This is a genomic window from Pseudoduganella violacea (genome assembly GCF_014191875.1).
Classification (GTDB): Bacteria; Pseudomonadota; Gammaproteobacteria; order Burkholderiales; family Burkholderiaceae_D; genus Rugamonas; species Rugamonas violacea_A.
In genome coordinates this window covers 168,861-279,876 of the sequence record NZ_JACHXD010000007.1, presented here as the reverse complement: position 1 = coordinate 279,876, position 111,016 = coordinate 168,861, and the positions used below count along the sequence as shown (strand labels likewise).

Here is a 111,016-nt window from a genome sequence, read left to right as displayed (position 1 = left end):
TTCCTGCAGTACACCGGCGGCACCACCGGCGTCTCCAAGGGCGCGACCCTGGTCCACCGCAACATCATCGCCAATCTGCTGCAGACCGAAGCCTGGTCCAAGCCGGGCCTGGGCAATCTGGCGGAGCAGGAACAGGTCATCATCATTTGCGCCCTGCCGCTGTATCACATCTTCGCGTTGACGGCTTGCGCCATGTGGGGCATGCGTGTTGGCGCGCTGAACGTGATGATTCCGAATCCGCGCGATATCGGCGGCACGATCAAGGAACTGGCCAAGTACCGCTTTAATATGTTCCCGGCCGTGAATACGCTGTACAACGCGCTGGTCAACCATCCCGATTTCCGCAGCCTCGATTTCTCCGGTCTCAAGATCTGCAATGGCGGCGGCATGGCCGTGCAGCAGACCGTCAACGACAAATGGCTGGCGGCGACGGGCGTGTCCATCATCGAGGGCTACGGCCTGTCCGAAACCTCGCCGGTGGCGACCTGCAACCGCGCCGACAGCACCGCCTTCTCCGGCACCATCGGCCTGCCGATTCCGTCCACCGACATCGCCATCCTCGATGACGAGGGCAAGGAAGTGGCGCTGGGCCAGCCCGGTGAAATCGGCATCCGCGGCCCGCAGGTGATGAGCGGCTACTGGAACCGTCCGGACGAAACGGCCAAGGTCATGACGGCCGACGGCTACTTCAAATCCGGCGACGTGGGCGTGATGGACGAACGCGGCTACGTCAAGATTGTCGACCGCAAAAAGGACATGATCCTGGTCTCCGGCTTCAACGTTTATCCGAACGAGCTGGAAGCGGTGATTGCGGCCCATCCGGGCGTGCTGGAATGCGCCTGCGTGGGCGTGCCCGACGAGCACTCGGGCGAAGCGGTCAAGGTCTTCGTGGTGCGCAAGGACCCGGCGCTGACGGCCGATGCGCTGATGGCTTACTGCAAAGAGAACCTGACCGGATACAAGAAACCGAAGTACATCGAATTCCGCGATGAGCTTCCGAAGACGAATGTGGGCAAGATTCTGCGCCGCGTATTGCGCGACGAGGGGACGCCCAGCGACAAAAAGGCGGCGTGAAACGCCGACCGTCAGGCCCAACCGCCTGCGGTCAGGCGGTTTTTTTGCGCATAACGATTGAAGACGCGGCGCGCGGCGCCGCCTGACATGAAAGATGAGGCATTAGAGATGGAAAAGATTTGGCTGAAGTCCTACCCCGAAGGCGTTCCTGCGGAGATCGACGCGACCTTGTATCGGTCGGTGGCGCACTTGATGGAAGAATCCTTCCGCAAGTATGCCGACCGCAATGCCTACGTCTGCATGGACAAATTCCTGACCTATGCCGAAGTCGATCAGATGTCGCAGAAAGTGGGCGCCTGGCTGCAAAGCAAGGGCCTGAAAAAGGGCGCGCGCGTCGCCATCATGCTGCCCAACGTGCTGCAATACCCGGTCGCCATGGCCGGCATCCTGCGCGCCGGCTACACCGTGGTCAACGTCAATCCGCTGTACACCCCGCGCGAACTGCAGCACCAGCTGAACGACTCAGGCGCCGAAGCCATCTTCGTGCTGGAAAACTTCGCCACCACCGTGGAGCAGGTACTGGCGCAATCGCCGCTCAAGCATGTGGTCGTGGCCAGCATGGGCGACCTGCTGGGCGGCCTGAAAGGCGCCATCGTCAATTTCGTCGTGCGCAATGTGAAAAAAATGGTGCCGGCCTTCTCTCTGCCGAACGCCGTCTCCTTCAAGCAGGTACTGGCCGAAGGCGGCCGCCTGCCGCTCAATCCCGTGCAGCTGGGGCATGACGATGTCGCCTTCCTGCAGTACACCGGCGGCACCACCGGCGTCTCCAAAGGCGCCGTGCTGCTGCACCGGAACGTGGTGGCCAATGTGCTGCAGAACGAAGCCTGGCTGGGCATGGAGACCGAAGCCGAACAATTGGGCTTTGTCTGCGCGCTGCCGCTGTACCACATCTACTCGCTGACCATCAGCGCCTTCATGGGCCTGCGCCTGGGCGGCATGAATCTGCTGATCCCGAATCCGCGCGATATTCCCGGCTTCGTCAAGGAACTGGGCAAGCACCGCATGCACGTTTTCCCGGCCGTGAACACGCTGTATAACGCGCTGCTCAACAACCCGGAATTCGCCAAGCTCGATTTCTCCAGCTACCAGGTGTGCAACGGCGGCGGCATGTCGGTGCAGCGCGCCGTGGCCGACCGCTGGCTGAAGCTGACCGGCACGCCGATCATCGAAGGCTACGGCATGTCCGAGACTTCGCCGGTGGCCACCGCCAACCGCGTCGACATCAAGGAGTTCACCGGCACCATCGGCCTGCCGATTCCCTCGACCGAGGTTTCCATCCTCGACGACAACGGCAATCCTGTGCCGTTCGGCCAGGCTGGCGAAATCGCCATCCGCGGCCCGCAAGTGATGGCCGGCTACTGGAACCGTCCGGAAGAAACCGCCAAGTCCATGACTCCGGACGGCTTCTTCAAGACCGGCGACGTCGGCATCATGGATGAGCGTGGCTATACCCGCATCGTCGACCGCAAGAAGGACATGATCATCGTTTCCGGCTTCAACGTGTATCCGAACGAGATCGAGGAAGTGGTGGCGGGCCATCCTGGCGTGCTGGAAGTGGCCTGCATCGGCGTGCCGGACAATAACTCCGGCGAAGCCGTCAAACTCTTCGTCGTGCGCAAGGATGCGTCGCTGACGGCCGAGCAGCTGCTCGACTTCTGCAAGCACGAGCTGACCGCCTACAAGAAACCGAAATACATCGAGTTCCGCGACGAACTGCCGAAGACCAACGTCGGCAAAATCCTGCGCCGCCAGCTGCGCGACGAGAAAAAAGCCGCCTAATCAGGCGGAACCAACGCCCGCTTTGCCGTCGATGACGGCGAAGCGGGCAAGGGTGGTGAGGGCGCTGTCCTTGTCACGCACATTGTCCAGACCCTGAAACAGCACTTCGCTGCGCTCGGGCGTCACATTCAGCAGCATGAAGCCGCGCCGGTCGCTGCGGCCATAGTGCATATGCGGATTCATTTCCACGTACTGCGCGGTGCGCTCCTGCGGCCGCGAGCTGGAGGTGATGGAGGTGCCGCAGAATTCGGTGGCGAGCACGGGATTGGCTACCGATACCGGGCGCACCGCCTCGCGTGCCAGATCGGCGGCGTAGAAGGTGTGCACATCGCCCGACAACACCAGCGGATTGGCGGCGCCGCTGGCCTGCAAGGCATCCAGCAGGCGCTGGCGCGCGGACGGATAGCCATCCCAGCCATCCGTCCAGAAGCGGCCGTCATCGGCCTGCACGATCGGCACTTGCGTGGACTGGGCCATCAGCGTTTGCTGGGCCAGGATATTCCAGCGCGCGCGTGAGCCGCGCAAACCCTGTTCCAGCCAGCCTTCCTGCTCCATACCCAGCATGCTGCGCCGTGGGTCGCCCAATTCAGCGCAGGCGCGCCGGTAGACCGAGCCGGAGCCGCCGCGTCCCGGCCGCTGGCAGGCGTGGGCGGAGCGGTACTGGCGCGTGTCGAGCACGTGGATGCGCGCCAGTTGGCCCCAATCATAGCGCTGCCGCATGCGCAGCCGGGCCAGTCCCTCGCCATTCATGCGCACCGGCTGGTGTTCGTAGAACGCCTGATAGGCCGCCGCGCGCCGCGCCGCGAATTCGGGGCTGAGCAATTCATCACGGTCGTTGCCGTAATCGTTGGCGACTTCGTGATCGTCCCAGGTGATGATCCAGGGGGCGGCCAGATGCGCCGCCTGCAGATCGGGATCGCTTTTGTACTGGGCATAGCGGGCGCGGTAATCGGCCAGCGTGAAGCTCTCATCCCTGCGCTGCGCGCGCTCGGGATGCGCCAGCCGGTATGGCCCCCATTCATAGATGTAATCGCCAAGGAAGGCCACCAGATCCGGCGCCGCCGCCGCGATATGGCGGTGCGCCGCATAGTGGCCGAATTCCCAATGCTGGCAGGACGCTACCGCCATCTTCAGCGATGAGGGCAGGGCAGCGGCCGCCGGCGCAGTGCGCGTGCGGCCGACCGGGCTGACGGCATCGCCCAGCATGAAGCGGTAAAAATACCAGCGCCCCGGTTCCAGCCCCTTCACGTCCACATGCACGCTGTGCGCCAGTTCCGGCATGGCGGTCGCCACGCCTTTGGCGGCGATCTGGCGGAACGCTTCGTCCTGCGCCACTTCCCAGCGCAGGCGCATGGCCAGGGGCGGCATGGCGGTCGCGTTGAGCGGCTCGTAGAGGATGCGCGTCCACAGCACGACGGAATCGGGCAGGGGCGAGCCGGAAGCCACGCCAAGGCTGAAAGGATAGGCGCCGCCGTTGCCGCGCGCGCCAGCCTGGTAGGAGGACGTCAGCCCCGTCCCCAGCGCCGCCAGGCCCGCCAAGCGGGCGCCGGCCAGCAGCATAAGGCGGCGCTGGCCGTCCATGGCTTTAGCGCTGCTTGAGCAGGGTCTCGATCGGCGGCACGGGGCGCGGCTTGCGGTCAGGGCCGGTGGCCACATAGGTCAGCGTCGCTTCCGTCACCTTCACGGTGCAGGCCTGCAGGCGGTTGCGCTCCGCGTACACCTCGACGTTGACGGTGATGGACGTATTGCCAACCTTGACAATATCAGCATAGAAGGACAGCAGATCGCCCACGAACACGGGGTGCTTGAAGACGAAGGAATTGACGGCGATGGTGGCGACGCGGCCGTTGGCGCGGCGCGTGGCCGGCAGCGAGCCGGCGATGTCGACCTGGGCCATGATCCAGCCGCCGAACACGTCGCCGTAGACATTGGCGTCGGCCGGCGCGGGCATCACGCGCAGCTCGGGCATTTTGCCCGGTGGCAGGCCGCGGTTCTCGGAATGGATCAGGGTGTTGTCTGGCGTGGTCATCTTAAAATCTCGTGAAAGGCTACAATTGGGCGAATTGTAAACCACCGCCAGTATCATCTGCCCTCATGCGCCGCTATTCGAACTCGCCTCCCCCATCCGACAGCAAAACACCGCCCAGCCGTGGCGATCTCGCCACGCTGAAAACCCTGCTGCCCTACCTATGGGTGTACAAATGGCGCGTGCTGCTGGCGCTGCTCTGCCTGGTGGGCGCGAAGACGGCCAATGTCGGCGTGCCGGTGGTGCTGAAAAACCTGGTGGACCAGATGACGATCACGCCGGACAAGCCGCAAGCCCTGCTGGTGCTGCCGGTGGCGGCCCTGGTGGCGTATGGCTTGCTGCGTCTGTCCACCACCGTGTTCACCGAGTTGCGCGAATTCCTGTTCGCCCGCGTCACCCAGCGCGCCGTGCGCACCATTGCGCTCAAAGTCTTCCGCCACCTGCATTCGCTGTCGCTGCGCTTCCACCTGACGCGCCAGACCGGCGGCATGACGCGCGATATCGAGCGCGGCACGCGCAGCGTCGGCTCGCTGATCTCCTACACCCTGTTCAATATCCTGCCCACGCTGGTGGAGATCACGCTGGTGCTGACCTATCTGGTCACGCACTACGATATCTGGTTCTCGGTGATCACCTTTACCGCGCTGGTGCTCTACATTACCTTCACCGTCATGGTCACGGACTGGCGCACCCACTTCCGCCGCACCATGAACGATCTGGACTCGAAAGCCAATACCAAGGCCATCGACTCCCTGCTCAATTACGAAACGGTAAAGTACTTCGGCAACGAGGAATACGAGGCCAAGCGCTATGACGAAGGCTTGCAGCGCTACGAATCGGCGGCGGTCAAGTCGCAGACCTCGCTGTCCCTGCTTAACACCGGACAGTCGCTGATCATCGCCAGCGCCGTCACGCTGATCCTGTGGCGTGCCACCCAGGGCGTCATCGACGGCAAGATGACGCTGGGCGACCTGGTGCTGGTCAACGCCTTCATGATCCAGCTGTATATCCCGCTCAATTTCCTCGGCGTGATTTACCGCGAGATCAAGCAAAGCCTGGCCGATATGGAGCGCCTGTTCTCCCTGCTCGACCAGAACCGCGAGGTGGGCGACGCCCCCGATGCGCGGACCCTGCTCACGCATGGCGCCACGGTGAAATTCTCGCACGTCGATTTCAGCTACGAGAGCAAACGCCAGATCCTGTTCGACGTCGACTTCACCATTGCGGCCGGCAGCACCACGGCGGTGGTAGGACATAGCGGCTCTGGCAAGTCCACCTTATCGCGCCTCCTGTACCGCTTCTATGAGGTGAATGGCGGCGCCATCACCATTGACGGCCAGGATCTGCGCTCGCTGACGCAAGCCTCGCTGCGCCACGCCATCGGCATCGTGCCGCAGGATACGGTGCTGTTCAACGACAGCATCGAATACAACATCGCCTACGGCCGGCCCGGCGCCAGCAAGGAAGAGATTGTAGCCGCCGCGCGCGCCGCCTCCATCCACGACTTCATCGAAAGCCTGCCGGACGGCTATGCCTCGCTGGTCGGCGAGCGCGGGCTGAAACTGTCCGGCGGCGAAAAGCAGCGCGTGGCGATTGCGCGCACCTTGCTGAAAAATCCCGCCATCCTGATTTTCGACGAAGCCACGTCCGCGCTCGACTCCAAGGCCGAGCAAGCGATCCAGGCCGAGCTCAAGGAGATTTCGCGCAGCCGCACCACCATGGTGATCGCCCACCGCCTGTCCACCGTGGCCGACGCTGACCAGATTCTTGTGCTCGACCACGGCCGCATCGTCGAACGCGGCACCCACCAAGCCCTGCTCGCCGCCGAAGGCCTATACGCCCAGATGTGGGAACGCCAGCAAGCCAAAGGCGACGATGACCTCGCCTCCCCAGCCCCCGCCGCCGCCTGAGTCCGCCTCAGCGGTTTGCGCCAGATCAAACAATGTCCCACCATGGTGTCAGGCACCAGAGCCGGACATTCTTTGATCTAAATCAGCAAATGTCCAACCCTGGTGTCAGGCACTAAGGTCGGACATTCTTTGATCTACATCAGCAAATGTCCCCCCCTGGTGCCTGACACCAGGGGGGGACATTGTTTGAGATTTGTCAAAAAAAAATGGCTTCCGGGGGGGGGGGAAGCCATTTTTGTTGGGGCGCCGGGGGATCAGGGCAGGGGGGTGTCGGCCAGTTCTTTGTCGATCGGGTCGGTGAGCTCGCCTTCCCATTTGGCGACAACGGCGGCGGCGATGCCGTTGCCGATCACGTTGGTGGCGGAGCGGGCCATGTCGAGGAAGTGGTCGATGCCGAGCAGCAGCACCAGGCCGGCTTCCGGAATATTGAACTGCGATAGGGTGGCGGCGATCACCACCAGCGAGGCGCGTGGCACGCCGGCAATGCCCTTGGAGGTCAGCATCAGCACGGCCATCATGGTCATCTGCGTGCCAAGCGACATTTCAATGCCGTAGGCCTGGGCGATGAACACGGCGGCGAAGGTGCAGTACATCATCGAGCCGTCCAGATTGAAGGAGTAGCCGATCGGCAGCACGAAGGCGGCAATGCGGTTGCGCACGCCGAAACGCTCCAGGCCTTCCAGGGTTTTCGGGAAGGCCGCTTCGCTCGACGCGGTGGAGAAGGCCAGCAGCGATGGGCCGCGCAGCTCGGCGATCAGGCGGCCGATGCGCTTGCCGAGGAAGAGGAAGCCGATGAAGATCAGCACACCCCACAGCACGGCGATGCTCAGGTAGAACTCGGCCATGAACACGCCATAGGTCTGCAGCACGCCCAGACCGCTCTTGGCGATGGTGCCGGCGACGGCGGCGAATACGGCGATCGGCGCGAAGCGCATCACATAGCCGGTCACCTTCAGCATGATGTGGGCGATGCCGTCCACGGCGTCCACCAGCGGCTCCGATTTCGGGCCGACAGCGGCAGCGGCGGTGCCGAAGAACAGGGAGAACACCACGATCTGCAGGATTTCGTTCTTGGCCATGCCGTCGATGATGGAGGACGGCACCAGGTGGGTGATGAACTCTTTCAGCGACAGGCTGGTGGTGGCCAGGCCCGATGCGGCGGCCGTGGTCGCCGGCAGGTGGCCGACCAGGGCGTCGCCTGGACGGAACAGGTTGACCATGATCAGGCCCAGGGTCAGCGACAGCAGCGAGGCGACGAAGAACCAGCCCAGGGTCTTGATGCCGATGCGGCCCACTTCCGAGGCGTCGCCCATGCGCGCAATGCCCACCACCAGGGTGGAGAAGACCAGGGGCGCGATGATCATTTTAATCAGGCGCAGGAAGAGCGTCGTGAGCAGCGACATGGTGTCCGCGAAGCCGGCCGGATTGGCCAGCGTCGTGTTGGCGATGTAGCCGGCTACGATGCCCAGCACCAGGCTGACCATAATATAAGTAGTCAGGCGGTTTTGATTTTTCATAAAGGAGTTATCCTGTGGTAGTGTCTAGCCGGCTGTGGATAACAGTGGCCAGAATGCCGTTAGAATGGTGAATTTATAAGCAAGTTCCGCAGTATCCTTGTCGTCAGGGGCACTGTCAAGCAAGCGTGGAGGTGTGGGCGCCTATGATCGATATAAAAAACCTAAGCAAGTGGTATGGCCATTTCCAGGTACTCTCAGAGTGCAGCACCAGTGTCGCCAAGGGCGATGTGATGGTCATTTGCGGCCCTTCCGGCTCGGGAAAATCAACCCTGATAAAAACCGTCAACGGCCTGGAGCCCTTCCAGAAAGGTGAAATTATTGTCGATGGCATATCGGTCGGCGCGCCCGGCACCAATTTGCCGGCCCTGCGCGCGCGCATCGGCATGGTCTTCCAGAATTTCGAGTTGTTCCCCCATCTTTCGGTGCGCGAGAACCTGACCCTGGGCCAGGTCAAGGTGCTGGGGCGCAGCCAGGACGAGGCCAATGCCCGTGGCTTGAAGTACCTGGACCGGGTCGGCCTGCTGTCGCAGCAGGATAAATTCCCGAATCAGTTGTCCGGCGGCCAGCAGCAGCGCGTGGCGATCGCGCGCGCCCTGTCGATGGACCCGATCGCCATGCTGTTCGACGAGCCGACGTCCGCCCTCGATCCGGAAATGATCAACGAGGTGCTGGATGTGATGGTGGGCCTGGCCCAGGAGGGCATGACGATGATGGTGGTCACCCACGAAATGGGCTTTGCGCGTAAGGTGGCGAACCGCGTGGTCTTCATGGACAAGGGCCATATCCTGGAAGACTGCGGCAAGGATGAATTTTTCGGCGCCCCGCGTTCCGAGCGCGCCCGCGACTTCCTTGCGCGTATCATTCATTAAAGCGATTCATTGAAATTTCGCCGGAACCGAATCCGGCTCAAGCTGTAGGGTTGCCGTAGCGAGCTGCTAAGCGTTGGTGCATTTTTCTTTACGGAGGAATCATGACCTTGACCAGACTGTTTGCCCTGCTGTCCATCGCCTGCTGCGCCGCCACGGCCAGCGCCCAGGAACTCAGCGGCACCCTCGCCAAAATCAAACGCACCGGCCAGATCACGCTGGGCGTGCGCGATGGCTCCGTGCCTTTCTCCTACCTGGACGATAAGCAGCAATACCAGGGCTATTCGGTGGACCTGTGCATGAAGATCGTGGTCCATGTGCAGAAGCAGCTGGGCATGACGGACGTGAAGGTGGTGATGAATCCCGTGACGTCGGCCAACCGCATTCCGCTGATGGCGAACGGCACCATCGACCTGGAATGCGGCTCCACCACCAATAATGCGGAGCGCCAGAAGCAGGTGGCTTTCGCGCCCACCATGTTCGTGATCGCCAACCGCCTGTTGGCGAAGAAGTCGTCCAATATCAAGTCGCTGGCCGATATGCGCGGCAAGACCCTGGTGGCGACGGCCGGCACCACCACGCTCAAGCAGATGACGATTCTGAACAACGAGCAGAAGCTGGGCATGAATATCGTGGTCGGCAAGGACCATCCCGAATCCTTCCTGATGATGGAAACCGGCCGCGCCGTCGCCGAAGCCAATGACGATATCCTGCTGGCGGCCCAGGTGGCGAGCGCGCGCAATCCTTCCGAGTTCCAGATCACGTCCGAAGCGCTGTCGGTCGAACCCTACGGCATCATGCTGCGCCGCGAGGACGCGCCCTTCAAGCAGGCGGTGGACGCGGCCCTGACCCGGCTCTATCAGTCGGACGATATCCAGCGCATCTACAACAAGTGGTTCATGAACCCCATTCCGCCCAAGGGCATCAACCTGAACTTCACCATGCCGCCGCAGCTCAAGGCCGTGCTGGCCAAACCGACCGATTCGCCCGACCCTGCGGCCTACGCGGCCGTGCCGCCGGCGCAGAAAGCCGCCACCAAGAAGTAAGCCTGGCCCGCCGCCATGCATTACAACTGGAACTGGGCCATCTTCCGCGAACTGTCGCCGGACGGCGTGCATACCTATTGGGAGACGCTGATGTCCGGCCTGGGGTGGACGCTGGCTGCCTCGCTGGCCGGTTGGATCATGGCACTGGCCCTGGGCATGCTGGTGGGCGTGCTGCGCACCTTGCCCAATCCCTGGCTGCGCCGCGCCGGCACGGCTTATGTGGAGCTGTTCCGCAATATCCCGTTGCTGGTGCAGATGTTCCTGTGGTTCTTCGTCGTGCCCGAGCTGCTGCCGCGCGCGGCGGGCGACTGGCTGAAAGTATTGCCGAATGCGCCTTTCCTGACAGCTGTGGTCTGCCTCGGCTTCTTTACCTCGGCGCGGGTGGCGGTGCAGGTCACGGCGGGCATCGAGGCGCTGGCGGGGGGACAGAAACTGGCGGCGCTGGCGCTCGGCCTGACGCGGCGGCAAACATATCGCCACGTGCTGCTGCCGCTGGCGCTGCGCATCATCCTGCCGCCGCTGACCAGTGAGTTCCTCAATATCATCAAGAACAGTTCCGTTGCGCTGACCATCGGCTTGATGGAGCTGACCGCCAGCGCGCGCGCCGTGCAGGAATTTTCCTTCCAGGTGTTCGAAGCGTTTTCGGCCGCTACCCTGATCTATGTGCTGGTGAATATCGTGGTGGTGGCCGGCATGGCCTGGCTGGAGCGGCGGCTGGCGCTGCCCGGCACCCTGGCCAGCGGGGGAGGGCGCTGATGTTCTCCCAGTTCGACTTCGATGTGATCGCGCGCTCCTGGCTCTACCTGTTCCAGACCGGGATGGTGTTCACGCTGGAGCTGACGGTGTTGTCCATGCTGGGCGGCGTGGCGCTCGGCACCTTGCTGGCGCTGGGGCGCCTGTCCAGCTTCAAGCCCGTGGCGTTATTGGCCGCCACTTATGTGAACCTGATCCGCGCCGTGCCGCTGGTGCTGGTGATCTTCTGGTTCTACTTCCTTGTGCCGTATGTGGCGGCCTGGCTGATCGGCGCTGCCGAACCGGTGAAGGTGGGCACCTTCCTGTCGGCGCTGATCACCTTCATCCTGTTCCAGGCGGCTTACTACTGCGAGATCATGCGCGGCGGCATACAAGCCATTTCGCGTGGCCAGCTGTATGCGGCGCAGGCGCTGGGCATGGCTTACTGGCAGACCATGTGGCTGATCGTGCTGCCCCAGGCTTTCCGCAATATGCTGCCGGTGCTGCTGACGCAGACCATTGTGCTGTTCCAGGACGTGTCCCTGGTGTATGTGTTGTCGGTGCCGGACTTCGTCGGCGCGGCGAGCAAGATCGCCCAGCGCGACGGGCGGCTGGTGGAGATGTATGTGTTTGTGGCTCTGGTTTATCTGTTGCTGTGTTGCGGCCTGTCCTGGCTGGCGCGCCGCCTGCAGGCGCGCCTTGCCATCATCCGCTAGCCTGGCCGGCCGCCGGCAAGTCTTCGGCGGCGGGCGGCGTCTTGCCCGCTGCGGCGGACAGTTGGCGCAGCGTTTCCTGAATCGCCATCCAATCCTGCACTGAGAGCAGCACGGCGCTATTGCGCTTGCCGGTGATGGTGATCGGCATATGGCTCTGGGCCGCTTCGTCGATCAGCCGGTATAGGCTGGCGCGCGCCGCGCTTGCCGAAAGTATGGTCATAAAGTCTCCCCTTTTTTTAGACGAAAACCTACGCTTCTGTGTACATTTCGTCAAGCATTTGCTGCGTGCCGCGGGTTTGGGGGCGGGCAGCAGGTAAAATACCGGCATCCGCAATATGAGAGCCGCCATGTCCCAATTCGACGCCCCTTCCAGCCTGACCATTATCCGCCCAGACGACTGGCATTTGCATCTGCGCGATGGCGCCACCATGGCCAGCGTGCTGCCGCACAGCGCGCGCCAGTTTGCCCGCGCCATCGTGATGCCGAACCTGAAGCCGCCCGTGACCACGGTGGCGGCGGCCGAGGCCTACCGCCAACGCATCGTGGACGCTCTGCCGCTGGGCATGAGCTTCGAGCCGCTGATGACGCTCTACCTGACCAATAACACCTCGCCGGAAGAGATTCTGCGCGCCCAGGAAAGCGGCATCGTGCACGCGGTCAAGCTCTATCCGGCCGGCGCCACCACCAATTCCGACGCGGGCGTGACCGACCTGGCCAACTGCTACAAGGTGCTGGAAGCGATGCAGGAAGTGGGCATGCCCTTCCTGGTGCATGGCGAAGTCACCGACCAGGACATCGACCTGTTCGACCGTGAAGCCGTCTTCATCGAGCGTGTGATGCGCCCGCTGCGCCGCGACTTCCCGGCCCTGAACATCGTTTTCGAACACATCACCACCAAGGATGCGGCGCAGTACGTGGCCGAGGCGGAAGGTCCGATCGCGGCCACCATCACGCCACACCACCTGCTGTACAACCGCAACGAGATCTTCAAAGGCGGTATCCGCCCGCACTACTACTGCCTGCCGGTGCTGAAACGCGAAGAGCACCGCCTGGCGCTGGTGACGGCGGCCACCAGCGGCGACGAACGCTTCTTCCTCGGCACCGACTCGGCGCCGCACGCCAAGGGCGCCAAGGAAGCGGCCTGCGGCTGCGCCGGCTGCTACACCGCGCTGCATGCGATGGAGCTGTACGCGGAAGCCTTCGAACGCGCCGGCGCGCTGGACAAGCTGGAAGCCTTCGCCAGCCTGAATGGGCCGGCCTTCTACGGCCTGCCTCCCAACACCGACACCATCACCCTCAAGCGCGAGCAATGGGCGCTGCCTGAAACCCTGCCATTCGGCGACCAGGAAATCGTGCCGCTCAACGCCGGCGAAACGATCAACTGGAAAATGGCGTAAGTGTTCGCGGACATCGACTGGTCCCGCCCCTGGTTCGCCTCGGTGCGGGACGTCGCCTCGCGCAGCGACTTGAGCGGCAGCAGCGTGATCGACACTTTCTGCGCCCAGGCCAGCGCGCTGGGGCTGCGCAACCATCTCGGCTTGCCGCTCTCCTTCGTGCCGCAAGCCGCGCTGCCGGAAGGAACGGCCTACGAGGAATTCATCGGCGCTACCGGCGGCGTGCCGACGCGCGATAATCTGCATGATTTCTTCAATGGCCTGATCTGGCTCACCTTCCCGCATGTCAAACGCCAGTTGAACGCCTTGCAGGCGGCGCAGATCGCGCGCGACGGTGTCGGCAAATCGCGCGGCCCTGCGCGCGACGCCGCCACCATCTACGACGAGAACTCGGCCCTGCTGGTGGTGCGCGACAATGCCGACGGCGCGGCCCTGGTGGATGCCCTGCGCAATCACCGCTGGCGCGAAGCCTTTGTCGAGCGCCGCGCCATGTTCGGCACGGATGCCGAGGTCTGGCTGTTCGGTCACGCGCTGATGGAAAAGCTGGTGGCGCCCTACAAGGCCATCACCGCCCACACCCGCGTGCTGCTGGCCGACGACCGCTACTTTGCGCTCGATCCGGTGGCGCGCCGCGCCTGGATCGACGAGCGCGAAACGCGCCTGCTGGAACAGGAGGGCTTGAGCAACGCCGGTTTCACGCCGCTGCCGGTGCTGGGCATTCCCGGCTGGTGGCCGCAGCAGGATGACGATTTCTATAACGACGCTGCCGTTTTCCGTCCCAAGCGGATGACTGCAGCCTGAACCCCGCCCCGGCGGAGAAAGCGAGACCATGAGCAAGGCTATCCGTTGGGGCATACTCGGCACGGGCAAAATCGCCAAGGCATTCGCCAAGGCGCTGACTGAAGTGAATGATGTGGAACTGGTGGCGGTGGCATCGCGCACGGAGGTCAATGCCGCCGCCTTCGCCGCCGAATATGGCGTGGCGCGCAGCTACGCCAGCTATCAGGCGCTGGCCGACGATCCTGAAGTCGATGTGGTGTATCTCGCCACGCCGCATCCCATGCACCATGCGGATGCCCTCATGTGCCTGAACGCGGGCAAGCCCATCCTCGTTGAAAAATCCTTCACCGTGAACCGGCGCGAGGCCGAGGGCATCATCGCCCTGGCGCGCGAGAAAAAGCTGTTCGTGATGGAGGCGATGTGGACGCGCTTCCTGCCGGCCGTGCTGGAAGCCAAACGCATCGTCGATAGCGGCGAGATCGGCCTGCCCGCCACCGTGCAGGCCGATTTCGGTTTCGCTTCCGATGCTGGCCCCGAACATCGCCTGTTCAACCCCGAACTGGGCGGCGGTTCCCTGCTCGACCTGGGCATTTATCCGCTATCGATTGCCGCCTTCCTCATGGGCGAGGTGGCGTCGGTGCAGGCCAGCGGCGAACTGGGACCGACCGGCGTCGATGTGCAGGCCAGCTTCATCCTGCGCCACCAGAATGGCGGCATGAGCACCTGCACCAGCAGCCTGCGCGCGCGCACGCCGACCGAGCTGACCATCTGCGGCAGCAAAGGCTTTCTGCGCCTGAATGGCCGCTTCCACAATACCGAAAGCATCACTGTCGAACTGAACGACGGTACTGGCCGCACGCAGCAATTGCCGCGCATCGGCCATGGCTATGCGCACGAGATCATGGAAGTGAGCCGCTGCCTGCGCGCCGGCTTGCTGGAAAGCCCGGTCATGCCGCAGGCGGAAAGCGTGGCCCTGATGGGGGTACTGGATGCGATGCGCGCCCAGATCGGCGTGGCCTATCCCGCCGACCGCCAGGGCGCTTAACCGAATCAGTGGAAGGTTTCGGAGCCGCGGCGGCGGCCCGCCGCCAGGCCGATCACGCAGGCGCCCGCCAGCAGCAGCGCCCAGCCCGATGGCTCGGGGACCGGTTCGGCGGCATTGTCGCGTGCGTGTTTGGGATCGTTGTCCTGTGTCGCCGCGTAGTCGGCTTCTGCCGGCTCAGCTTTTTCTTCCTCGCGCGCGATTTCGTGCGGCTGGCCCTCGGCTTGCAGCGTTGGCACGGAGGTAGGGACCGTCGCCGGAGCTGCGGGCTTTTCTTTGTCGTGGACAGTTTTGCTTGCAAGAGCAGTTGAGCTGGCCGTCATGGCCGAGACGATTGCCAATACAAGGCAGAAACTGCGCATCAAAACTCCGGTGTTCAATTGAAAGAAGGAATATTGCACCGCAATATTACCACATTTGCAATTGTTGTAAAAATCTGAATTCGAGTAAGCAAATGCGCTCTCTGCCGATTGATTGGCTTTCTTGTACACTTAATGCTCGATTTATATAGCCAATTTCTCCATGAGTTCCGCCAAACCCTCCCTAGATTTGAAAACCGTCCTGATCGCCAGCGGCGTGGTGCTGACCCTGGCGATGGGCGTGCGGCATGGCTTTGGCTTTTGGATGCAGCCGATTTCGCAGGCCAATGGCTGGTCGCGCGAAACCTACTCGCTGGCGATGGCGGTGCAGAATCTGATGTGGGGCGTGTTTGGCCCCTTCGCCGGCATGGCGGCCGACCGTTTCGGCACCATGCGCGTGGTGCTGTTCGGCGCCCTGGCCTATGTGGCAGGCTTGCTTTGGATGGCCCTGGTGAGCCAGCCGATGCTGTTCGTGATCGGATCGGGCGTGCTGATTGGTCTGGCGCTGTCCTGCACCGCGTTTGGCGCGGTGAGCGGCATCATCGGCCGCGCGGCGCCGCTGGAAAAGCGTTCCTGGGCCTTTGGCGTGTCCGGCGCGGCCAGCTCCTTCGGCCAGTTCATGATGATGCCGATCGAGCAGCAGATGATTTCGGCCGTGGGCTGGCAGCAGGCCTTCTATCTGCTGGCGGGCCTGATTTTCGTCGCCATGATTCCCATGTCCTTCAAGCTGCGCGAGCCTGCGCATGAACATGCTCACGGCCAGCAGCAACAGACCACGGGCGAGGCCTTGCGCGAGGCGCTGGGCAACCGCTCCTTCCTCTTCCTGGTGGCCGGCTATTTCGTGTGCGGCTTCCAGGTGGTGTTCATCGGCGTCCACCTGCCGGCCTATCTGAAAGACAAAGGCGTGGCCGATCCCGGCGTGGCGGTGATGGCGTTGGCCCTGATTGGCCTGTTCAATATCTTCGGCTCGTTCACAGCCGGACAGCTGGGCGGCAAGCTGCCCAAGCGCTATCTGCTGTCCTTTATTTACCTGGCGCGCTCGGTCATCATCTCGGTTTTTCTGCTGGCGCCATTGACGCCGATGTCGGTCTACCTGTTCGCCGCGGCAATGGGCTTCATCTGGCTCTCCACCGTGCCGCTGACGAATGGCATCATCGCCGGCATCTTCGGCGTCAAGCATATGTCCATGCTGGCGGGCGTGGTCTTCTTCTCGCACCAGATCGGCAGCTTCCTCGGCGTCTGGCTGGGCGGCTATCTGTTCGACCAGCGCGGCAACTACGATCTGGTGTGGGGTATCGCCATCGCGCTGGGCATCGTGGCGGGCCTGGTCAACTTGCCGATCAATGAGCGGCCGCTGTCGCGGCCTGCATTACAGGCTGCGTGAGGCGGTCATGAAGACGCGGCTCCTGCGGATTCTCGGCTGGCTGGTGCTGGCCGTCGCGCTTACCGCGGGCTTTCTCGCCTATTTGCAGCCAGGCTTCATGCTGGACCTGGCGAACCGCTTTTATATGTGCTTTTGAGGTGGGCGCGGCGTCGGCGCAACAACCGGCGCTGGCGCATTTGTTTTTTTACCAAGGCATCAGGTATGCTGACGGACTGGCAAGATTTCCGAAAGACAATACTTGAAGCCCCGCCTCCATTCCGTTCCCACCGGCCCCGCAGCCGGGCCGGTGCACGATCCCCATTGCCGCAGTTGCGGCACCGCCGTCATCGGCAAATTCTGCCATCACTGCAGCGAGGCCGTGCATGCGCATCCGCCCAGCGTGGGCGAATTCGCGCATGAATTCATTGGCCATTACGTGGCGCTGGAGGGCAAGCTGTGGCGCACGCTGAAGCTGCTGATACTGCGCCCCGGCCAGCTCACCACGGAATTCCTGCACGGCCGCCGCGTGCCGTTCCTGGAGCCGCTGCGCCTGTATCTGACTTTAAGCCTGGTCTTTTTCGCCCTGATTAAAATCTGCGGCATCACGCTGCCGCAATTGACGCTGGCGCCCGACTCCGTGGGCATGAGTTATGAGCGAACGATCCATATCGGCGGTTCCGGCAAAGGACGCGAGGCCGTCACCACGGCCAGCGCCACCATGTATGACAAGGCGGGCGATGCGCCCGAGGTGCGCAACGGGATCGCGGCCGTGTTATCGCAATTGGCGCGCGTTAATACGCATTGGGCTGACAATGTGCGCCACTTCTTCGACGAACCGGCGCAGCGTCGCGCCGAGCGTCTGAACCAAGGATTCCGCAGCAATCTGCCGTATATGCTGATTGGTGCCCTGCCGTTGTTTGCCCTGTATCTGAAGCTGTTGTATCTGCGTTCGGGGCGGCGCTATGGCGAGCATGTGCTGTTTGCCATGCACGCAAATGCGTTTGCGCTGCTGGCGGCCAGCGTGATGATCGTGTTGCCGGGAACGGCGATGTGGCTGCTGGTGGCTAATGCGGTGCAGCCGGCAGCGCTGGCGGATTATGTCCAGCTCTTGCCATTGCTGGCGCTGATCGTCTATCTACCGCTGGCCATGCAGCGCGTGTACGGCGGCCATTGGCTGGCCACCATCGCGCGCTGGCTGCTGCTCATTGGCCTGCACCTGACGATGATCGTGGCGCTCACCATGGCGGCCGAATTCATCGGCATCGCAGCCCACGGCTAAGTTGCGGCGGCGGCTGCGACGGCGCCATATGGCGTCAGACCTTGAGGAATTCCTCGCGCCCGCCCAGCCAGCGTTCCAGGTGGGCGTCCACCGTGGACTGGTGCTGCGGCTCCTGCAGCAGGGCGTGCGCCACGTCGCGCGCCTGATCCACCAGCCAGCCGTCGGTTTCCAGGTCGGCGAAGCGCAGCATGGCCTGGCCCGACTGGCGCGCGCCGAGGAATTCGCCGGGGCCGCGGATTTCCAGGTCGCGCCGCGCGATCTCGAAGCCATCTGTGGTTTCGCGCATCGTCATCAGGCGCTGTTTGGCGACATGGCCCAGCGGGCTTTGGTACAGCAGCAGGCAGACGCTGGCCGCCGAACCGCGCCCCACGCGGCCGCGCAACTGGTGCAGCTGCGACAGGCCGAAGCGTTCGGCGTGCTCGATCACCATCAGCGAGGCGTTCGGCACGTCCACGCCGACCTCGATCACCGTGGTCGCTACCAGCACATGCACCTCGCCGGCGGCAAAGGCGTCCATCACCTCCTGCTTTTCGGCCGGTTTCAGGCGGCCATGCACCAGGCCCACGCGCAGGTCAGGCAGGGCTGCGGCCAGGGTTTCGTAGGTTTCGGTCGCCGTTTGCAGCTGCAGCGCTTCCGATTCCTCGATCAGCGGGCAGACCCAGTAAGCCTGGCGGCCTTCCAGCGCCGCCGCGTGCACGCGCTCGATCACCTCGTCGCGCCGGTTCTGGTCCACCGCCCGCGTCACGATCGGCGTGCGGCCGGGCGGCAGCTCGTCGATCACCGACACTTCCAGGTCGGCGTAATAGGTCATCGCCAGCGTGCGCGGAATCGGCGTGGCCGACATCATGAGCTGGTGCGGCACCAGATCGCCTTGGCCCTTGTTGCGCAGGGTCAGGCGCTGGCCGACGCCGAAGCGGTGCTGCTCGTCGACGATCACCAAGCCCAGTTTCGAGAACTGCACAGTGTCCTGGATCAGCGCGTGGGTGCCGATCACCAGCTGGGCTTCGCCCGATTCCACCAGGGCCGTGGCGGCTGCTTTTTCCTTCTTTTTCAGGCTGCCGGTGAGCCAGGCCACTTTCACGCCCAGCGGTTCCATCCAGGCCGCGATCTTGCGGAAGTGCTGGTCGGCCAGGATTTCGGTGGGCGCCATCAGGGCCGCCTGGAAGCCGCTGTCGATGGCTTGCGCCGCCGCCAGCGCCGCCACTACGGTCTTGCCGCTGCCCACATCGCCCTGCAGCAGGCGCTGCATGGGATAGGCTTGGCGCAGGTCGGCGCGGATTTCGGTCAGCACGCGCTGCTGGGCCTTGGTCAATTTGAAGGGCAGGGCGGCCTGGAAGGCGGCCGACAGCGTGCCCACCTTCTTCAGGGCCGCCGCGCCCTTGGAACGGCGCGCGCGCTGCGCCCGTTTCAGCGAAAGCTGCTGGGCCAGCAGCTCGTCGAACTTCATGCGCGTCCAGGCTGGGTGCGAGCGGTCGGCCAGCGCATTCTCGTCCACCTGCTGCGGTGGATAATGCAGCAGCTTGACCGCCGGCTCGAAATTGGACAGGCGCATGCGCTCGATCACCTCGGCCGGCACGGTGTCGCGCCAGTCCACGCGCCGCATGGCGTCGGCGATGGCGCGCCGCAGCACCAGCTGGGACAGGCCTTCGCCGGAAGGATAGACCGGTGTCAAGGAGGTGGGCAGCGGCGCGCCCTCATTGATGATCTTATACGCGGGGTGCACCATCTCCGCGCCGAAAAAGCCGTGTTTCAGCTCGCCGCGCGCGCGCACCCGCGTGCCTTCGGCCAGTTGCTTGACCTGGCTGCCGTAGAAATTCATGAAGCGCAACTGCAGCTCGCCCGTTTCGTCGGCGATCTGCACCAGCAACTGGCGGCGCGGCTTGTAGGCGATCTCGTTTTTCGTCACCACGCCCTCGACCTGCGACACATGGCCGCCGCGCAGGCAGGCTTCGCGGATATCCACGACCTGGGTCTCGTCTTCGTAGCGCATGGGCAGGTGCAGCACCAGGTCCATATCGCTGCGCAGGCCGAGTTTGGCCAGCTTGCTTTCGGCCGTGGCCTTTTTTGCGGGAGGTTTAGCTGCGGCCTTGGCCGGTGCGGCTTTTTGCGTGGTTTCTGCCATTTTCGGGTGGTGGGCTGGGCTTAGCGTAAAATAGAAGGTTGCCCAACAGTTTTACAAGTACGTCAATGTATTCGCTTTCCGATTTCGATTTTAACTTGCCGCAAGAACGTATTGCGCAATTTCCGCTACCGGACCGCAGTGCTTCGCGCCTGCTGCACGTCGATGGCGCGCGTCTGCACGACCGCCAATTCACCGACATCATCGACCAGCTCCAGCCGGGCGACCTGCTGGTGATGAACGATACCCGCGTGCTGAAGGCGCGCTTTTTCGGCGTCAAGGAAAGCGGCGGCAAGGTCGAGGCCCTGGTCGAGCGCGTGCTCGATACCCGCACCGTGCTGGCCCAGCTGCGCGCCTCCAAGTCGCCCGGCCCCGGCGTCAAGATCCGCCTGGCCGACGCTTTCGACGTCACCGTGGGCGAGCGCGCCGGCGAATTCTTCACCTTGCATTTCGACGCCGACGTGTTCGAGCTGATCGAGCAGTATGGCCGCCTGCCGCTGCCGCCCTATATCGAGCATGCGCCGGGTGAATTCGACGAAACGCGCTACCAGACCGTGTTCAACAAGGTGCCGGGCGCCGTGGCCGCGCCCACCGCCGGCCTGCATTTCGATGAAGCTCTGCTCGACAAGCTCAAAGCCAAGGGCGTGCAATTCGCCTATGTGACCCTGCACGTGGGCGCCGGCACTTTCCAGCCGGTGCGCACCGAAAACCTGGCCGAGCACAAGATGCACACCGAGTGGTACACCATGCCGCAAGCCACGGTGGACGCGGTGCGCGCCACGCGCGCCGCCGGCCGCGATGTGGTGGCGGTCGGCACCACCAGCCTGCGCGCGCTGGAATCGGCCTCGCAGAGCGGTCAGCTGGCGGCGGGCAGCGCCGACACGGCCCTGTTCATCACGCCGGGCTACCAGTTCAAGACCGTGACGCGCCTGATCACCAACTTCCACCTGCCGAAATCGACCCTGCTGATGCTGGTGTCGGCCTTCGCCGGGTTTACCGAGATCCGCCACGCTTATCAGCACGCGATCGCCAATGAATACCGCTTCTTCAGCTATGGCGACGCCATGCTGCTGACCACGCCCAACCGCGCGTGACCTGACAGGATATTGAACCATGCTGGAATTTAAACTCATCAAGACCGACACCACGGGCAAGACCAAGGCCCGCCGCGGCACCGTGAAACTGAACCACGGCGAAGTGCAGACCCCGATCTTCATGCCGGTCGGCACCTACGGCTCGGTGAAAGCGATGTCGCCGCTGGAGCTGAAGGAAATCGGCGCCCAGATCATCCTCGGCAACACCTTCCACCTCTGGCTGCGTCCCGGCAACGACGTGATGTCCAAGTTCGGCGGCCTGCACGGCTTCATGGGCTGGGATAAGCCCATCCTGACCGACTCCGGCGGCTTTCAGGTGTTCTCGCTGGGCGAGATGCGCAAGATCACCGAAGAGGGCGTGCATTTCAACTCGCCCATCAACGGCGATAAGCTCTTCCTCTCGCCGGAAATCTCGATGCAGATCCAGCGCGTGCTCAATTCCGACATCGTGATGCAGTTCGACGAGTGCACGCCGTATGAAATCAACGGCCGTCCCGCCACCGTGGACGAAGCGGCCAAGTCGATGCGCATGTCGCTGCGCTGGGCCCAGCGCTCGATGGATGAGTTCAAGCGCGGCGAGAATCCGAACGCGCTGTTCGGCATCGTCCAGGGCGGCATGTTCGAGTCGCTGCGCGACGAATCGCTGGCCAAGCTGGAAGAGATCGACTTCCCCGGCCTGGCCATCGGCGGCCTGTCGGTGGGCGAGCCGAAGGAAGATATGATGCGCGTGCTGGAACATGTCGGCCCGCGCCTGCCGGCCAACAAGCCGCACTATCTGATGGGTGTGGGCACGCCGGAGGATCTGGTGGCCGGCGTTTCCAACGGCGTCGATATGTTCGACTGCGTGATGCCGACGCGGAATGCGCGTAATGGCTGGATCTTCACCCGCTTCGGCGACGTCAAGATCAAGAACGCCCGTTATAAGGACGATAAGGCGCCGCTGGACGAGACTTGCAGCTGCTACGCCTGCCGCAACTTCTCGCGCGCCTACCTGCACCACCTGCACCGCGCCCAGGAAATTCTCGGCGCCCGCCTGAACACCATCCACAATCTGCACTACTACCTGGACATCATGCGCCAGATGCGCGAAGCCCTGGATGAGGACCGTTTCCCGGCCTGGGTGCAGCAATTCCACGCCGACCGCGCGCGCGGCGTGTAGCGTAGATGCCGCCCGGGCGGCGGCAATCTTGCAAAATGGCCTATATATCCCCATATGCCGCTATTAGCCAGTGCTAGAATACAGCGCTAATTTTTTCAAAACCCGATATTGGAGTCACCCGTGTTCATTTCCAACGCCTACGCTCAAACCGCCGCCGATTCGGCCCTGGGCAGCAATCTGACCAGCTTCCTGCCGATCGTACTGATGTTCGTCGTCATGTACTTCCTGATGATCCGTCCTCAGCAAAAACGCGCCAAAGAACAGAAAGCCATGATGGACGCGCTGGCCAAGGGCGACGAAGTGGTGACCGCCGGCGGCCTGCTGGGCAAAGTGTCCAAAGTGAGCGACGTCTACGTGACGCTGGAAGTGGCCACCGGCACCGACATCGTGGTGCAGAAGAGCTCCATCACCACGCTGCTGCCGAAAGGCACGCTGAAGGGTCTGTAAGAACGGCGCGGGCGGCTCGACCGCCCGCTTGTGCATCCGACGCCTGATAAACCCAGAACACTGAAGAATATGAATCGCTACCCTGTCTGGAAATACATCATCATCGCCGTGGCCGTGCTTTTCGGCGCGTTGTACACGGCGCCGAACTACTTCGGCGAATCGCCTGCACTGCAAATCACCAGTGGCAAATCCACCGTCAAGGTGAACAGCGAAACCGCTGCCCGCGTGGAAGCGGTCCTCAAGCAGGAAAATATCCCGAACAATGGCGTCAGCCTCGATGCCGGCACCAGCCACTCCGTGCGCGCCCGCTTCGCCGACACCGACAGCCAGTTCAAGGCCCGTCTGGCCCTGGAAAAAGGCTTGAACCCCGATCCCGCCGACCAGGCCTACATCGTCACCGTCAACCTGATGCCGAACACCCCACAGTGGATGCAGAAACTGCACGCCCTGCCGATGTTCCTGGGCCTGGACCTGCGCGGCGGCGTGCACTTCCTGATGCAGGTGGACACCAAGGCGGCGCTGACCAAGCGCGTGCAAGGCTTTCAGGCTGCCATCCGCGCCGAGCTGCGCGACAAGAACGTGCGCCACGCCGGCATCGACCGCGTCGGCAACACCGTCGAAATCAAGTTCCGCGAAGAGGAAACCCGCAAGAAGGCCAAGGACGTGCTGTCCGGCCAGATGCCGGACCTGGCCTTCGTTGAAGCGGCCGACGGCGCCGACCTGAAACTGGTCGCCAGCCTGAAACCGGCCGCGCTGAAAGAAACGCTGGACAACGGCGTCAAGCAAAACATCGCCACCCTGCAGAACCGCGTCAATGAGCTGGGCGTGAGCGAACCGATCATCCAGCAGCAGGGCGCCGACCGCATCGTGGTGCAGCTGCCGGGCGTGCAGGACGTGGCGCGCGCCAAGTCCATCATCGGCCGTACCGCCACCCTGGAAGTGCGCATGGTGGACGACACCATCACCCCGGGCACGGAGCTGAACGCCTCCATTCCGTACAACTCCGAGCTGTTCACCTCCGGTAAGAACACCCCGGTCGTGCTGACCAAGGACGTGGTGCTGAGCGGCGACTACATCTCCAGCGCCACCGCCAGCCTGGACGAAAACCACCAGCCGGCCGTCAGCATCGACCTGAATGGCGACGGCGGCCGCAAGATGCGCGAAGCCACCCGCGAACGCGTGGGCAAGCGCATGGCCATCGTGCTGTTCGAAAAAGGCAAGCCGGAAGTGCTGTCCGTGGCTACTATTCAGAGCGAACTGGGTAGCCGCTTCCGCATCACCGGCATGGGTTCGATGGAAAACTCCGCCGAACTGGCACTGCTGCTGCGCTCCGGCGCGCTGTACGCGCCGATGGAAGCCATCGAAGAACGCACCATCGGCCCGCAGCTGGGCGCCGAGAACGTGACCAAGGGTCTGCACTCGACGATGTACGGCTTTGCCGCCATCGCCATCTTCATGATCGCCTACTACATGATGTTCGGCTTCTTCAGCGTGCTGGCGCTGGCCGTCAACGTGCTGCTGCTGGTGGCCATCCTGTCGGTGATGCAGGCCACGCTGACCCTGCCGGGCATCGCCGCTATCGCGCTGGCCCTGGGTATGGCGATCGACGCCAACGTGCTGATTAACGAACGTGTGCGCGAAGAGCTGCGTGCCGGCGCTTCGGCGCAGGCGGCTATCTCGGCCGGCTTCGACCGCGCCTGGGCCACGATTCTGGACTCGAACGTGACCACCCTGATCGTCGGTCTTGCCCTGCTGGTCTTCGGCTCCGGCGCCGTGCGCGGCTTCGCCGTGGTGCACTGCCTGGGTATTCTGACCTCCATGTTCTCCGCCGTCTTCGTGTCGCGCGGCGTGGTCAACCTGTGGTACGGCCGCAAGAAGAAACTGCAGTCGCTGTCCATCGGCACGGTCTGGGTTCCAGACCAGGCGAAGTAAAACGGCATACCTACAGTAGAGGATTACATGGAATTTTTCCGCATTAAAAAAGACATCCCCTTCATGCGCCACGCGTTGATCTTCAACGTGATCTCGGCGCTGACCTTCGTGGCGGCGGTGTTCTTCCTGGCGACCAAGGGCTTGCACCTGTCGGTCGAGTTCAAGGGCGGCACCGTGATGGAGGTGAAGTATCCGAAGGCGGCCAATCTGGACGCCATCCGTCACACGCTGGAAACGCTGGGCTACGAACAGCCCGAAGTGACCAGCTTCGACACCGCGCGCGACGCCATGATCCGTTTGCCGATCACGCCGGGCGCCAGCAGCTCCGATACCTCGCAAAAGGTTTTCCAAGCGCTGTGCAAGGCTGAAAACGGCAGCACCAAGCAGCTCGACAAGGTGACCGACAAGGGCGAGCACCTGACCAAGATCGGCTGCGTGGACGCGGCGGGCAACGAGTCGGTGATGCTGCAGAAGGTCGAGTTCATCGGCCCGCAGGTGGGCGGCGAGCTGGCACAGAATGGTTTGAACGCGCTGGTGATGGTGATTGTCGGCGTGATGATCTATCTCGCCATCCGCTTCGAATGGAAATACGCGGTGGCGGCGATTGTCGCGAACTTGCACGACGTGGTGATCATTCTCGGCTTCTTCGCCTTCTTCCAGTGGGAATTCTCGCTGACCGTGCTGGCCGCGGTGCTGGCGGTGCTGGGCTACTCGGTCAACGAATCGGTGGTTATCTTCGACCGTATCCGCGAAAACTTCCGCAAGCAGCGCAAGGCCACTGTGCATGAAGTGATCGACAACGCGATCACCAGCACCATCTCGCGTACCATCATCACCCACGGCTGCACCCAGATGATGGTGCTGTCGATGCTCTTCCTCGGCGGTCCGACCCTGCACTTCTTCGCCATCGCGCTGACCATCGGCATCTGCTTCGGCATTTACTCCTCAGTCTTCGTGGCCGCCGCCGTCGCCATGTGGCTGGGCGTCAAACGTGAAGACCTGATCAAGCCGATCAAGGAAAAAGACGAAACCGACGGCGCCGTCGTCTAAGCCTGCGGCTCCACTAAAAAAAATCCCCTGCCAGCAATGCCAGGGGATTTTTTTATGTCGCGTCCTCTGGCGTGATGAAACCGATAGGGCGCTTTTTTCCAGGTGGAGGAGGGGCCATCAATTCGCGTATTGCAGCGAGTATCTGCTGGATCTGGTGGCAAGTTTCATGTTCGAAATGATGCTGCCGCTGTATTGCTAGGTCGGTTTTACGCTCCAGCTCGCTTAGCTTCAGTGCGAGTTCTTGATTCGATGCCATCCACTCGCGCAGTTGTACAAAGGCTCGTACAACACACACCGACACCTCAATCGCACGTGGGCTGTTCATCACCATAGCGGCCATGATGGCGCCATGCTCAGTAAAGCAGAAGGGGAGATATCGGCGTCCACCGCGCCGTTCCGATGAAGCGTTTGAGGTCGCAAAATGCGACCTCAAAATAGCGAACTCATCTTCTGTTAGTTGAAACATGAAGTCTGGCGGGAAGCGGCGGATATTTCGTTTGACCTGTTCGTTGAAGCGCTTTGTCGGTATGGCATATAAAGCGGCCAAATCGGCATCGAGCAGAACTTTCTGACCACGCAGTAGGAGAATCCGTTGAGTAATGGCCTTGAGAGGCGGTAGATCGGCATGTTTGCCAAGTGTGTGGCTCTCGCTCCGCATGGTTCCGTTTCCGGCATTGAGTTAGCCCCCAATATGCATGACAGATTGTTTTTGAGTTTGCGTTCACGCAAGCCTATTTGTCGCTCCGTCGCGCCGCATCAGCGGGCGCGACAGGATTGTTTTTCAGCTAGGGGCGCGGTAAGCTGGCTCCCTTTGCCTGGGAGTTCCGATGAGCCGTACCGGCCGCTTGTTTCAGCTGATGGATGCCTTGCGCGGCAACCGCCATCCAGTCACGGCGGCGGCGCTGGCGGAAAAGCTGGGCGTGTCGGAGCGCACCATTTACCGCGATATGCAGACCCTGGCCGAACTGGGCGCGCCGTTGCAGGGCGAGGCGGGTGTCGGCTACTTACTGCGCGCCGGCTTCTTCATGCCGCCGCTGATGTTCAGTCCGGATGAGCTGGAGGCGCTGGTGCTGGGCGCGCGCTGGGTGCGCCAGCAGGGCGATGCGGGCCTGGCGCAGGCGGCCAATAATGCGTTGGCCAAGATCGCCACCGCCACGCCCAAGGATTTGCGCGACGATATGGCCGAAACCAGCCTCTGGGTGCCATCGCGCCCTGACAGCGCAGGCCTGGACACCTTCATGCAGCCGGTGCGCGAGGCGATCCGGCGCCAGCACAAGCTGGGCATCACCTACCGCGATGAACAGGGCAGAACGTCCGAGCGCGTGGTCTGGCCGTTTGCGCTGGCGTTTTTCCAGGGGCTGCGCGTGCTGGCGGCCTGGTGTGAAATGCGCGAGGCGCTGCGCCACTTCCGCATCGACCGCATCAGCGCCGCCGAACCGCTGGCCGAATGCTATCCGACGCCGCGCCACACCCTGCTCCAGCGCTGGCGCGAAGAGAACAAGATTCCGCCGCAAGACTCCTGACAAAAACTGTCAGTGTCCAGGCTTATGATGAAGTCCTCAACCCAACCAACAGGAGACTTGAACATGCGCCTCTACCACCATCCCGTATCCTCGAATGCCCGCCGCGTGCTGCTCACCATTGCCCAGCTCGGCATTAAGGTGGATCGCGTCGAGCTGAACCTGATGGATGCGGAAGACCGCCGCCGCCTGGGCGAGGTCAATCCGAACTGCAAGGTGCCGGTGCTGGAGGACGAGGGTTTCCTGCTGTGGGAATCCTGCGCCATCATGCAGTACCTGGCCGACCAGACGCCCGGCCAGCCCCTCTATCCGCAAGAACTGAAAGCGCGCGCCGACATCAACCGCTGGCTGTTCTGGGCCGCCCAGCACTTTTCGCCCGCCATCGGCGTGTTGACCTGGGAGCGCGTGTGGAAGCCGCTCGTCACCGGCGGCACGGCCGACCCGGCCGAGCTGAAGCGCGGCGGCGAGGACCTGGAACAGTTCGCCACGGTGCTGGACCAGCATCTGGCCGGGCGCGAATGGATCAGCGGCAGTGGTTTGACCCTGGCCGACTTCGCCGTCGCCGCGCCGCTGATGTACCGCGAGCGCGCCCAGCTGCCGATCGACAATTACCCGAACCTGCTGGCCTGGTTGGCCCGCGTGCAACAGCTTGCCGCTTGGAAGCAAACCGAGCATGTCTGGTAAATACGCGTTTGTGTGAAGTTACGCACAGAGCCGAAACAGTCCAAAACATAAGATGGAACTGTCTCTTTCAGGACATCCCTAGTTTTGGACTTGGCCCGCCACATCGGCGGGCTTTTTTTATCTGAGCCAGACCTACAGCATCAGCACCGTGGTCAGCGAATGCACCTCGGCCGCCGATTCGGTGAGGATGGCGTTCAGGGTGCCGTCGCCGATGGCGAAGTCGATGGTGCGCGCCGCCTGCGGCGAGGTGGCGCCGGGGCGGCTGTGCAGCGGCGAGGGCACGGGCGCCAGGTCGTTGGCCAGCAGCAGGGTGTCGCCCAGGGTTTCCGGCGGCAGGGCGCGCAGGCCGTCCCACATCGCTTCCACCGCCTGCATCACGGCTTCCGGAATGATCAGCTTGTTAAGCACGCCACGGCCGATCTGGGCCTCGCCGTGCTCGACCCACTCTTCCGGCTCGCCCTGCATGATGGATGGGTCGCTGTCGGCGCAGGACAGCATATAGAAGCCGCCCACCTCGTGCACGATGCCGGCGAACATGGCCGTGTCGGGGTCGACATGGGTGACGCGGCGCGCGATCACCTGGGCCAGCGCGGCCACATGGGCCGTATGCTCCCACAACTGCTTGGCCATGGCCTGCAAGCCCGGATCCTTGATCTGGCTGCCGAGCTGGCGCACGATCAGGGCCGCCACCAGCGATTGCAGGGTGCGCACGCCGAGGCGCTGCACGGCCTGGCGCACGCCGGCAATCTCGTTGCCGGAGCGGTTGTAGGCGACGGAATTGGCGATGGCGACGGCGCGCGCCGCCAGCAGGGGATCGGCCTGCACCAGCTTGGCCGCGGTATCGGTGTGGCAGTCCGGGTCGCTCAGCGCTTGCTGTAGCTTGACCGAGGCGGCCACATTGGTGGGGAATGCAAGCTCTCCGCGGCCCGCTTGGGCGGCGATGCTTTTAAAGGCGTCCAGTCTGTCCATTCAAAAATTATAACCACAATATTGCCTTGCGGAATCAATTTAGAGGCAAACCCCCAATGATTTTTTTGATGGAAATCGTGGACGCCGATTGTTTGCGCCTATATGGCTCAGGTTTCGCTGAAGATCGCGTCGCAGCCTTCCTGGGTGCCTTCCACATCTTCCAGCTCGTCGGACAGGCCGAGGTCGAACAGTTCTTCCACGGCATTCATGAAGCTATTGTGTTTTGTTGCGCCGATCAGACGGTAGATGGCGCCGTCTTCATTGCGCACGCCGATCAGCAGCTTTTCCTGGCGGACGGCATCTTCCGTGCCGTTCTCCAGCAACAGATTGCTGACGATATGCTTGTCGAATTTGGCCGGGGCGATGCCGGCGATCAGGGTGGTTTTTAACATCGTAGTCTTGTTCTCGGGTTCAGTCGGTGTCCGTTCAGTCAGCTTGACGGCCGGCGGCCGTGATCGTCTGCTTGAGTCCGGACAGGGTTTTTTCCAGGGTTTCGAAATCTTCCTCGCGGTAAGCCGCGAACACTGCGCCGCCTTGCGACACCACTTGCGGGAACACCTCGTGGAACAGGCGTTCTCCCTCTGCCGTCAGACGGATGAAGAAGGAACGCTTATCGTCCGCGCTGCGCTCGCGCTCGACCAGGCCCTTGGCTTCCAGGCGTTCGATGACGCCGGTCAGCGTGCCCTTGGTGATCAGGGTTTTCTCCCCCAGCTCTTTATAGGACATGCCGGGCGTGTTGCCCAGGGTGGCGATGATGTCGAATTGCGCATGGGTCAGGCCGCACTGGCGCACATGCTCGCCGGACAGCCGCTCGAACGCTTGCATGCACTCGGCCAGCAAACGGATGCTTTTCAAATATCGATTCCCCATGGGGCGAGATTATAGCGCCGGTCCGCATTTTCCCTTCCCCCTTCATTCGGGTAATATGAGCGGCTAAACAACATTTTTCCTTCCGCTTATTTCATAGCCTATGTCTCAACACGCGCGCGGCATTCTGGCCCTCTTGCTGGTCACGGTAGTCTGGGGCACGACCTTCCCGGCCATGAAGGATATGACCGGCTATCTGTCGGCGAACTGGATCGTGGTCAGCCGCTTCACCATGGCGGGCTTGCTGCTTTCGCCCTTCCTGCTGCGCGCGCGCTGGAAAGACCTGCATTACGGCTTCCTGGCGGGGTTGGTGCTGTTCTTTTGCTACCTGTTCCAGGTGGAAGGGCTGGCCCTGACCACCTCCAACCGCAACGCCTTCATCTGCGGCCTCAACGTGCTGGTGCCGCCGCTGCTGGGCCGTCTGCTGGGACGCAAGGCCGAGGGCCGCATCGTGCTGGCCCTGGCGCTGGCCATGGCCGGCCTGTTCGCCCTGTGCTGGGACGGCAATCTGGCTTGGGCACGGGGCGATACCCTGGCGCTGTTGGCGGCCCTGTGCTTCGGCGTCTACATCCTGATGATGGAAGCGTTTTCGCGCAAGGCCGAGCGCCTGATGACCCTGACCGCAGCCCAGATCTGGACCGTGGCCATCTGCGCCGGCCTGTGGATCCTGCTGCGCGAAGTGCCGCGCGGCCAGATCGACGTGCACCAGGACCAGCTCAATTACTGGGCCTATGTCTGGCAGGGACTCAAGCTGTATAGCGTGAATCTGATCTATCTGGGCGTGGTGGCCACGGCCGCCATCATCTCGCTGCAAACCTGGGGCCAGAGCCATGCCACGGCCAACGAGGCGGCCGTGATCTATGCGTTCGAGCCGGGCTGCGCCGCCATCTTCGCCTATTTCTGGCTGGGCGAGACCCTGGGCTGGACCGGCCTGCTCGGTGCGGTACTGTTGATCTCCGGTATGATAGTCAGCCAATGGAATAGCGCGCCGCGCCCCACCGCCTCGCTGGCGCCGGAATAAAGCCTCTTGCCTGAAAGACCCGACCGACCCGATGTTAAGCCGCTGTGCCAAATTCATTCGCTAATCTCTCCCCGCTGACGCAGGCCGGCCCGGTGCGCGTGCTGCTGGTGAATGCGGGCGAAGCCGAGGCGCTGAGCTGGTCGGCCCTGGTGCAGCCCTTGCGTCTGGCGCAGCGCCTGCTGCCGGACGGCTTGCAGCTTGAGGTCTGCACGCTGGCGCAGGCGGCCCAGCCGCTGCCGGAGCAGCATCCCGGCTGGCAGCTGGCCCTGTTGGTGGGCGAGGAGGGCGCGCGCGACCCCGACCCCGCGCTGTGCCGCGCCGCCATTGAGCGCTGCCGCCAAGCCGCCTTTTGGGGCGCCGTGGGCGCCGGCGTGCTGTGGCTGGCCGAAGCGGGCGCCGTCGGCGGCGTGCGCATCGCGCTGCCCTGGTCGCTGTATGCCGACACCGAAGACGTACCCAGCCGCGCCATCCTGATCCCCCAGCTGTATGTGATCGACGGCCGCCACCTGAGCTGTTGCGGCGGCGCCGCCAGTCTCGACTTCTCGCTGACCCTGATCGAAGCCCTGTTCGGCGCTGCCCTGCAGGCCGAGATCAAGGAAGCGCTGTGCGTGGAACGCGTGCGCGGCCCCGAAGAGCGCCAGCGCGTGGCCCTGCAAGCCCGTTTCGGCGCCCTGCAGCCCAAGCTGTCGGAAGCGGTGACGCTGATGGAAACCAATATCGAGGAACCACTCTCCACCGACGACGTCGCCAACCTGGTCGGCCTCTCGCGGCGCCAGCTCGAACGCCTGTTCAAGCAATACCTGGGCAGCCTGCCCTCGCGCTACTACCTGGAGCTGCGCCTGCGCCGCGCCCGCCAATTACTGCGTGAAACCAACCATTCCATCGTCCAAGTCGGCCTGATGTGTGGTTTTTCCTCCGGCTCGCACTTCTCCACCGCCTTCGGCGCCCTGTTCGGCAACACCCCACGCGAGGAGCGCCAGCGCAAGCTCGCGGCCTCCTGAGCCTACGGCTGAGCCCAAGGTGGACACGAAGTCAGCTGTGGCATCTTTACTATTTGTGAAAAACCTTGTCGCAGATTCAAAAGAGTTTTAGCATCCCCGCTTTTACAATGCCAGTACCAGGGCGCGGCCTGCTGCCCTCCGTACCTCTTACCTAGATGGGGATTGCCATGAATGCAAAGCTTGATTCGACTGTAACCACTCGCCCTGTTACCCGACAGACTTTTGACGACGTGCTCGTGCCGACCTACGCGCCTGCCGCGATGGTGCCGGTGCGCGCTTCGGGCCTGGACCTGTGGGACCAGAACGGCAAGCATTATCTGGATTTCACGTCGGGCATCGCCGTGGCCTCCCTCGGCCACTGCAATCCAGCGCTGGTCGAGACTCTGACCCAGCAGGCGAATACCCTGTGGCACCTGGGCAATGGCTATACCAACGAGCCGGTGCTGCGCCTGGCCCTGGCCCTGACCGAAGCGACCTTCGCCGACCGCGCCTTCTTCTGCAACTCCGGCGCCGAAGCCAATGAGGCGGCCCTGAAACTGGCGCGTAAGCACGCCCACACCAAGTTCGGCGCGCACAAATCGCGCGTCGTGTCCTGCCTGAATTCCTTCCACGGCCGCACCCTGTTCACCGTGTCGGTGGGCGGCCAGGCCAAGTACACCGAGGGCTTCGAGCCGCTGCCGCCGTCGATCGACCACATTCCTTACAACGATATCGAGGCGGCGCGTGCCGCCATCGGCGACGATGTGTGCGCGGTGATCGTGGAGCCGGTGCAGGGCGAGGGCGGCGTGATGCCGGGCAATCCCGAATACCTGCGCGTGCTGCGCGAGCTGTGCGACAAGACCGGCGCCGTGCTGATCTTCGACGAAGTGCAATCCGGCATGGGCCGTACCGGCGCGCTGTTCGCCTACCAGGGCTATGGCGTGACGCCGGACATCCTGACCGCCGCCAAGGCGCTGGGCAATGGCTATCCGATCGGCGCCATGCTGACCACCAACGAGCTGGCCCAGACCCTGAGCGTGGGCACCCACGGCACCACCTACGGCGGCAACCCGCTGGCCGCGTCCATCGCGCTGAAAGTGCTGGAGACGATCAACCAGCCGGCCTTCCTGGCGCGCGTGAAGGAAGCCAGCGTCAAGCTGATCGCCAAGCTGGAAACCCTGGTCAAGGATTATCCGAACGTGTTCTCCGCCGTGCGCGGCAGCGGCCTGCTGCTGGGCGTGGTGGTGGCCGAGGCCTTCAAGGGCCGCTCCAAAGACATCCAGCGCGCCGCCGAAGCGCAAGGCTTGATGGTGCTGATCGCCGGCACCGACGTGCTGCGCCTGGCGCCGGCCCTGATCGTCTCCGACGCCCAGATCGAGGAAGCCGACCGCCTGCTGCGCCTGGCCCTGAACGAGCTGACCAAGCCAGCGTAATAGCGGCCGCCCCGGCGGCTTGCTAAAGCCCGGCGCTGTGGTGGCGCCGGGCGTATCTATATTCAGCAAGGAGTTCAAATGTATGTTGTCCGTCCGGTAGAACTTGCGGATATCGCCGCGCTCGAAGCGCTGGCCGCCGTCACCATGCCGGGTGTCCATACCCTGCCGAAAACGCGCGACAAGATCGTCCAGGCAGTGGAGCGCTCGATTGCCTCGTTCGCGGCGCATGTCGATATTCCCAGCGAAGAGTCCTACCTGTTTGTGCTGGAATCGGTGGCGGAAAAACAGATCGTCGGCACGGCCGCCATCTTCGCCTCCGCCGGTTCCAACGGCACTTATTTCTCCTTCCGCAACGATGTGATCCAGCAGGTCTCGCGGGACCTGAACATCAGCCACAGCGTGCATGCGCTGACCCTGTGCTCGGAGCTGACCGCCTACTCCCAGCTTTCCAGTTTCTATGTCGACGAGCGCCTGAAAAGCCGGCCCGAAGCGGCCCTGCTGTCGCGCGCCCGCCTGCTGTTCGCCGTGCTGGCGCCGCACCGTTTCGGCGACCGCTTCTTCGTGCCGCTGGCCGGCGTCACCGATCCGGATGGCGGCTCGCCGTTCTGGGATGCGCTGGGCCGCAAATTCTTCAAGATGGATTTCCTTGACGCCGAACGCGTGATCGGCGGCGCGCGCAACCGCACCCTGATCGTCGAGCTGATGCCGCACTACCCGGTGTACGTGCCGCTGCTGCCGGGCGACGCCCAGGCGGCCATGGGCCAGATCCATCCATCGGGCGAGCTGGCCTTCAATCTGCTGACGGCCGAAGGCTTCGAGGCCGACGAGTACATCGACATCTTCGATGGCGGCCCGATCCTGCAAGCCCACAAGCATACGCTGCGCACCTTCAACTCATCGCTGACGCGCCGCGTGCAGGACGTGGCGCCGGGCGATACCCTCGACGCCGTCGCCACCTATGCGATCGCCTCCCGTCCGGGCATGGCCTTCCGCGCCGTCACCATCGCCAGCCCGGCGCTGGAGAACAGCGAGACCGTCGGCCTGCCGCAGCATCTGCAGGAGCTGCTGGGCGTCGCCGCGGGCGACGATGTGATCTGCGTCCGCATTTAAAGTGAGAGAGCTATGCTAGTTGTACGCGCCATCAACGCATCCGACCTGGATGCCCTGTACGGTCTGGCCAGCCAGGTCGGCACCGGCATGACCACGCTCAAGCCGGACATGAAAATGCTGGGCGACCGCCTGGCGATCGCCTGCGCTTCCTTTGCCGAGACCATTCCGCCCGAAGAGCGCGACTATATGTTCGTGATGGAGGACACCACCAGCGGCCGCCTGGCCGGGGTGTGCGCCATCAAGGGGGCGGTCGGCCTGACCGAGCCTTTCTACAATTACCGCATCGGCACTCTGGTGCACTCCAGCCGCGAGCTCGATGTGTTCACGCGCATGGAAACCCTGTACCTGTCGAACGACCTGACCGGCAGCTCGGAACTGTGCTCGCTGTTCCTGCACCCCGACTACCGCAGCGGCAATACCGGCCGCCTGCTGTCGAAGTGCCGCTTCCTGTTCATCGCCCAGTTCCCGCATCTGTTCACCAAACGCTTGATCGCCGAGATGCGCGGCTACCAGGCGCCGGACGGCAGCTCGCCTTTCTACGAAGGCCTGGGCCGCCATTTCTTCAAGATGGATTTCCACCATGTGGACGACCTGACGGCGCTGGGCAAGAAGTCCTTCATCGCCGAACTGATGCCGCGCCAGCCCATGTATGTGGCCTATCTGCCGCAGGACGCGCAGGATGTGGTGGGCGAGGTGCACGAAGCGACCAAGCCGGCGCGCCGCCTGCTGGAACAGGAGGGCATGTATTTCGAAGGCTATATCGACATCTTCGACGCCGGCCCCGTGCTGCAGGCGCGCACCTCGGAGCTGCGCGCCATGCGCGACAGCGAATTGGTCGGCGTGGAAATCGATAGCGATGCAACCCATGCCTGCGCGCCGAATCCGGAACCGATGCTGGTGTCGAATACGGTGCTCAAGGATTTCCGCATGATCCTGTCCGACGCCAGCCCGGCAAACGGCAAGATCGACCTGTCCGCCGCCGACCAGAAACTGCTGGGCGTGAAGGCGGGCGACACCGTGCGCACCCTGTCTCTCAACGTGAGGAAGAATACCAATGTCTGAACAAGCACTGAGCAACTTCATCAACGGCCAATGGAAGGCCGGCAGCGGCGCTGAGCTGGTCACCGTCAATCCGGCCAACGGCCAGCAGACCTGGGCCAGCCGCGAAGCCACCGCGCAGGACGTGGCCGAGGCTTGCGCCGCCGCGCACGCCGCCTTTGAAGCCTGGTCCTGGAAACCGCTGGAAGAGCGCATCGCCGTCGTTATCCGTTTCCGCGACCTGCTGAAAGAAAACGCCGAGGAGCTGGCGCTGCTGATCTCCGAGGAAGTGGGCAAGCCGCTGTGGGAAGCGCGCACCGAAGTCACCACCATGGCCAATAAGGTCGATATCTCGATCCAGTCCCATGGCGCGCGCACTGGCGAAACCCGTAACACCGTGGCCGATGGCGAAGCCGTGCTGCGCCACCGTCCGCATGGCGTGTTCGGCGTGTTTGGTCCTTACAACTTCCCCGGCCACCTGCCCAATGGTCATATCGTGCCGGCCCTGATCGCCGGTAACACGGTGGTCTTCAAGCCGAGCGAATACGCGCCGCGCACCGCCGTGAAAACCGTGCAGCTGTGGGAAAAAGCCGGCGTGCCGTCCGGCGTGGTGAATCTGGTCAACGGTGGCCGCGATACCGGCATCGCCCTGGGCCAGAACGAGCTGCTGGACGGCGTGCTGTTTACCGGCAGCAGCCAGACCGGCGCGGCTCTGCACCGCCAGTTCGGCGGCCAGCCAGGCAAGCTGCTGGCGCTGGAAATGGGCGGCAACAACCCGCTGGTGGTATGGGATGCGAAGAATATCGACGCCGCCGTCTTCATGGCGATTTCCTCCGCCTTCATTTCGGCCGGCCAGCGCTGCACCTGCGCGCGCCGCTTGATCGTGCAGGATACGCCGGAAACCGACGCCTTCATCCAGCGCCTGGTGGAAGTGGCCGGCAAGATCGTGGTCGGCGAATCGAACGCCGAGCCGGCGCCCTTCATGGGGCCGGTGGTCTCGGCCGCCGTGGCCGAGCGCCTGGTGCAGGCGCAGAACGATATGGTCGCCAAGGGCGGCAAGCTGCTGCTGGAAATGCGCCAGCTGAAAGCGGGCACCGGCTTCGTTTCGGCCGGCATCGTCGACGTCACCAATGCCCAGGGCATTCCGGACGAGGAATGGTTCGGCCCACTGCTGCAGATCGTGCGCGTGAAGGACTTCGACAGCGCCGTGCGCGCCGCCAATAACACCGGCTTCGGCCTGGCCGCCGCCCTGATCTCGAACGACGAGTCGCTGTGGAAGCAGTTCCAGCAGCGCGCCCGCGCCGGCATCGTCAACTGGAACCGTCCGACCACGGGCGCGGCCAGTAGCGCGCCGTTCGGTGGCGTGGGCAAATCGGGCAATCACCGTCCGAGCGCCTATTACGCGGCCGACTACTGCGCCTATCCGGTTGCATCCATCGAGAACGGCGCGCTGGAAATGCCCGCCAAGCTCTCCCCCGGTCTGAACTTCTAAGGAATACCATGCGCTCCGCACGCGAATTCAATTTTGACGGCCTGGTAGGCCCGTCGCACAACTACGCCGGCCTGTCCTTTGGCAATGTGGCGTCCTTCAATAACGTGAAGAGCGCATCGAATCCGAAACAGGCGGCCTTGCAAGGCTTGGAGAAAATGCGCGCCCTGGCGGCGCGCGGCTTCGCCCAGGCTTTGCTGCCGCCGCAGGACCGTCCCAACTTCCGCCTGCTGCGCAGCCTGGGTTTCAGCGGCAGCAATGCCGACGTGCTGCAGCAGGCCTATAAGGAATCGCCGGTGATCCTGGCTTGCGCCTACTCGGCCTCGCCGATGTGGACGGCCAACGCCGCCACCGTCAGCCCCTCGGCCGATACCGCCGATGGCCGCGTGCATTTCACGCCGGCGAACCTGAATAACAAGCTGCACCGCGCTTTCGAGCACGTGCAGTCGGCGCGCGCGCTGCGCGCCATCTTCAATGACGGCACCCGCTTTGCCGTGCATGACGCCTTGCCCGGCACGCCCGCTTTCGGCGATGAGGGCGCGGCCAACCACACCCGCCTGTGCGCCAGCCATGGCGCCCAGGGCGTGGAGATGTTCGTCTACGGCCGCGCGGAGTTCGATGCGTCGGCTCCGGCGCCGAAGCGTTATCCGGCCCGCCACACGCTGGAAGCGTCGCAGGCCGTGGCCCGCCTGCACGGCCTGGCGGCGCCACGCAGCGTCTTCATCCAGCAGAATCCGGATGTGATCGACCAGGGCGTGTTCCACAACGACGTGATCGCGGTCGGCAACGGCAATGTGCTGTTCTACCACGAGCAGGCTTTTGCCGACGAAGCGGGCGCGCTGTCGCAACTGCGCCAGGCCATGGCCGGCGTCGGCGCTGAGCTGAACGCGCTGCGCGTCGATACCGGCATGGTGTCGGTGGCCGACGCCGTGGCCAGCTATCTGTTCAACAGCCAGCTGCTGTCCAAGCCCGATGGCAAGATGGCCCTGGTGGTGCCGCACGAGTGCCAGGAAAACGCCGCCGTGGCGCGCTACCTGCAAGGCCTGGTGGCCAGCGGCGGCCCGGTCGACGAGCTGGTGCACTTCGATCTGCGCCAGAGCATGCGCAATGGCGGCGGGCCTGCCTGCCTGCGTTTGCGCGTGGCGCTGACCGAGGAAGAATCTGCTGCAATGCACCAAGGTGTGGTGATGAGCGAGTCGCTGTACCATACGCTGGTGGCCTGGGTCGAGAAGCATTACCGCGACCGTCTGGAGCCGCAGGATCTGGCCGATCCGGCGCTGGCGCTGGAAGTGCACGCCGCACTGGAGGAATTGAGCATGATCCTGGGCCTGCCAGGCCTGTATGATTTTGATTTGTAATTTCAGATAGCATCCCAAAGTAGGGCGGAATGACCTTCCGCCTCCTGATTCATCGCTGCCGCGCAGCCACAAGCCGGGGCGAGCAGGCGAAATACACATAACGTATTGGAGAAGCAAGATGAAACAAATGCCGCAAGAGCTGAGAAAACAGACGCTGGAACTGGTCAACGCGGGCAAGCCCGCCGACGGCGGGCAAGTCCCGGCCCTGATCAGTGCCTGGCTGGGCGCGCTGGATGATGAAGATCTGGCGGACACCTCGCCCAATAGTCTTGCTCCCTTGCTGGTAGAAGGTTTCACCCAGGCCGCGCGCCGCAGCAGCACCGGCTGCCAGATCGCCAAGCTGCGCTACGCCGATGGCCGTGGCGGCCATGCCACGGCCCTGCTGATCCTGAACGACGATATGCCTTATCTGGTGGACTCCATCGTCATGGCGATGCGCAAGCAGCGCGTGGCCGTGAATGGCGTCCTGAACGCGGTGCTGAGCGTGGGCCGCGACGCTGCCGGCGTGGTCAACAAGGTCGGCGCCGACGGCGACAAGCAGGAATCCTATGTGCTTTGCCTGCTGGCCGAAGAACTGCAGGGCGACGCCCTGCAGGCGCTGGTGCAAAGCATCGAGATGGTGGCGCGGGACGCGGCCATCGTGCGGCGCGACTTGGCGGCGATGAAGGAGCGCTTCAGCAGCGTGGCCGCCGCCGCTGCCGCCCACGGCGAGGAGGGCCAGGAAGTGGCCGCCTTCCTGGAGTGGGCCGGCAATGAAGGTTTTGAAGTGCACGGCTATGCCTACTACCAGGTCAAGCCGGGCGCGCGCGAACTGGAACGCGATATTCCAAGCCGCATCGGCGTGCTGCAGGATACGGCGCATCCCGTGTACGGCGGCTGCCTGGCGAATATCCCGGGCGACTTCGACACCCTGTCCAAGCGTCCGCACACCCTGTCCATCGTCAAGGCCGACGTGGGCGGCACCCTGCACCGCGACCAGCAGCTGGACTTCATCGGCGTGCGCAACACCGATTCCAGCGGCGCCATCCTGGGCGAGCATTGCTTCGTCGGCCTGTTCACCCGCGCCGCCAACCTGACCCCGCTGGCCCGCCTGCCTTTCGCGCGCGGCCGCATCGCCCAGGTGCTGCAGATCGCCGGCGTGCGCAAGGAAGGTTTCCGCGCCGAGAAATTCGTCGAGATCCTGGAATCGCTGCCGCGCACCGAAGCGCTGGAAGCCGAGCCGCAATGGCTGGCCGAGGTGTGCGGTTCCGTGGTGTCGCTGTACAAGCAGCCGCGCACCAAGGTCTTCGCGCGCCGCGACGTGTATGCGCGCCACCTGAACGTGCTGGTGTATCTGCCGCGCGAACGCTATAGCGCCAGCGTCGCGTCGGCGCTGGCCAAGGCGCTGCAGCAAAGCTCGGGCGCCAGCCATGTCAGCTCGCAGACCCTGGTGGCCGACGGCCCGCTGGCCCGCGTCTACCTGATCGCCCACGCCGCGCGCTATCCGCTCGACCTGGAAAGCGATATCCAGCGTCCGCTGCTGTCCGTGCTGGACGGCTGGCACAACAGCTTCTCCGAATTGTCCGACGCGGTGTTCGACGAGCCGCTGCGCAACAGCCTGCGCAAGATGTGCTCGACCCTGCCGCTCGACTACGTCAGCGCCACCTCGCCGAGCGTGGCCTTCCACGATCTGGGCACCATTCTGCGCAACGGCATCAGCGACCGCATCGCCGTGCGCGTGGAGCTGGCGACCGAAGCCAATCCGGCCACTTCCATCCGCTTGTATTCGGTGGACCGCGTGCCTGCGCTGTCGGCCATCCTGCCGGCCCTGCATAACGCCGGCGTCTCGATCGAGCGCGAACAGGCGCATTCGATCCGCACCGAAGACGGCAAACGCTATTACGTCACCAGCCTGGGCGTGGACGCCGACAGCGCCGCCAAACTGGCGCGCGAAGGCATCGCCCCCGTGGCCCAGGACCTGTTCAGCGCCCTGCTCAATGACGAAGCCGAAGACGGCCGCCTGAACGGCCTGGTGATCGAAGGCGGCCTGAATACCCGCCAGGTGCAGCTGGTGCGCGCCTATATGAGCTACTGGCGCCAGGCCGGCACGCAATTCTCCGTGCGCTACATCGCCGAGAGCCTGCGCCGCCAGCCCGCCATCATCAAGGAAATCGTCGACGCCTTCAGCCAGCGCTTCAATCCGGCGCTGGGCGAGGGCGAACGCAATGCCGCGCGCGACACGCTGCAAGCCATCAAAGGCCGCCTGCCCGCGCTGAACCATGCGGATACGGAAGTGATCCTGGCCGCGCTGATCGATCTGATTCTGGCGACCCTGCGCACCAACTACTTCCAGAACGCCGACCAGGGCGACAAGATCATCTTCAAATTCGACACCAGCAATCTATCCCTGGTGCCGGAACCGCGTCCCTTCCGCGAAATCTATGTGTTCTCGCGCCGCTTCGAGGGCGTGCACCTGCGCGGCGGCCCTGTGGCGCGCGGCGGCCTGCGCTGGTCCGACCGCATGGAGGATTACCGCACCGAGGTGCTGGGCCTGGTGAAGGCGCAGATGGTGAAGAACGCCGTGATCGTGCCTGCGGGCGCCAAGGGCGGCTTCGTCTGCAAGCAGATGCCGAAAGACGCCACGCGCGATGTGGTGGCGGCCGAGGGCGAAGCAGTCTACCGCCTGTTCATCGCCAGCCTGCTGGAAGTGACCGACAACCGCGTGCTGGGCAAGATCGTCTCGCCTGAGGACACGGTCTGCTACGACGGCAACGATCCTTACCTGGTGGTGGCCGCCGACAAAGGCACCGCGACCTTCTCCGACATCGCCAACGGCATCGCCGTCAAGCGCGGCTTCTGGCTGGGCGACGCCTTTGCCTCCGGCGGCTCGAACGGCTACGACCACAAGAAGATGGGCATCACGGCCAAGGGCGCGTTCGAAGCGGTCAAGCGCCACTTCTACGAGATGGGCCACGATATGAACACCACCCCGTTCACCGTGGTGGGCGTGGGCGATATGTCGGGCGACGTGTTCGGCAACGGTGTGCTGCTGTCGAACCAGATCAAGCTGCTGGCGGCCTTCGACCACCGCCACATCTTCCTCGATCCGAATCCGGATACCGCCAAATCCTTCGCCGAGCGCCAGCGCATGTTCGCCCTGCCGCGCTCCTCGTGGGAGGACTACAACAAGGAACTGATCTCGCAGGGCGGTGGCGTGTATCCGCGCAGCGCCCGTTCCATCGAGCTGTCGCCGCAGGTGCGCGCCGCGCTCGACATCGAGGAAACTGCGCTGGCGCCGGAAGAGCTGATGCACCGCATCCTGCTGGCGCCGGTGGACCTGTTCTACAACGGCGGCATCGGCACCTATATCAAGTCCTCGGCTGAAACCAACGCCCAGGTCAAGGACCGCGCCAACGACAATATCCGCGTCAACGGCAGTGAGCTGCGCTGCAAGGTGGTGGCCGAGGGCGGCAATCTGGGCGCGACCCAGTCCGGCCGCATCGAGTTCGCGCTGGCGGGCGGCCGCATCTTCACCGATGCGATCGACAACTCGGCCGGCGTGGATTGCTCCGACCACGAGGTAAACGCGAAGATGTGGCTGGACGTGGAAATGAACGCCGGCCAGCTCAGCGAAGCAGACCGCAACCGCGTGCTGAACGATATGACCGGCGACATCGAGCGCCTGGTCCTGCGCGACAACACCCAGCAAACCCGTTTGCTGGTGCGCGAAGCGCAAGCGCAGAGCGAGAGCGCGGTGCAGGATGGCTATGCCGCCCTGATCGCCAGCCTGGAAGAAGAGGGCGCCCTGTCGCGCGAGCTGGAACAGTTGCCGAGCGTGGCCGAACTGGCGCGCCGCAAAGCCGATGGCCGCGGCCTGACCACGCCGGAACTGGCGGTGGTGATCGCCAACGTGAAGAACCGCTACAAGCGCATCCTGTCGGCCCTGCCGCTGACCGAGGAAAGCTGGGCCGAGCCGGTGCTCAAGCCTTACTTCCCCGACCTGCTGGTGGCAACCCGCTCCGCGCTGGCCCACCCGCTGGCCAATGCCATTCTGGCCACCGTGCTGGCGAATGAAGTGGTGAACCGTTGCGGCCCGCTGATGCTGCGCGACCTGGCGGCCCAGCATGGCGGCAGCGAGTCCGACGTGATCCTGGCCTGGGGCCAGGCATGGTCGGCGCTGAACCTGGCGCCGATCTTCGACACCCTGGACGCCGATGCGCTGAACGTCCCGCGCGCCGTGTCGATCAAGGTCGATGCGCGCACCCGCAGCATGCTGAAAGCCGTGATCGAAGGTGTGCTGGCGGTGCCGCGCGATCAATTGCGCTCCGGTCCTGGCGTGGCTGAGCTGACCCGCCTGTTCGCCGAACCGGCCCTGCTCAAGCAGCTGGTGGCCGGCCAGACCGAGTCTGATGCCGATGGTCACCCAGAGCTGCGCGCCGAATTCGCGCAAGCTTGGAAAGCAGTCGACGCCATCGAAGGCGTGGCGGCCTTCGTGTTTGCCGCGCTGGCGGTGAAACGTCCGGCGGGCATGGACCTGCCAGCCTTCCTGCAAGTGGGCATGTCCCTGCGCAGCCAGGCCGGCATCGATACGCTGGAACGCGGCCTGAAACTGCCGGCCCTGAGCAAATCGCAGGAGCAGTTGCGCAGCTACGCCCAGCAAGCCCTGCGCCGCACCCAGCAACGTCTGCTGACCCAGGTGCTGCAGCGCGCCACCAATGGCCACGACGCGGCCGAAGCGGTGGAAGTCGTGACCTGCACCCTGGGCCTGTCCGGCTATGCGGTGGCGAGCGATCTGGAACAAGCGATGCTGGACGTATGGGCGCTGTCCGAAGCGACCAATACCGGCACTCTGGCACAGGCAGCATAAGGTAGCATACGTAATGGCAAATGAAGTAAATGCAGCAAGCACCGGCGGCGCATCCGCGCTGCCGGATGCGGTACGCGCGCTGGCGGAGGCCGATTTTGGCGCCGTCGCGCGCAGTTTCACCAGTGCCGGTTTCAGCGTCAGCGAACCGGCCGACGGCATCCTGACCATCCGCCAGCCGCGCGGCGACTCTGCCGCCGCAACCCGCCCGGCGGTGCTGGTTTCCGTCGGCGTGCATGGCGACGAAACCGGCCCGATCGAAGTGGTGGCCTGGCTGCTCGACGCCCTGGCACGCGAGCCGCAGGCGCTGGCCGTGGATCTGATGATCTGCGTCGGCAATATCGGCGCCATCCGCGCCGGCAAGCGCTTTATCGACGCGGACCTGAACCGCATGTTCCGCGCCGAACGCGGCACGCTGGAAGGCACGGCCGAAGCGGCGCGCGCCGACGTCATGATCGCCGCCACCACCGCCTTCTTCCAGGATGCCGGGCCGCAGCGCTGGCATCTGGATCTGCACACGGCTATCCGTCCCTCGGTGTATCCGATGTTCGCCATCGTGCCCGACCTGATCGCCGATGAAGCCCGGCATGGCCTGATCGGCTGGCTGGGTCAGGCCGGCATCGAAGCCATCATCATGAATCCCGCCTCCGCAGGGACTTACAGCTACTACAGCGCCGAGCATCACGGCGCCGCCGGCACCACGGTGGAACTGGGCCGCATCGGCACCCTGGGCCAGAATGACTTGAGCCAGTTCGTACACGCCTCGCAGGCGCTGGACGATCTGCTGCGCGGCGCAGGACAACGTCCCGCCGTGACGCAACCGCATGTGTTCAAGGTCGCGCAGAACATCATCAAGCTCAGTGACGGCTTCACCATGGCCTTCGGCCGCGAAACGCAAAACTTCACGGCCCTGCCGCAAGGCGCCGAAATCGCCCGCGACGGCGACAAGATCTACACCGTGCAGCATGCCGAAGAGCTGGTGGTCTTCCCCAACCCCGACGTGCGTATTGGCCTGCGCGCCGGCATGATGGTGGTGCGCGTTTCCTGATCCGGCCGCCTGCGCCTGAGCGGCGGCAAGCGCGATTGCGGCGCTTGCGCTAGACTCGCAAGGTTCTCAATCATTCGAAGAAGGAGATGCCATGCCGCTGTCGATGTATCAGATTTCGGTGCCCGCTTTCGTGCGCGGCTTGAAGGTGTTGTCGGACTTGCTGAAGAAGGGCGAGGCGTTCGCGGAAGAGCAGGGCATGATTCCCGATGTGCTGTTCAACGCCAGCCTGGCCGCTGACATGATGCCGTTGTCGGCCCAGGTGCAGCATGCCTGCGATACGGCCAAGATGTCGGTGGCCCGCCTGTCGGGCGTGAAGGCGCCGTCGATGGAGGATAACGAGGCGACCTTCCAGCAGCTGCAGGAGCGCATCGACGCCACGCTGGCGTATCTGGAAAGCGTCGGCCGCGAGCTGGTCGACCAGGCCGAATCGAAAGAGATCACGCTTAACTGGGAAGCGATCCAGCCCACTTTCGGCGGCGCGGATTACCAGATCAGCTTCGGCCTGCCCAACTTCTACTTCCACCTCGTCACCGCCTACGGCATCCTGCGCAGCCAGGGCGTCGATATCGGCAAGATCGATTACCTCGGTCCCTATCCGCAATAAGAAAAGCCGCCGGAACCGGTAACGGTTCGGGCGGCTCGCAGGCCAGGAGCGTATTGCTTAGCGCTGCGGGTTCTGCTGGCGGTTCTGGATTTCGTTGCCGATATAGCCGCCGCCGATGGCGCCCGCGATGGTGGCCAGCTTGCGGCCATTGCCGCTGCCCACCTGGTTGCCCAGCAGGCCGCCGATCAGCGCGCCGGCGCCGATGCCGACATAATTCGGACCTTGCTGCTGCTGGCTGACCTGCGGCTCGCGCGGCGCACGACGCTCGTCCTCATAGCGCGCTTCATTGCGCGGCTGTTCGTGGCTGACGCGCTGCACGCGCGGCTTGTGCTGCACGGGTGCCGCCTGCTGCACCGGGGCCGCTTGCGGCGCGATTACTGCCTGTGGGGCTGGAACCTGCGCGGCATTCGCCGGGACCGGAGCCGAAACCTGGATGAAACCGGGAGCCGGTGCGCTGGCTGCCGGCGCTGCGGATGGCGCGGCCGGACCTTGTCCGCTCACCGCGCTGGTGGGCTGCACCATGGCCGGCTGCATCTGCGCCGACGGTTCGCCGCGCGAGGACGGCAGCCAGCCGGCAATCGCCGCTGTTCCAACGAGACTGAGCAAAGTCACGGAAATGGCTGCGCCGGCCACCAGGGGATGAATGCGTGGCGCGGTGCTGGTCGGGATCTTCTTGTACATGGCTTGGCTCCTTTTGCTGTCGTTGTAAAGCGTGGACTCAGATTACAGAGCACCGCTTTGCCAGGCTAGACATGGCGCTGTATCAAAAGTAAGCATGTGTAACGAACAACTCTAAAAACAAGGTTACACTGGGCGCCACAATAATTTCCGGAGACTTGCATGAAGCGCTTTTTCCCGATGCTGCTGCTGGCCGCAATGAGCGGCGCCGCGTTGGCCGCGCCGGCCAGCTACGAGATCGACCCCGCCCACACCTTCCCCAGCTTCGAAGCCGATCATATGGGCATTTCGAAATGGCGCGGCAAGTTCAATAAATCGAGCGGCAAGGTCACGCTGGACAAGGCCGCCGGCAGCGGCAGCGTGGAAGTGAACATCGATATGGGCAGCGTCGATTTCGGCCATGACCAGCTCAATACCTGGGCCCAGGGCGAGGAATTCTTCGATGTCGCCAAATATCCCCAGGCCGTTTTCAAGGGCAAGCTGGCCGGCTTTAAAAAAGGCGCGCCGACCCAGGCCGTGGGCGAACTGACGCTGCATGGCGTGAGCAAACCCGTGACCCTGAAGATCAACTCCTTCAAATGTATCCCCCATCCGTTGAACAAGCGCGAGCTGTGCGGCGCCGACATCGCCACCGTGATCCAGCGCGACCAGTTCGGCATCACGGCCGGCAAGGACTATGGCTTCAAAATGGATGTGGTGCTGAATATCCAGGTCGAGGCGCTGAAAACGGAATAAGGTCCGTCGCGCGCGGCCGCGTGCCGGCCGCCGCCGCAGCTGTTTTGCCATGTGGCCGAAATGGCAGTGTTGTTGCGTAAACGATAAACCATCAGCGATTTACCGGGCGGCGCGCCGGATGGCCCTATAATCGCTGTTTTTTTGCACAAATTGACAGAGCAGGGCGCGGCAGGATCGGCGGGATCGGCGGCGCAGCAGGCTGGAATTACCAAAAGGATAAGCGTGAATCAAACACTGTTCCAGAAACTGACCCGCACCAAGCCGATCGAGGCTCATGCCGAACAAGGCCAGAGTCTCGCCGCGGCAGGCCTGAGCCGCTCCATTGGCCTGTTCCCCCTGATGATGATCGGCGTTGGCGCCACCATCGGCACCGGGATTTTCTTCACCATGGTGGAAGCGGTGCCGAAAGCCGGCCCCTCGGTCGTGCTGTCCTTCCTGCTGGCGGCCATTACCGCCGGTTTGACGGCGCTATGCTATGCCGAGCTGTCCTTCCGCATCCCGGCCTCCGGCTCCTCCTACTCCTTCGCCTATGCCACCGTGGGCGAGTTCCTCGCCTTTATCATGGCGGCCTGCCTTTTGCTCGAATATGGGTTGGCTGCCAGCGCCACGGCGATCGGCTGGTCGGCCTACCTGAATAACTTCCTCGGCAACGCCATTGGCTGGCAGATACCGGAGCTGCTGCGCACGCCGATGATCGTGTCCGGGCCGCAGGGCGTGGTCTTCCATCCCGGCCATATCAATCTGCCGCCGATCATCCTGGTGGTGCTGTGCTGCTTCCTGCTGATCCGCGGCACCAAGGAATCGGCCACCACCAATGCCATCATGGTGCTGATCAAGCTGGCCATCCTGATCTTCTTCGTGGTGATCGCCTTCACCGGCTTCAATATCGACAATTTCACGCCGTTCTACAACACCGACAACAGCAAGGGCTTTGCCGGCATGGCGGGCGTGACGGCGGCGGCAGGCACCGTGTTCTTCTCCTTCATCGGTCTGGATACCGTGGCCACCGCCGGCGAGGAAGTGCGCAACCCGCGCCGCAATGTGCCGATCGGGATCATCGGCGCGTTGCTGATCGTGACCGTGTTCTATCTGCTGGTGGCGGTGGCGGCGCTGGGCGCCCAGCCGGCCCATATGTTCGAGGGACAGGAAGCCGGCCTGGCTGTGATCCTGCAAAACGTGACGGGCAAGGCCTGGCCGGCCCTGGTGCTGTCGGCCGGCGCCGTGATTTCGGTCTTCAGCGTGACCCTGGTGACGATTTACGGCCAGACCCGCATTCTGTACGCGATTTCGCGCGACGGCCTGATTCCGAAGGCGTTCCAGACCGTGAACCCGCGCACCTCGGCCCCGGTCAGCAATACCGTGATCGTTTGCATGGTGGTGGGCGTGGTGGCCGGCTTCGTCGACGCCACCTTCCTGTGGGACATGGTCAGCATGGGGACGCTGACCGCCTTCATCGTGGTGTCGCTGGCCGTGCCGGTCATGCGCCGCAAGGAGCGCCAGGCCGGCGACGTGAAGAAAGGCGGCTTCCGCGTGCCCTTCGGCCCGTATGTGGTGCCGGGCCTGTCGATCTTCGCCTGCCTGTACATCATGCGCGACCTGTCCACCACCACCTTCCGCATCTTCGCGATCTGGATGGTGGCCTCGGTGCTGACCTATTTCATTTATGGCATCCGCAACTCGCGCCTGAACCAGAAATAGCCCCGACAATAGCTGGGTCCGTGTCCACCTTGGTGCCTGGCACCAAGGTGGACACGGGCTCAGCGGTGAGCGGACAAGAAAAAACCCGGCGATTGCCGGGTTTTTTTACTGCGAGAGGCTGATAAGCCTCTTATTCCTCGCCTTCGGCGAGGGGAACCAGGCAAATGCGCGCCATGATGGCGGCACCGGCGATGATGATGGTGAGGAAGCTGATCATGGCCATGATTAACCTCGCGATGCCAGATAACGCAGTTCGGCGGCCTGGCTCGGGGAGAAGGCCTCGAAATCGCGGGCCATCGACAGCAGGGCGGCGCGGTCGCGGGCCAGGTCGCGCGAGATCATCTCGTCCTTGGCGGCAGCGGCACGGGCCGGTTGCACGGCGAACAGGGCGCGCAGCAGGTTGCGGGCAGCGTGCGCCACATTGGCGACATAGCTGCGGTCTTGATAAGTATTGAAAGTGATGTTGGTGGCGGTGGACATATGATCCTCCTTGGTAAATATCCTTATGTTGCAGTGCAGTATAGTACAGTTCTATCCATAAGGAAACTTTTGATTTGTGATGCCATCCATCACTCAAACGCATAACTAATTACATGCAATAAGCAAGTAACTATATCCTTGATGTATCATAAGTAGCCTCAGGGCAATGCCGCCTTGGATAAAGAACAGGAGAAGGCGGGATGTCCTTGCGTTCCAAACTGATGCTGGCCCTGCTGCTGACCGGGCTGGCCTCGGTGGCCCTGGTGGGCGGGCTTACTTATATCAGCGTCAACGCCAAGGTGGACTCGATCCGCCAGCAGCAAGCCGCCCAGCACTTTCACAGCTTTATGACCGCCTACCTGGCCGAGTACGGCGACTGGCAGACGGCCATCGCCAGCGAATCCTTCGACCAGTTCGTGCAGCGCCGCCAGGCGCGCGCGCCGCAGGGCGAACGTCCCAGCGACCTGCTAGAGCGCATGCCGCCCGAAGTGGACCGCCAGTCGCACCATGAACCCGATGCCGGCCAGCGCCGTGCGCCGCCGCCGCATGCTGCGCCGCCGCATAACGGCCCGCAGCGCATGCCGCCGGACGGCCATCCACGGCATCGCCCACTCTTGCCCGGTGCCGGGCAAGAGCCGCCACCGCCCATGCTGGAAGCGCCGCCTCCGGTCTGGCCGCCCGAGAATCCGCCGCCGCATGAGGCGCGCCCGCGCCGCGACGGCCCGCCGCTGTTCCGCTTCCTGCTGACCGATGCCGAATACCGCGTGCTGCTGGGCGCCGGCCTGGCCCGCAACGGCAGCATCCTGCCGGTCGAAATGCGCAAGGGGCTGCGTCCACTGTTGGTGGAGGGGCGCACCGTGGCCTATGTTTCGCCGCAAAGCGTGCTGACGCCCACGCCGCAGGAGCGCGAATACCTGGCCGCGATCCGCTCCTCGCTGCTGGCGGGCGTGGCGGCGGCAACCGCGTTGGCGCTGGGCCTTGGCCTGCTCCTGAGCCGCAGCTTGAGCAGCCGTCTGAGCTATCTGACCAATGCAGTGCGCGCCATGCACAAAGGTTCCCTGCTGCAGCAGGTGCCGGTGCGCGGCAAGGATGAAGTGGCGGAGCTGGCGACCGCCTTCAACGCCATGAGCGAGGATCTGGCGCGCAGCCACGCGGAATTGAACGCCTCGCACCAGACCATCCTGCAGCAGGCGGCGCAGCTGCGCGAACTGAGTATCCGCGACGGTTTGACCGGTCTGTATAACCGCCGCCACTTCGACGAGCAGGCCACCACGCTGTTCAAGCAGGCCGTGCGCCACCAGCGCCCACTGAGCCTGATGATCGGCGATATCGACTACTTCAAGCGCATCAACGACCAGTTCTCGCATGCCATCGGCGACGCCGTGCTGCGCCAGGTGAGCGCGCTGCTGCGCGACCATATCCGGCAAAGCGATCTGGTGGCGCGCTATGGCGGCGAGGAATTCGTGCTGGCCCTGCCCGAGACGGCGGGGCCGCAGGCGGTAGCCTTGTGCGAGAAACTGCGCCGCCGCATCGAGGATTATCCATGGCAGGAAATCCACCCCTGCCTGAAGGTCACCATGAGCATGGGCGTGTCCGTCGACGTCGCCAGCGGCAGCGCCGAAGCCATGCTGCGCCAGGCCGACGCGCTGCTGTACCAGGCCAAGGGAGCGGGCCGCAATCAGGTCTGCTTCGCCTAGCGGCTGATCCGGCCGCCGCCCTTGTCCGCCGCGCCGCCGAACAGCCGTGGCCCGAACAGCACGCAGGCCAGCGCCGCCACGATCAAGCCGATGCCCGCCCATTGCCAGCCGGTGATGACGTCGCCCAGTGCCGCCATGCCCGCCGTGATGCCGACCACCGGCACGCCCAGGCTGAATGGCGCCACGCGGTTGGCGGGGTGCCGCTTCAGCAGTCCGGTCCACAGCGCGTAGCCGACGATGGTCGCCATCCAGCCCAGATACGCCAGCGCGGCCCAGGTGCCGAGCGGCGCGCCGGTCCAGTGCCAGCGGCTTTCCGGCGCATCGAACAGCAGCGAGAGCGCGATGAAAGGCAGGATCGGCGCCAGGCTGCTCCACACCATGAAGGCCAGGGTGTCGAATTGCGGCGTGGCTTGCTGGGCGCGCCGCACCACGATATTGGACGCGGCCCACATCGCAGCGCCGCACAGGCAAAGCAAGAAGCCGCCCAGGGTGGTGCCGCCCGCCAGCGCCTCCGGCCCGAGATAGTTGGCGGCGAAGCAGCCCAGCCCCAGCGCCGCCAGGAACAGCCCGGCCAGCAGCGAGTGGCTGGGGCGCTCGCCCAGCAGAATAAAGGCGTAAAAGGCGGTGAAGAAAATCTGGGTCTGTAAAATGACGGAAGCCAGCGCCGCCGACATGCCCACCTTCAGCGACAGGAAGACGAAGCCGAATTGGCCCACGCCCTGGCACAGCCCATACAGCAGCAGCCATTTCCAACGCAGCTTGGGCGGGCGGATGAAGAATACCAGCGGCAGCACGGCAAACAGGAAGCGGCCCGCGCCCAGCTGGAAAGGCGTGAAGTCGCGCAAGCCATACTTCATCGCCACGAAATTGGTGCCCCAGATCAGAACGACGAACAGCGCCGCCGTGAGATCGCGTCCTGTCAGGGGCGTGCCGCTCATGCCGGCCTGCCTGCCGCTGTGGCCCCGGGCGCCACGTCGCGCATGATGGCTTCGCTGTGGATGATGATCTTGTCGGCATCGGCCTGCAGCAGCCGGATGCGGCGCTGCACCAGCGGCCAGCCCGACCAAGGCACCTCGGCGAAGCTCGATGGAATCGGCGTCAGCGCATCCATGCCCGCTTTGCGCGGCGCCGTGCCGCCATGCCTTGCCAGGGCCGCCGCCAGCGTGCGGCCTACCTGGTCATGGCTGTAGTGCAGCATGGCGTTCACCGCATCGGCCGGAATATCCTTGGCATGGCGGCGCAGGATGGCGCGCAGCGCCGCCACATGGGCCACCAGCAGATAGTTTTGCACGATGAAGAGGTTGATGTCTTCCACCGCGCGCTGCTTGCTGGCCGGTTCGTCCAGCATGCGCACCAGGGCCGCGCTCAGGCCGGACAGGCTGTCCATCAGGCGCTTGCGCTGGATGCGGTAGGGGAAGTCGTTGTGCGACTGGCCTTGCAGCAGCGCGAAGCTCGCTTCCATATAGCTCAGATTCGTCTCCAGCACCTGGCGTATCAGGCGCGGCAAGCTCAGGTATTCCCAGTTCGCCAGCACAAAGCTGAACACCGTGGCCACGGCCGCGCCGATGAAGGTGTCGATCAGGCGCTCGGTGATCAGGTTCGTATCGTGCGGCGCCACCAGGCTCATTTGCAGCAGGATCATGATACTGACCGCAATCGCCGCATAGCGGTAGCGCAGGTAGATGAAGGTCGGCGTGGCGATGGTGGACAGCACCAGGCAGGCCATGATGAAAGCCGGCCAGTTGAAGAAGCGCAGGATCAAGGCCGTGATCACGCAGCCGATCACCGTGCCGACAATGCGGTCGCTGCGGCGCTGCTTGGTCATGCTGAAGCTGGGCTTCAGGATGATGACGATGGTCAGCACGATCCAGTAGCTGTGCGCCGCATACGGCAGCAGGCTGCCCACGGCCAGGCCGCAGGCGATCGCCATCGCCACCCGCAGCGAAAAGCGGAATACCGGCGAATCCATGCGGAAGTGCGACCGCATCAGCTGCAGCTCGTACTTCTGCTGCGAGAGGAAGGGTTGCATATCGGCGTCGACCCAGAACGGCGTGCCTTCGTAAATCCGCTGGCTCGACACATGCAGCTCGCCGATCATGCGGATGATGGCGCGGATCTTGTTGCGCTGGGCGCGCAGCACGGCCAGCGCCTCCTGGCGCGGCTTGCCGGCGTCGGCCTCGGCCTGCAGCTGCCGCAGATGGGCCTCGATGGCGTCCAGTTCCGGCTCGTAGCTGATGGCCGCGTAGGACGCCAGCTTGCGCGTCACCGCATACGCCACCGATTCGATGTCGCGCGCGGCCTTGTAGGCGATATCGTGCAAGGTCTTCATGGCCGGCGAATCGACCAGGTGGACGCGCAGCTGGGCATAGTCGGTATGCGTGGACAGGATCAGTTCATACAGGTCCAGCATGCAGACGTGGACCTGCACCACGATGGCGTCCTTGCGGTTCTGGTGGCTGCGCAGGATCAGGTCGCGCGATGCCTGCTGGCGGTCGGCCAGCAAGGCCTGGTGGCGCACCAGCTTGTTGAACTGCTCCGTCAGGTTGTAGCGCACATCGTAGAAGTCGGCCTTGATGTCGATATAGGCGGCCAGCTCGAACAAGGCTTCGGCCAATACCTGCTGCTTGATGCGGTGGCGCAGCAGCCAGGCCACGCCCATGGCATAGGCCAGGTAGGCGATGGCCCCCAGCGTGAACAGGCCGACGTGGTGGAAGGCCTGGGCCGGCGTCATCTGGTGCTCCATCGACATCGTCATGATGAAGAGGGTGGCCAGCTGCAGCGGCATCGACTTCTTCCCATACACCACCATCATGCTGGCGAAGAAGCTGATCAGCACCAGGGTGGTCATCAGCAGCCAGTAATAGGGCGCGCACAGGCTGATGAGCAGGGTCACGGCGCTGCACAGCAGCACCGACGCCAGCATCTCGTTGAATTTGTGGCGCAGGGGGCTGGGCATATCCATCAGCGCCGTGCACAGGGCGCCGATGCCGACCGTCATCGCAGTTTCCATATCGGTGAACTGCAGCGCGAGGAAGGTGATGCCTACCAGGCCCGCGCCGAAGCGCAAGCCCAAATGGAAATAGTGGCTATAGAAAAAGGTGCGCGGATTTAAAGCGTAATGCATGTCGATAAACGGCAAAGGGTCGCGCAAAAACGCCGCCCTGGATCGCAGGGCGGCGCAGTTCTTCTTAGAAGATGGACAGTACCGGGTAACGGCGCCATTCCGGTTCGGCGTGACGCGCGCAGTTGTGGAAGATGAAGCCCAGTACCGCGTCCTGGTTGCACAGCAGTTCCGGGTTGGCTTCCTTCCACTGATCGAATTTCGCTTTCAATTCGGGTTCGGTGCGCAGCAGCTCGGAGGCCAGGTCTTCGAACACATAGTCCGAGATCGCTTCCTTCTTCTCCATGATGGCGTTGAAGAAGCCCCAGCGGAAGAAGCTGTCGTGCGCCTGCGGTTCCAGGGTCTCAACGGCATAGCGCGCATTGTCCTGGTCCAGCGAGATGATGTAGTCGCCCGGGTTCAGCTGGAAGCTGCCCTGGCGCGCTTCGACCTGCACCTCGTCATGGAACATATGGCCTTCGTACGGGCCGGGACGCGAAACCACGCCGGCGATATGGTAGTACTGCGCCTGCACGGTGGAGACCTGCTCGACGCGCTGCATCGCCACGCCATTCCATTGCAGGCGCTCGATCACTTCGCGCCAGGTCTGCGGCACCACATAGGCTTTCGGCGCGCGCACCACGGTGTCGGGCAGGAAGTTGCTGTAGTAAGGGATATCGCGTTCCCACGGCTTGCTGCGGTCGTAGGACAGGCGGGTGTAGTTGCCGATCACGCTGGGCGAATACACCGCTTCGTAACCCTTGAAGCGGAAGCTGGTCGGATTGGCCTCGTCCATCTTCCAGGTCACGGTCCATTCCTTCTGTTCGCGGCCCTGGGCCTTGGCGGCGGCGCGCAGCTGCTTGATTTCCTCGCCATTGGCCACGGTGAAGGCCATGGTGATGTCCAGCAGGGCGCGCATCGACTCGTAGCGGTCCTTGTAGGGCTTGAGCATATGCGTTTCCGGCATGAAGCCGATCACATGGTGCAGGGCGGCGAAGCCGGTGGAGAAGCGCGGCACTTCCAGGAACTCGGCGATGCCGTGGTCCGGGCTGTCCTTGACGGGATTGACGTAAGGGCAGGTCGGCCAGCCGCGCGCATCCATCTCCTGGAAGATGTGCGGCAGCATGGTGTGGCGCAGGAAGGGGCCAAGACCGCTGCCCAGCTTATCGGCCTGGGTGTGGATCAGCGTCATGGTGTAGCTGTAGTCGGCGCCGTTCGAGGTGTGGGTATCGACCATCACGTCCGGATCCCAGGCCGTCAGGATCTGGTTGAACAGCTTCGCGTTCAGCGTGTCGCATTTCACGAAGTCGCGGTTCAGGTCCAGATGGCGGCTGTTGCCGCGGAAGCCGAACAGCTCCGGGCCTTCCTGGTTCGGGCGCGAGGTATTGGCGCGGTTCAGGCAACCGTCGACGTTGTAAACCGGGATGAACAGCAGCACGGTCTTGCCCAGCGCGGCCAGGCGCTGCGGCTCGAAGCACAGGTCGCGCACGATGGCCATGCAGGCGTCCACGCCTTCCGGTTCGCCGGGGTGGATGCCGTTATTGTTGAAGAAGACGGTGCGGCCTTCGCGCTTGATCTGTTCGCGGTCGAACACGCCGTCGGCGCTTACCACGCCCAAATGCACCGGGATGCCGGCATCGGAGATGCCTGCCTGTTCGAAGCGCAGTACCTGGGGGAAGCGTTTTGCCAGTTCTTCATAGAAGGCTATGCAGTCGGCCCACAGGGTGGTCTGGTTCTGGTTGCCCTGTTCATAGGGAGTCAGCATTTCACGTTGCATGGTCTGGATCTCAGAGATGGTGGGAAATGAACGCGCACTGGATAAATGCGCCATCGAGGCTGGGATTGTAGCATTTCGGCCATGTTTTGCCCGCGCCGCGCCAGGCCTTGATCTGCTTCAGATAGCCCGTCCCTGGCCCGTGCTATCAAGGTTGTTCGACCTTGGAGGAGCCAGCCATGACACAAACCGGGAAACTGACGATCATCGTGCTTGCCGCGTTATCGGCCGCGGTGGCACAAGCGGCGCCGCCCATCGCGGCGGAGCGCGTGCCGCTGCGGCGGGAGGATGCGCCGGGCTGCCGCGAAGGCCTGGGCTTTGCCGGGCCAGCCGTGCTGACAGTGCGCTTTGGGCTGATGCGCCTTTTGCTCGATCCCGCCGCCATGCCGGATTCGGGCTGGCCCGATCCGCGTCCCGACCTGTTGCTGCTGTCGCGCGCCAGCGATGAACAATTGGCGCGGCTGGCACAGCAACCCTATATGTCGGTTCCCTTGCTGGGGCCGGAGACGGCGCTACGCCGCCTGCGCGAGCTGGGTCTGCGCCGCCTGCACGGCTTGCAGGCTTTCGAGGCGCTGGATGTGAGCAAGGCCGGTGTGCGCCTGCGCTTGACGGCGATGCCGGCGCATGGCGGTTTGAGCGCCTTGCTCGATTTTCAGCAGGGCTGGCGCAGCTGTCGCATCTATGTCAGCGGCGATGAGGGGGAGACGGCCGAGCAGATCGCCGAGCGCCTGCCCGGCGCCGACATGGCCGTGCTATGGCAGGGGGGAGAACGGGTGATCCGCGATCTGCGGCGCGAGCTGGTCACGCAGCGCGGCCCGTCCTTGCAGGCGGCGCGCTAGGCGCCGCCCCGAAAAACATCAGGCTTTCGGCGCGTTGGTGTCGGCCCAGGCGCTGAAGGCGGTAATGAACTTCTGCAGCAGTTCCTTGGTGCGCTCGTTGCTTACCTTGCCGTCTTCGCCCAGCAGGCTGGCGGCGTTGCCGATATAGGCTTCCGGCGCCGGCATTACCGGTGCGTTCATCGACACCATGGATTGGCGCACATGGTGGTTGGCGCCGAAGCCGCCGATGGCGCCTGGCGACACCGACATCACCGCGACCGGCTTGCCGTCCCAGATGCTGTGGCCATATGGGCGGGAAGCGATGTCGATGGCGTTTTTCAGCACGCCCGGCACCGAACGGTTGTATTCCGGGGTGACGATCAGGATGGCGTCGCTGGCTTTCAGCTTGGCGCGGAAGGCGGTCCATACGGCGGGCAGCGGGCCGGTTTCGTCCAGATCCTGGTTGAACAGGCCCAGATCGCCGATCTCGACGATTTCCAGCAGCAGGCCCGCCGGCGCCTGGGCGATCAGCTCCTGTGCAAACTTGCGGTTCAGCGATTCCTTGCGCAGGCTGCCAACGAGAACAGCGATTTTTTTATCGGCCATGTGAAGCTCCTATTTGAGTAAATGAACAACGATTTGTGAATGTAACCTAAGCCGGCAGAACGTGGGCATTTTCGCGCAGCTCGTCGTACAGGAATTGCGTCAGCGCCTTGATGCGCGCCACACGTTTCAGGTCGCGGTGGCTGAGCACCCAGAGCTGGGTGTGAAAGCGCGGTTCCGGCGCGGCCAGTCGCACCAGCTTGCGTTCGCCCTCGGCCAGCATGCAGAGCAGGGGGGCCACGCCCATTCCGGCCAGCGCCGCGTCGCGCATGGCCAGCAGGCTGTCGGCGCGCAGCGCGATGTGCTGCGGCGGCACGTGGGCGGCAATCCATTTCGCCATGCTCAGATGGCTCAGGCTCTCGTCCGGCGCCACCCAGCGCTGCGCGGCCCAGTCGTCGCGCGCGATGCCCTGCTTGTCCAATTCTTTGAGGTAGGCGCGCGAAGCGTAAAAGGCGCTCGCCACCACGCCGGCCTTGCGGCCCACGAGCGCATCGGGTGGTGTGTTGGAGGGGCGCACGGCGATATCGGCCTCGCGCCGCGTCAGGTTCAGGAAGCTGTTGTTGAGCACCAGCTGCAGCTGCACGGCCGGGTGGCGCTGGCGGAAGCGCTGCAGGATGGGCATCAGCAAGCCATGGGCCAGCGTGTCGGTGGTGGTCAGGCGCACGACGCCGCTCAGTTCCGCATCCAGCCCGCCCAGCGCGCGCTGGGCCGTTTCGATGCGCTCTTCGACCTCGCCCGTGTGATCGTGCAGCAGCTCGCCGGCCGACGTCAGCACATAGCCCGACTGGAAGCGTTCGAACAGGCGCACGCCCAGCGACTGCTCCAGCCCATCGAGGCGGCGCAGCACGGTGGAGTGATTGACGCCCAGCTCGCGCGCGGCGGCCGAAATGCTGCCGCCGCGGCTGACGGCGGCAAAGCAGCGCAAGTCTTCCCAGTCTAGTTTATGCATATTTGCGGAATTAATCTGCTGATTTTTCTAATTTTAATGCATTTTTGCATAACATACACTGCCCATATCGACCATCGAATGAGGACTTTGCCATGCTGACCTTCTACACCGCCAACACGCCCAACGGCCACAAGATCGCCATCGCCCTGCAGGAACTGGAACTGGCGCATGAAACTCGGCGCGTCGATCTGAACGCGGGCGAGCAGCATCTCGCGCCGTTCAGCGAGATGAGCCCCAACCACAAGATTCCGCTGCTGGTCGACGGCGAGCAAGCCATCTTCGAATCGGGCGCGATCCTGATCCACCTGGCCGACAAGGTGGGACGCCTGCTGCCGGCGCAAGGCGAGGAGCGCAGCCGCGTGCTGCAATGGCTGTTCCTGCAGATGGCCCACATCGGCCCGATGCTGGGCCAGCTCTGGTACTTCCGCCACGGCACCAAGGAGCACAATGCCCAGGCGCTGGAACGCTATGAACGCGAGGTGCGCCGCCTGTACGGCGTGATGGAAACCCAGTTGCAGCGCAACGAATGGCTGGCCGGTGCGCAGTACTCGATCGCCGACGTGGCCACCTTCCCCTGGCTGCACAGCTATCATGAACTGGGCCTCGACATCGCCGCCTGGCCGGCGGTGCAAGCCTGGCTGGCGCGCATCGAACAGCGGCCCGCCGTACGGCGCGCGCTGGCCGGGCAGCAAGGGAACTGACGGTGGCCTGGCTCCTGCTGCTGGCCGCCGCCCTGGTCGACATCGCCATGGCCATCGCGCTCAAGTACGCCGATGGCTGGACCCGACTCTGGCCAAGCATCCTGGGCCTGGCCTGCGCCAACGGCGCCATCGCGCTGCTGACGCTGGCGCTGCGCCAACTGCCGGTCGGCACCGCCTTCGCCATCTTCACCGGTATCGGCGCCGCGGGCGCGGCCGCCCTCGGCATCCTGCTGTACGGCGAAAGCGCCGCCCCGCTGCGCCTGTTGCTGATCGCCGCCATCATTGCCGCCATCGCCGGCCTCAAGCTCACCCAGCCCTGAGCACAGCAATAAAAAAAGCCACGCTGCGTTGCCGCGGCGTGGCTTTTTGGGGAAGGGAGCGGGATTACTCGGCGCTCATTTCCTTCAGCAGGTTGTTGGCCTTGTCGATGTGCTTCATATTCCACAGCATGTAGCGCAGGTCGACCTGGATGTCGCGGGTGTTGGCTTTGTTGAAGTCCCAGTCGGAGATGATGGAATCCAGCGTGCCGTCGAAGGCCAGGCCGACCAGCTCGGCTTTCGAGTTCAGCGCGGCGGAACCGGAGTTGCCGCCGGTGATGTCCAGCGTCGCCAGGAAGTTGACCGGCACGGTCTTCAGCTTAGGATCGACGAACTTGCCGAAGTCCTTGTTCTTGATGGCTTCCAGCTGGGCTTGCGGCGCATTGAACTCGCCTTGGCCGGTGGCTTTGGCGGCCACGCCGTTGACGGTGGTGAAGGCGGTCCAGGTGGTGCCGTCGGCGCCGTGGTCGCGGCCGGCGATCTTGCCGAAGGTCACGCGCAGGGTGCTGTTGGCGTCCGGATACACGGCTTGGCCCTTGGTCTTCATGAAGGCGATCTTCGCTTTCATGTAGCTGCCGTAGGCTTGCTGGATATTGCCGGCCAGTTCTTCGTCCTTGGCTTCTTCTTTCAAGCCCTCTTCATACATGGCGACGGCGGCCTTGATGAAGCTGTCGTTGCTGGCTTTGAAGTCGGCCGGCGATTTTTCCAGCCAGGCGGCGCGCTCTTTGGCGTCGCCCAGTTTGCTGCCCGCGTACAGGGTGTCGATGGCCGCTTTCAGTTCCGCTTCGCTCATGCCCGCTTTCAGGCCGAGGGCGGCGTTGAAGGAGGCGTTATGCTCGGCGGCTGGCTGGGCCAGGTAGTTTTTCAGGTGGTGCAGGACCAGGGCCTTGTCCACTTTCTCGTCATAGGTACGCACCAGACCGGCAACGCTGGACTTGAAGCGCGGCAGATCGCGCACCTGGTAGCCGGCCTTGCGTTCGGCGTCCGGTTTCTGGGTTTCGTTCGCCAGGCGGTACAGCGAACGGGCGCTGCTCAGCAGGCGTGGCTGGCCGTAGGACAAGTTGAAATCGCGCTTGGTTTCGGCGTCGCGCTGGGCGATCAGTTTTTCCACGGCGACGATATCGGCGCCGAATTCCTTCTGGCGCTGAGGATTGGCGTTGACCCAGGCTTTCAGCTCATTGTGCTGGGCGGTTTTGCGCGCCAGGAAGTCGCTGCCCGCGTAGGAATTCAGCATGCCCTGGCGGTTTTTGTAGTAGTTGTTGATGCTGGCGACCTGGCCCGCGTATTTCAAGGCGGCGTCCTTGTCATCCTTGGTTTCGCGCGCGATGATCGCCAGGTTTTCGCCCGACGCTTTCACGAAGGCTGGATAGTTCGAATCGAAGGTGTAGGCCACTTCCGACGGCAGACGGTGGCGGTTGGTGCGGCCTGGATAGCCCAGCACCATCACGAAATCGCCTTCCTTCACGCCTTCCTTGGCCAGCTTCAGGTGGTGCTTCGGCACGTAGGGGACATTGTCTTCGCTGTAATCGGCGGCCTTGCCATCCTTGCTCACGTAAGCGCGGTAGAAGCCGTAGTCGCCGGTGTGGCGCGGCCACATCCAGTTGTCGGTGTCGCCGCCGAATTTGCCCACGCCGGCCGGTGGCGCGTGCACCAGGCGCACGTCGCGGATTTCCAGCTGCTTGATCTTGTAGAACTCCAGGCCGCCGTAGAAGGAGGACACGGTGCAGCGGTGGCCGGCGTCTTTTTCGCACTCGGCCACGATGGCTTTCTGGTTTTTCTCGATGGCGTCGGAGCGCTGCTTGCCGCTCAGCTTGGCCACGTCGGCGGTGACTACCTTGTCGGTCACGTTCAGCACTTCGGTGGTGACGAAGATGCGGCTGCCCGGTGCGGCCGGCAGCTCTTCTTTCAGCGAACGGGCAACGAAGCCGTTGGCCAGCAGATCGCGCTCAGGACGGGAGTTTTGCGCCACGCTGTTGTACACGCAGTGGTGGTTGGTCACCACCAGGCCTTGCGGCGAGACGAAGGAGGCCGAGCAGCCGCCCAGGCTGACGATGGCGCCCATCGGGAACTCGGTCAGCTTGGTCAGGGAAGCGGGGTCCAGTTTCAGGCCGGCGGCTTTCAGATCCTTGGCGATCTGGGGCAGCTGTTGCGGCATCCACATGCCTTCGTCGGCATAGGCGGCGGAAGCGGTGCTCAGAACGGCGAGCGCGATCAGTGTTTTTTTCATGCGATTGTGTGATTGGATGAATGAAGTGGTCGAAGCGGCGCGTGCTCTTTTGACTTGATTGAAGAGCATCCGTGAGTATCCGCACCGTGCAGGAATTCGTCAACACCAAAATCGGGGCTAAACGCTGAAGGAAATTCGGTATTTTGCGGCTTGCGCCGTGGGTGGCTGCGCGCTCCAGAGCGGGAGCAGAGCTGCGGCACCGAATATTGTTGCGTCGCACAATAAAAAAGCCAACGCCGCTGGCGCTGGCTCGAAGCGGGTGGGACGGCGCCGTCAGCGCACGCGGCCGCGGAAGATCAGGTTGACGATGGCCAGCAGGACGACGGCGCCCAGGAAGGACACCAGCAGTGACATCAGGCTGAAATCATCGGCATTGATGGTGCCGGCGCCGAACAAGGGAGACAGCAGCCAGCCGCCCAGCAGGGCGCCGATGATGCCGACCACGACATTCAGGAACAGACCCTGCTGCGCGTCGGTTCGCATCACGAGGCTGGCCAGCCAGCCCAGGATGCCGCCTACAACAATCCAGATAATGAAGCTCATGTTCATTCCCCTTCAGATAGTTGACGAAAGGCCACCGGGCACAGCCCGGCCCTGCTTACAGTGTACCTCGTCCACCGCCCGCCGCTTGGTGCGGCAGCGTACCGTGCGCTGTCTCAGAGTTTGCCTATCTTGTCCAGCAATTCGGGATAGCATTCCACCAGTTTGAGCAGAATCGAGGCTTGGGCATTCGGCCGCGATATTCCCTGCTCCCAGTTGGCGATTGTGCGTGCCTCGATACGCAGCTGACGTGCAAATACCTGCTGCGATACGTTCAACTTGCGCCGAATATTTGCCACTTCCTCGGCGCTTAAACGCGGCATGGGCCGATGTTCCAGCGAGGTGCGCTTCAATGTCAGCTTGCCTTCGCGCTCAGCTTGCAGAGCGTCGAAGCCTTCCATCATTTCCGAGAATAGGTTGCGTTTGTTCATGATTCGACCTCTCTTGCCGCGATTTCCGCAAATAGCCGCTGGCGCAGCAGCCTGCATTGATCGGCGCTTAAATTATCAGCCTCATCCTTGTCAAAGAGGGTTCCGGATTGCGCAGCAGGTCGGCCTGGAGCTGCCGGTAGGCCTCATCATCCAGATATTGTTCCCGCAGCCTTGCAAAGGCGGGAAGTTCGATGAACAGGGCTTGCATTGAGTGTATCCAGCTTGGGTGGGGTATCCAATGGCTTGCCTGTAACGGTAGCGCGCGGCACGCATGGGGGATTTGCGCGGCGGCAGAGGAAGGACAAAAAAAGCCCCCGGGGCTCGGGCGAGCGCCGGGGGCGAGGAGGGGTTCGGTACGGGGGGCTTATTCGGCCTTGATGGCTTCCACCTGGATGGCCAGCTTCACTTCCGGCGCGAAAGCTGGAGTGGCGTAGTTCAGGCCGAAGTCGGTGCGCTTGAATTCGGCGCTGGCGTCGGCGCCGCACACTTCGCGTTTCAGGCGCGGGTGCATGATGCATTTGAATTTATTGACCGTCAGCGTCACCGGCTTGGTCACGCCCAGCATGGTCAGCTCGCCGTTCACGGCCACCAGCTTGTCGCCTTCGAATTTGAAGGATTTGCTCTGGTAGGTCACTTTCGGGAATTTCTCGACATTGAACATTTCCGGCTTGCGCGCATGGGCGTTCATCGATTCCAGGCCAAAGTCGACCGAAGCGGCGTCGATCACGATATCCAGGCTGCCGGTCTTGGCGGCGCGGTCCAGCTGCACGGTGCCGGTGGTCTTGCCGAATTTGCCGCGCCAGACGGACAGGCCCATATGGTCTGCCTCGAAGCTGGGGTAGGTGTGGGTCGGGTCGATGTTATAGGTGTCCGCCAGGGCGGAACCGGTAGCGGCGGCGGCGATCAGGCCTGCGATCAAAAGCTTGGATTTCATTGAGTCTCCTGTACGTGCGGGTTATTGGGCTACAACGTGGAACTTGATGGTGACTTCGTCGGCAACCATGCCGGTATCCTTCCATTCGCCTTCGCCGATATTGAAGGCCAGGCGTTTGATCGGCAGCGCGCCTTCAAACACTTGCTTGCCGCCTTCGGTCTTGACGACGATGGGGAAGGTGACGTCGGCGGTTTTGCCCTTGATCGACAGTTTGCCGCTGACATTGAGCTTGCCGGCGCCGGCGCTCTTGATGGCGCTGGAGACGAAGGTCGCTTTCGGGAACTGGGCCGAGTTGAACCATTCCTTCTTCGCCACTTCCTTGTTCATTTCCGCCTCGCCCAGATCGAGGCTGGCGGTCTCCACTTCGACCGAGGCCTTGGAGGCGTCCGGGGTGGCGGCGTTATAGTCGATGACGATATTGTGCTTCTTGAACTTCGATTCGATCGGCACATTCATCTGCTTGAACACGGCCGACACGCTGGTCTTGGCCGGATCGGTCTTCAGCACGGCGGCGCCAGCCACCAGCGACACGCCCAGCAGGGAGGCGAGCAATACATGTTGGGTGATTTTCATGGGAACTCCTGTCAGTGGTGGAATCAGGGCAGCATGCGGCGCAGCACGCCGTCGCGGTCGATGAACTGGTGTTTCAGGGCGGCGCCCACGTGCAGGGCGACGGCGCCGGCCATCACCATATTCAGCCAGTAGTGGATGGCTTTCAGCACCGGCTTCCATTCGGCGTTCGGATCGAAGGCGGCGGGAATCTGGAACAGGCCCAGATACACCACCGGCACGCCGGCCGCCGTGGTGTACAGATAGCCGGTGACGGGCACGGCGAAGATCAGCAGGTAGAGCAGGGCGTGGGTGGCGTCGGCCGCCTTCACCTGCCATTGCGGCATGCTGGCCGGCGGCGCGGGCGGGCGGTTGGCCTTGCGCCACAGCACGCGGATCACGGCCACGGCGAGCACGGTGATGCCCAGCCATTTATGCCAAGAATAGTATTTGAGCTTGGTCGGCGTCAGGCCGGGAATATCGGTCATGATCACGCCCAGCGTGAAGGCGGCGATGATCAGCAGGGCGGTGAGCCAGTGCAGCAGGATGGCGGGTTTGGTGTAGCGGTCCATTGGCGTTTCCTGGATTTAATAGTACTTATTAGGACTAAATATACCAAAGAAACGCCGCGTGCGCTTTTTTGCACGCGGGAGTCGCCGGCATTTCTGGCGCCGGCGGATGCCGGAACAGCCCAGACGATAACCGAATGCCGGCGGCTTTACCTTAAGACCAGCTTTAAGAGGCTGGCCCCAAGGCGGGGCGAAGCTTAGATCTGCTTGGCCAACTGGGCGGCGATGCCCGTGTAGTTGGCCGGGGTCATGGCCAGCAGCAGGTCTTTCGCTTCCTGCGGGATGGCCAGGCCGGTGATGAACTCGCGCAGCGCGTCTTTCGAAATGCCTTTGCCGCGCGTCAGTTCCTTCAACTGCTCGTAAGGGTTGGCGATGCCGTAGCGGCGCATCACGGTCTGCACCGGCTCGGCCAGCACTTCCCAGTTCGCGTCCAGATCCTGCTCCAGGCGGGTTGGATTGACTTCCAGCTTGTTCAGGCCGCGCAGGCAGCTGTCGTAAGCGAGCAGGGTGTAGCCGAGGCCCACGCCGATATTGCGCAACACGGTCGAATCGGTCAAGTCGCGCTGCATGCGCGACACGGGCAGCTTCTCGGACAAGTGTTTCAGTACGGCGTTGGCCAGGCCCAGATTGCCTTCCGAGTTTTCGAAGTCGATCGGATTGACCTTGTGCGGCATGGTGGAGGAACCGATTTCGCCGGCTTTCAGCTTCTGCTTGAAGTAGCCCAGCGAGACATAGGTCCAGATATCGCGGTTCAGGTCGAGCAGGATGGTGTTGGCGCGCGCGACGGCGTCGAACAATTCGGCCATATAGTCGTGCGGCTCGATCTGGATGGTGTACGGGTTGAACACCAGGCCCAGGCGTTGCTCGATCACGTTTTTCGAGAAGGCGGGCCAGTCGAAGGACGGGTAGGCCGACAGGTGGGCATTGTAGTTGCCGACCGCGCCATTCATCTTGCCCAGGATCTCGACCTTGGCGATGCGCTCGATGGCGCGCTGCAGGCGGGCGACGACGTTGGCGAATTCCTTGCCCAGGGTGGTCGGGCTGGCGGTCTGGCCGTGGGTGCGCGACAGCATCGGCAGCTCGGCGTTGACGTGGGCGATCTCGGTCAGCTTCGCCACCAGGCCTTGCAGGGCCGGCAGCATGACCTGGTCGCGCGCCGCTTTCAGCATCATGCCGTGCGAGGTGTTGTTGATGTCTTCCGAGGTGCAGGCGAAGTGGATGAATTCGGAGGCGGCCACCAGTTCCGGCACGTCCTTCACTTTTTCCTTGAGCCAGTACTCGACGGCCTTCACGTCATGGTTGGTGACGGCTTCGATTTCCTTGATGCGGGCGGCATCCTGTTCGGTGAACTCGGCGGCCAGCTTGTCGAGCAGGGCGCTGGCGGCGGCCGGGAATGGCTTGATCTCGTCGAAGCCGGCCAGGGACAGGGCTTGCAGCCAGGCGATTTCGACTTTCACGCGGTGGTGCATGAAGCCCGATTCGGACAGGATGGGGCGCAGCTTGTCGGTCTTGGACGCATAACGGCCGTCCAGCGGAGACAGGGCCGACAAGGTGGAGTAGGGAGTAGTCATAGGAGCAGGAAAGAACAGCAGCAAGGTTGGAAAGCAAAACGCGATTTTACCACCGGCCGGGCCTGAAATCGCGGCGCCGATGGCGCAAACAGCCCGCCGCCGCCGGCCGCGCCAGCCTGGCGCTTGCGCCGGCGGCGCCGATGCTATACTGACATCTGATCCTCCCTCTCAGGTGTCTATGAAACTTATCGGTTCACTCGCCAGTCCTTATGTGCGCAAAGTGCGCGTCGTGCTGGCGGAAAAGAAGCTTGACTGCCAGTTCGTGTTGGAAAACGTGTGGGTGCCGGAAACCACCATCCAGGACTTGAATCCGCTCGGCAAAGTGCCCTGCCTGGTCATGGAAGACGGTTATGTGATGCAGGACTCGCGCGTCATCGTCGAATACCTCGATACCCTGACCCCGGTCGGCAAGCTGCTGCCGCCGAACGGCCGCGAACGCGCCGACATCAAGTGCTGGGAAGCCCTGGCCGACGGCGTGCTGGACGCGGCGGTCTTGGTGCGCCTGGAGCGCATCCAGCGACCGCCGGAGCTGCAAAGCGAAGCCTGGGTGGCGCGCCAGATGTTGAAAGTCGAACGCGGCCTGGCGGCCATGGAGCAGCGCCTGGGCGACAGTCCCTTCTGCGCCGGCAACCACTATTCGCTGGCCGATGTGGCGGTCGGCTGCGCGCTCGGCTGGCTCAGCTTCCGCTTCCCCGCCATCGCCTGGCGCGAGAGCCATCCGAATCTGGCGCGCCTGTTCGACAAGCTGTCCGAACGTCCCTCCTTCAAGGATACCGTGCCACAGGCTTGATGCCTGCGCGGCCGGGCCGGGCTGACCTGAGCTCAGCGCGAGCGCCAGCCCGCCAGCCACGGCGCGTAGAATTCCAGGTCCGGCGGCACCGCGCCCGCGATGCCGCAGATGGCGGCGGCGAAGGCATGCGCGCGCGCCAAGGTCAGCGGCAGCGGCCAGCCTTGCAGGCGGCCGAGCAGGAACACGGCCGAAAAGGCGTCGCCGGCGCCGACGGTATCGATGAAGTGGGCCGGCGCCACACCGTCATGCGCGCCATGGAGTTGGCCTTCGCCATCGAAATACACGGCGCCGCGCGCGCCCAGCGTGACCAGCAAGCCTTGCAGGGCGAAGCGGCGCTGCAGGGCGCGGCAGGCTTCGGCCGCCGCAGCGTCTTCCGGCCGCGCCGCGGCACCGGCCGGCAAGCTCGGCGCATAGCATTTGAACAGGTGGTCCAGCTCTTCCTCATTGACTTTCACGATGTCGGCCAATTGCAGCGACTCGTCGATGGTGCGCGCGGCGAACTGGCCTTCGCGCAGGTTAAGGTCGAGGAAACGGGTGGCGTCGCTCGCTTGCAGCAGGCGCAGCAGGGTGTTGCGCGACTGCGTGCCGCGCTGGGCCAGGGTGCCGAAATAGATGGTGGCGGCGGGATGCTGCTCCAGCGCGGTGAGCGCCGGGCGCGCCTCGATATGGTCGTAAGCCTGTTCCGGCAGCACGATGAAGCGGTGGCCCTGGGGCGTGCGCTTGACCATCACGCGGCCGGTGGGCGCGCGCGCATCGAGCTGCACGCCGTCGCCGTCGAGGCCGAAACGGCGGAATTCGGAGCGGATCAAGCCGCCGTGCTCGTCCAGGCCGATGCGCGTGATCATGAGCGGGGATGTGCCGAACGCGGCCAGATTGCGCGCCACATTGAATGGCGCGCCGCCGACCACCTGCTCGCTGAGGAAATCGTCCACCAGCGCTTCGCCGTATACGGCTACCTGCCCGCTTTCGCCCATGTCTAGCCGTCAGGATAAAAAAGGCCGCCTTCGCGGCGGCCTGGTTGGCTTACTCTTCTTCTGCCATCTGGCTTTGCAGGTAGTTTTGAATACCGATCTTGCCGATCAGGTCGATCTGGGTTTCCAGCCAGTCGATGTGTTCTTCGGTATCTTCCAGGATTTCCAGCAGCAGGTCGCGTGAGACATAATCGCCCACTTTTTCCGCCTGCGCAATGCCTTCCTTGACTGTGGCGTGGGCGCCGCGTTCCAGTTTCAGGTCGCATTCCAGCATTTCTTCGGTGTTCTCGCCGATCAGCAGCTTGTGCAGGGCTTGCAGATTGGGCAGGCCGTCCAGCATCAGGATGCGGTCGATCAGCTTGTCGGCGTGTTTCATTTCGCCGATCGATTCTTCATATTCCTTCTTGCCCAGCTTGGCCAAGCCCCAGTGGCGGTACATGCGGGCATGCAGGAAGTATTGGTTGATCGCGGTCAGTTCATTGGTCAGCTGAGCATTCAGCAGACGGATGACGTCTTTATCGCCCTTCATGGGTGGCCTTCTTATTTGGTGATTAATGCTGCCATTCTGCCACGCGGGGCTGATACACGTAAGTTGTATCAGCAAGACAGGATTGCTAACGTAAATGAAAACTATTATCATTTGCGTTTTATCCGTCTCGCAAGTCCTTGTTTTTACAATAACCTTGGAAGAATAAATGTCCTACATTAAGAGCCGCAAGCACGCGCCAGCCACGCTCACCGCCCTCGCCACCCTGGCGATGCCGCTGGCCCTCCACGCCGAAGGCGCTGACACCACTCCGACCGTGAAACTGCCGGAAGTGACCATCACCGGCAAGCCGGCCAGCGACTTCCAGGCGCCGGCCCGCTCGGCCTCCGACAAATTCACCGCCCCGCTACTGGACACGCCGAAATCGGTGACCGTGGTGCCGGCTGAAGTGATTTCGCAGACCGGCGCCGTGTCCCTGACCGACGCGCTGCGCACCGTGCCCGGCATCACCGTCGGCGCGGCCGAAGGCGGCAACCCTGTAGGCGACAATCTGTTCATCCGTGGTTACAACGCCCAGTCCGACACCTATATCGACGGCATCCGCGACAGCGGCTCGCAGTCGCGCGAAATCTTCGCGCTGGAACAGATCGAAGTGGTGAAAGGCCCGAACTCCGCTTACGGCGGCCGTTCCTCCGCCGGTGGCGGCGTCAACCTGGTCAGCAAGACGGCCAAGGCCGAGAACTTCAGCACCGGCAGCGTCAGCCTCGGTTCGGCCAAATACCACCGTGCCACCGCCGACATCAACCGCATGCTGGGCGAGAACGCCGCGCTGCGCCTGAATGTGATGGTGCACGAGAACGATATGCCAGGCCGTAACGAGATCGGCGGCCACCGCTGGGGCATCGCGCCCACCGTGGCCTTCGGCCTGACCGGTTCGACCAAGGTCAATCTGAGCTACTACCATATGCAGTCGAGCGAAACGCCGGACACCGGCCTGCCGTTCAACAATCCGTTTACCAGTGGCCCGAACGTGGCCAAGAACGGCGACGGCACCCCGGTGTCCGTGCCGCGCGACACCTTCTACGGCCTGGTCAACCGCGACTTCCGCGACACCAAGAGCGATATCGGCACCATCGACGTCAAGCATGACTTCGGCAATGGCATGAGCTTCCGCAACGTCACCCGCTACGGCCGCACCAGCAACGACTATGTGTGGACCCAGCCGGACGACTCGAAAGGCAATCTGGCCCTGTACGGCACCGTCTGGCGCCGCGCCAACACCCGCAATGTGGTGGCCAAGTCGCTCGGCAACACCTCCGCCCTGACCGGCGAATTCCAGGCCGCCGGCATCAAGCACAGCTACACCGCCGGCATCGAGTTCGGCCGCGAGGAAATGGACCGCGGCAGCTATCTGTTCACGCCCGGCACCAACAATCCGAAGACCAATACCTTCACCTGCCCGACGGCCGGCGCCGAGACCCTGTACAACTGCACCACCCTGGTCAATCCGAACCCGCACGATCCCTGGGTCTACAGCCGCACGCTGGCGCCGAATATGACGAATGTGGTCAGCAACTCGCGTTCGGCCTATGTCTTCGACACCATGGAATTCAATCCGCAGTGGTTGCTGAACGTGGGCCTGCGCTGGGACAGCTTCCGCAGCACCCTGAACGTGCCGGCCTACACCCTGAACGGCGTCAACACCGCCGCCCAGTACGCCAAGACCGACAGCAACTTCACCAACTACCAGGCCGGCCTGGTGTACAAGCCCTCGGCCAACAGCAGCATCTACGTCTCCTACGGCACCTCGTCCACGCCACCGGGCAATGACGGCGGCGACGGCCTGGACGCGCTGTCGGCCACCGTGCAAAACCTGAAGCCGCAGGACAGCAAGAACTTCGAGCTGGGCACCAAGTGGGAAGTGCTGGCGCGCCGCCTGTCGCTGAGCGCCGCCATCTTCAAGAGCAAGATGAACAATGCCCGCGTTACCGCGCCGGATGGCGGCACCCAGAACGTCGGCAAGAAAACCGTGGATGGCTTCGAATTCGGCGTCAGCGGCAATATCACCAACGACTGGCAGATCTTCGGCGGCTACACCTGGCTCGACGGCCGTGTCGACGACAACGGCTTCGTCAACACCGGCACCACCGCGAAACCGGTGTGGTCCGCTTCGCCTTTCAACGGCAATGTCTTCCCCGCCACGCCGAAAAACAGCGCCTCGCTGTGGACCGCTTACCGCGTGCTGCCGGGCCTGACCGTTGGTGGCGGCCTGAACTATGTGTCCAAGGTCTACGCCAGCATCAACAACAATAAATGGGCGCCGGCCTACACCCGCTTCGACGCGATGGCCAGCTATGAAGTCAACAAGCACATCAGCCTGCAGCTGAACGTGCAGAACTTGACCGACAAGCTGTACTTCGACAAGGTCTCCTCGCCGCACTACGCCGGCGTCGGCCCTGGCCGCAGCGCGACCCTGACCGCCAACTTCAAGTACTGAGAAGGCAAGGCAACCCTATGATGCTGCATGTCCCCGGCGTGTTGACGCCAGAGCAGGTGAAATACTTCCGTGAACGGATGGCGCAAGGCGACTGGGTCGACGGCCGCGCCAGCGTCGGCTCGCAAGGCGCCCAGGTCAAGCGCAACCGCCAGCTGGCGGAAGGCTCGCCGCTGGCGCTCGAACTCGGGGACATCATCATGCGGGCGCTGGGCAACAACCCGCTGTTCTTCTCGGCCGTGCTGCCGCTGCGCATCCTGCCGCCTTACTTCAACAGCTATGCCGGCGGCGAGCACTACGGCCTGCACATCGACGGCGCCATCCGCGTGCCGTCCGGCACCCTGGACAAGCTGCGCTCGGACGTCTCGACCACGGTCTTCCTCAGCGAGCCGGACGAATACGAAGGCGGCGAGCTGGTGGTGATGGACACCTATGGCGCGCACGAAGTCAAACTGCCGGCGGGCGACGCCATCGTCTACCCGTCGAGCAGCGTGCACCGCGTGATGCCCGTGACAGCGGGCGAGCGCATCGCCTCCTTCCTCTGGACCCAGAGCATGGTGCGCGACGACTGGCAACGTTCCATGCTGTTCGATCTCGACCAGAACATCCAGAAACTGCGCGCCGCCCACGGCGACAACGAAACCATGGTCGGCCTCGCCGGCCACTACCACAACCTCCTGCGCATGTGGGCCGACACCTGAACCCGCAAAGCAACAGCATCCCAAGGCGCGCACCCCGCGCCTTTTTTATTGCCCTTACAGCTCAGCCCGTGTCCACCTTGGTGCCTGGCACCAAGGTGGACACGGGCTGAGCTGTAAGCGGGATGAAAAAAGACCCGCACGGGGCGGGTCTTTGGATGGGATCGCTACGCTGTCAGGAGAGCTGGAAGTTGATCGGCACCAGCACATAGACCGGCACTGGCTTGCCGTCTTCCATGAAGGGCTTGAACAGGCTGCGCATGGCGGCCTGGCGGCCGGCTTCGTCCAGATTGCTGGAGCCGGAGGATTTCTGCACCGTGGCTTGTTCCGGCAAGCCTTTTTCGCTGATCAGTACGCGCAGGGTGACCACGCCCGATTCGCCCATGCGGCGCGAGATCGAAGGGTAGACCGGCTGCGGCGCGCGGATGTATTCGACGCCCGTCACGGTGCGCGGGGTGGCCGGCGCCGGTGGGGCAGGGGGCGCGGGCGGGGCCGCTACCACGACTGGCGCGGACGGCGCGGCGTCGCTTTGCTTGGGCGGGGTGTGTTGCACGGTGATGGTGTTTTCCACCACGGTGTTGATGATGGGCAGGGGCGGCGGCGCGAGCACCGGCGCCTTGGTCGCCACTTCCACCAGCTTCGGCGCCGGGGCCGGCTTCGGTGGTTCGGGCGCGGCCACGAACGTCACTTCCACCACCTGCGGCAGCATTTTCACGGCGTCGCGCATCATGCCGCTTTGCAGGCCATAGAACAGACCCAGGTGAGCTACGGCGATCATCGTCAGCTTGCTGATCTTCCCGCCCTTTTCCTGCCACAGATCGGCGATCATATGGCTCAGATTGGTTTGCGGGGCGGAGATGGTCATCGTACTCATTGCTGTTCCTTAAGCTATAACGGCGGGGCGTGTTAACACTGTTTCGTTGAGGTGCTTGAGGTGTTCGTTGAGCACGCCTTTGGCGCAGGGGTGGCACTTGCCGCAGCAAGTGGCCACGCCCAGATCGCGGCGCAGTTCGGCCATCGTCGTCAAACCCATGTCCACGGCTTGACGGATTTCGCGGTCGGAAATGTTGTTGCACACGCAAACAATCATCGAAACACCTTCGGTCTGGCTAAGTTAGTGGGGCTGGAATCCGGATCAGATGCCCATTTGTAAGAGATGGTGCTTTCAACACCTTTGCTTCTTACTTAATGAGAATCATTATCATTACGGTTCCCATTTTGCCTCAAGCAGGCGTACAATGCAAGCAATCCGTGCAAATACAAACCATTCGCATTGACCTTATAATGAGTACTTATTTCTTCGCAGAATTTTCTGCTGTACAGACTGGAAATACCCCATGACACATACGCCTTCCCTGATCAGTCTCGACACGCTGGGCGTCGGGAAAAGCGGTACGGTGGTCCATATTGCGCCGGGCAATCCGGGCGATATGGACGAGGGGGCCGATCTGCCGCGCCGCCTGATGGAGCTGGGCTTCGTGCCGGGCGAGCGCATCCGCATGCTGAAACGCGGCATGCCCGGCGGCGAGCCGCTGGCCATCAAGGTCGGCAACGCCACTTTTGCTTTGCGCCGCTTCGAAGCCGCGCTGATTTCGATCCAACCGGAATAAATAATGGGTGCAGTAGAAAAACCTGCGTCGCCTGTGACGCAGCTGCCGATGGTCGCTTTGCTCGGCAATCCGAATTGCGGCAAGACCGCCTTGTTCAACCGTCTGACCGGCTCGCGCCAAAAGGTCGCCAACTATGCCGGCGTCACCATCGAGCGCAAGGAAGGGCAGTTCACCTCGCCCGAGGGCCATCCCTTCCGCGTGCTGGACTTGCCGGGTGCCTACAGCCTGAGCGCCCACACGCCCGATGAGGCGATCACGCGCGACGTGGTGGCCGGCCTGCGCGCCGGCGATGCCGCGCCCGACGTCGTGGTGTGCGTGGTCGACGCCACCAATCTGCGCCTGAACCTGCGCCTGGTGCTGGAGATCAAGCGCCTCGGCCTGCCGATGCTGCTGTGCCTGAACATGGTCGACGTGGCCAAGAAGCGCGGCATCGTGATCGACGCCACCAAGCTGGCGCAGGAACTGGGCATGGCCGTGGTGGAAACCGTGGCCGTGCAGAGCGGCGGCGAAAAATCGCTGCTGCGCGCCCTCGATGCGCTGTGGCCGATCAGCAAGACCGCGCCGCAGCCGCTGGCCGCCATCGACGCCGTCTCAGTCGAGGAGACCCAGCGCGAAGTGCGCCGCATCCTGGCCGCCGTCACCAGCGATCCGCATGGCAAGGAAGACCGCAGCGAGAAGATCGACCATCTGGTGCTGCATCCCGTGGCCGGCCCGGTCATCCTGGCGCTCCTGATGTTTCTCGTGTTCCAGGCCGTGTTCAGCTGGGCCGAAGTGCCGATGGACATGATCGAAGGCGGGGTCGGCCATCTGGGCGAGCTGGTCAAGGAACATATGGCCGAGGGCGTGCTGCGCAGCCTGCTGGTCGAAGGCATCCTGGGCGGGGTGGGCAGCGTGCTGGTCTTCCTGCCGCAGATCCTGATCCTGTTCTTCTTCATCCTGGTGCTGGAAGACTGCGGCTACCTGCCGCGCGCCGCCTTCCTGCTCGACCGCATGATGGGCGGGGTCGGCCTGTCGGGCCGCGCCTTCATTCCGCTGCTGTCGAGCTTTGCCTGCGCCGTGCCGGGCGTGATGGCCGCGCGCACCATCCAGAATCCACGCGACCGCCTCGTCACCATCATGATCGCGCCGCTGATGACCTGCTCGGCGCGCCTGCCGATCTATACCCTGATCATCGCCGCCTTCATTCCCGAACGCGACGTGCTGGGCTTCATGAGCCTGCAAGGCCTGGTGCTGTTCGGCCTCTACTTCGCCGGCATTATTTCGGCCATGGCCGTGGCCTGGGTCATGAAGCGCAGCTTCGGCAGCAAGCGCCTGCAGCCGCTGATGCTGGAGCTGCCGAGCTACCACTGGCCGCATCTGCAGAACCTGGCGCTGGGCCTGTGGGAGCGTGCGCGCACCTTCCTGATGCGCGTCGGCACCCTGATCCTGACCTTGATGATCCTGCTGTGGGCGTTGTCGAGCTTCCCCGGCGCGCCGGCCGACGCCGTGCATCCGCCGATCTACTACAGCCTGGCCGGCATGCTGGGCCGCGGTCTGGAATACATCTTCGCGCCGATCGGCTTCAACTGGCAGATCTGCATTGCGCTGGTGCCCGGCATGGCGGCGCGCGAAGTGGCCGTGGGCGCGCTGGGCACGGTGTACGCCCTGTCCCAGACCGGCGACGAACTGGCCGCCACGCTGGTGCCGGTGATCGGCGGCAGCTGGCCGCTGGCCACCGCGCTGTCGCTGATGGCCTGGTATATCTTCGCGCCGCAATGCCTGTCCACGCTGTCCGTGGTCAAGCGCGAGACCAACAGCTGGCGCTATCCGCTGCTGATGGCGGGCTATATGTTTGCACTGGCTTACGGCGCGTCCTTCCTGACCTTCCGTATCGCCACCTACTTCACCGGAGGCTAAGCCATGTGGCAGGAGATCATCGTTGCATTGGTCATCGTCGCCGCCGCGCTGCATGCCAGCGCGCGCTTTCTGCCAGCCGCCTGGCGCCGCCGCATCGTCCACTTCCTGAGCCAGCGCGGCTTCAACCAGGACAAGACCGCCAAGTTCTTCCGTACCAGCGCCAGCTGCGGCAGCGGCTGCGGTTCCTGCGGCTCTTGCGACAGCGATAACGGCGGCAAGGGCGCGGGCGGCAGCGGCGGCCCGACCCCGCCCTCGTCCTCCAGCGGCGGCCCCGCCCGCCGCGTCATCACCCTGCACTTGCAGCGCTGAAGCCAGCGGCCGCCTGCGCCAGCGCAACAGCGCAGCCAGGCGGCAGCACGGTCTCCACTCGGAAGTACGCGCCATGCTAAGCTGGCAAGCCTTTGCCACCTGCCATGAGAGCGCGCATGATTACTGTCCACCACCTCAACAATTCCCGTTCGCAGCGCGTGCTGTGGCTGCTGGAAGAGCTCGGCCTCGACTACGAGATCGTGCGCTATCAGCGTAATGCCAAGACCATGCTGGCGCCGCCCGAGCTGCGTAAGATTCATCCGCTGGGCAAGTCGCCCGTGATCCAGGATGGCGAGGTGCTGGTGGCCGAGTCGGGCGCGATCATCGAGTATCTGGTGGAGAAGTATGGCGAGGGCCGCCTGGTGCCGCCGGCCGGTACATCCGACAAGCTGCGCTGGCGCTACTTCCTGCACTATGCCGAAGGCTCGCTGATGACGCCGCTGCTGATGAAGCTGGTCTTCGACCGCGTGGAAAGCGCGCCCGCGCCCTTCTTCGTGCGCCCCATCGCCAAGGCCATCGCGGGCAAGGTCAAGCAAAGCTACATCCTGCCGCAGATCAAGCAGCACCTCGATTATCTGGAAGGCGAGCTGGCCGGCAGCGAGTGGTTCGCCGGCAGCGCCTTCAGCGCGGCCGATATCCAGATGAGCTTCCCGCTGGAGGCGGCCACGGCGCGCGGCGGACTCGACGCCGAGCGGCCGCGCCTGGCGGCCTTCCTGCAGCGCATCCATGCCCGTCCTGCCTACCAGCGCGCGCTGGAACGCGGCGGTCCCTACGAATTGCTGCGCTGAGCCGGCGCCATTGCGGCATCCGGAAAGGATATATATGATATTGCACATTAAGAAATAGAAAGTGCAATCCATCACTATGTCGAATATCCAGCAAGGACGCCGCATGAAACAACTCGCCGCCCTGGCCCTGACCGCCCTGAGCATGAGCGGCTGCGCCATCCATCAAACGGTGAGGCCGGTGGAGTCGTTTACCGGCAAGCAGATCTGCCTGATCGAGAACAGCAGCGTGCGCGTGGGCTTTGTCGAAAGCTATAAGCGCGCGCTGGAAAGCAAGGGTTATATCGTGCGTCGCCTGCCATCCTCGGCCTCGATCACGGAGTGTCCCGCCACGTCCACCTACAATGCCTTGTGGCGCTGGGATCTGGCCCTGTACATGGCGTATGCCGACATCCGCGTCTACCGCGAAGGCAAGCTGATTGGTGAAGCCAAATACGACTCGCAGAGCGGCGGCATGAATACCGGCAAATGGATCGATGCCGACAAGAAGATCGTCGAACTGGTGCACCAGCTGTTCCCCGGCGGCGCCGGCCTTTGAGGCCCGCTGCAGTCGCCACGAATGACTGGACTGAACTCCTGACCTAGCACAACTCCTGCCCGGCCTCCGCCGGATAAGCTTGCTTGATCTGCCTATCCGGAACGCCTAGCATGGAAATGGAGATCGAGTTCGATGCGGCCGAGAACCTCGCCAACCGCAAGCGGCATGGTGTACCTTTATCTTTGGCGGCCCAGCTCGATTGGGATCATGCCGTGGTCTGGCCAGATCGGCGCTATGCCTACGATGAGCAGCGCATGGCTGCTTTGGTACTGGATTTACAAGGCGGATATGCAGGTCTGTATTTTGTCGTTTTCGTGGAACGGGGCAAGCGCTATCGGATTATCAGCTTGCGTCCAGCCAACCGCAAGGAGAAGGTGAAATATGATAACGCTTGTTACTAAGAGGGGATTCCGGATCATCATGCACTCGGAAGAGGAAGAGCGCAAAATCATGGCGGCGGCCTTGGCCGACCCCGACGCCCAGCCGCTGACCGACGAGCAGCTGGCGCAGATGGTGCCCATCCAGCAAATGCCCGAATTGCTGAAAAAACTCCGCAAGGAAAGCGCCTGAGCCGGGCGCAAGGCCGGGATGGGCCGGTTTGCCGTTAGAATGGCGGGCATGCACTTTGCCCTGATGACATTCTGATATGGCGCGCCTGCTTGCCATCGACGGCCTGAACATCGTGCGCCGCGTCTACGAAGCCAGCCCCGAACCCGATTCGGCGGAAAAGGCTGAGATCGCGCTGCGCCATGCGCTGTCCTCCTTCCGCAACCTGATCACCGACCACCGGCCCAGCCACGTGCTGCCGGCCTTCGATTTCGGCGGCGCCACCTGGCGCCACGCCCTGTACGCCGGCTACCGCGAAGGCCGCGATCCCATGCCGGCGCCGCTGCGCGCGGCCCTGCCGCAATTCTATGCCAAGCTGCAAGGCATCGGCCTGTGCCCCGTCTCCCTGCCCGACGTCGAGGCCGACGACGTGATCGGCACCGTGGTGTTGCGTTGGCTGGGCGAGGGCCGTGGCGAGGCCATCGTCGCCAGCACCGACAAGGATCTGCATTGCCTGATCGATAACGGTGCCCTGCTGTGGGACCATTTCAAGAGCGAATGGCATGACCACGACTGGGTCGAGCGCAAATGGGGCGTGAGCGCGGCCCAGCTGCCCGATCTGCTGGCCCTGATGGGCGACGCCACCGATTCCATTCCCGGCGTGTCCAAGGTGGGCGCCAAGACGGCCGCCAAGCTGTTGCGCACTTATGGCAGCCTGGATGCGATCATGGCCGGCGCCGGTATACTGAAGGACACGCTGGGCGAAACACTACGAAAAGAACGCGATATGCTGTATCTTTCACGTCAGTTGGTGCAATTAAAAACCGACGTGCGTATCGGCGTCAGCTGGAATATGCTGGCCTGGGAGCAGTAAACCATGCCGCGCGGCGTCGCATAATAAAAGAGAAAAGGCTTTACACGATGTTAAAGGCAATCATCATCGACGGCAGCGCGGTGGCGCGCGGGCTGCTGAATACCGTTCTGCTGGACGGCGGCTATGACGTGGTCGGCCAAGGGCATACCTGCGCTTCCGCCACGGCCCTGATGGTCAAATACCAGCCGCAGATCGTTTGCATCGCGCGCGGCCAGGTGGAGGATGACGAGGAAGGCTTGCGCGCCTTGCGCCGCGACTGGCCCAAGACCGTGATCTTCATGGTGTCGAGCGAATTCGACGCCAGCGCCATCCAGTGGGCGCATGGCATGGGCGTCAGCGGCTTCATCGTCAAGCCCTTCAATGCCGACACGGTGTTGAAGACCATCCGCAACACCGTGATCGCCATGGTCAAGCGCCAGCAGAAGGCGCTGGCGGCGCAGAACGGCGCCGCCGACGGCGATGGCTCAGGCGGCGAAGCTTGAGCTGCCGATAATCCCGCCGCCCAGGCAGACATCGCCGTCATACAGCACGGCCGACTGGCCGGGCGTCACCGCCCATTGGGCATCGACGAAATCCAGCGCGAATTCCAGATCGCCGGCCGGCGCCACATCGCAAGCCACATCGGCCTGGCGGTAACGCGTCTTGGCCGCGATGCGGCCCGCCGCGGGCGCCACGCCCGCGATCCAGCTGGCCTGGGCCGCCTGCAGCGTGGACGAGAGCAGCCAGGGATGGTCGTGGCCCTGCACCACCCATAGCGTGTTGTTGGCCACATCCTTGCGCGCCACATACCAGGCATCGCTGCTGCCGTCGGCGTTCTGGTAAGTCTTCACGCCGCCGATGCCGATGCCCTTGCGCTGGCCCAGGGTGTAGAAGCTCAGGCCCACATGCTCGCCCACCACCTTGCCGTCCGGCGTCTTCATCGGACCGGGCTTGTACGAGAGGTAGCGGTTCAGGAATTCGCGGAAAGGACGCTCGCCGATAAAGCAGATGCCGGTCGAATCCTTCTTGGCCGCATTCGGCAGCTGGAGTTTTTCGGCGATCTGGCGCACTTGCGTTTTCGGGATTTCGCCGAGCGGGAACAGGGTCTTGCACAACTGCGCCTGGTTCAGGCGGTGCAGGAAGTAGCTCTGGTCCTTGGTATGGTCGAAGGCTTTCAGCAGCTCGAAGCGGCCGTGCGCCATGTTCTGGCGCACGCGCGCATAGTGGCCGGTGGCGATCAGGTCCGCGCCCAGGTGCATGGCGTGGTCGAGGAAAGCCTTGAACTTGATCTCGGCATTGCACAGCACATCGGGGTTCGGCGTGCGGCCAGCCTGGTATTCGCGCAGGAATTCGGCGAACACGCGGTCCTTGTATTCGGCCGAGAAGTTGACGGCCTCGATATCGACGCCGATCACGTCGGCCACGCTGGCCGCGTCGATCCAGTCCTGGCGCGTGGAGCAGTATTCCGAATCGTCGTCGTCTTCCCAGTTCTTCATGAACAGGCCGATCACCTCGTAACCCTGTTCCTTCAACATCCACGCCGCGACCGAGGAGTCCACTCCGCCTGACATGCCGATCACGACTTTTTTCTTACTCATCTTGCCAATTCCAATTCAGTTTCACACTTCCTCGAACACGGAAATGTGGGTATGCAATAGTTCCAGCGGCGCGCGCTTGCCGGCCAGGTATTCGTCCACGCATTGCAACAGCAGGGGACTGCGGTGCCGTTCGCGGCAGGCGGCGATTTCGTCGCGTGTAAGCCACATTGTGCGCAAAATGCCATCGTCCAGCGGCCGCTCGGCATAGTGTTCGCCGACCTCGCCGCAGAAGGCGAAGCGCAGATAGGTCACCAATTCGCCGGTGCGCGCCGAGCGGTAGCGCGACATATACATGCCCACCAGGGCGGTGGGACGGAAGTCGTGCGCCGTCTCTTCCAGGGTTTCGCGGACGACCGCCTGTTCCAGCGATTCGTGCGGATCCAGGTGGCCGGCCGGCTGGTTCAGGCGGATGCCATCGCTGGTTTCTTCTTCGATCAGCAGGAATTTGCCGTCGCGTTCAATGACGGCGGCAACGGTTACAGAGGGTTTCCAGGTACGCGGCATGAAGTCTCATCCTTGAAAGAGCCGACATTTTAGCCTGTTCCGGCCACGCGCAGATGACAGCCTAGTTACACATAAGGCAATAGTGGTAAGTGCCTAATCGTTAAGCGGTCAAAAACGTTGGTTTTTTGGAATTCCATGTTAGATTTTAGGCAGTTTTTCTATCATTTGGAGGCTTTACATGAGAATAGGCATACCGGCCGAGACTCGGCCGGGAGAAACCAGAGTTGCAGCGACACCGGAAACCGTGAAGAAACTGGCGGCCCGGCACCAGGTCATTGTCCAGTCGGGAGCCGGGATTCCGGCCTCCGTTCCGGATGACGCCTATGTGGCCGCCGGCGCCAGCATCGTCACTGCGGCCGAAGCGTTTGCTGCGGATATTATTTTGAAAGTACGCGCGCCCAGCGAGGAGGAGCGCGGCCAGATTCCGTCCGGCCGCGTGCTGATCGGCATGCTCAATCCCTTCGACGCGGAGAATATCGCCGCCATGGCGGCGGCCGGCCTCTCGGCTTTCGCCCTGGAAGCCGTGCCGCGCATCACGCGCGCGCAATCGATGGACGTGCTGTCCTCGCAGGCCAATATCGCCGGCTACAAGGCGGTGATGGTGGCAGCCAATACCTATCAGCGCTTCATGCCGATGCTGATGACGGCGGCCGGCACGGTGAAGGCGGCGCGCGTGCTGATCATGGGCGTGGGCGTGGCCGGTCTGCAGGCCATCGCCACCGCCAAGCGCCTGGGCGCGGTGATCGAGGCTTCCGACGTGCGGCCACCAGTCAAGGAGCAGGTGGAATCGCTGGGCGCCAAATTCATCGACGTGCCCTTCCTGACCGACGAGGAAAAGGAAATCGCCCAGGGCGTGGGCGGCTATGCCCGGCCCATGCCGGCCGACTGGATGCGCCGTCAGGCCGAATTGGTGCACGAACGCGCCAAGGCGGCCGACATCGTCATCACCACCGCCTTGATCCCCGGCCGCAAGGCGCCCGTGCTCATTTCCGAGGACACGGTGAAAGCCATGAAGCCCGGCTCCGTCATCGTCGACCTGGCGGTGGAGCAGGGCGGCAATTGCCCGCTGTCGGAGCTGGGCAAGACGGTGGTCAGGCACGGCGTGTACATCGTGGGCGAGCCGAACCTGGCGGCCCATGTGGCGGCCGACGCTTCGGCCCTGTATGCCCGCAATGTGCTGGATTTCCTCAAGCTCATCATCGACAAGGACGATGCGCTGGCCATCGACCGCGAGGATGAAATCATCAAGGCCACCCTGGTCTGTGCCGGCGGCGAAGTGCTGCGCAAATAAGGAGAATGGAATCATGGAAGTGAGCCACACCATCATCAACCTGATCATCTTCGTGCTGGCGATCTACGTCGGCTACCACGTGGTCTGGAACGTCACGCCGGCCCTGCATACGCCGCTGATGGCCGTCACCAACGCCATCTCGGCCATCGTCATCGTCGGCGCCATGCTGGCGGCGGCCCTGACCACCGGCCCGGTGGGGCAGATCGCCGGCACTGTCGCCGTGGCGCTGGCGGCGGTGAATGTCTTCGGCGGTTTCCTCGTCACCCAGCGCATGCTGGAAATGTTCAAGAAAAAGGACAAGGGCGCTAAAGGAGACAAGGCATGAACTTCTCCGTCAGCATGAACACGGTGGTGCTGCTGTATCTGATCGCCTCCGTCTGTTTCATCCAGGCGCTGAAAGGCCTGTCCTCGCCGGCCTCGGCGCGCAAGGGCAACGCCTTCGGCATGGCCGGCATGGCCATCGCCTTCTTCACCACCGTGGCCCTGATCCTGAAACTGGCCGGCGAAGCGGCGGCCAAGGGCCAGGCCCAGGGCCATGGACTGAGCCTGGTGCTGCTGGGCCTCGTGGTCGGCGGCGCGATCGGCGCCACGCTGGCGAAAAAGGTCGAGATGACCAAGATGCCGGAACTGGTGGCGGCCATGCACTCGCTGATCGGCCTGGCCGCCGTCTGCATCGCGGTGGCCGCCGTGTCCGAGCCGCACGCCTTCAATATCGCCGCCGTCGGCGAGGCGCTGCCGCTGGGGAACCGCGTCGAGCTGTTCATCGGCACCTTTGTCGGCGCCATCACCTTCAGCGGTTCGGTGATCGCCTTCGGCAAGCTGGCGGGCAAATACAAGTTCCGCCTGTTCCAGGGCGCGCCCGTGGTGTTCGCCGGCCAGCACATGCTGAACCTGGCCCTGGCCGTCGTCATGGTCGGCCTGGGCCTGGTCTTCGTCTTCGACGGCGGCACGGCGCCGGCCTGGCCGCCCTTCCTGGTCATGACGGCGATCGCCTTCGTGCTCGGGGTGCTGATCATCATCCCGATCGGCGGCGCCGACATGCCGGTGGTGGTGTCCATGCTGAACAGCTACTCGGGCTGGGCGGCGGCGGGCATCGGCTTCTCGCTGAATAACTCGATGCTGATCATCGCCGGCTCCCTGGTCGGCTCTTCCGGCGCCATCCTGAGCTACATCATGTGCAAGGCCATGAACCGCTCCTTCTTCAATGTGATCCTGGGCGGCTTCGGCGGCGAGGCCACGGCGGCGGCCGGCGGCGGGGCGCAGCCGCAGCGGCCCGTGAAGTCGGGCTCCTCCGACGACGCCACCTTCCTGATGGCGAACGCGGAAAGCGTGATCATCGTGCCGGGCTATGGCCTGGCCGTGGCGCGCGCCCAGCACGCGCTGAAGGAACTGGTGGAAAAGCTGGGCCACAAGGGCGTGACGGTGAAGTATGCGATCCACCCGGTGGCCGGCCGCATGCCGGGCCATATGAATGTGCTGCTGGCCGAAGCCGAAGTGCCTTACGACCAGGTGTTCGAGATGGAGGACATCAACAGCGAATTCGGCCAGGCCGACGTGGTGCTGGTGCTGGGTGCGAACGATGTGGTGAATCCGGCGGCGAAAGATCCGAAATCGCCGATCGCCGGCATGCCCATCCTGGAAGCCTACAAAGCCAAGACCGTGATCGTCAACAAGCGCTCCATGGCGTCCGGCTATGCGGGCCTGGACAATGAGCTGTTCTACATGGACAAGACCATGATGGTCTTCGGCGACGCCAAGAAGGTGCTGGAAGATATGGTGAAGGCGGCCGAGTAAGCGCTGGCGGCACCAGGGAAAAAGGGGCTGCGGCCCCTTTTTCTATTTCACTCTGCGGCTACTTCGACGCGGTTGCGGCCGCCGTGCTTGGCGCGGTACAGGGCTTTGTCGGCATGCGACAGGGCACCATCGAGCACATTGCCGGGCGCCAGTTCGGCCAGGCCGATGCTGATGGTGACCTTGATGCTGCGGCCATCCTCGGTTTCCACATGCAGGGCGGCGACGGCGGCGCGCAGGCGTTCGGCCACCTGGGCCGCCTGTTCAGGCGTGGCGTGCGGTAGCAGCAGGCCGAATTCCTCGCCGCCCAGGCGCGCCACGGCATCGGTCAGGCGCGCCGCGTTGCGCAGCGCCTGGCCCACTTCGCGCAGCACCGTGTCGCCGGCGGCGTGGCCGTAGCGGTCGTTGATGCTCTTGAAGTGGTCGACGTCGGCCACGCCCACGGTGACGGCGCCGTGCAGGCGCGCGGCGCGCGCCATGACCTGTACCGCCTCGGCCTCGAAGGCGCGGCGGTTGGGCAGGCCGGTCAGGGCGTCGCACAGGGCTTGCTGTTCCAGCTGGGCCATCAGGTGGGCGTTCTTTTCTTCCATGGCGCGGCGTGGACGCAGGTCCAGCATGAAGGCGCCGAAATAGCGCTCGCCTTCCTTGGCGCCGAGGTCAAACGCCTTCAGCTCGATCGGCACCATCTCGCCGTTGCGGTGGCGGATGGCAAATTCGCGCACGCGGCCCAGCACCGTCGAAGGGGCCGAGCCCTTGATATAGCGCACCACATAGTCGCGGTGCTTCTCGCTCAGGTGGTCGGGCAGCAAGCCTTCCAGCGGCTCGCCCAGCAGCTCGCCGCCGGCATAGCCGGTCAGCGCCTGCATCGCGTGGTTCAGGTAGCGGATGCGCGAGGCATCGTCGATGATCATGACGGCGTCCATTGCGTCGTCTATCAAGCGGGAGATCAGGTGATCGGGCAGAAGGTCGGGCAATGTTGCAGTCATTGTCAAATAAGTATCAGCGGCGGCCGTACATCATCAATTCCGCTAGTATGCCACGGGCCGGGGCGGCCAGGTCGATGGCCGCCAGGCTGGCGCCAAGCAGGGGCTGCAGCGGCGAGTCGTTGGCGAAGATGCGCGCCATGGTGTCGGTCAGGCGCACCGTCACGCCGCGGTCCGCGCGGCGCTGGGCCAGGAATTGCCCCAGCATGGCCGGCGTGGCGCCTTGCGCCAGCAGGCGCGCCAGCACGGCCACGTCGCGCAAGCCCAGGTTCAGGCCCTGGCCGGCGACCGGGTGCAGGGTCTGGGCCGCATTGCCGATGGCCACCGTGCGCGCGGTGGCGCTGGACTGGGCGTTCAGGCCGAGCGGGAAGCCGAGGCGGCGGCTGGCGCTGGTGAAGCGGCCCAGGCGCTGGCCGAAGGTCTGCTGCAGGCGTTGCAGGAAGGCGGCGTCGTCGAGCGCCAGCACGGCTTGCGCGTTTTCGGGACGCAGGCACCATACGAGCGAGTATTCATCGTCCTGCGGCAGCAGGGCCAGCGGGCCTTCACCGGTAAAGCGTTCGTAGGCGCGGTGGGCGATCGGGGCGCTGCTGCGCACCTGGGCGATGATGGCGGTCTGGCCGTAGTCGCGGCTCAGCGTGCGTTCGGCCTGTTCGTTGAACAGGCCGCCCTCGGCCTGCACCGCGATGGCGGCGCGCAGGGTGCGCCGCGCGGCGCCTTCTTCGATGCACAGGCGCACTTCCTGCGGCAGCTCTTCGGCGCCCGTCACGCGCGCCGGGCGCAGCGTGGCGATGCCGAGCCGCGCGCAGACCGCGCCCAGCGCCGACACCACGTCGCCGTAGCGTGTCACATAGCCGAGCGCCGGCACATTGTGTTCTTCGCAGCGGATCATGGCGCGCCCGAACTGGCCGCGGCGCGAGACGTGGATCTGGCGGATGTCGGTGGCGGGGAAGGGCCAGGCGCCGATCTGTTCCAGGATCTGCCGGCTGCCGGCCGACAGGGCCAGCACGCGCGGATCGTGGCTGGCCTGCTCCAGCGTCTTGGCGTCGATCAGGCAGATGCGTTCCGGCCGCGTGCCGCGCCGCACCAGCAGCGCCGCCAGGGCCATGCCGGCCGGGCCGGCGCCGCAGATGGCGATATCGAAATCGTGTTCAGGGAGGGCGCCGGCGGCGTGTTGCGTGGTGGATGCAGTCATAGTCGATTACGTTGGTGCAGGCGGCGCGGCCGCCCTTAATGGCCCTGCATCAGGGCTTCGATCTCGGCCACCGCTTTCGGCGCGGCGCCGCTCAACAAGGTATAGCCGCTGTCGCTGACGATTACATCGTCCTCGATGCGGATGCCGATATTCCAGAAGCGCTCCGGCACGTCCGGTCCCGGGCGCACATAGATGCCCGGCTCCACCGTCAGCGCCATGCCCGGCAACAGCGGGCGCGATGGTTTGTCGGCCTGGCCCAGGTCGCGGTACAGGCCGACGTCGTGCACGTCCATGCCCAGCCAGTGGCCGGTGCCGTGCATATAGAAGCGCGCATGGCCATTGGTCGCGATCACGTCCTGCGCGCTGCCGACCTTGGCGCGGTCGAGCAGGCCGGTATCGAGCATGCCCTGCGCCAGGATCTGCAGCGCGGCGTCGTGGATGGCGCGGTAGGGCGTGCCGGGCCGCACCACATTCAGCGCCGCCGCCTGCGCCGCCAGCACCAGCTCATACAGCTCGCGCTGCGCCGCGCTGAAGCGGCCGTTGACGGGGAAGGTGCGGGTGATGTCGGAGGCATAGCCATCGAGTTCGCAGCCGGCGTCGATCAGTACCAGCTCGCCGTCGGCCGTCTGGCGCGCATTGCTGTTGTAGTGCAGGATGCAGGCATTGGCGCCGGAGGCGACGATCGGCGTATAGGCCGGGAACTGGGCGCCGTTGCGGCGGAACTCGTACAGCAGCTCGGCCTCGATCTCGTATTCGAACATGCCGGGCCGGGTCAGGCGCATGGCACGTTCATGCGCCTGGCCGGCGATGGTGGCGGCGCGCAGCATGGTGGCCTGTTCGCCAGCGTCTTTCAGCAGACGCATCTCGTCCACCAGCGGCGCCAGGTCGCGCGCGGCGGACGGCGCGGCCACGCCGCTGCGGCCGTGGCGGCGCACCGACTCCAGCCAGCGCCGCACGCGTCCATCCAGGCTGTCGCTGCGGCCCAGGGCGTAATACAGCGCAGGGCTGTTGGCCAGCAGCTTGGGCAGCTCCTCGTCGAGGGCGCCGATCGGGAAGGCGGCGTCGACGCCGAAGGCGGCGCGCGCCGCTTCCGGCCCGTAGCGCAGGCCGTCCCAGATTTCGCGCTCGACATCCTTCTCGCGGCAGAACAGGATGGCGCGTGCCGGCGCATCGCCGCGCGCGGCCACCAGCACCAGGGCCGCTTCCGGCTCGGCGAAGCCGCTCAGATAGTAGAAATGGCTGTCGTGGCGGTAGGGATAATCGCTGTCGCCGTTGCGCGCCACTTCCGGCGCGGTCAGGAGCACAGCCACGCTGCCCGGCTCCATCTGCGCCATCAGGCGGGCGCGCCGCTCGGCAAAGTTCATCATTGGGTCAGCACGGCGTTCAGTTCTTCCAGCTGTTGGATGGTGCCCACATTGGTCCACTCGCCCTCGTAGATTTCGCCGCCCACTAAGCCCTTGCCGGCATATTCGCGCAGCAGCTTGCCCAGGCCGGCGTGCGTGCCGGGCGCGATGCCGTCGAACATTTCGGGGCGGTAGACGCCGATATTGCCGAAGTTCCAGCGCGGCTCGCCGGTGTTCGACACGGTGTACAGGTTCAGGCCGAAGTCGCCCTGGGGATTGTGCCAGGGGTTCTTGGTCAGATAGAGCCAGGCGATGTCGCGCTGCTCGGCCTTGTAGGCATTGCCCCACATATCCTTATCGTGCAGCACATCCTTGACCTGCTCGAAGTCGAAGTGCGGGCAATAGATATCGCCCGAGATGGCGAGGAAGGGTTCCTCGCCCAGCAGATGGCGCGCCTGGGCGATGCCGCCCGCCGTTTCCAGCGCTTCCTTCTCGGGCGAATAGCGGATGGCCGCGCCATAGCGCGCGCCATCGCCCAGCGCCGCCTCGATCATGTGGCCGAGGTGGGCGTGGTTGATGACGATGTCCTTGATCCCGGCGCGCACCAGGTTCAGCACATGCCACTCGATCAGGGCGCGGCCGCGCACCTTGAGCAGGGGCTTGGGACAGGTATCGGTCAGGGGGCGCATACGCTCGCCGCGTCCGGCCGCGAAAATCATGGCTTTCATGGCACGGGTCTCAGAAGGTGTAGCCGACGGCGGGCTGGCGGTTTTCCAGCGCGTCGAGCAGTTTGATCAGGGGCTTCAGGTCGCGGTAGCGGTTGGCCGTCTTGCGCACATAGTCCATCACGATCGGCAGGTCGCCCAGGTAGACATCCTTGCCGTCGCGGTAGTTGAGGCGGCAGAACAGGCCGAGTACCTTCAGGTGGCGCTGCAGGGCCATGTATTCGAAGTCCTTGTAGAAGGCGTCGAAGTCCTTGTGCACCGGCACGCCCGCGCTCTTGGCATGCTGCCAGTAGCGGATCACCCAGTCCAGCACCAGTTCCTCGTCCCACTGCACATAGCAGTCGCGCAGCAGGGAGGCGGCGTCGTAGGTCACGGGGCCGTACACGGCGTCCTGGAAATCGATCACGCCGGGATTATTGTCGTCGACCAGCATCAGATTGCGCGAATGGAAGTCGCGGTGCATATACACTTGCGGCTGCGGCAGGCAGTGGCCGATGATGGTGTCGAAGACTTTTTGCAGTTCGGCGCTTTGCGCCTCCGTCAGTTCGGCGTTCAAGTGCTTGCCGATATACCATTCGGGGAACAGGTTCATTTCGCGCAGCATGAAGGCGCGGTCGAATTCGGGCAGCACGCCGGCCTGGCTGCTCTGCTGGAACTTGACCAGGGCGTGCAGGGCTTGTGCATACAGGGCGGCCGCGTTATCGTGGTTCAGCGCTTGCAGATAGGTGGTGCTGCCAAGGTCGGACAGCAGCAGGAAGCCGCGTTCCACGTCCTGCGCCACGATGGCCGGCACGTGCACGCCGGCTTCGGCCAGCATGGCGTCAACCTGCAGGAAGGCTGGCACGTTTTCGCGTTCGGGCGGCGCGTCCATCGCCACCAGGGTGGCGCCGTGCGCGGCCTGGTGGGCCGGCAGCACGTCGAAGCGGAAGTAGCGGCGGAAGCTGGCGTCGGCGGACGCCGGACGCGCGGAATCGGCGTCCACCACGCCTTGCGGGCGCAGCCAGTCGAGCAACAGGATCAGGCGGGAATCGGCGCCAGCGTCGGCTGCACCGGATGGTAAATTAGGCAATAATGACATGAAACGACCCGAGAATCCGGTTGAATGTGAAGATTCCCATATAATAAGGGATTCATTTTAAAAAATCGCCTTTTATGGTGTTACGCGCGTTCCTTACATGAGTTGGTTTACGCCCCCTAAAAACTCGCAGAAGTGGGCGTTTGCCCTGACCGCCCTGGCTGCCGCCGCGGCGGCGACCGCCCACGCCCAGACCTCCGCCAGCAAGCAGCGCCCGCAGCGGGTGGAAGACCCGAACGCCGTGACGACCATCCGCGCCGAGGATATCGGCGGCCGTCCCGAGCGCATCCTGAACCTGGACCGCGACGTCGAGGTGGTGCGCGACCAGACCCGCGTGACCGCCGACAAGGCTTGCTACAAGCAGGTCGAGGCCGAGCTGGAAGCCCAGGGCAATGTGCGCATCTGGCGCTACGGCGACTACTACACGGCCGACGAGCTGCAGCTGAACATGGAAACCGGCAAGGGCTTCATGCTGCATCCGACCTACCGCATGGAAGTCAATAACGCCCAGGGCAAGGCGCGCCGCATCGACTTCCTGAACGAGGACGAAGCGCTGGTCATCGACGGCACCTACAGCACCTGCCAGGGGCCGAATCCGGACTGGTATCTGCGCTCGTCCACCCTGAATCTCGATTCCGGGCGCGATGTGGGCACGGCCGGCGGCACCGTCCTGTACTTCAAGGACGTGCCCTTCCTCGGCACGCCCGGCATGTCCTTCTCGCTTTCGGGCGCGCGCCGCTCCGGCTGGCTGCCGCCGATCCCGGGCTTCGGCTCGAAGGGCGCGGCCGAGGTGGTGGTGCCGTATTACTTCAATATCGCGCCCAACCGCGACCTGACCGTCTATCCCAAGATCATTCCGCGGCGCGGCCTGCAAATGGGCGCGGTCGGCCGCTATATGGGCGAGACCGAGGCCGGCGAGTACGAGGGCCGCACCCATATCGAGTACCTGCCGCACGATAAGGAAGCGGGCAAGGACCGCTGGATGCTGCATTCCACGCACACCCAGGCCATCGCCCCCGACTGGACCTATGGCTGGAATGTGCGCGCCGCCTCGGACGACGAATATCCGAACGATTTCTCGAAGACCGTGGCCAACAGCGCCGAGCGCCAGCTGCTGCGCGAGCTGCGCACCGACTACCGCCGCGAATACTGGAGCTTGACGGCGCGCGTGCAGAAATACCAGGTGCTGCAGGATCCGGAGGCGAAAAACAATAAAGACTTGACGGTGAGCCGTCCCTACGACCGTCTGCCGGCCATCAATCTGCACGCGGCGCGCTACGATGTGGGCGGCTTCGACTGGCAGCTCGACAGCGAACTGACGCGCTTCTGGCATCCCACCGAGCAGCGCGGCACGCGCGTGGTGGCGGTGCCGCAGCTGAGCTATCCGATCATCGGCGCCAGCTACTTCGTCACGCCCAAGGTCATGCTCAACGCCAGCGCCTACCAGCTGGAAGCGTTCAAGGATCCGGCGCGCGGCGATCTGGCGTCGCGTTCGCTGCGCCGCGCCGTGCCCACCGTCTCCATCGATTCCGGCCTGGAATTCGAGCGCAGCGCCTCGCTGTTCGGCCGCGCCGTGACCCAGACCCTGGAGCCGCGCCTGTTCTATGTCTACACGCCTTACCGCGAGCAGAAGGGCTTCCCGAATTTCGACACCGCCGAAGCGACGTTCAACCTCTCGCAGATTTTCAGCGAGAGCCGCTTCATCGGTTCCGACCGCGTCGGCGACGCCAACCAGGTGACGGCCGGCGTGGTGTCGCGCTTCCTGGAAGCGTCCGGCGCCGAGCGCCTGCGCCTGTCCTTCGGCCAGCGCTTCTATTTCAACGAGCAGCGCATCCAGCTCACCGACGACGCCAAGCCGCGCTACGACACCCGTTCCGACACCCTGCTGGCCGCCGCCGGCCGCATTTCGGAAACCTGGGGCTTCGACAGCGCGGTGCAGTACAACCCGGGCGAGCGCCGCGTGATCAGCACCAACCACACCCTGCAATGGCAGCCGGGCCAGAAGAAGGTGCTGAACCTGGGCTACCGCTTCCTGCGCGACAGCTTCAAGAACGCCGACATTTCCGGCCAGTGGCCGCTGTCGCAGCGCTGGTACGGCGTGGCGCGCGTAAGTTACTCGCTGAAGGACAAGACCGTGCTCGAAAGCCTGGTCGGCCTTGAATACAATGGCGATTGCTGGGTCTTCCGCATGGGCGCGCAGCGCTTCGTGACGTCGGCCAACAAGGCGTCCACGCCGATCTTCTTCCAGCTGGAGCTGAACGGCCTGTCCAAGTTCGGCGTCGGCAATCCGCTGGAGGTGATGAAAAACAGCATCGCCGGCTACCAGCGCCTGAACGAGGGCTATGGCCGCTGACGCGGGAAGGGGGCCGGATTTAGCCGGCCTTCATCCAGCTTAGGCTAAGATAGCGTCTTCCGATTTCTCCACCCCTGACACATGAGCGTTTCAGATATGCGTAATGCCAGTATGCACCCCATCAAACTAGCCGCTGTCCTGCTGTGCGCCATGGCGGCCGGCAGCGTCTCGGCCCAGGATGCCAAGGTCAAGACCGAGGCCGAGGCCAAGCCGGCGGCCGCGGCCGCCGCGCCGGCCACCAAGGGCTTCACCCAGCCCGGCCAGTCCAGCAATACGCCGATCGATGCCATCGCCATCATCATCAACGATGAAGTGATCACCAAGCGCGAGCTGGACGAGCGCCTGAAAACGGTCGAGCGCCGCATGAAGGAGCAGAACGTGGCGCTGCCCGACCGCGCCGACCTGCAGCGCCAGCTGACCGAGCGCATGATCGTGGAACGCGCCCAGCTGCAGCTGGCCAAGGAAATGGGCGTGCGCGTCGACGACACCATGCTCGACCGCGCCATCGCCCGCATCGCCGAGCAGCAGAAACTGAGCGTGCAGGAAATGCGCAACCAGATGGAGAAATCCGGCACCACCTTCGCCGCCTTCCGCGAAGAGATCCGCGAAGAGATCATCATGCAGCGCCTGCGCGAGCATGAAGTCGACGCCAAGATCCAGATTTCGGAAGCGGAAGTGGACAGCTTCGTGGCCTCGGAGCAGGCCGCCGCCGCCGAGCAGTTCGAAGTGAATATCTCGCAGATCCTAGTGCGCATTCCGGAAAACGCCTCGCCCGAAGTGATCGCCCAGCGCAAGGCGCGCGCCGACGAAGTGGCGCGCCAGCTGCGCACCGGCGCCGACTTCGCCAAGATCGCCGCCACCTATTCCGACGCCCAGGACGCGCTGGACGGCGGCGCCGTCGGCTGGCGCCAGCCCGAGCGTCTGCCGCCGGTCTTCGCCGAAGCGCTGACCAAGCTGCGTCCCGGCCAGGTCACGCCGATCATCAAGAGCGTGGGCGGTTTCCACATCCTGAAGATGGTCGACAAGCGCAGCATGGCCGAAGCCCAGGCCCAGGCCACCGTGCAGCAGACCCATGCCCGCCACATCCTGCTGAAAGTGACGCCGACCCTGAGCGCGGCCGACGCCAAGCGCAAGCTGGCCGAGTTCAAGGAAAAGCTGGACAACAAATCGGCCAAGTTCGAGGAACTGGCGCGCCTGTATTCCAACGACGGTTCGGCCGGCAAGGGCGGCGACCTCGGTTGGCTGTATCCGGGCGACGCGCTGCCCGAATTCGAAGCCGCCATGAACGCCCTGAAACCGGGTGAAGTCAGCGGCCCGGTCGAGTCGAGCTTCGGCTACCACCTGATCGAAGTCCTGGAACGCAAGACCGACGACGTCTCGAAAGAGAAGCAGCGCAACGAGGCCCGCATGGCCCTGCGCGAGCGCAAGCTGGTGGAAGCGGTGGAAGACTGGCAGCGCCAGGTGCGCGACCGCGCCTACGTCGAATTCCGCAACGACGACAGCAAATAAGAAGAAAGGGAAGCAGGCATGAGCGCCACTTTGACAGCCCGGCGCCCAGGCGTGCGCCCCGTTCTGGCCATCACCTGCGGCGAGCCGGCCGGCATCGGCCCGGAAATCTCGCTGCGCGCCGCCTGGGCCTTGCGCGCCCAGGCCAATTGCGTGCTGCTGGGCGACGCCGCCTTCCTGGCGATGACGGCGTCCGCCATCGATCCGGCCATCCGCGTCAGCGCCCTGTCCCTGCAGGCGGTGCGCAACGGCGGCTTGCCGCATTTCGGTCCCGAGCGCCTGTGCGTGATCGATATTCCATTGGATGCCCATGTGCAGCCGGGCGTGCTGGATAAGGAAAACGGCCGCGCCGTGCTGGCCACGCTGGATGCCGCCATCGAAGGCGTGCAGGCCGGCTGGTTCGAAGCCATCGTCACCGCGCCGCTGCAAAAAAGCACCATCAACGACGCCGGCGTGAGATTCTCCGGCCATACCGAATACCTCGCCGAAAAGACCGGCACCGAACAGGTGGTGATGATGCTGGCCGGCCAGCCGCACGCGCCGGCCGGCGCGCCGTTGCCGCCGCCGCTGCGCGTGGCGCTGGCCACCACCCACCTGCCGCTGCAGGACGTTTCCGCGGCGCTGAGCCGGGAAGGCCTGGGCCGGGTGATCGACATCATCGACGCCGACCTGCGCCGCAAATTCGGCATCGCCGCGCCGCGCATCCTGGTGGCCGGCCTGAACCCGCACGCGGGCGAGAACGGCTATCTGGGCCGCGAGGAGATCGACACCATCGCGCCGGCCATCGCGGCGGCCCAGGCGCGCGGCATCGCCGCCAGCGGCCCGTATCCGGCCGACACCCTGTTCCAGCCCAAATATTTGAATGAAGCCGACTGCGTGCTCGCCATGTACCATGACCAGGGCTTGCCGGTGCTGAAGTACGCTACCTTCGGGCGCGGCGTCAACATCACGCTCGGCCTGCCGCTGATCCGCACCTCGGTCGACCATGGCACGGCGCTCGACCTGGCGCGCCAGGGCCTGGGCCAAGCCGATTGCGCCAGCATGGAAGAAGCCATCGCCACCGCCCTGCGCATGGCCGAGGCCAGCCGCGCCGCCGCTTAACACTGAATCAACTGAAGAAGAATATGAAACACATCGCCCGCAAACGCTTCGGCCAGAACTTCCTGCACGACGACCATGTGCTGAACAGCATTACCGAGTCCATCGCCCCGCGCGTCGGCGACGCCATGGTGGAAATCGGCCCCGGCCTGGGCGCCATGACCGAGCAACTGTTGCGCACCCTGCCGCAGATGCATGTGGTGGAACTGGACCGCGACCTCGTGGCGCGCCTGGAAAAAGCCTATACGCGCGACAAGCTGGTGATCCATGCCGGCGATGCCCTGAAATTCGATTTCTCCACCATCCCGGTGCCGGCCGGCCAGAAGCTGCGCGTGGTCGGCAACCTGCCGTACAACATCTCCAGCCCGCTGCTGTTCCACCTGACCGAGTACGCGCCGCTGGTGCAGGACCAGCACTTCATGCTGCAAAAGGAAGTGGTCGAACGCATGGTGGCCGAGCCGGGCAGCAAGGTCTATGGCCGTCTGTCGGTGATGCTGCAATGGCGCTACCAGATGGCGCTGCTGTTCGTAGTGCCGCCCGAAGCGTTCGATCCGCCGCCCAAGGTCGACTCCGCCATCGTGCGCATGATCCCCATCGCCCAGCCGCTGCCCTGCGACGCCGCCACGCTGGAAGCCGTGGTGCAGAAAGCCTTCTCGCAGCGCCGCAAGGTGATCCGCAACTGCCTGGCCGGCATGTTCACCGAAGAACAGATCGCCGCCGCCGGCATCAACCCTACCGACCGCCCCGAAATGGTGGCCATGGAAGCCTACGTCGCCCTGGCCAACAGCCTCAGCGCCCGCAACCCCGCCTAAAGCCCGCCCAGCCAGCCCAAACAGCCGAGCCCGTGTCCACCTTGGTGCCTGGCACCAAGGTGGACACGGGCTCGGCTGTTGCAATCCGTTGGAATAAAAAAAAGCCCGCTGTTGCGGGCTTAAGTCCAATTCTTAGTAAGAAGTGGAGGAGACGGGTGTGATTATGCGGTGTTGCAGCATATCAATCCAATTTATCTTTCGGATACCCGTCATTCCATTTCTGAATATCAAGGACGGGTGCAGTTGATCTCGACATTCGTCACCGCCGCTTCGCCCATATAGCCGCTGCCGTTGACCACGGTGCAAGTCTGGTTGGTCGGCTGCCTGGTCACGACGATCGCATACGGCGCACCGTAAGGAATAGCGGGGAAGGTGAAGACCGGCGAGGCCTTGTTCACGGTGGCGGGCGTGGCGCCATTGTTCAGGCCCAGGCCATCTTCCAGCAGATTGTTCACCTTGCCGCTGACGGAATAGCTATTCTGGCTGCAGGCGACGTTGACGACGATGCTGGTGGTCTGGCCGGCATAGCCGGAGCTGAAGTTGGGGTCGGCCGCGCAGGTCACGTGTTCGGGACTGCGCACCACTTTGACGGTGTAGTTCTCGCCGTAGGAGATGCGTTTGCTGAAGCGGTAGCTGGTGGCGCCCACCGGGATGTCGATTTGCTCTTGATCGCCGTTCAGGCTCAGTTTCAGGCCGGCGGTGCGCACGGCGCTGGTGGCGCTGCTGTTGCCTTCGGTGAAATTGCCACTCACTTCAAACGTGGATTTGCCGCCGCAGCCGGCCAGGGCCAGGACAGCGGCGAGGGCGCTGAGGCGGCCCAGGGTGATTGCTTGCATATCTTTCTCCAGGAAAACTTATTTGCAGGTGACGGTGACGTTGGTGATGTTGACGGCGCCGACCGTGCCGGAGGCAGTGGCGGGGACGACGGCGCAGGACTGGCCATCGGGCTGGCGCAGCACGGCGACGGCGTAGGTCAGACCCTGGAACACTTTTTCGCCGAAGACGAAGCTGGTGGCGCCGGCTTCCACATTGAGGCTGCTGGCGCCGTTTGCCAGGGTCAGGCCGCGCCCGGTCAGGCCGCTGATGCTGCCGCCCAGGGTGCGTTCATACGGCAGGCAAACCACGTCCACCGTGCGGTTGTACCAGTTGATCTTGCCGCTGCCGTTGGACACCGTGCACTTGGCGCTCACGGATTCCTGGCTGATGGTCACGTTATAGGTCTTGTCGTCGGCCATGGCTTGGCTGAAGCTGACGCCGCTGGGGGCGTTGCCCGTGGTCAGCTCGTCGCCGCCATTGTTCTTCAGCTTGATGCTGCCCTCGGTCAGGCCGACCACTCGCACGATCAGCGGGATATTGCCGCCGCCGCCACCGCCGCCGCAGGCCGCCAGCGTCGCGGCGCACAGCAGTGCGGCGCCGGAGCGCAGATACGTCTTCTTCATAACACTCTCCAAATTCATCTAAGGTCAGGCGCTGGTGCCGCGCGCGCTGCACGGAAAATCGGCGCTTATTTTAGTGCATCTTGCAACAGACGGCGCCGAAAAGCTTGTAACAGCCTGTTGGCCGCCTCAGCGCACCAGCGCTTGCTCGCACTGCGAGCGGCGCCCCTGCAGCAGGCAGCGGTTCTTGACGGCGCCCTGGCGGTCGAACACGGTGATGCGCCATTCGCCCGGCGCGCCGCGCTCCATGCCCATGAAGCCGAAGCCGTCGAGCCAGGCGCTGAAGTGTTCCAGCACGGCGCCCGGCGCCGGCGCGATGGCCGGATCGGGCAGCGGCGGCAGCGGCTCGGTGTCTTCGGCCGTGCCGGAGAAGCCGGCCACCAGCTGGCTCGGGTGCGGCGAGCTGAAACTGAGCTGCTGCCACAGGTGCACGTGGCCGGACAGCATGGCTTGCACGTTCTCGGGCAGGAACAGGGGATTGAGCGAGCCGAAGCTGTCATGCAAGCCCTTGTCGCCGAGGATGAGGATGCGCTGGCCCTGCTGGTCGCGGTCGGCGCCGACCGCGAAGATGGGGTGGTGGTTGGCGCCCAGATTGTACGGCGCCTGGGCCGCCAGCTGCGCCAGGCGGCGGTAGGTGGCGCGGTAGCGCTCATAACCGGTGTCGGCCGGCTTCAGGCCGCGCCAGCTGGTGGCGGCGGTATCGATCACCAGCAGCTGGCTGTCGCCGCCCAGCGGCACGGCGTAGGGATCGCTGTAGTCGCCCAGGCGGTCGTCGGCCGGCAGATTGCAGTCGCGCCCGGCCTGCAGCGGACGCGGGTCGAGCAGGCGCCACCAGCCCTGGCCGGCGCGCGCGCAGGATTCGTGGTTGCCGCGCACCGCCACCCAGGGCGCGGCCTGCAGCAGTGGCGCGGCGGGACGGAAGAAGTCCTCGCGCCAGGCGTCCCAGCCATAGCCCCAGGGGCTGTCGGCGCAGCCGGCATTGCCTTCGGGACAGGGGTTTTCGCGGTAGTGGTAGTCGCCCACATGCAGCACCAGATCGGGCTGCCAGGCCGCCGCGGCGGCAGCCACGGCGGCAAAGGGGAAGGCTTGCAGGTCGTTGCAGGCCTGGTAGGCATTGTCGGCCTTTTTCAGGCGGCAGCCGGTGTCGCCGATGACGGCGATGCGCTGCACCTCGGCGCGCGGCAGCGGCAGGGCGTAGCCGGCCACGCTGGCGCTGCGCGCGGCCGGCGCCAGTTCGGCTTCGCAGGTCAGCAGGGGGAAGACCGAGGGCTTGCTGTCGGCGCCGGCGGCGGTGGGCCGCAGCGCCAGCGTGGCGGCCGGGGCGCGCAGCCGCATGGGCTGGGCCTGGCCGTCGACCTCGATGGCGGGACAGGCGGCGGCGCTGCTCAGCACGCGCGCCACGGGCCGGCCCTGTTCGCCCAGCAACACATAGGCCGCGGCGATGCCGGGCGGCAGGGCGTGGGCGGCGGCGGAGGGGAGGGGCGGCGGCGCGAGGGCGGCGCAGCCGCCCAGGCCGGCGGCCAGCGGCAGCAGGAAGGCGCGGCGCAGGCCGGCCGTGGACAGAATGGACAAGGTACCCCCGGGGTAATATGGACAAAGCGCTAATTTAGCATGGTGCGCCGCCTCCCGGTCCCGGTCCGGCCCCGGCCGTCGTCCATCGCCGCCGGGCGCGCGGCGTGCGACAATAGCCCCATGCTGCCTTCTCTCCGCCCCAAAGCCATCCTGTTTGATCTGGACGATACGCTGTGGCCGATCGCGCCCGTGATCGCCGCCGCCGAAGTGACCCTGCATGCCTGGCTGGCCGACCATGCGCCGAAAGTGGCGCAGGCGTTTTCCATCGAGGACTTGCGCGCGCGCCGCCAAGCCCTGCTCGCGGCCGATCCGGCCCTGCATGTCGACCTCGGCGCGCTGCGCCGCGCCGGCCTGCAAGCGGCGTTCGAACTGGCTGGCGAAGATTTGCGCCACCTGGACGGCGCCATGGCGCATTTCTTTGCCGCCCGCAATGCCGTCACGCCGTATGACGATGTGCTGCCCGGCTTGCTGCACCTGAAACAGAAAATTTTGCTGGGCACGATCTCGAACGGCAATGCCGACCTTGAAGTCATCGGCCTCGCCCACCATTTCCAGGTATCGCTGGCGGCCAGCCATTTCGGCCGCGCCAAACCGGACCCGGCCATTTTCCTGGCCGCCTGCGCCGCGCTCGGCGTGGCCCCGGCCGAGGCGGTGTATGTGGGCGACGATCTGCGCCTCGATGTCGAGGGCGCCCAGCGCGCCGGCCTGCGCGCCGTCTGGCTCAACCGCGGCGGTGCGGCGGCGCCCGAGGGCTGGGCGCCGGACGCCATCTGCGCCAGCTTCGACGAGCTGCTGTGCTGGCTGGAGCGCCAGCTGGCCGCGTGAATGCCGTGGGCCGCGCGCGCCTAGGTCGGGTGGCGGATTGCCGCGGCGGCCCGCGCCCGTGCATAATAGAACCGATGAATGCTGGCTAGATACAATCATGCAACTCGACAACCGTGCCCAAACCCTGCTCAAAGCGCTGGTGGAGCGCTATATCGCCGACGGCCAACCGGTCGGCTCGCGCGCCCTGTCCAAGATTTCCGGGCTGGACCTGTCGCCGGCCACCATCCGCAATATCATGGCCGACCTCGAAGAGCTGGGCTATGTGGCCAGCCCCCACACCTCGGCCGGCCGGGTGCCGACGCCGCGCGGCTACCGCCTGTTTGTCGATACCCTGCTGACCGTCCAGCACCTCGACGAGCGCGCCGTCGATCCCCAGTTGCGCCTGCCGGCCCAGGCGGCCCAGCCGCACAAGCTGATCGCTAACGCGGCGCAGATGCTGTCGTCGTTGACCCAGTTCGCCGGCGTCGTGCTCAGCCCGCGCCATGAATCGGCCTTCCAGCAGATCGAATTCCTGCGCCTGTCGGAAAAGCGCATTCTGCTGGTGATCGTGGCGCCGGGCGGCGATGTGCAAAACCGCCTGCTGCTCACCGATGTCGATTACACGCCGGCCCAGCTGCAGCAGTCGGCCAACTTCCTCAACCAGAATTACAGCGGCCTGGCGTTCGACGAGGTGCGCGGCCGCCTGCAGCACGAGTTGCGCCAGTTGCGCGACGATATGGGCCGGCTGATGCAGACCGCCGTCGAGGCCAGCAGCGAGGCGCTGGCCGAGAGCGCCGACGAGATGGTCATCGCCGGCGAGCGCAATCTGCTGTCGGTGAGCGATCTGTCGTCGAATATGAGTTCGCTGCGCCAGATGTTCGATATGTTCGAGCAAAAGACCGGCTTGATGCAACTGCTCGACGTGTCGAGCAAGGCTTCCGGCGTGCAGATCTTCATCGGCGGCGAATCCCAGCTCTTGCCGATGGACGAGATGAGCGTCGTCACCGCGCCCTACGAGGCCAATGGCCGCATCGTCGGCACCCTGGGCGTGATCGGCCCGACGCGCATGGCTTATGAGCGCGTGATCCCGATCGTCGACATCACCTCGCGCCTACTGTCGAACGCGCTCAGCCAGCCTTAGGCGCGGCGGCGCGGCTGCCTAAAGTAAAGCCCCTGGCTGCGGACGCAGGCAGGGGCTGGCAGAGCGGAAGCGGCGCGCGCCGCCCCCGGTTCAGTGTTTATGCGGGCAGGCGTCCTTGGTGCAGTTGCCGTAGATGGCCAGCGCGTGCTCGGCGATCTTGAAGCCGCGCTCCTTGGCGATCATGTGCTGGCGCTTCTCGATTTCCTCGTCGACGAATTCTTCCACGCGGCCGCAGTCCAGGCAGACCAGGTGGTCGTGGTGGGAACCCTGGTTCAGCTCGAAAATGGCCTTGCCGCTCTCGAAGTGGTTGCGGTTGAGCAGACCGGCTTGCTCGAACTGGGTCAGCACGCGGTACACGGTGGCCAGGCCGACATCCATATTGTCGGCCAGCAGGATTTTGTAGACGTCTTCGGCCGTCAGGTGGCGTACGGGGCTGCTCTGGAAAATGTCCAGGATTTTCAGGCGCGGCAGGGTTGCCTTCAGGCCGCTGGCCTTCAGGTCGGTGGGGCTGTTACTCATGTTTGGTGTCAAATGTGGCTCGAGTGCTTTATGATATAGCGTTTTTGCCACTTCTGCTCAATCGGATTTGAGGTCTTCTATGCGCGTCACCCCTGTTTTCTCGCCGTCTTTGTTGCCTCACATGAAACGCCGCGCCCCCGCGCTGGCGGCGGCCCTGTGCCTGGCCCTGGCCGCCAGCGGCTGCGCCACGCGCAGCGCCGCCCCTGCCGCCACGGATAGCGCGGCCAAGCCGGCCGCCGGCGCCGGCGCGCACACGACGACCGTCACCCAGCTGCAGAAATTCATGTGGTTCTTCTCGCCTTACCGCCCGGACATCCAGCAAGGCAACTTCGTCTCGCAGGACATGCTCGACCAGCTCAAGGAAGGCATGACGCGCGACCAGGTGCGTTTCGTGCTCGGCACGCCGATGCTGGCCGACATCTTCCACGCCGAACGCTGGGACTACCCCTTCCGCCTGGCCAAGGGCAATGGCGAGATCACCACCGCCACCGTGGTGGTGTATTTCAAGGATGACAAAGTGGCGCGCTGGGAAGGCGGCAATCTGCCGTCCGAGCGCGAATACATCGAACGCATCGCCGGCCCCGTGCTCAAATTCAAGAAGGCCGAGGAAAAAGCGGCCAGCACCAGTGCCGCGCCGGGCAAGGCGCCGCTGCCGGCCGGCAGCGAAACCAGCAAGTAAGCAGCAAGTAAGCAGCAAGTAAGCAGCAAGTCGCCAGACATAGCATAGCCAGAACCAGCGGCCCGCCCCGGCGGGCTGCGCAAGGACAACCATGAGTACTTTGAATATCGCCATTGCCGGCGCCAGCGGCCGCATGGGCCGCATGCTGATCGAGGCCGTACAGGCCGCGCCCGACACCCGCCTCAGCGGCGCCCTCGACCGCGCCGGCTCGCCCGGCCTGGGCAGCGATGCCGCCGCCTTCCTCGGCCAGCAGGCTGGCGTCGCCATCGCCGCCGAGTTCGCGCAAGGCTTGGCCGGCGCCGACGTGCTGATCGACTTCACCCGGCCCGAAGCCACGCTGGACCACCTCGCCTACTGCGCCGAACACGGCGTCAAGCTGGTGATCGGCACCACTGGTTTCGACGCCGCCGGCAAGGCCGCCATCGCCGAAGCGGCCAAGAAAACCGCCATCGTCTTCGCGCCGAATATGAGCGTGGGCGTGAACGTCACCTTGAAGCTGCTCGAATTCGCCGCCAAGCAACTGGCCACCGGCTACGATATCGAGATTGTCGAAGCCCACCACCGCCACAAGGTCGACGCCCCGTCGGGCACCGCGCTGAAGATGGGCGAAGTCATTGCCGACGCGCTCGGCCGCGATTTGCAGGAATGCGCCGTGTATGGCCGCGAAGGCGTGACCGGCGAACGCGACCCGTCGACGATCGGCTTTGCCACCGTGCGCGGCGGCGACATCGTGGGCGACCACACCGTGCTGTTCGCCGGCACCGGCGAGCGCATCGAAATCAGCCACAAATCGAGCAGCCGCGCCAACTACGCCGCCGGCTCCTTGCGCGCGGCGCGCTTCCTGGCCGACAAGCCGACCGGCCTGTTCGATATGTACGACGTGCTGGGCCTGAACGGCCTGAGCGCTTGAACGGCGGAGGCAGCAGCATGGCCACCGCCACCCTGAACGGCGCCCTGATCGTCGACGAGTCCAGCTTCCACGCCGAAGCGCGCCGCGCCTTCGGCTTCCCGGAAAGCTACGGCAACAGCATGGACGCCTGGCTCGACTGCATGAGTTATCTGCGCGACGACGAAAACATGACGCAATTCCGCCTCAAGCCCAACGAGGTGCTCGAAATCGTCATCCGCGACGCCGCCGCCCTGCGCGCCGCCGTCCCCGAGCTGCTCGAAGAGCTGGCCTACTGCATCGGCGGCCTCAACGAACGCTACGAAGACTACGGCGAAAAGCCCGCCCTCAAGCTCACCCTCGCCTGACCTACCTTTGATCTAGATCAGCAAATGTCCCACCCTGGTGTCAGGCACCAGAGTCGGACATTCTTTGAGATTTATCAAGCAATGTCCTACCTTGGTGCCTGACACCAGGGTGGGACATTGTTTGATTTGGCGCAAACGGTTTAGGCTTGTTCGCCGGGGGCGAGGGTCAGCACGTCGTAGCCGGTGTCGGTGACGGCGATCATGTGTTCCCATTGGGCGGACAGGGAGCGGTCCTGGGTGACGACGGTCCATTCGTCGCCCAGCACGCGGGTGTGGTGCTTGCCGGCGTTGATCATCGGTTCGATGGTGAACAGCATGCCGGGCCGCAGTTCCAAACCATGGCCGGGACGGCCGTAGTGCAGCACTTGCGGGTCTTCGTGGTAGACCATGCCGATGCCGTGGCCGCAGTAGTCGCGCACGATGCTGTAGCCGTGCTGCTCGGCCAGGCGCTGGATGGCGTGGCCGACGTCGCCCAGCGTGGCGCCCGGCTTGACGGCGCGGATGCCGGCCCACATGGCGTCATACGTCACGTCGCACAGCTTGCGCGCGGCCTTGCTGGGCTGGCCCACATAGTACATGCGGCTGGTGTCGCCGAACCAGCCATCCTTGATGACGGCCACGTCGATATTGATGATGTCGCCATCCTTGAGGATCTTGCGCGGCGAGGGAATGCCGTGGCACACCACTTCATTGACCGAGGCGCAGATGGTCTTGGTATAGCTGCCGTAGCCGACATTGGCGGGAATGACTTGCTGTTCCTTCACGATGTAGTCGTGGCACAGCCGGTCCAGGTCCTCGGTGCTGACGCCGGCCTGGACGTGGGGACCGATCATGGTCAGCACGTCGGCCGCGAGTTGGCCGGCGATGCGCGCCAGTTCGATCTGTTCCGGGCTCTTGATGAGCAGGGCGTTGCTGCGCTTACGCATCGTGCGCCCCCTCGGCCACCGGCTCCAGGGTGCCCAGCTTGAAGGGCGCGTTGGCGTTGCCGCGCAGCAGCAGCTGGCACAGCTCGCTGTAACGCAGATCGGGATTGGTTTCGGCCAGCAAGCCGATGCGCAGCCAGTGCTCGGCCTGGGCATTGATCGAGCGGCTCAGGGCGCCGCTCGCAAGGCGCAGGTTTTCGTGCATCTGGTCGGAAATCTTGACGATACCCATGTCCATGCCTTTATATGATTCGTATATGAAACGTATATTAGCATGGCGGGCTCGGCTTTGCCTAGCGCACGGCGTGGGCGTCGAACAGCGGATTTTCGATCAGGCCCAGCAGATTGCCGTAAGGGTCGCGCAGGTCGGCCATGCGGATGCCTTCGCCGACGTCCTCGATCTTGCCGTGCAGCTGGGCGCCCAGTTGCACGATGCGCGCCACTTCCGCCTCGATGCCCTCGACGCCCCAGTAGACGCGGCAGCCGGCCGTGCCCGGTTCGCCCTCGGGCCACAGGCCCAGCTCGAAGCCGCCGAGATTGAAGCCGACATAGAAGGGCTGGTCGAAATACGGTTCCTGGCCCAGCACCTGGCTGTACCAGGCTTTGGCCGCTTGCAGGTCGGGTACGCGCAGGGGGTAGATGGCGCTGCGTAGTCCTTTGATCATGGCGTGCTCCTTTCGATGGTTGAACGATGCGGCCATCATGCCATGGCGGGCGCGGCGGCGATTGGAAAAATGGAAAGTAGCGCTCAGGGCAGGATGCTGCCGCGCCGGCGCGCAATGCCGAATTCGCGCCGCAGCTCCTTGGCGCGCCGCCAGCTTTTTTCGCCTGGGAAGCGGATGCACAATTCTTCCCAGGCATTGCGCGGGATGCCGCGGAATAGGCGCAGGAACTGATTCGGCGAAGTGGGCTGCCCTTCATAGACCAGTTGGTTGCCGATGACTTCGGCATGGCCGCCGCCGCGCATGAAGACGCGTAGCCGCGTGCCTTCGGGCAGGAAGAGCGCTTTCCAGAAATAGCCGCGCCCGCTTGCCAGGCGGGAGGCCGCCAGCGTGCCGGGGGCATCCGGCGGGGCGGGGGCGTTTGCGTTTGAGCGGCTTGGCGGGGCCGGCGATGCGCTTGTCGCCGGTGGCGCGGCGAAGTCGGCCAGGGCGCAGGCGCTGGACCTGTCATCCTCCTGGGCTTGCTGAAGGTCGAGCCAGTTTTCGACCGCTTCGCTGATGGTGGGGGACAGTTGGTCCAGCGCGTCGTGCTGATCGAGCCAGTTCATCAGCCGCCGTAGCGTGTGGGGTGCTATCTCGCCACTCGCTATGGCAAATCTGCTCTTTTTCATGATGGGCCTCGCTTATCCGTGAAAACCTGCTCTTTTCTGCTCTAACTTGCTCTAATTGGACCGTCCAGTGGCTGGAAAAGTTCAAAAACAGCGGTTTAGAGCAGAAAAGAGCAGTTTTTCACGCGACCGCAAAAATTAGAGCAAATTAGAGCAAATTTGCCATAGGGACCCGCAAAGACCTACCCTATCCTCAAGCGCGGCGGGGCGGCCGTAGGAATTGTTCGGGCGTGCGGCCGGCGAATTCCTGAAAGTCGTGAATCAGGTGGGATTGGTCGAAATAGCCGCAATCGAGGGCCAGGGCGGCCCAGTCGCTGCCCGCTGCCCCCACCGCTTGCTGGCCGAGTACGGCAGTGGCGCGGCGGAAGCGGCAAATGCGCGCAAACAGTTTGGGCGGCAACCCGACCTGGTCGCGGAACTGGGCCGCCAGATGCTGGCGGCTGACGCCGAAGCGCTCGGCCAAGGACTCCACGCGCAGCAGCCCGTGTGTGGCCTCGATGGCCGCCACCGCCGTCCGCGCCAGCGAAACCGTCTCCATCCTGCCCGCCAACAAAGGCAGGCGCTCCAGCAGCGCTTGCTCAATGCGCAGCAGCCGCTGCCGGTCGCTGAGTTCGTCCACCCACAGCGCCTCGTCGAGCCGCGCCGCCACCGAACGCCCCCACAGCAGATCGAGGTCCGCGCGCTGGTCGCTGAGTCCGGCCAACGGCTGGCCGAGGAAATGCCGCGCCGCGCCGGGGCGGAAGCGCACCGCCACCGTGCGCACGCGGCCGGCCGACGGCACTTCGATAAACGCGCTCATCATGCCGACGGCAAAGGCTGGCTTGCCCTGGTCCTGCCACAGGATGTCGACGCAATTGTCGGGCAGCACGCGGTGCCGCTGCGGCGCCGGCCCGGCCGCGCGCGCCTCGGCGGTCCATAGGCAGGCGACCCAGGGGCGCAAGGTGGGGTGGGGCGGATACTCCCGATACAACATGCACAATCTCCGGCAAGAAAACATCGCAGGCGCGCCCGCGCAACAGGCCGGCGGCGAAGCAGTATAATGAAAGGTTCGTAACCTTTCACCAATTCTACTGGCCGCAACCATCATGCAAGAAAAATATAGTCCCGCCGACGTCGAAAAAGCCGCCCAAGCCCACTGGAAGGCGATCGACGCCTACAAAGCCGTCGAAAACGACCCGCGTTTCCCAAAAGGCAAGTACTACGCTTGCTCGATGCTGCCTTACCCTTCGGGCAAGCTGCACATGGGCCACGTGCGCAACTATACGATCAATGACGTGATGTACCGCTATCTGCGCATGAACGGTTACAACGTGCTGATGCCGATGGGCTGGGACGCCTTCGGCATGCCGGCCGAGAACGCGGCCATGGCCAATAACGTGCCGCCGGCGCAGTGGACCTATTCCAATATCGCCCATATGAAGGAGCAGATGGAGTCCATGGGCCTGGCCATCGACTGGTCGCGCGAGATGGCCGCCTGCAAGCCCGAGTACTACAAATGGAACCAGTGGATGTTCCTGAAGATGCTGGAAAAAGGCATCATCTACAAAAAGACCGGCACCGTGAACTGGGACCCGATCGACCAGACCGTGCTGGCCAACGAGCAGGTGGTCGATGGCCGCGGCTGGCGTTCGGGCGCGTTGATCGAAAAGCGCGAAATCCCGATGTACTACGCGCGCATCACCGACTACGCCGACGAGCTGCTCGACTACGTCGACAACAAGCTGCCCGGCTGGCCTGAGCGCGTGCGCATCATGCAGTCGAACTGGATCGGCAAATCGACCGGCGTGCGCTTCGCCTTCCCGCACACCATCGCCGGCGCCGACGGCCAACTGATCGGCGAGGGCAAGCTGTTCGTCTTCACCACCCGTCCCGACACCGTGATGGGCGTGACCTTCTGCGCCGTGGCGGCCGAGCACCCGCTGGCCACGCACGCCGCGCAAAATAACCCTGCGCTGCAAGCCTTCATCGCCGAGTGCAAGATGGGTTCCGTGATCGAAGCCGATATGGCGACGATGGAGAAGAAGGGCATGCCGACCGGCCTGTTCGTCACCCATCCGCTGACCGGCGCCCAGGTCGAAGTCTGGGTCGGCAACTATGTGCTGATCACCTACGGCGACGGCGCCGTGATGGGCGTGCCGGCCCACGACGAGCGCGATTTCGCCTTCGCCAAAAAATACAGCCTGCCGATCAAGCAGGTGATCCGCGCCGAAGGCCAGGCGTACTCGGACGCCGCCTGGCAGGAATGGTATGGCGACAAGAGCGTGTCCATCGTCGCCAACTCGGGCAAATACGATGGCCTGAACTACGCGCAAGCCGTGGACGCGGTGGCCGCCGACCTGGCCGCGCTGGGCCTGGGCGAGAAGAAAGTCACCTTCCGCCTGCGCGACTGGGGCATTTCGCGCCAGCGCTACTGGGGCACGCCGATCCCGATGATCAACTGCGCCGACTGCGGCGTGGTGCCGGTGCCGGAAAAAGACTTGCCGGTGGTGCTGCCGGAAGACTGCGTGCCGGACGGCACGGGCAACCCGCTCAACAAGCACGAAGCCTTCCTTACGTGCGACTGCCCGCAGTGCGGCAAGCCGGCGCGCCGCGAGACCGACACCATGGACACCTTCGTCGATTCGTGCTGGTACTACATGCGCTATACCTCGCCCGGCTCGAACGATGCCATGGTCGACGCGCGCAACGATTACTGGATGCCGATGGACCAGTACATCGGCGGCATCGAACACGCCGTGCTGCACTTGCTGTACGCGCGCTTCTGGACCAAGGTGATGCGCGAATTCGGCCTGGTCAAGTTCGACGAACCCTTCGTCAACCTGCTGACCCAGGGCATGGTGCTCAATGAAACTTATTACCGCGAAGACGCGGCCGGCAAGAAGACCTGGTTCAACCCGGCCGACGTCGAGCTGACCACGGACGACAAGGGCCGCCCGCAAAGCGCGCTGCTCAAGGAAGACGGCCAGCCGGTGCAGATCGGCGGCACCGAGAAGATGTCGAAGTCGAAGAACAACGGCATCGACCCGGCCGCCCAGATCGAGCAGTACGGCGCCGACACCGCGCGCCTGTTCACCATGTTCGCTTCGCCGCCGGAACAGACCCTGGAGTGGTCGGGCAGCGGCGTCGAAGGCGCCAACCGCTTCCTGCGCCGCGTCTGGTCCTATGCCTACGCGCAGAAGGCGCGCATCGCCGCCGCGGGCGCCGCGCTGACGGCCGCCGCGACTGGCGACGCGCAGAAAACCCTGCGCCGCGAACTGCACAAGGTGCTGCAGCAGGCCGACTACGACCTGAAACGCATCCAGTACAACACCGTGGTCTCGGCCTGCATGAAAATGCTCAACACCATGGAGTCGGCCAAGCTCGACGACTCGGCCGAATCGGGCGCCGTGCTGTCCGAAGGCCTGGCCATCTTCCTGCGCCTGCTCAACCCCGTCGCGCCGCACATCACCCATGTGCTGTGGCAGGAACTCGGTTATGCCGGCGACATCCTGGACGCGGCCTGGCCGCAGGTCGATCCAGCCGCGCTCGAGCAGTCCGAGATCGAAATGATGATCCAGGTGAACGGCAAGCTGCGCGGCTCGGTGAAAGTGGCGAAAGCGGCCGACAAGGCGGCCATCGAGGCGGCGGCGCTGGCCGAGGAAAGCGTGCAGAAGTTCATCGAAGGCACGCCGAAGAAGGTCATCGTGGTGCCGGGCAAACTGGTCAACATCGTGGTGTAAAACTTATGGCAATGACGACTCCAACACTCATCCGCCTGGCGCGCAACGCCATCCTGGCGGCGCTGCTGGCGGCCAGCGTGGCCGCCTGCGGCTTCCATCTGCGCGGTTCGAGCGGCAACTACACCCTGCCTTTCCCTGCGCTGTACGTGGGCTTGCCGGAGTCGTCGCCATTGGCGATTGACCTGAAGCGCAATATCCGCGCCAACGGCCACACCGAGGTGGTCAACGATCCGAAGCGCGCCGACGGCATCATCGAGGTGCTCAACGATCCGGAAAAAACGCGCAGCAAATCGATCCTGTCGCTCAACAGCAATGGCCGCGTGCGCGAGTATCTGCTCAGCTACAACATCGTGTTCCGCGTGCGCGACCCGGCCGGCAACGAGCTGCTGGGACCGACCCAGATCCAGCTGACGCGCCCGATCACCTTCAGCGACACCCAGCTGCTGGCGAAGGAGCAGGAAGAAGCCTTGCTGTACAAGGATATGCAGACCGACCTGGTGCAGCAGATGATGCGCCGCATGGCGGCCATCAAACCGGTGGTGCGGATGTCGGTGGCGCCGGCCACCCCTGTCGCCCCGCCCAAGGAGTAAGCGTTTCATGCAGTTGCGCGCCGATGCGCTGGACGCCCACGTCGCCAAACCGCTGGCGGCGCTGTACGTGATCACCAGCGACGAACACTTGCTGGCGCTGGAGGCGGCCGACAAGATCCGCCGCGCCGCGCGCGCCCAGGGCTATTCCGAGCGCGAGGTGCTGTCCGTCGAGCGCAGCTTCAAATGGGGCGAGCTGCTGGCGGCCAACCAGGCCATGTCCCTGTTCGGCGACAAGAAGCTGATCGAGCTGCGCATCCCGTCCGGCAAGCCGGGCAAGGATGGCGGCGCCGCGCTGCAGAATTATGTCAAGGATCTCAGCCCCGACAACCTGACCCTGATCACCCTGCCCAAGCTCGATTGGCAGACGCAGAAGGCGGCCTGGGTGGCCGCGCTGCAGCAGGGCGCGGTGTATATCGATATCCCGAATATCGAGCGCAACCAGCTGCCCAACTGGATCGCCATGCGCCTGGCGCAGCAGAACCAGAGCGTGGAGCGGCAAAGCCTGGACTTCATCGCCGACCGCGTGGAAGGCAATCTGCTGGCGGCGCACCAGGAAATCCAGAAACTGGGCCTGCTGCACCCGCCCGGCAAATTGACGCACGAGCAGGTGCACGACGCCGTGCTCAATGTGGCGCGCTACGACGTCTTCAAGCTCAGCGAAGCCATGCTGGCCGGCGATCCGGCGCGCCTGGTGCGCATGCTCGAAGGCTTGCAGGGCGAGGGCGAAGCGCTGCCGCTGGTGTTGTGGGCCGTGTCGGAGGAAATCCGCACGCTGTTGAAATTGAAGGCGGGCATGGCGCAGGGCCGCCCGCTGGGCGCTCTGCTCAAGGAATACCGCATCTGGGGTCCGCGCGAGCGCATGATGGACGGCGCGCTGCGCCGCCTGTCCCTGCCCACCCTGGAGTCGGCGCTGCAGCAGGCGGCCCAGGTGGACAAGATGGTCAAGGGCTTGCGCGCGAAAGCGTTTGCAGGCGATGCCTGGGACGCCATGCTGCAGCTGGCGCTCACCGTCGCCCGCGCCTGACCGCGCCGGGCAAGCAGGATAGATCATGAACATCACTGAATATATGGAACAGGTGGGACGCCAGGCGCGCGCCGCCTCGCGCGCCATGGCGCGCGCCGACGGCGCCACGCGCAACCGCGCCCTGGGCCTGATCGCCGACGCCATCGAACGCGACGCCGCCGTGCTGCGCGCGGCCAACCAGCTCGACCTGGACGCCGCGCGCGCCGCCGGCATGGCGCCGGCCATGCTCGACCGCCTGGCCCTGTCCGAGCAGGCCATCGCCACCATGGTGGCCGGCCTGCGCCAGATCGTCTCCCTGCCCGACCCGATCGGCGAGATCTCGAATATGAAAAGCCGCCCGAGCGGCATCCAGGTCGGCCAGATGCGCGTGCCGCTGGGCGTGATCGGCATCATCTATGAAGCGCGCCCCAACGTGACGGTGGACGCGGCCGGCCTGTGCATCAAGAGCGGCAACGCCACCATCCTGCGCGGCGGCTCGGAAGCGATCCACTGCAACCGCGCCCTGGCCGCGCTGGTCAAGGAAGGCCTGGCCGGCGCCGGCCTGCCGGCCGACGGCGTGCAGGTGGTCGACACCACCGACCGCGCCGCCGTGGGCGCCCTGATCACCATGCCGCAGTATGTGGACGTGATCGTGCCGCGCGGCGGCAAGGGCCTGATCGCGCGCCTGATGGCCGAGGCCACGGTGCCGATGATCAAGCACCTGGACGGCATCTGCCACGTCTACATCGACGCCAAGGCCGACCTGCAAAAGGCGCTGGACATCGCCTACAACGCCAAATGCCACCGCTACGGCACCTGCAACACCATGGAAACGCTGCTGGTGGCGCGCGCCATCGCGCCCACCGTGCTGCCCGCGCTGGCCAAGCGCTACCTCACGCAGCAGGTCGAGCTGCGCGCCGATGCCGAAGCGCACGCCATCCTGGAAGGCTACCCGCACCTGGCGCGCGCCACGGAAGAGGACTGGGCCACCGAATACCTGGCGCCGATCCTGGCCGTGCGCGTGGTGGACGGCATCGACGCCGCCATGGAGCACATCAACACCTGGTCGTCCAAGCATACCGAGGCCATCGTCACCGAAGACTATAGCGACGCCCTGCGCTTCCTGCGCGAAGTCGATTCCGCCTCGGTGATGGTGAACGCCTCCACTCGTTTCGCCGACGGCTTCGAATACGGCCTGGGCGCGGAAATCGGCATCTCCAACGACAAGCTGCACGCGCGCGGCCCGGTCGGGCTGGAAGGATTGACCTCGCTCAAATACGTGGTCTTCGGCCACGGCGAAGTCCGCAAGTAGCCACGCAAGCAAGCCCACCCAACGCCTCAAGGAAAGCCATGCTCTGGATCAAAGCCCTGCACATCGTCTTCATCGCCTCCTGGTTCGCCGGCCTGTTCTACCTGCCGCGCATCTTCGTCAATCTGGCGATGGAAGGCGAGGGGCCGGCGCGCGAGCGCCTGCTGCTGATGGCGCGCAAGCTGTACCGCTTCACCACCATGCTGGCCTTGCCGGCCCTGGTGTTCGGCGCCTGGCTGGTGTGGCTGCAATACGGCGGCGGCGAGCAATTCAAGCTGCCCGGCTGGCTGCACGCCAAGCTCACGCTGGTGCTGCTGATCGTCGGCTACCACCACGCCTGCGGCTCGCTGCTGAAAAAATTCGAGCGCGGCGTCAATCAGCGCGACCACAAATGGTATCGCTGGTTCAACGAAGTGCCGGTGCTGCTGCTGCTGGCCGTCACCATCCTGGTGGTGGTCAAACCATTTTAAGCGGTGGGCGGCAGCGGCCGTCCGCTTTTCACTCAACGGATAAAGGGTACACCTTATGACTTCTTATTTCTGTCCCTGCCCACGCGGCATGGAAGCGGCGCTGGCCGAGGAACTGGGCGAGATCGCCCAAAGCAGCGCCACGCTCAAAGTGCACAATCAGGTGCCGGGCGGCGTGCACTGCTCGGGCGACCTGTACGACGCCTACCGCATCAACCTGCATTCGCGCATCGCGTCGCGCGTGCTGATGCGCATGGGCGTCTGCCACTATCAGAACGAAAACGACATCTACGACCTGGTGCTGGCCCAGCCCTGGGAAGAATGGTTCGGCGTGGACCACACCATCCGCGTCGACGTCACCGCCATCAAGTCGCCGCTGAAAAGCATCGAATTCACCACGCTGAAGATCAAGGACGCCATCTGCGACCGTTTCCGCGATATGTACGGCAAGCGCCCATCGGTCAACACGCGCGAGCCGGATATGCGCATCGCCGGCTTCCTCGACCAGCGCCAGTTCATCATCTATCTGGACACCTCGGGCGAAGCCCTGTTCAAGCGCGGCTGGCGCAATGAGACCGGCGACGCCCCGCTGCGCGAAAACCTGGCCGCCGGCCTGCTGCGCGTTTCGGGCTGGAAGCCGGGCGTGCCCCTGTTCGACCCAATGTGCGGCTCCGGCACCATCCTGTGCGAAGCGGCGCAGATGGTGCAGGGCGTGCCGCCCGGCGCGCGGCGCCGTTTCGCCTTCGAGAAATTCCACGACTTCGACCCCGCCCCATGGCAGGCGATGAAGGCCGCCATCAAGCCCAATCCGCTGCCGGCCGAGCCGACCATCTTCGGCTCCGACATCTCGGGCGATATGGTGGCCATGACGCGCCACAATCTGCGCAGCGCCGGCATCCTGTTCGAGGTGCCGCTCAAGCAGATCGAGGCGCAGCAGGTGCAGGCGCCGAGCGCGCAGCCGGGCATCATGCTGACCAACCCGCCCTACGGCGAGCGGATCGGC

General features: G+C 64.2%; 111 protein-coding genes (2 of these 111 only partly in view). 66 read left to right on the top strand and 45 right to left on the bottom strand.

Annotated features, from left to right (window positions below; genetic code table 11):
- Positions 1 to 1,074, top strand: partial view of a long-chain-fatty-acid--CoA ligase gene (locus tag FHS03_RS14810; protein ID WP_183441718.1) — the 3' portion only. 624 nt of this gene lie to the left of the window's left edge; 1,074 of the gene's 1,698 nt are visible here — the last part of the coding sequence; its start codon lies beyond the left edge, outside the window; the stop codon is at positions 1,072 to 1,074.
- Positions 1,075 to 1,182: 108 nt separating this feature from the next.
- Positions 1,183 to 2,853: a long-chain-fatty-acid--CoA ligase gene (locus FHS03_RS14805; RefSeq protein WP_183441717.1), complete on the top strand. Its 1,671-nt coding sequence runs from the start codon at positions 1,183 to 1,185 to the stop codon at positions 2,851 to 2,853.
- Here FHS03_RS14805 and FHS03_RS14800 read toward each other — a convergent pair whose 3' ends face one another.
- Both FHS03_RS14800 and FHS03_RS14795 read right to left on the bottom strand, forming a co-directional pair.
- Positions 2,854 to 4,434 carry an alkaline phosphatase D family protein gene (locus FHS03_RS14800; protein ID WP_183441716.1) on the bottom strand — a complete coding sequence of 527 codons (1,581 nt, stop codon included), beginning with the start codon at positions 4,432 to 4,434 and terminating at the stop codon, positions 2,854 to 2,856.
- Between the two features lie 4 nt (positions 4,435 to 4,438).
- Entirely contained in the window at positions 4,439 to 4,882 is a 444-nt protein-coding gene (locus tag FHS03_RS14795; protein ID WP_050411009.1) for an acyl-CoA thioesterase, read from the bottom strand.
- A gap of 65 nt (positions 4,883 to 4,947) precedes the next feature.
- Here FHS03_RS14795 and FHS03_RS14790 point away from each other — a divergent pair, with 65 nt between their 5' ends.
- A complete protein-coding gene (locus FHS03_RS14790) occupies positions 4,948 to 6,789 on the top strand; it encodes an ABCB family ABC transporter ATP-binding protein/permease (RefSeq protein WP_183441715.1) in 1,842 nt (613 codons plus the stop codon).
- A gap of 254 nt (positions 6,790 to 7,043) precedes the next feature.
- On the opposite strand, the gene FHS03_RS14785 is transcribed toward FHS03_RS14790, so the two are convergent.
- Positions 7,044 to 8,306, bottom strand: coding sequence for a dicarboxylate/amino acid:cation symporter (locus FHS03_RS14785; protein WP_183441714.1), 1,263 nt, complete (start codon positions 8,304 to 8,306; stop codon positions 7,044 to 7,046).
- 143 nt (positions 8,307 to 8,449) lie between these two features.
- Between FHS03_RS14785 and FHS03_RS14780 the strand changes: the two genes are divergently transcribed.
- The 4 genes from FHS03_RS14780 to FHS03_RS14765 all read left to right on the top strand — a co-directional run bounded on the left by FHS03_RS14780 (position 8,450) and on the right by FHS03_RS14765 (position 11,666).
- Positions 8,450 to 9,175, top strand: coding sequence for an amino acid ABC transporter ATP-binding protein (locus FHS03_RS14780; RefSeq protein WP_183441713.1), 726 nt, complete (start codon positions 8,450 to 8,452; stop codon positions 9,173 to 9,175).
- Between the two features lie 101 nt (positions 9,176 to 9,276).
- Positions 9,277 to 10,218: an amino acid ABC transporter substrate-binding protein gene (locus FHS03_RS14775; RefSeq protein ID WP_183441712.1), complete on the top strand. Its 942-nt coding sequence runs from the start codon at positions 9,277 to 9,279 to the stop codon at positions 10,216 to 10,218.
- Positions 10,219 to 10,233: 15 nt separating this feature from the next.
- A complete protein-coding gene (locus tag FHS03_RS14770; protein ID WP_183441711.1) occupies positions 10,234 to 10,974 on the top strand; it encodes an amino acid ABC transporter permease in 741 nt (246 codons plus the stop codon).
- The gene (locus FHS03_RS14765; RefSeq protein WP_183441710.1) at positions 10,974 to 11,666 is read left to right on the top strand and encodes an amino acid ABC transporter permease; all 693 of its coding nucleotides are present in this window, start codon (positions 10,974 to 10,976) and stop codon (positions 11,664 to 11,666) included. The genes FHS03_RS14770 and FHS03_RS14765 overlap by 1 nt, the downstream gene beginning before the upstream one ends.
- Here FHS03_RS14765 and FHS03_RS14760 read toward each other — a convergent pair.
- Positions 11,656 to 11,886, bottom strand: coding sequence for a type II toxin-antitoxin system Phd/YefM family antitoxin (locus FHS03_RS14760; protein WP_183441709.1), 231 nt, complete (start codon positions 11,884 to 11,886; stop codon positions 11,656 to 11,658). The genes FHS03_RS14765 and FHS03_RS14760 overlap by 11 nt on opposite strands.
- 127 nt (positions 11,887 to 12,013) lie before the next feature.
- Here FHS03_RS14760 and pyrC point away from each other — a divergent pair, with 127 nt between their 5' ends.
- Genes pyrC through FHS03_RS14745 form a run of 3 tightly spaced genes read left to right on the top strand, consistent with a single transcriptional unit; the run spans position 12,014 to position 14,885 of the window.
- Entirely contained in the window at positions 12,014 to 13,063 is a 1,050-nt protein-coding gene (gene pyrC, locus FHS03_RS14755) for a dihydroorotase (protein ID WP_183441708.1), read from the top strand.
- Positions 13,064 to 13,861, top strand: coding sequence for a DUF3025 domain-containing protein (locus FHS03_RS14750; protein WP_183441707.1), 798 nt, complete (start codon positions 13,064 to 13,066; stop codon positions 13,859 to 13,861).
- A 28-nt stretch (positions 13,862 to 13,889) separates the two neighbouring features.
- Positions 13,890 to 14,885: a Gfo/Idh/MocA family protein gene (locus FHS03_RS14745; protein WP_183441706.1), complete on the top strand. Its 996-nt coding sequence runs from the start codon at positions 13,890 to 13,892 to the stop codon at positions 14,883 to 14,885.
- 5 nt (positions 14,886 to 14,890) lie between these two features.
- On the opposite strand, the gene FHS03_RS14740 is transcribed toward FHS03_RS14745, so the two are convergent.
- The gene (locus tag FHS03_RS14740) at positions 14,891 to 15,373 is read right to left on the bottom strand and encodes a PEP-CTERM sorting domain-containing protein (protein ID WP_221208147.1); all 483 of its coding nucleotides are present in this window, start codon (positions 15,371 to 15,373) and stop codon (positions 14,891 to 14,893) included.
- Between the two features lie 31 nt (positions 15,374 to 15,404).
- Here FHS03_RS14740 and FHS03_RS14735 point away from each other — a divergent pair, with 31 nt between their 5' ends.
- The 3 genes from FHS03_RS14735 (at position 15,405) to FHS03_RS14730 (ending at position 17,883) form a co-directional block, all read left to right on the top strand.
- The gene (locus FHS03_RS14735) at positions 15,405 to 16,625 is read left to right on the top strand and encodes an MFS transporter (RefSeq protein ID WP_183441705.1); all 1,221 of its coding nucleotides are present in this window, start codon (positions 15,405 to 15,407) and stop codon (positions 16,623 to 16,625) included.
- Positions 16,626 to 16,632: 7 nt separating this feature from the next.
- Positions 16,633 to 16,761 (top strand): hypothetical protein, encoded by a 129-nt coding sequence (locus tag FHS03_RS28410; RefSeq protein WP_260110148.1) that lies wholly within the window; start codon positions 16,633 to 16,635, stop codon positions 16,759 to 16,761.
- 102 nt (positions 16,762 to 16,863) lie between these two features.
- The gene (locus FHS03_RS14730) at positions 16,864 to 17,883 is read left to right on the top strand and encodes a DUF3667 domain-containing protein (protein ID WP_221208146.1); all 1,020 of its coding nucleotides are present in this window, start codon (positions 16,864 to 16,866) and stop codon (positions 17,881 to 17,883) included.
- 34 nt (positions 17,884 to 17,917) lie between these two features.
- Here FHS03_RS14730 and recG read toward each other — a convergent pair whose 3' ends face one another.
- The gene (gene recG / locus FHS03_RS14725) at positions 17,918 to 20,005 is read right to left on the bottom strand and encodes an ATP-dependent DNA helicase RecG (RefSeq protein ID WP_183441704.1); all 2,088 of its coding nucleotides are present in this window, start codon (positions 20,003 to 20,005) and stop codon (positions 17,918 to 17,920) included.
- A gap of 65 nt (positions 20,006 to 20,070) precedes the next feature.
- Between recG and queA the strand changes: the two genes are divergently transcribed.
- The 5 genes from queA (at position 20,071) to secF (ending at position 25,684) form a co-directional block, all read left to right on the top strand.
- On the top strand, positions 20,071 to 21,096 hold the full coding sequence (gene queA / locus FHS03_RS14720) for a tRNA preQ1(34) S-adenosylmethionine ribosyltransferase-isomerase QueA (protein WP_183441703.1): 1,026 nt from the start codon (positions 20,071 to 20,073) through the stop codon (positions 21,094 to 21,096).
- A 19-nt stretch (positions 21,097 to 21,115) separates the two neighbouring features.
- Positions 21,116 to 22,255 carry a tRNA guanosine(34) transglycosylase Tgt gene (tgt, locus tag FHS03_RS14715; protein ID WP_176348946.1) on the top strand — a complete coding sequence of 380 codons (1,140 nt, stop codon included), beginning with the start codon at positions 21,116 to 21,118 and terminating at the stop codon, positions 22,253 to 22,255.
- A 120-nt stretch (positions 22,256 to 22,375) separates the two neighbouring features.
- Positions 22,376 to 22,702, top strand: a complete 327-nt coding sequence (gene yajC / locus FHS03_RS14710) for a preprotein translocase subunit YajC (RefSeq protein ID WP_183441702.1) — start codon at positions 22,376 to 22,378, stop codon at positions 22,700 to 22,702.
- Between the two features lie 69 nt (positions 22,703 to 22,771).
- The gene (gene secD, locus FHS03_RS14705; RefSeq protein WP_183441701.1) at positions 22,772 to 24,634 is read left to right on the top strand and encodes a protein translocase subunit SecD; all 1,863 of its coding nucleotides are present in this window, start codon (positions 22,772 to 22,774) and stop codon (positions 24,632 to 24,634) included.
- Between the two features lie 27 nt (positions 24,635 to 24,661).
- Positions 24,662 to 25,684: a protein translocase subunit SecF gene (gene secF, locus FHS03_RS14700; RefSeq protein WP_183441700.1), complete on the top strand. Its 1,023-nt coding sequence runs from the start codon at positions 24,662 to 24,664 to the stop codon at positions 25,682 to 25,684.
- Between the two features lie 52 nt (positions 25,685 to 25,736).
- On the opposite strand, the gene FHS03_RS14695 is transcribed toward secF, so the two are convergent.
- Positions 25,737 to 26,342: an ORF6N domain-containing protein gene (locus FHS03_RS14695; RefSeq protein WP_183441699.1), complete on the bottom strand. Its 606-nt coding sequence runs from the start codon at positions 26,340 to 26,342 to the stop codon at positions 25,737 to 25,739.
- 169 nt (positions 26,343 to 26,511) lie between these two features.
- Between FHS03_RS14695 and FHS03_RS14690 the strand changes: the two genes are divergently transcribed.
- Positions 26,512 to 27,207: a helix-turn-helix transcriptional regulator gene (locus FHS03_RS14690; protein ID WP_183441698.1), complete on the top strand. Its 696-nt coding sequence runs from the start codon at positions 26,512 to 26,514 to the stop codon at positions 27,205 to 27,207.
- 63 nt (positions 27,208 to 27,270) lie between these two features.
- On the top strand, positions 27,271 to 27,888 hold the full coding sequence (locus tag FHS03_RS14685; protein ID WP_183441697.1) for a glutathione S-transferase family protein: 618 nt from the start codon (positions 27,271 to 27,273) through the stop codon (positions 27,886 to 27,888).
- Between the two features lie 132 nt (positions 27,889 to 28,020).
- Here FHS03_RS14685 and FHS03_RS14680 read toward each other — a convergent pair whose 3' ends face one another.
- The 3 genes from FHS03_RS14680 to FHS03_RS14670 form a co-directional block, all read right to left on the bottom strand.
- Positions 28,021 to 28,857 carry an HDOD domain-containing protein gene (locus FHS03_RS14680; RefSeq protein WP_183441696.1) on the bottom strand — a complete coding sequence of 279 codons (837 nt, stop codon included), beginning with the start codon at positions 28,855 to 28,857 and terminating at the stop codon, positions 28,021 to 28,023.
- Positions 28,858 to 28,964: 107 nt separating this feature from the next.
- Entirely contained in the window at positions 28,965 to 29,249 is a 285-nt protein-coding gene (locus FHS03_RS14675) for a hypothetical protein (RefSeq protein WP_183441695.1), read from the bottom strand.
- A gap of 34 nt (positions 29,250 to 29,283) precedes the next feature.
- Positions 29,284 to 29,727: a MarR family winged helix-turn-helix transcriptional regulator gene (locus FHS03_RS14670; protein ID WP_183441694.1), complete on the bottom strand. Its 444-nt coding sequence runs from the start codon at positions 29,725 to 29,727 to the stop codon at positions 29,284 to 29,286.
- Positions 29,728 to 29,827: 100 nt separating this feature from the next.
- On the opposite strand from FHS03_RS14670, the gene FHS03_RS14665 reads away from it, so the two are divergent.
- From FHS03_RS14665 to FHS03_RS14620, 10 genes are all read left to right on the top strand, one after another.
- Positions 29,828 to 30,745 (top strand): DMT family transporter, encoded by a 918-nt coding sequence (locus FHS03_RS14665; protein WP_183441693.1) that lies wholly within the window; start codon positions 29,828 to 29,830, stop codon positions 30,743 to 30,745.
- 44 nt (positions 30,746 to 30,789) lie between these two features.
- On the top strand, positions 30,790 to 31,746 hold the full coding sequence (locus FHS03_RS14660) for a GlxA family transcriptional regulator (RefSeq protein WP_371871704.1): 957 nt from the start codon (positions 30,790 to 30,792) through the stop codon (positions 31,744 to 31,746).
- 167 nt (positions 31,747 to 31,913) lie between these two features.
- A complete protein-coding gene (astC, locus tag FHS03_RS14655) occupies positions 31,914 to 33,158 on the top strand; it encodes an acetylornithine/succinylornithine family transaminase (RefSeq protein WP_183441692.1) in 1,245 nt (414 codons plus the stop codon).
- Between the two features lie 78 nt (positions 33,159 to 33,236).
- Positions 33,237 to 34,268 carry an arginine N-succinyltransferase gene (locus tag FHS03_RS14650; RefSeq protein ID WP_183441691.1) on the top strand — a complete coding sequence of 344 codons (1,032 nt, stop codon included), beginning with the start codon at positions 33,237 to 33,239 and terminating at the stop codon, positions 34,266 to 34,268.
- 12 nt (positions 34,269 to 34,280) lie between these two features.
- Positions 34,281 to 35,330, top strand: coding sequence for an arginine N-succinyltransferase (gene astA, locus FHS03_RS14645; protein ID WP_183441690.1), 1,050 nt, complete (start codon positions 34,281 to 34,283; stop codon positions 35,328 to 35,330).
- The gene (gene astD, locus FHS03_RS14640) at positions 35,323 to 36,798 is read left to right on the top strand and encodes a succinylglutamate-semialdehyde dehydrogenase (RefSeq protein WP_183441689.1); all 1,476 of its coding nucleotides are present in this window, start codon (positions 35,323 to 35,325) and stop codon (positions 36,796 to 36,798) included. Before astA ends, astD begins: the two co-directional genes overlap by 8 nt.
- An 8-nt stretch (positions 36,799 to 36,806) precedes the next feature.
- The gene (gene astB / locus FHS03_RS14635) at positions 36,807 to 38,153 is read left to right on the top strand and encodes an N-succinylarginine dihydrolase (RefSeq protein ID WP_183441688.1); all 1,347 of its coding nucleotides are present in this window, start codon (positions 36,807 to 36,809) and stop codon (positions 38,151 to 38,153) included.
- Between the two features lie 118 nt (positions 38,154 to 38,271).
- Positions 38,272 to 42,999 carry an NAD-glutamate dehydrogenase domain-containing protein gene (locus FHS03_RS14630; RefSeq protein ID WP_183441687.1) on the top strand — a complete coding sequence of 1,576 codons (4,728 nt, stop codon included), beginning with the start codon at positions 38,272 to 38,274 and terminating at the stop codon, positions 42,997 to 42,999.
- 13 nt (positions 43,000 to 43,012) lie between these two features.
- Positions 43,013 to 44,044, top strand: coding sequence for a succinylglutamate desuccinylase (locus tag FHS03_RS14625; protein ID WP_183441686.1), 1,032 nt, complete (start codon positions 43,013 to 43,015; stop codon positions 44,042 to 44,044).
- 91 nt (positions 44,045 to 44,135) lie between these two features.
- On the top strand, positions 44,136 to 44,648 hold the full coding sequence (locus FHS03_RS14620; protein WP_183441685.1) for a DUF1993 domain-containing protein: 513 nt from the start codon (positions 44,136 to 44,138) through the stop codon (positions 44,646 to 44,648).
- A 57-nt stretch (positions 44,649 to 44,705) separates the two neighbouring features.
- Here the strand turns inward: FHS03_RS14620 and FHS03_RS14615 are convergent, their stop codons facing one another.
- Positions 44,706 to 45,329, bottom strand: coding sequence for a glycine zipper 2TM domain-containing protein (locus FHS03_RS14615; RefSeq protein WP_183441684.1), 624 nt, complete (start codon positions 45,327 to 45,329; stop codon positions 44,706 to 44,708).
- Positions 45,330 to 45,488: 159 nt separating this feature from the next.
- Here FHS03_RS14615 and FHS03_RS14610 point away from each other — a divergent pair, with 159 nt between their 5' ends.
- The gene (locus FHS03_RS14610; RefSeq protein ID WP_183441683.1) at positions 45,489 to 46,061 is read left to right on the top strand and encodes a YceI family protein; all 573 of its coding nucleotides are present in this window, start codon (positions 45,489 to 45,491) and stop codon (positions 46,059 to 46,061) included.
- Between the two features lie 222 nt (positions 46,062 to 46,283).
- Complete coding sequence (locus tag FHS03_RS14605; protein ID WP_183441682.1) at positions 46,284 to 47,759, top strand: APC family permease; 1,476 nt, start codon at positions 46,284 to 46,286, stop codon at positions 47,757 to 47,759.
- A 225-nt stretch (positions 47,760 to 47,984) separates the two neighbouring features.
- Here FHS03_RS14605 and FHS03_RS14600 read toward each other — a convergent pair whose 3' ends face one another.
- Positions 47,985 to 48,239: a hypothetical protein gene (locus FHS03_RS14600; protein WP_183441681.1), complete on the bottom strand. Its 255-nt coding sequence runs from the start codon at positions 48,237 to 48,239 to the stop codon at positions 47,985 to 47,987.
- Positions 48,240 to 48,439: 200 nt separating this feature from the next.
- On the opposite strand from FHS03_RS14600, the gene FHS03_RS14595 reads away from it, so the two are divergent.
- Positions 48,440 to 49,936 carry a sensor domain-containing diguanylate cyclase gene (locus tag FHS03_RS14595; protein ID WP_183441680.1) on the top strand — a complete coding sequence of 499 codons (1,497 nt, stop codon included), beginning with the start codon at positions 48,440 to 48,442 and terminating at the stop codon, positions 49,934 to 49,936.
- Here FHS03_RS14595 and FHS03_RS14590 read toward each other — a convergent pair.
- The 3 genes from FHS03_RS14590 to FHS03_RS14580 all read right to left on the bottom strand — a co-directional run bounded on the left by FHS03_RS14590 (position 49,933) and on the right by FHS03_RS14580 (position 54,801).
- Positions 49,933 to 50,874 carry an EamA family transporter gene (locus FHS03_RS14590; protein ID WP_183441679.1) on the bottom strand — a complete coding sequence of 314 codons (942 nt, stop codon included), beginning with the start codon at positions 50,872 to 50,874 and terminating at the stop codon, positions 49,933 to 49,935. The two genes, FHS03_RS14595 and FHS03_RS14590, sit on opposite strands and share 4 nt — an antisense overlap.
- Entirely contained in the window at positions 50,871 to 53,060 is a 2,190-nt protein-coding gene (locus tag FHS03_RS14585; protein ID WP_183441678.1) for an FUSC family protein, read from the bottom strand. The genes FHS03_RS14590 and FHS03_RS14585 overlap by 4 nt, the downstream gene beginning before the upstream one ends.
- Before the next feature lie 64 nt (positions 53,061 to 53,124).
- Positions 53,125 to 54,801, bottom strand: coding sequence for a M14 family zinc carboxypeptidase (locus FHS03_RS14580; protein WP_371871702.1), 1,677 nt, complete (start codon positions 54,799 to 54,801; stop codon positions 53,125 to 53,127).
- A 188-nt stretch (positions 54,802 to 54,989) separates the two neighbouring features.
- On the opposite strand from FHS03_RS14580, the gene FHS03_RS14575 reads away from it, so the two are divergent.
- Positions 54,990 to 55,649 carry a hypothetical protein gene (locus FHS03_RS14575; protein WP_183441676.1) on the top strand — a complete coding sequence of 220 codons (660 nt, stop codon included), beginning with the start codon at positions 54,990 to 54,992 and terminating at the stop codon, positions 55,647 to 55,649.
- A gap of 18 nt (positions 55,650 to 55,667) precedes the next feature.
- On the opposite strand, the gene FHS03_RS14570 is transcribed toward FHS03_RS14575, so the two are convergent.
- The gene (locus FHS03_RS14570) at positions 55,668 to 56,234 is read right to left on the bottom strand and encodes an NADPH-dependent FMN reductase (RefSeq protein WP_183441675.1); all 567 of its coding nucleotides are present in this window, start codon (positions 56,232 to 56,234) and stop codon (positions 55,668 to 55,670) included.
- A gap of 46 nt (positions 56,235 to 56,280) precedes the next feature.
- Positions 56,281 to 57,180 (bottom strand): LysR family transcriptional regulator, encoded by a 900-nt coding sequence (locus FHS03_RS14565; protein ID WP_183441674.1) that lies wholly within the window; start codon positions 57,178 to 57,180, stop codon positions 56,281 to 56,283.
- 92 nt (positions 57,181 to 57,272) lie between these two features.
- On the opposite strand from FHS03_RS14565, the gene FHS03_RS14560 reads away from it, so the two are divergent.
- Together FHS03_RS14560 and FHS03_RS14555 are read left to right on the top strand one after the other, a co-directional pair.
- Positions 57,273 to 57,881: a glutathione S-transferase family protein gene (locus tag FHS03_RS14560; RefSeq protein ID WP_183441673.1), complete on the top strand. Its 609-nt coding sequence runs from the start codon at positions 57,273 to 57,275 to the stop codon at positions 57,879 to 57,881.
- Between the two features lie 2 nt (positions 57,882 to 57,883).
- The gene (locus FHS03_RS14555) at positions 57,884 to 58,201 is read left to right on the top strand and encodes a DMT family transporter (protein ID WP_183441672.1); all 318 of its coding nucleotides are present in this window, start codon (positions 57,884 to 57,886) and stop codon (positions 58,199 to 58,201) included.
- Between the two features lie 64 nt (positions 58,202 to 58,265).
- Here FHS03_RS14555 and FHS03_RS14550 read toward each other — a convergent pair whose 3' ends face one another.
- The 8 genes from FHS03_RS14550 to purB all read right to left on the bottom strand — a co-directional run bounded on the left by FHS03_RS14550 (position 58,266) and on the right by purB (position 65,019).
- Complete coding sequence (locus tag FHS03_RS14550) at positions 58,266 to 60,425, bottom strand: S46 family peptidase (protein WP_183441671.1); 2,160 nt, start codon at positions 60,423 to 60,425, stop codon at positions 58,266 to 58,268.
- A 273-nt stretch (positions 60,426 to 60,698) separates the two neighbouring features.
- Positions 60,699 to 60,968, bottom strand: a complete 270-nt coding sequence (locus FHS03_RS14545) for a GlsB/YeaQ/YmgE family stress response membrane protein (protein WP_176348911.1) — start codon at positions 60,966 to 60,968, stop codon at positions 60,699 to 60,701.
- Between the two features lie 113 nt (positions 60,969 to 61,081).
- Positions 61,082 to 61,396 carry a helix-turn-helix domain-containing protein gene (locus FHS03_RS14540; RefSeq protein WP_183441670.1) on the bottom strand — a complete coding sequence of 105 codons (315 nt, stop codon included), beginning with the start codon at positions 61,394 to 61,396 and terminating at the stop codon, positions 61,082 to 61,084.
- A gap of 67 nt (positions 61,397 to 61,463) precedes the next feature.
- Positions 61,464 to 61,604 (bottom strand): hypothetical protein, encoded by a 141-nt coding sequence (locus tag FHS03_RS14535; RefSeq protein ID WP_229426218.1) that lies wholly within the window; start codon positions 61,602 to 61,604, stop codon positions 61,464 to 61,466.
- A gap of 156 nt (positions 61,605 to 61,760) precedes the next feature.
- Positions 61,761 to 62,330: a YceI family protein gene (locus FHS03_RS14530; RefSeq protein ID WP_176348910.1), complete on the bottom strand. Its 570-nt coding sequence runs from the start codon at positions 62,328 to 62,330 to the stop codon at positions 61,761 to 61,763.
- 21 nt (positions 62,331 to 62,351) lie between these two features.
- Positions 62,352 to 62,903 (bottom strand): YceI family protein, encoded by a 552-nt coding sequence (locus FHS03_RS14525; RefSeq protein ID WP_183441669.1) that lies wholly within the window; start codon positions 62,901 to 62,903, stop codon positions 62,352 to 62,354.
- A 23-nt stretch (positions 62,904 to 62,926) separates the two neighbouring features.
- On the bottom strand, positions 62,927 to 63,451 hold the full coding sequence (locus FHS03_RS14520) for a cytochrome b (RefSeq protein ID WP_183441668.1): 525 nt from the start codon (positions 63,449 to 63,451) through the stop codon (positions 62,927 to 62,929).
- Positions 63,452 to 63,645: 194 nt separating this feature from the next.
- Positions 63,646 to 65,019, bottom strand: a complete 1,374-nt coding sequence (gene purB, locus FHS03_RS14515; RefSeq protein ID WP_183441667.1) for an adenylosuccinate lyase — start codon at positions 65,017 to 65,019, stop codon at positions 63,646 to 63,648.
- 178 nt (positions 65,020 to 65,197) lie between these two features.
- Between purB and FHS03_RS14510 the strand changes: the two genes are divergently transcribed.
- The gene (locus FHS03_RS14510; protein ID WP_183441666.1) at positions 65,198 to 65,809 is read left to right on the top strand and encodes a glutathione S-transferase family protein; all 612 of its coding nucleotides are present in this window, start codon (positions 65,198 to 65,200) and stop codon (positions 65,807 to 65,809) included.
- A gap of 32 nt (positions 65,810 to 65,841) precedes the next feature.
- On the opposite strand, the gene FHS03_RS14505 is transcribed toward FHS03_RS14510, so the two are convergent.
- Both FHS03_RS14505 and bfr read right to left on the bottom strand, forming a co-directional pair.
- Positions 65,842 to 66,783 carry a PfkB family carbohydrate kinase gene (locus tag FHS03_RS14505; RefSeq protein ID WP_183441665.1) on the bottom strand — a complete coding sequence of 314 codons (942 nt, stop codon included), beginning with the start codon at positions 66,781 to 66,783 and terminating at the stop codon, positions 65,842 to 65,844.
- A 49-nt stretch (positions 66,784 to 66,832) separates the two neighbouring features.
- Positions 66,833 to 67,309: a bacterioferritin gene (gene bfr / locus FHS03_RS14500; RefSeq protein WP_050411113.1), complete on the bottom strand. Its 477-nt coding sequence runs from the start codon at positions 67,307 to 67,309 to the stop codon at positions 66,833 to 66,835.
- Between the two features lie 166 nt (positions 67,310 to 67,475).
- On the opposite strand from bfr, the gene FHS03_RS14495 reads away from it, so the two are divergent.
- Positions 67,476 to 69,764 carry a TonB-dependent receptor gene (locus FHS03_RS14495; protein WP_183441664.1) on the top strand — a complete coding sequence of 763 codons (2,289 nt, stop codon included), beginning with the start codon at positions 67,476 to 67,478 and terminating at the stop codon, positions 69,762 to 69,764.
- Positions 69,765 to 69,781: 17 nt separating this feature from the next.
- Positions 69,782 to 70,462, top strand: coding sequence for a Fe2+-dependent dioxygenase (locus tag FHS03_RS14490; protein WP_183441663.1), 681 nt, complete (start codon positions 69,782 to 69,784; stop codon positions 70,460 to 70,462).
- 172 nt (positions 70,463 to 70,634) lie between these two features.
- Here the strand turns inward: FHS03_RS14490 and FHS03_RS14485 are convergent, their stop codons facing one another.
- Together FHS03_RS14485 and FHS03_RS14480 are read right to left on the bottom strand one after the other, a co-directional pair.
- The gene (locus tag FHS03_RS14485) at positions 70,635 to 71,333 is read right to left on the bottom strand and encodes an energy transducer TonB (RefSeq protein WP_183441662.1); all 699 of its coding nucleotides are present in this window, start codon (positions 71,331 to 71,333) and stop codon (positions 70,635 to 70,637) included.
- Positions 71,334 to 71,342: 9 nt separating this feature from the next.
- Positions 71,343 to 71,549: a (2Fe-2S)-binding protein gene (locus FHS03_RS14480; RefSeq protein ID WP_176348900.1), complete on the bottom strand. Its 207-nt coding sequence runs from the start codon at positions 71,547 to 71,549 to the stop codon at positions 71,343 to 71,345.
- Positions 71,550 to 71,796: 247 nt separating this feature from the next.
- Here FHS03_RS14480 and FHS03_RS14475 point away from each other — a divergent pair, with 247 nt between their 5' ends.
- The 9 genes from FHS03_RS14475 (at position 71,797) to FHS03_RS14435 (ending at position 77,499) form a co-directional block, all read left to right on the top strand.
- Positions 71,797 to 72,069, top strand: a complete 273-nt coding sequence (locus tag FHS03_RS14475) for a FeoA family protein (RefSeq protein ID WP_183441661.1) — start codon at positions 71,797 to 71,799, stop codon at positions 72,067 to 72,069.
- Positions 72,070 to 72,072: 3 nt separating this feature from the next.
- A complete protein-coding gene (gene feoB / locus FHS03_RS14470; RefSeq protein WP_183441660.1) occupies positions 72,073 to 73,965 on the top strand; it encodes a ferrous iron transporter B in 1,893 nt (630 codons plus the stop codon).
- Positions 73,966 to 73,968: 3 nt separating this feature from the next.
- The gene (locus FHS03_RS14465; protein ID WP_183441659.1) at positions 73,969 to 74,274 is read left to right on the top strand and encodes a DUF6587 family protein; all 306 of its coding nucleotides are present in this window, start codon (positions 73,969 to 73,971) and stop codon (positions 74,272 to 74,274) included.
- Between the two features lie 116 nt (positions 74,275 to 74,390).
- Entirely contained in the window at positions 74,391 to 75,062 is a 672-nt protein-coding gene (locus FHS03_RS14460; RefSeq protein ID WP_183441658.1) for a glutathione S-transferase family protein, read from the top strand.
- Positions 75,063 to 75,165: 103 nt separating this feature from the next.
- Entirely contained in the window at positions 75,166 to 75,597 is a 432-nt protein-coding gene (locus tag FHS03_RS14455) for an Sbal_3080 family lipoprotein (protein ID WP_183441657.1), read from the top strand.
- A 110-nt stretch (positions 75,598 to 75,707) separates the two neighbouring features.
- Positions 75,708 to 75,998 (top strand): BrnT family toxin, encoded by a 291-nt coding sequence (locus tag FHS03_RS14450; protein WP_229426217.1) that lies wholly within the window; start codon positions 75,708 to 75,710, stop codon positions 75,996 to 75,998.
- 19 nt (positions 75,999 to 76,017) lie between these two features.
- Entirely contained in the window at positions 76,018 to 76,167 is a 150-nt protein-coding gene (locus FHS03_RS14445; protein WP_183441656.1) for a hypothetical protein, read from the top strand.
- A 76-nt stretch (positions 76,168 to 76,243) separates the two neighbouring features.
- Positions 76,244 to 77,017: a 5'-3' exonuclease gene (locus FHS03_RS14440; RefSeq protein ID WP_183441655.1), complete on the top strand. Its 774-nt coding sequence runs from the start codon at positions 76,244 to 76,246 to the stop codon at positions 77,015 to 77,017.
- Between the two features lie 47 nt (positions 77,018 to 77,064).
- Positions 77,065 to 77,499 (top strand): ANTAR domain-containing response regulator, encoded by a 435-nt coding sequence (locus tag FHS03_RS14435; protein WP_183441654.1) that lies wholly within the window; start codon positions 77,065 to 77,067, stop codon positions 77,497 to 77,499.
- Here FHS03_RS14435 and mnmA read toward each other — a convergent pair.
- Both mnmA and FHS03_RS14425 read right to left on the bottom strand, forming a co-directional pair.
- Positions 77,482 to 78,594, bottom strand: a complete 1,113-nt coding sequence (gene mnmA, locus FHS03_RS14430) for a tRNA 2-thiouridine(34) synthase MnmA (protein WP_183441653.1) — start codon at positions 78,592 to 78,594, stop codon at positions 77,482 to 77,484. The genes FHS03_RS14435 and mnmA overlap by 18 nt on opposite strands.
- Positions 78,595 to 78,615: 21 nt before the next feature.
- A complete protein-coding gene (locus FHS03_RS14425) occupies positions 78,616 to 79,098 on the bottom strand; it encodes an NUDIX hydrolase (RefSeq protein WP_183441652.1) in 483 nt (160 codons plus the stop codon).
- 178 nt (positions 79,099 to 79,276) lie between these two features.
- On the opposite strand from FHS03_RS14425, the gene FHS03_RS14420 reads away from it, so the two are divergent.
- The 3 genes from FHS03_RS14420 to FHS03_RS14410 are packed head-to-tail and all read left to right on the top strand — an operon-like array spanning position 79,277 to position 82,183.
- On the top strand, positions 79,277 to 80,389 hold the full coding sequence (locus FHS03_RS14420) for a Re/Si-specific NAD(P)(+) transhydrogenase subunit alpha (RefSeq protein WP_183441651.1): 1,113 nt from the start codon (positions 79,277 to 79,279) through the stop codon (positions 80,387 to 80,389).
- Between the two features lie 13 nt (positions 80,390 to 80,402).
- Positions 80,403 to 80,714: a proton-translocating transhydrogenase family protein gene (locus tag FHS03_RS14415; protein ID WP_050411144.1), complete on the top strand. Its 312-nt coding sequence runs from the start codon at positions 80,403 to 80,405 to the stop codon at positions 80,712 to 80,714.
- Positions 80,711 to 82,183, top strand: a complete 1,473-nt coding sequence (locus tag FHS03_RS14410; protein ID WP_183441650.1) for an NAD(P)(+) transhydrogenase (Re/Si-specific) subunit beta — start codon at positions 80,711 to 80,713, stop codon at positions 82,181 to 82,183. The genes FHS03_RS14415 and FHS03_RS14410 overlap by 4 nt, the downstream gene beginning before the upstream one ends.
- A 47-nt stretch (positions 82,184 to 82,230) precedes the next feature.
- Here the strand turns inward: FHS03_RS14410 and FHS03_RS14405 are convergent, their stop codons facing one another.
- From FHS03_RS14405 to FHS03_RS14385, 5 genes are read right to left on the bottom strand one after another with little or no spacing between them, the layout of a single operon-like run.
- Positions 82,231 to 83,166 (bottom strand): sensor domain-containing diguanylate cyclase, encoded by a 936-nt coding sequence (locus tag FHS03_RS14405; protein WP_260110110.1) that lies wholly within the window; start codon positions 83,164 to 83,166, stop codon positions 82,231 to 82,233.
- A 13-nt stretch (positions 83,167 to 83,179) separates the two neighbouring features.
- Complete coding sequence (locus FHS03_RS14400; protein WP_183441648.1) at positions 83,180 to 84,355, bottom strand: FAD-dependent monooxygenase; 1,176 nt, start codon at positions 84,353 to 84,355, stop codon at positions 83,180 to 83,182.
- 35 nt (positions 84,356 to 84,390) lie between these two features.
- Positions 84,391 to 85,722: a Xaa-Pro aminopeptidase gene (pepP, locus tag FHS03_RS14395; RefSeq protein ID WP_183441647.1), complete on the bottom strand. Its 1,332-nt coding sequence runs from the start codon at positions 85,720 to 85,722 to the stop codon at positions 84,391 to 84,393.
- A complete protein-coding gene (murU, locus tag FHS03_RS14390; protein WP_183441646.1) occupies positions 85,719 to 86,426 on the bottom strand; it encodes an N-acetylmuramate alpha-1-phosphate uridylyltransferase MurU in 708 nt (235 codons plus the stop codon). Before murU ends, pepP begins: the two co-directional genes overlap by 4 nt.
- Positions 86,427 to 86,436: 10 nt before the next feature.
- Positions 86,437 to 87,501 carry an aminoglycoside phosphotransferase family protein gene (locus FHS03_RS14385; protein ID WP_183441645.1) on the bottom strand — a complete coding sequence of 355 codons (1,065 nt, stop codon included), beginning with the start codon at positions 87,499 to 87,501 and terminating at the stop codon, positions 86,437 to 86,439.
- Positions 87,502 to 87,598: 97 nt separating this feature from the next.
- Here FHS03_RS14385 and FHS03_RS14380 point away from each other — a divergent pair, with 97 nt between their 5' ends.
- The 4 genes from FHS03_RS14380 to rsmA all read left to right on the top strand — a co-directional run bounded on the left by FHS03_RS14380 (position 87,599) and on the right by rsmA (position 93,267).
- On the top strand, positions 87,599 to 89,851 hold the full coding sequence (locus tag FHS03_RS14380; RefSeq protein WP_183441644.1) for an LPS-assembly protein LptD: 2,253 nt from the start codon (positions 87,599 to 87,601) through the stop codon (positions 89,849 to 89,851).
- Between the two features lie 96 nt (positions 89,852 to 89,947).
- Positions 89,948 to 91,360, top strand: coding sequence for a peptidylprolyl isomerase (locus FHS03_RS14375; RefSeq protein WP_229426216.1), 1,413 nt, complete (start codon positions 89,948 to 89,950; stop codon positions 91,358 to 91,360).
- 18 nt (positions 91,361 to 91,378) lie between these two features.
- The gene (gene pdxA, locus FHS03_RS14370) at positions 91,379 to 92,458 is read left to right on the top strand and encodes a 4-hydroxythreonine-4-phosphate dehydrogenase PdxA (protein ID WP_183441643.1); all 1,080 of its coding nucleotides are present in this window, start codon (positions 91,379 to 91,381) and stop codon (positions 92,456 to 92,458) included.
- A 23-nt stretch (positions 92,459 to 92,481) separates the two neighbouring features.
- The gene (gene rsmA, locus FHS03_RS14365) at positions 92,482 to 93,267 is read left to right on the top strand and encodes a 16S rRNA (adenine(1518)-N(6)/adenine(1519)-N(6))-dimethyltransferase RsmA (protein WP_183441642.1); all 786 of its coding nucleotides are present in this window, start codon (positions 92,482 to 92,484) and stop codon (positions 93,265 to 93,267) included.
- 227 nt (positions 93,268 to 93,494) lie between these two features.
- Here rsmA and FHS03_RS14360 read toward each other — a convergent pair whose 3' ends face one another.
- The 3 genes from FHS03_RS14360 to FHS03_RS14350 all read right to left on the bottom strand — a co-directional run bounded on the left by FHS03_RS14360 (position 93,495) and on the right by FHS03_RS14350 (position 96,275).
- Positions 93,495 to 94,103 (bottom strand): hypothetical protein, encoded by a 609-nt coding sequence (locus tag FHS03_RS14360; protein ID WP_183441641.1) that lies wholly within the window; start codon positions 94,101 to 94,103, stop codon positions 93,495 to 93,497.
- Positions 94,104 to 94,121: 18 nt separating this feature from the next.
- The gene (locus tag FHS03_RS14355; protein WP_183441640.1) at positions 94,122 to 94,706 is read right to left on the bottom strand and encodes a hypothetical protein; all 585 of its coding nucleotides are present in this window, start codon (positions 94,704 to 94,706) and stop codon (positions 94,122 to 94,124) included.
- 126 nt (positions 94,707 to 94,832) lie between these two features.
- Entirely contained in the window at positions 94,833 to 96,275 is a 1,443-nt protein-coding gene (locus FHS03_RS14350; protein ID WP_229426215.1) for a metallophosphoesterase family protein, read from the bottom strand.
- 120 nt (positions 96,276 to 96,395) lie between these two features.
- Here FHS03_RS14350 and FHS03_RS14345 point away from each other — a divergent pair, with 120 nt between their 5' ends.
- Both FHS03_RS14345 and hrcA read left to right on the top strand, forming a co-directional pair.
- The gene (locus tag FHS03_RS14345) at positions 96,396 to 97,100 is read left to right on the top strand and encodes an HAD family hydrolase (RefSeq protein ID WP_183441638.1); all 705 of its coding nucleotides are present in this window, start codon (positions 96,396 to 96,398) and stop codon (positions 97,098 to 97,100) included.
- Positions 97,101 to 97,197: 97 nt separating this feature from the next.
- The gene (hrcA, locus tag FHS03_RS14340) at positions 97,198 to 98,220 is read left to right on the top strand and encodes a heat-inducible transcriptional repressor HrcA (RefSeq protein ID WP_183441637.1); all 1,023 of its coding nucleotides are present in this window, start codon (positions 97,198 to 97,200) and stop codon (positions 98,218 to 98,220) included.
- A 90-nt stretch (positions 98,221 to 98,310) separates the two neighbouring features.
- Here the strand turns inward: hrcA and fur are convergent, their stop codons facing one another.
- Positions 98,311 to 98,739 (bottom strand): ferric iron uptake transcriptional regulator, encoded by a 429-nt coding sequence (gene fur, locus FHS03_RS14335; protein WP_183441636.1) that lies wholly within the window; start codon positions 98,737 to 98,739, stop codon positions 98,311 to 98,313.
- A gap of 121 nt (positions 98,740 to 98,860) precedes the next feature.
- On the opposite strand from fur, the gene FHS03_RS14330 reads away from it, so the two are divergent.
- From FHS03_RS14330 to FHS03_RS14320, 3 genes are all read left to right on the top strand, one after another.
- Positions 98,861 to 99,418, top strand: coding sequence for an outer membrane protein assembly factor BamE (locus tag FHS03_RS14330; RefSeq protein WP_229426214.1), 558 nt, complete (start codon positions 98,861 to 98,863; stop codon positions 99,416 to 99,418).
- A gap of 91 nt (positions 99,419 to 99,509) precedes the next feature.
- The gene (gene dapB, locus FHS03_RS14325; RefSeq protein WP_183441634.1) at positions 99,510 to 100,328 is read left to right on the top strand and encodes a 4-hydroxy-tetrahydrodipicolinate reductase; all 819 of its coding nucleotides are present in this window, start codon (positions 99,510 to 99,512) and stop codon (positions 100,326 to 100,328) included.
- Between the two features lie 17 nt (positions 100,329 to 100,345).
- Positions 100,346 to 100,672 (top strand): barstar family protein, encoded by a 327-nt coding sequence (locus FHS03_RS14320; RefSeq protein ID WP_183441633.1) that lies wholly within the window; start codon positions 100,346 to 100,348, stop codon positions 100,670 to 100,672.
- A 140-nt stretch (positions 100,673 to 100,812) separates the two neighbouring features.
- Here FHS03_RS14320 and map read toward each other — a convergent pair whose 3' ends face one another.
- The 5 genes from map to FHS03_RS14295 form a co-directional block, all read right to left on the bottom strand.
- Positions 100,813 to 101,598 (bottom strand): type I methionyl aminopeptidase, encoded by a 786-nt coding sequence (gene map, locus FHS03_RS14315; protein ID WP_183441632.1) that lies wholly within the window; start codon positions 101,596 to 101,598, stop codon positions 100,813 to 100,815.
- Positions 101,591 to 101,827: a ParD-like family protein gene (locus FHS03_RS14310; RefSeq protein WP_183441631.1), complete on the bottom strand. Its 237-nt coding sequence runs from the start codon at positions 101,825 to 101,827 to the stop codon at positions 101,591 to 101,593. The genes map and FHS03_RS14310 overlap by 8 nt, the downstream gene beginning before the upstream one ends.
- A gap of 61 nt (positions 101,828 to 101,888) precedes the next feature.
- The gene (locus FHS03_RS14305; protein WP_183441630.1) at positions 101,889 to 102,260 is read right to left on the bottom strand and encodes a VOC family protein; all 372 of its coding nucleotides are present in this window, start codon (positions 102,258 to 102,260) and stop codon (positions 101,889 to 101,891) included.
- Positions 102,261 to 102,343: 83 nt separating this feature from the next.
- A complete protein-coding gene (locus FHS03_RS14300; protein ID WP_183441629.1) occupies positions 102,344 to 102,865 on the bottom strand; it encodes a hypothetical protein in 522 nt (173 codons plus the stop codon).
- Between the two features lie 253 nt (positions 102,866 to 103,118).
- Positions 103,119 to 103,898, bottom strand: coding sequence for a helix-turn-helix domain-containing protein (locus FHS03_RS14295; RefSeq protein ID WP_183441628.1), 780 nt, complete (start codon positions 103,896 to 103,898; stop codon positions 103,119 to 103,121).
- A 112-nt stretch (positions 103,899 to 104,010) separates the two neighbouring features.
- On the opposite strand from FHS03_RS14295, the gene leuS reads away from it, so the two are divergent.
- The 6 genes in view from leuS to FHS03_RS14265 are tightly spaced (at most 55 nt apart) and all read left to right on the top strand, a layout consistent with a single transcriptional unit that may run on beyond the window.
- The gene (gene leuS / locus FHS03_RS14290) at positions 104,011 to 106,644 is read left to right on the top strand and encodes a leucine--tRNA ligase (protein ID WP_183441627.1); all 2,634 of its coding nucleotides are present in this window, start codon (positions 104,011 to 104,013) and stop codon (positions 106,642 to 106,644) included.
- A gap of 11 nt (positions 106,645 to 106,655) precedes the next feature.
- Positions 106,656 to 107,234: an LPS-assembly lipoprotein LptE gene (locus FHS03_RS14285; RefSeq protein WP_183441736.1), complete on the top strand. Its 579-nt coding sequence runs from the start codon at positions 106,656 to 106,658 to the stop codon at positions 107,232 to 107,234.
- A gap of 7 nt (positions 107,235 to 107,241) precedes the next feature.
- Positions 107,242 to 108,258, top strand: a complete 1,017-nt coding sequence (gene holA / locus FHS03_RS14280) for a DNA polymerase III subunit delta (RefSeq protein WP_183441626.1) — start codon at positions 107,242 to 107,244, stop codon at positions 108,256 to 108,258.
- 25 nt (positions 108,259 to 108,283) lie between these two features.
- Positions 108,284 to 109,549 carry a glutamate-5-semialdehyde dehydrogenase gene (locus FHS03_RS14275; RefSeq protein ID WP_183441625.1) on the top strand — a complete coding sequence of 422 codons (1,266 nt, stop codon included), beginning with the start codon at positions 108,284 to 108,286 and terminating at the stop codon, positions 109,547 to 109,549.
- 38 nt (positions 109,550 to 109,587) lie between these two features.
- The gene (locus FHS03_RS14270) at positions 109,588 to 110,016 is read left to right on the top strand and encodes a CopD family protein (RefSeq protein ID WP_183441624.1); all 429 of its coding nucleotides are present in this window, start codon (positions 109,588 to 109,590) and stop codon (positions 110,014 to 110,016) included.
- Between the two features lie 55 nt (positions 110,017 to 110,071).
- Positions 110,072 to 111,016, top strand: partial view of a THUMP domain-containing class I SAM-dependent RNA methyltransferase gene (locus tag FHS03_RS14265; RefSeq protein WP_371871696.1) — the 5' portion only. Its footprint extends 291 nt past the window's final position; only the first 945 of its 1,236 coding nucleotides appear in the window; its start codon is at positions 110,072 to 110,074; its stop codon lies beyond the right edge, outside the window.

Coding starts and splice junctions, on each gene's coding strand:
- FHS03_RS14600 (WP_183441681.1), bottom strand. CDS start 48,239: ATGTCCACCGCCACCAACATCACTTTCAATACTTATCAAGACCGCAGC.
- FHS03_RS14505 (WP_183441665.1), bottom strand. CDS start 66,783: ATGGGCGAAAGCGGGCAGGTAGCCGTATACGGCGAAGCGCTGGTGGAC.
- FHS03_RS14320 (WP_183441633.1), top strand. CDS start 100,346: ATGGCCACCGCCACCCTGAACGGCGCCCTGATCGTCGACGAGTCCAGC.
- pepP (WP_183441647.1), bottom strand. CDS start 85,722: ATGATGAACTTTGCCGAGCGGCGCGCCCGCCTGATGGCGCAGATGGAG.
- mnmA (WP_183441653.1), bottom strand. CDS start 78,594: ATGAGTAAGAAAAAAGTCGTGATCGGCATGTCAGGCGGAGTGGACTCC.
- FHS03_RS14425 (WP_183441652.1), bottom strand. CDS start 79,098: ATGCCGCGTACCTGGAAACCCTCTGTAACCGTTGCCGCCGTCATTGAA.
- FHS03_RS14295 (WP_183441628.1), bottom strand. CDS start 103,898: ATGTTGTATCGGGAGTATCCGCCCCACCCCACCTTGCGCCCCTGGGTC.
- recG (WP_183441704.1), bottom strand. CDS start 20,005: ATGGCAGAAACCACGCAAAAAGCCGCACCGGCCAAGGCCGCAGCTAAA.
- astD (WP_183441689.1), top strand. CDS start 35,323: ATGTCTGAACAAGCACTGAGCAACTTCATCAACGGCCAATGGAAGGCC.
- queA (WP_183441703.1), top strand. CDS start 20,071: ATGTATTCGCTTTCCGATTTCGATTTTAACTTGCCGCAAGAACGTATT.
- FHS03_RS14690 (WP_183441698.1), top strand. CDS start 26,512: ATGAGCCGTACCGGCCGCTTGTTTCAGCTGATGGATGCCTTGCGCGGC.
- FHS03_RS14270 (WP_183441624.1), top strand. CDS start 109,588: ATGCTCTGGATCAAAGCCCTGCACATCGTCTTCATCGCCTCCTGGTTC.
- FHS03_RS14385 (WP_183441645.1), bottom strand. CDS start 87,501: ATGTCATTATTGCCTAATTTACCATCCGGTGCAGCCGACGCTGGCGCC.
- FHS03_RS14275 (WP_183441625.1), top strand. CDS start 108,284: ATGAACATCACTGAATATATGGAACAGGTGGGACGCCAGGCGCGCGCC.
- FHS03_RS14565 (WP_183441674.1), bottom strand. CDS start 57,180: ATGCATAAACTAGACTGGGAAGACTTGCGCTGCTTTGCCGCCGTCAGC.
- FHS03_RS14410 (WP_183441650.1), top strand. CDS start 80,711: ATGAACTTCTCCGTCAGCATGAACACGGTGGTGCTGCTGTATCTGATC.
- FHS03_RS14680 (WP_183441696.1), bottom strand. CDS start 28,857: ATGGACAGACTGGACGCCTTTAAAAGCATCGCCGCCCAAGCGGGCCGC.
- FHS03_RS14670 (WP_183441694.1), bottom strand. CDS start 29,727: ATGGGGAATCGATATTTGAAAAGCATCCGTTTGCTGGCCGAGTGCATG.
- FHS03_RS14765 (WP_183441710.1), top strand. CDS start 10,974: ATGTTCTCCCAGTTCGACTTCGATGTGATCGCGCGCTCCTGGCTCTAC.
- FHS03_RS14495 (WP_183441664.1), top strand. CDS start 67,476: ATGTCCTACATTAAGAGCCGCAAGCACGCGCCAGCCACGCTCACCGCC.
- FHS03_RS14595 (WP_183441680.1), top strand. CDS start 48,440: ATGTCCTTGCGTTCCAAACTGATGCTGGCCCTGCTGCTGACCGGGCTG.
- FHS03_RS14300 (WP_183441629.1), bottom strand. CDS start 102,865: ATGAACTGGCTCGATCAGCACGACGCGCTGGACCAACTGTCCCCCACC.
- pdxA (WP_183441643.1), top strand. CDS start 91,379: ATGAGCGCCACTTTGACAGCCCGGCGCCCAGGCGTGCGCCCCGTTCTG.
- FHS03_RS14415 (WP_050411144.1), top strand. CDS start 80,403: ATGGAAGTGAGCCACACCATCATCAACCTGATCATCTTCGTGCTGGCG.
- FHS03_RS14685 (WP_183441697.1), top strand. CDS start 27,271: ATGCGCCTCTACCACCATCCCGTATCCTCGAATGCCCGCCGCGTGCTG.
- FHS03_RS14560 (WP_183441673.1), top strand. CDS start 57,273: ATGCTGACCTTCTACACCGCCAACACGCCCAACGGCCACAAGATCGCC.
- FHS03_RS14550 (WP_183441671.1), bottom strand. CDS start 60,425: ATGAAAAAAACACTGATCGCGCTCGCCGTTCTGAGCACCGCTTCCGCC.
- FHS03_RS14305 (WP_183441630.1), bottom strand. CDS start 102,260: ATGATCAAAGGACTACGCAGCGCCATCTACCCCCTGCGCGTACCCGAC.
- FHS03_RS14625 (WP_183441686.1), top strand. CDS start 43,013: ATGGCAAATGAAGTAAATGCAGCAAGCACCGGCGGCGCATCCGCGCTG.
- FHS03_RS14745 (WP_183441706.1), top strand. CDS start 13,890: ATGAGCAAGGCTATCCGTTGGGGCATACTCGGCACGGGCAAAATCGCC.
- FHS03_RS14435 (WP_183441654.1), top strand. CDS start 77,065: ATGTTAAAGGCAATCATCATCGACGGCAGCGCGGTGGCGCGCGGGCTG.
- FHS03_RS14615 (WP_183441684.1), bottom strand. CDS start 45,329: ATGTACAAGAAGATCCCGACCAGCACCGCGCCACGCATTCATCCCCTG.
- FHS03_RS14510 (WP_183441666.1), top strand. CDS start 65,198: ATGAAACTTATCGGTTCACTCGCCAGTCCTTATGTGCGCAAAGTGCGC.
- FHS03_RS14780 (WP_183441713.1), top strand. CDS start 8,450: ATGATCGATATAAAAAACCTAAGCAAGTGGTATGGCCATTTCCAGGTA.
- secD (WP_183441701.1), top strand. CDS start 22,772: ATGAATCGCTACCCTGTCTGGAAATACATCATCATCGCCGTGGCCGTG.
- feoB (WP_183441660.1), top strand. CDS start 72,073: ATGGGTGCAGTAGAAAAACCTGCGTCGCCTGTGACGCAGCTGCCGATG.
- FHS03_RS14580 (WP_371871702.1), bottom strand. CDS start 54,801: ATGCTGACTCCCTATGAACAGGGCAACCAGAACCAGACCACCCTGTGG.
- FHS03_RS14480 (WP_176348900.1), bottom strand. CDS start 71,549: ATGATTGTTTGCGTGTGCAACAACATTTCCGACCGCGAAATCCGTCAA.
- FHS03_RS14440 (WP_183441655.1), top strand. CDS start 76,244: ATGGCGCGCCTGCTTGCCATCGACGGCCTGAACATCGTGCGCCGCGTC.
- FHS03_RS14545 (WP_176348911.1), bottom strand. CDS start 60,968: ATGAGCTTCATTATCTGGATTGTTGTAGGCGGCATCCTGGGCTGGCTG.
- murU (WP_183441646.1), bottom strand. CDS start 86,426: ATGAAAGCCATGATTTTCGCGGCCGGACGCGGCGAGCGTATGCGCCCC.
- dapB (WP_183441634.1), top strand. CDS start 99,510: ATGAGTACTTTGAATATCGCCATTGCCGGCGCCAGCGGCCGCATGGGC.
- astC (WP_183441692.1), top strand. CDS start 31,914: ATGAATGCAAAGCTTGATTCGACTGTAACCACTCGCCCTGTTACCCGA.
- FHS03_RS14285 (WP_183441736.1), top strand. CDS start 106,656: ATGACGACTCCAACACTCATCCGCCTGGCGCGCAACGCCATCCTGGCG.
- FHS03_RS14330 (WP_229426214.1), top strand. CDS start 98,861: ATGAAACGCCGCGCCCCCGCGCTGGCGGCGGCCCTGTGCCTGGCCCTG.
- FHS03_RS14380 (WP_183441644.1), top strand. CDS start 87,599: ATGAGTTGGTTTACGCCCCCTAAAAACTCGCAGAAGTGGGCGTTTGCC.
- secF (WP_183441700.1), top strand. CDS start 24,662: ATGGAATTTTTCCGCATTAAAAAAGACATCCCCTTCATGCGCCACGCG.
- bfr (WP_050411113.1), bottom strand. CDS start 67,309: ATGAAGGGCGATAAAGACGTCATCCGTCTGCTGAATGCTCAGCTGACC.
- FHS03_RS14455 (WP_183441657.1), top strand. CDS start 75,166: ATGAAACAACTCGCCGCCCTGGCCCTGACCGCCCTGAGCATGAGCGGC.
- pyrC (WP_183441708.1), top strand. CDS start 12,014: ATGTCCCAATTCGACGCCCCTTCCAGCCTGACCATTATCCGCCCAGAC.
- FHS03_RS14520 (WP_183441668.1), bottom strand. CDS start 63,451: ATGGACCGCTACACCAAACCCGCCATCCTGCTGCACTGGCTCACCGCC.
- purB (WP_183441667.1), bottom strand. CDS start 65,019: ATGACTACTCCCTACTCCACCTTGTCGGCCCTGTCTCCGCTGGACGGC.
- FHS03_RS14665 (WP_183441693.1), top strand. CDS start 29,828: ATGTCTCAACACGCGCGCGGCATTCTGGCCCTCTTGCTGGTCACGGTA.
- FHS03_RS14795 (WP_050411009.1), bottom strand. CDS start 4,882: ATGACCACGCCAGACAACACCCTGATCCATTCCGAGAACCGCGGCCTG.
- map (WP_183441632.1), bottom strand. CDS start 101,598: ATGCGTAAGCGCAGCAACGCCCTGCTCATCAAGAGCCCGGAACAGATC.
- FHS03_RS14345 (WP_183441638.1), top strand. CDS start 96,396: ATGCTGCCTTCTCTCCGCCCCAAAGCCATCCTGTTTGATCTGGACGAT.
- rsmA (WP_183441642.1), top strand. CDS start 92,482: ATGAAACACATCGCCCGCAAACGCTTCGGCCAGAACTTCCTGCACGAC.
- FHS03_RS14485 (WP_183441662.1), bottom strand. CDS start 71,333: ATGAGTACGATGACCATCTCCGCCCCGCAAACCAATCTGAGCCATATG.
- FHS03_RS14675 (WP_183441695.1), bottom strand. CDS start 29,249: ATGTTAAAAACCACCCTGATCGCCGGCATCGCCCCGGCCAAATTCGAC.
- FHS03_RS14570 (WP_183441675.1), bottom strand. CDS start 56,234: ATGGCCGATAAAAAAATCGCTGTTCTCGTTGGCAGCCTGCGCAAGGAA.
- FHS03_RS14800 (WP_183441716.1), bottom strand. CDS start 4,434: ATGGACGGCCAGCGCCGCCTTATGCTGCTGGCCGGCGCCCGCTTGGCG.
- fur (WP_183441636.1), bottom strand. CDS start 98,739: ATGAGTAACAGCCCCACCGACCTGAAGGCCAGCGGCCTGAAGGCAACC.
- hrcA (WP_183441637.1), top strand. CDS start 97,198: ATGCAACTCGACAACCGTGCCCAAACCCTGCTCAAAGCGCTGGTGGAG.
- FHS03_RS14630 (WP_183441687.1), top strand. CDS start 38,272: ATGAAACAAATGCCGCAAGAGCTGAGAAAACAGACGCTGGAACTGGTC.
- FHS03_RS14610 (WP_183441683.1), top strand. CDS start 45,489: ATGAAGCGCTTTTTCCCGATGCTGCTGCTGGCCGCAATGAGCGGCGCC.
- FHS03_RS14530 (WP_176348910.1), bottom strand. CDS start 62,330: ATGAAATCCAAGCTTTTGATCGCAGGCCTGATCGCCGCCGCCGCTACC.
- FHS03_RS28410 (WP_260110148.1), top strand. CDS start 16,633: ATGAAGACGCGGCTCCTGCGGATTCTCGGCTGGCTGGTGCTGGCCGTC.
- FHS03_RS14650 (WP_183441691.1), top strand. CDS start 33,237: ATGTATGTTGTCCGTCCGGTAGAACTTGCGGATATCGCCGCGCTCGAA.
- FHS03_RS14575 (WP_183441676.1), top strand. CDS start 54,990: ATGACACAAACCGGGAAACTGACGATCATCGTGCTTGCCGCGTTATCG.
- tgt (WP_176348946.1), top strand. CDS start 21,116: ATGCTGGAATTTAAACTCATCAAGACCGACACCACGGGCAAGACCAAG.
- FHS03_RS14790 (WP_183441715.1), top strand. CDS start 4,948: ATGCGCCGCTATTCGAACTCGCCTCCCCCATCCGACAGCAAAACACCG.
- FHS03_RS14445 (WP_183441656.1), top strand. CDS start 76,018: ATGCACTCGGAAGAGGAAGAGCGCAAAATCATGGCGGCGGCCTTGGCC.
- FHS03_RS14770 (WP_183441711.1), top strand. CDS start 10,234: ATGCATTACAACTGGAACTGGGCCATCTTCCGCGAACTGTCGCCGGAC.
- FHS03_RS14785 (WP_183441714.1), bottom strand. CDS start 8,306: ATGAAAAATCAAAACCGCCTGACTACTTATATTATGGTCAGCCTGGTG.
- FHS03_RS14355 (WP_183441640.1), bottom strand. CDS start 94,706: ATGAAGAAGACGTATCTGCGCTCCGGCGCCGCACTGCTGTGCGCCGCG.
- FHS03_RS14620 (WP_183441685.1), top strand. CDS start 44,136: ATGCCGCTGTCGATGTATCAGATTTCGGTGCCCGCTTTCGTGCGCGGC.
- FHS03_RS14405 (WP_260110110.1), bottom strand. CDS start 83,166: ATGACTGCAACATTGCCCGACCTTCTGCCCGATCACCTGATCTCCCGC.
- FHS03_RS14535 (WP_229426218.1), bottom strand. CDS start 61,604: ATGCAAGCCCTGTTCATCGAACTTCCCGCCTTTGCAAGGCTGCGGGAA.
- FHS03_RS14525 (WP_183441669.1), bottom strand. CDS start 62,903: ATGAAAATCACCCAACATGTATTGCTCGCCTCCCTGCTGGGCGTGTCG.
- FHS03_RS14360 (WP_183441641.1), bottom strand. CDS start 94,103: ATGCAAGCAATCACCCTGGGCCGCCTCAGCGCCCTCGCCGCTGTCCTG.
- FHS03_RS14760 (WP_183441709.1), bottom strand. CDS start 11,886: ATGACCATACTTTCGGCAAGCGCGGCGCGCGCCAGCCTATACCGGCTG.
- FHS03_RS14420 (WP_183441651.1), top strand. CDS start 79,277: ATGAGAATAGGCATACCGGCCGAGACTCGGCCGGGAGAAACCAGAGTT.
- FHS03_RS14400 (WP_183441648.1), bottom strand. CDS start 84,355: ATGACTGCATCCACCACGCAACACGCCGCCGGCGCCCTCCCTGAACAC.
- holA (WP_183441626.1), top strand. CDS start 107,242: ATGCAGTTGCGCGCCGATGCGCTGGACGCCCACGTCGCCAAACCGCTG.
- FHS03_RS14735 (WP_183441705.1), top strand. CDS start 15,405: ATGAGTTCCGCCAAACCCTCCCTAGATTTGAAAACCGTCCTGATCGCC.
- FHS03_RS14490 (WP_183441663.1), top strand. CDS start 69,782: ATGATGCTGCATGTCCCCGGCGTGTTGACGCCAGAGCAGGTGAAATAC.
- FHS03_RS14450 (WP_229426217.1), top strand. CDS start 75,708: ATGGAAATGGAGATCGAGTTCGATGCGGCCGAGAACCTCGCCAACCGC.
- astB (WP_183441688.1), top strand. CDS start 36,807: ATGCGCTCCGCACGCGAATTCAATTTTGACGGCCTGGTAGGCCCGTCG.
- FHS03_RS14375 (WP_229426216.1), top strand. CDS start 89,948: ATGCGTAATGCCAGTATGCACCCCATCAAACTAGCCGCTGTCCTGCTG.
- FHS03_RS14695 (WP_183441699.1), bottom strand. CDS start 26,342: ATGCGGAGCGAGAGCCACACACTTGGCAAACATGCCGATCTACCGCCT.
- FHS03_RS14310 (WP_183441631.1), bottom strand. CDS start 101,827: ATGGGTATCGTCAAGATTTCCGACCAGATGCACGAAAACCTGCGCCTT.
- FHS03_RS14590 (WP_183441679.1), bottom strand. CDS start 50,874: ATGAGCGGCACGCCCCTGACAGGACGCGATCTCACGGCGGCGCTGTTC.
- FHS03_RS14540 (WP_183441670.1), bottom strand. CDS start 61,396: ATGAACAAACGCAACCTATTCTCGGAAATGATGGAAGGCTTCGACGCT.
- FHS03_RS14475 (WP_183441661.1), top strand. CDS start 71,797: ATGACACATACGCCTTCCCTGATCAGTCTCGACACGCTGGGCGTCGGG.
- FHS03_RS14775 (WP_183441712.1), top strand. CDS start 9,277: ATGACCTTGACCAGACTGTTTGCCCTGCTGTCCATCGCCTGCTGCGCC.
- leuS (WP_183441627.1), top strand. CDS start 104,011: ATGCAAGAAAAATATAGTCCCGCCGACGTCGAAAAAGCCGCCCAAGCC.
- FHS03_RS14585 (WP_183441678.1), bottom strand. CDS start 53,060: ATGCATTACGCTTTAAATCCGCGCACCTTTTTCTATAGCCACTATTTC.
- FHS03_RS14465 (WP_183441659.1), top strand. CDS start 73,969: ATGTGGCAGGAGATCATCGTTGCATTGGTCATCGTCGCCGCCGCGCTG.
- FHS03_RS14460 (WP_183441658.1), top strand. CDS start 74,391: ATGATTACTGTCCACCACCTCAACAATTCCCGTTCGCAGCGCGTGCTG.
- FHS03_RS14805 (WP_183441717.1), top strand. CDS start 1,183: ATGGAAAAGATTTGGCTGAAGTCCTACCCCGAAGGCGTTCCTGCGGAG.
- astA (WP_183441690.1), top strand. CDS start 34,281: ATGCTAGTTGTACGCGCCATCAACGCATCCGACCTGGATGCCCTGTAC.